Genomic DNA, 115,343 nt, shown 5'->3' with positions numbered 1-115,343 from the left:
GCGGCGCACGGCCGAGTCGGTCCACTCGCCGGTGCCGTATCCGTGGAAGCGCAGGTGCAGCTCCACGAGGCGGGACACGTCCTTGACCATGTCGTTGGAGTACTTGAGAGCGGTCATCCGCTTCTTGGTCATCTTCGCTCCCACCACCTCGTGGTGGTGGAAGGAGACACGGCCGTCCGACTCGAAGCGCCGGGTACGAGGCTTGCCGATGTCGTGCAGCAGTGCCGCCAGCCTGAGGACCAGATCGGGGCCCTCCTCTTCGAGCGCGATCGCCTGCTCCAGCACGATCAGGGAGTGCTCGTACACATCCTTGTGCCGGTGGTGCTCATCGCTCTCCAGGCGCAGGGCTGGCAGCTCGGGCAGTACGTGCTCGGCGAGACCCGTGTCGACGAGCAGCCCGAGCCCCTTGCGCGGGTGCGCGGAGAGGAGAAGCTTGTTCAGCTCGTCCCGCACACGCTCGGCGGAGACGATCTCGATGCGGTCGGCCATTTCCTTCATGGCACTGACGACCTCGGGGGCGACCTCGAAGTCGAGCTGCGCCGCGAAGCGCGCGGCACGCATCATCCGCAGCGGATCGTCGGAGAAGGACTCCTGAGGCGTACCCGGGGTCCGCAGGACCCGCTCGGCCAGATCCTGGAGGCCGCCGTGCGGGTCGATGAACTCCTTCTCCGGCAGCGCGACCGCCATGGCGTTGACGGTGAAGTCACGGCGGACGAGGTCATCCTCGATCGAGTCGCCGTACGACACCTCGGGCTTGCGCGACGTCCGGTCGTACGCCTCCGACCGATACGTTGTGATCTCGATCTGGAAGCGCTGCACCCCGTCTCCGACGCGGCCGTCCTTCTGCAACCCGACGGTGCCGAACGCGATCCCGATCTCCCACACGGAGTCCGCCCACGGCCGGACGATCTTCAGTACGTCCTCGGGCCGGGCGTCGGTGGTGAAGTCCAGGTCATTGCCGAGCCGCCCGAGCAGCGCGTCCCGCACCGAGCCGCCGACCAGGGCAAGGCTGAACCCGGCCTTCTTGAAACGGCCGGCGAGATCGTCGGCGACGGGGGACACGCGCAGTAGTTCACTGACCGCGCGGCGTTGCACCTGGCTCAGTGCAGTCGTGTTGTCTTCGTTGGCGTTCGGCACAACAGAAAAGGGTACGTGCCCCGGCTCCCGCGGTCGTCCCCGTTTACGGCCGCCGGGGGGAGTCCGCACGGGCTGGGCTGCCGGCCGTCTCTCCGATCATGTGGAGCAGTGCGCGGCACTTAGGTCCGGCGCGCCTCGTTACCATGCGGGGACGCAGGAACCGACAACCACCAACGGCAACAGACGACGAGGGACGGGCGAGCGCGTGGCCGAGGCGGCAGACTTCCAGGGCAAGGATCCCTCTCCTGCCCGCCGATGGCTTCGACGCACGGTCACCGTGCTCACGAGCGTGCCGCTCCTGGCGGGTCTGCTGTACGTCCCGGCGGCCCCCTCCGCATCCGCCGATGAAGCCAAGGAAAGCGGCTCCGTCGATGTGTCTCTCGACACGCTCACACCGAGCGTCCCGGCCAAGGGAGACACGCTCACGATCAGCGGCACGGTGACCAACGAAGGCAAGGAGACCGTCAGCCAAGCGACGGTGGACCTTCGTCTCGGCTCCCGGCTGCCGAATCGGAACGCGATCGAGGAGACGTCGCGCCGCGACGGCCCCTCCCCGGGCACCGACGGTGCCGCTCTCGGCGGCCCGTACAGGTTCAAGATCCCGAAGCTGGCTTCAGGGTTCAGCGCGGACTTCAGCCTCGCCGTGCCGGTCGACAAGCTCGCGCTCGACGAGGACGGTGTCTACGAGCTCGGCGTCTCGCTCTCGGGCCGCACGCCGAGCGAACCGTACGACCAGATGCTGGGGATCGAGCGCACCCTGCTGCCCTGGCAGCCCGAGGCCACCGACAAGAAGACACAGCTCACCTATCTCTGGCCGCTGATCTCGTCGACCCATCTGTCCGCCGAGACCGGCTCCGACGATCAGCAGACCCCGGTCTTCCAGGACGACAAGCTGGCTGCCGAGCTCGCCCCCGGTGGCCGGCTGGAGCAGCTCGTCTCCCTCGGAGCGGAACTTCCCGTCACCTGGGTGATCGACCCGGACCTGCTCGCCACCGTCGACGCGATGACCAGGAATTACCAGGTCAAGGACGGAACGAACCAGGTCCCCGGCAAGAACCAGGCCGTGGCGAAACAGTGGCTGAGTGCGCTGGACAAGGCGGTACAGGGCCGCAAGGTCATCGCCCTGCCGTACGGCGACCCCGATCTGGCCTCCCTCGCCCACCGCGGCAAGGACGTCTCCGGTTCCCTCAGCCATCTGCAGCCGGCCACCGAAGTCGCCGAGACGACCGTCGAGACGATCCTCCATGTGAAGCCGTCCGTCGACTTCACCTGGCCGGTGGAGGGCGCGGTCGACCCGTCGATCGTCGATGTCGCGACTTCGGCCGGGGCCGACAAGGTGATCGCCCGCAGCGACAGCTTGCGCGACAATCTCCCCTACACCCCGAACGCCGCCCGCCCCATCGGCGGCGGCACCACGGCCGTCGTCTCCGACGCCGCACTGTCCACGGCCTTCGAGGGAGACATGACGAGGGCGGGCAATGCCACCCTCGCGGTCCAGAAGTTCCTCGCGCACACGCTGACCATCACCCAGCAGCAGCCCGGCAACCAGCGCAACATCGTCGTCGCCCCCCAGCGGATGCCGACCGCGATGCAGGCGCAGTCGATGGCCACCGCACTGCGCGCGCTGTCGGCCCAGCGCTGGTCACAGCCCGTCGACCTGATCGCGGCCGCCGCGGCCAAGCCCGACGACGACGCCACCACGAGCGTGCCCAGCGCCGGTCAGTACCCGGCCAAACTCCGCCGGCAGGAACTGCCCGTCCAGGCGTTCCAGGAGATGAAGACCACCCAGGAGACCCTGGACAACTTCAAGGTCATCCTGACTGCCCCGTACCGGGTGGTGACACCCTTCGGCAACGCGATCAACCGGGAGATGTCGGCCTCCTGGCGCGGCCGCCCGGAGCTTTCCGAGGCGTACCGGGGCAGCGTGCTCGGCTATCTCAGGAGCCTCACCACCGAGGTCCAGCTGATCGAGAAGTCGGACCTGACCCTGTCGGGACGCAGCGCGACGATCCCGGTGACCGTGCAGAACAAGCTGCTGCAGGGCGTCGACCACCTGGTCCTGCGGCTGACCTCTACGAAGCCGACCCGTCTGAAGCTCAACGACGACGACACCATCGCCGAGCAGCCGGTCAGGATCGACCGGGGCCACAGCCAGTCGGTGAAGTTCACGGCTTCCGCCGCGGCCAACGGCCCGGTGCCGATGACCGCCCAGTTGTACACGGAGGACGGCAAGCCGTACGGCAAGCCCATGCACTTCACCGTGAAGGTCTCGGAGATCACCCCGACGGTGATGCTCGTCATCGCCGGTGGTGTACTGCTCCTCGTCCTCGCCGGGATCAGGATGTACACCCAGCGCAAGCGGGCGGCAGCCCGCGAAGCCACCGGTACGGCGACGGAGAGCGACGATCCGGAGCAGCCGAGTGACCCTGCGCCGGACACCGGAGGCGAAAGCGCCGACCCGTCGGGCACGGGTGAGAAAGTGGACCGTTGAGCGATGTCGTGGCCGGCCGGCCGGGGACGATGAGGTGGGGTAAACCATGAACGCGCCGTACAACGGTGACCGCGGTCAGGGCGCGGGCGGCGACGCCGCGCCTGCGGGTGGTATGCCCTCCGCGCCGCCGCCCGTGCCGGGTCAGGTGCCCCCGCCCGAACAGCAGCCGGCCCCGGACCCCTACCTCCAGGACGCCTACGACCACGACCCCTACCGGTCGCAGGACCTCTCCAGCCAGGACCCGGTCGGCGAGGCGCTCTACGACCGTGCGGCACACCCGCCGCCGCCACCGGGCACCTATCCGGAGCCGCAGCCTCTCTACCAGCAGCCCCCCGTGCAGCAGCACGCCCCCGACCCCCGTGTGTGGGCCCCGACGCCACCGCCCGAGCCGGACGGCCCTTCGCGGCACCTGCCGTACGGTGACGACGCCCGCACCGTGCAGTTCACCGGTGTGGACGACCTGATGACCCAGGCCGGCGAGGAGCCGCCGGAGCCGGACGTCTTCGCGCATCTGTACCGGGACCAGCAGGGCCAGGGCGGACCGCCCGCCCCCGCTCCGGAACCGGCTCCCCCGGCGCCCACGGCCCCCAAGAAGTCGGGCGGTCGTGCCTCCGGGCTGCTGAAGTCGAGCGCGGTGATGGCAGCGGGCACGATGGTGTCCCGCCTCACCGGCTTCGTCCGCTCCGCGCTGATCGTCTCGGCACTGGGCGTCGGCCTGCTGGGTGACACCTTCCAGGTCGTCTACCAGATCCCGACGATGATCTACATCCTCACCGTCGGCGGCGGCCTCAACTCGGTCTTCGTCCCCCAGCTGGTGCGTGCCATGAAGGAGGACGAGGACGGCGGCGAGGCCTACGCCAACCGGCTGCTCACCCTCGTCATGGTTGTGCTCGGGGCACTCACCGTGGCGGGCGTCTTCGCCGCGCCGTACCTGGTCCGCGTGATGTCCGTACCGGTCGCCAACGATCCGGCCGCCACCGACGTCGCCGTCACGCTGCTCCGCTACTTCCTGCCCTCGATCTTCTTCATGGGCATCCACGTGGTGATGGGTCAGATCCTCAACGCCCGCGGCAAGTTCGGCGCGATGATGTGGACCCCGGTGCTGAACAACGTCGTCATCATCGCGACGCTGGGCATGTTCATCGGGGTCTACGGCTCGTCGGCCAACTCGGGGATGACCGTCACCAACATCCCGCCGGAGGCCGAGCGCCTCCTCGGTGTCGGTGTGCTCCTCGGCCTCGTCGTCCAGGCGCTCGCGATGATCCCGTACCTGCGGGAGACCGGCTTCAAGCTGCGGCCGCGCTTCGACTGGAAGGGCCACGGCCTCGGCAAGGCGGCCAAGCTGGCCAAGTGGACGATCCTGTTCGTGCTCGCCAACCAGGCCGGTGCGATCGTCGTCACCCAGCTGGCCACCGCGGCGACCGTCGACGCTCCGGGACAGAGCGGTATCGGTTTCGCCGCCTACGCCAACGCCCAGCTGATCTGGGGCCTTCCGCAGGCCATCATCACGGTCTCGCTGATGGCGGCCCTGCTTCCCCGGCTCTCCCGCTCGGCGCACGACGGTGACAGCGGCGCCGTGCGCGACGACATCTCCCAGGGCCTGCGCACGACGGCCGTCGCGATCGTGCCGATCGCGTTCGGCTTCGTCGCACTCGGCGTTCCGATGTGCACCCTGATCTTCGGATCTTCCGGCGAAGGCGCCGTCTCGATGGGCTACATGCTGATGGCCTTCGGCCTGGGCCTCATCCCGTACTCGGTGCAATACGTCGTCCTGCGTGCCTTCTACGCCTACGAGGACACGCGCACGCCCTTCTACAACACGGTCATCGTCGCCGCCATGAACGCGGCAGCGTCCGCGGCCTGCTACTTCCTCCTGTCTCCCCGCTGGGCCGTCACCGGCATGGCCGCCGCGTACGGCCTCGCTTACGCCATCGGGGTGGGTGTGGCGTGGCAGCGGCTGCGCAAGCGGCTCGGCGGCGACCTGGACGGATCGCGCGTCCTGCGTACGTACGCCCGGCTCGCCATCGCCTCGCTGCCGGCGGCCATTCTCAGCGGTGCCGTCGGGTACTTGCTGCTGAAGTTCCTCGGCCACGGCGTGCTCGGCTCACTGGCAGCGATCTTCGTGGGCGGCGCGGTGCTGTTCGGCGTCTTCTTCGTCGCTGCGAGGAAGATGCGCATCGACGAGATGAACGCCATGGTCGGGATGGTCCGTGGCAGGCTCGGCCGCTGAGGTGCGCGGTCCCGCACAACCATCGTCGGCCACCGCGTGTCGTGCATAGCGGCGGACTGTGGGCACAATTGGCATGGCTGTTGGATATGGCGCAACGGATGGGGAGGCAGGAACGACGGTGGCGGAACGTAGCACGGCTGCCGTCGACGTGGCCGACAACAGCGGTGACGACCCGCTGACCGCCAAGGCGGACCAGGCCGCGACCGACGGGGTGGCGGAAGCGCAGGAAACGGCGGACACGTCTGCCCAGGACAACGATGGCGACGCCAAGGGCGCCCAGCGAACCAAGGAGCAGCCCGCCGTCACGGCACCCGAACTCCACAGTGGCCACAAGCTCGCCAGACGCTACCGTCTCGAGGAGTGCGTCACCCGTCTGGACGGTTTCAGCAGTTGGCGTGCCGTCGACGAGAAGCTGCGCCGTGCCGTCGGAGTCCATCTGCTTCCCGCCGACCACCCGAGGGCCCGCTCGGTTCTCGCCGCGGCACGCTCGTCGGCGCTGCTCGGCGACCCCCGCTTCGTCCAGGTCCTGGACGCGGTCGAGGAGAACGAACTCGTCTACGTCGTCCACGAATGGCTGCCGGACGCCACCGAGCTCACCACGCTGCTCGCCGCGGGCCCCCTGGAGGCTCACGACGCCTACCAGCTCGTCAGCCAGGTCTCCCAGGCCATGGCCGCCGCCCACCGCGAGGGCCTCGCGCATCTGAGGCTCACCCCGAGCGCCGTGCTGCGCACCTCGACCGGGCAGTACCGGATCCGTGGGCTGGCCGTGAACGCCGCACTGCGCGGCATCAGCGCCGACCGGCCCCAGCGCACGGACACCGAGGCCATCGGGGCGCTGCTCTACGCGGCGCTCACGCAGCGCTGGCCGTACGAGAGCGACGCCTATGGACTCCCAGGGCTGCCCAAGGGCGTCGGACTGATCGCTCCGGACCAGGTGAGGGCCGGTGTCCACCGCGGCCTGGCGGAGCTCGCCATGCGCGCCCTGGCGAATGACGGGGCGACCGCCTCCCGCCAGGAGCCCGCCTGCACGACACCGGACGAGCTGGCCAAGGCCGTCGCGGCGATGCCCCGCATCCGCCCGCCGGAGCCCGCCTTCCCGGCCGCGCCCGAATACCAGCGCACCACCTACCAGCAAGGCACCTACGGGCGGCCCCAGGCCCGCCCCGCCCCGGGGGTGACACAGCCGACGCCCATCCCGCCGGCACCGCTGGAGACCCGTACGGGCAAGGTGCTCAAGTGGGCGGTTTCCGCCCTCCTCATCGCGGCCCTGGGGCTCGGCAGCTGGCAGGTCGCCGACAGGCTCCTCGACCACGACAAGGGTGCGGAGGACCCTGGGACGACCCAGACCAGCACCCCGGAGGAAAAGAAGCCGACACCTCGGACAGGCCTGCCGATCGCCATCGCCGATGCCCATGACTTCGATCCGTTCGGCAGCGGAGAGAAGCCACAGAAGATAAAGAACGCCTACGACAACGACCCGAACTCCTCCTGGGAGACGGACAACTACTACGGAGCGAAGTTCGGCAACCTGAAGCCGGGTGTCGGAATCGTGCTCGACCTCGGCAAGGAACAGCCGGTCGGCTCGGTCAACGTCACCTTCGTCGGTCAGACGTCCGTGGAACTCCGGGCGGCCCCGTCCGGTGCCCAGGCTGCCCCGACAAGCCTGAACGGCTTCACCAAGCACACTGCCGGCTCCGGGACCAAGGTGGAGCTGAAGCCCTCCAAGCCCGTGACCACACGATACGTTCTCGTCTGGCTCACGGAGCTGCCCACCGACAACGGCGGCTGGCGCGGCAGGGTCTCCGAAATCAAGATCACAAGCTGACGGAACCAGGGGAGGGGGCTCACCATTGGACGATGCCGCACTGAGCGGTATGAGCGACCAGGACCTCCTGGCCCGCCATGTCGCCGGCGATCCGGACGCCTTCGGTGAGCTTGTACGCCGCCATCGCGACCGCCTCTGGGCTGTCGCCCTGCGCACCCTCGGCGACCGCGAGGAGGCCGCCGACGCCGTCCAGGACGCGCTCGTATCCGCCTTCCGGGGTGCCCACACCTTCCGCGGACAGTCCGCCGTGACGACCTGGCTGCACCGCATCACGGTCAACGCCTGTCTCGACCGCGCCCGCAAGGCCGCCTCCCGCAAGACCTCACCCGTCGACGACACGGAGCGCCTGGAGCAGCTTCTCGAACCCCATGAGTCGGCAGAGGCTCCCGCCGAACGCCAGGACCTCCACCGTGAGCTTCTGGCCGCGCTCGCCACGCTTCCCGCCGACCAGCGCGCCGCCCTGGTCCTGGTGGACATGCAGGGCTATCCCGTCGCCGAGGCGGCCCGGGTGCTGGACGTTCCCACAGGCACGATCAAAAGTCGCTGCGCCCGGGGCCGTGCCCGGCTGCTGCCCATGCTCACTCATCTGCGCGGTGACGCCGGGGATAGCGGCGGTCTTGACCGGGGAAGGAACCGGACGCCGGGGACATCCGTCCCACCGGCGTCGGGACCAAGGGACGCAGGACCGAATGACCCTGCCGCTGTGAAGGGAGGAGGTGGGCGCGCATGACATCCACGACCGACACCGCTCAGCACCCGGACGTCTCGGAGATCTCCGACCTCACCGAGGGGCTTCTGTCCCCGTCCCGTACCACCGATGTGCGTCGACACCTGGACGACTGCGATCTGTGCGCCGATGTTCGGGCCTCTCTGGAAGAGATCCGAGGCCTGCTCGGCACTCTGCCGGGACCGGCCCGGATGCCCGCCGATGTCGCCGGGCGTATCGACGCCGCTCTGGCTGCCGAGGCACTTCTGAACGCGACGGCGCCGCAGAGCTCCGAGCCCGCGGCGCGGGAAATCGAGCATGTTTCACGTGAAACGGCGCCCACCGCTGATTCCTCGACCGAACCGCTCCGCAGTGACCGCCCGGCCGACCGTGCCACCGCCCGCCCCGCGGACCGCCCCGCCGGCCGTCCTCGTGCTGCCACCGGTCCCAACGGCCGGCGCCCCGCCCGGAGCCGACGCCGCCGTACCGTCCTGGGAGCTCTCCTGGGTGTCGCGGCCGCGGGGATGACCGCGGTCCTCTTCCAGGTGCTTCAGCCAGCCGGGACCCATACCGCGGGGGACAAGAAGACCGACACGGCTGTCAGCGCGGCTGCCAAGTTCTCCGGCGCCTCACTGGAGAGCCGCATCGAGACGCTTCTCACCGTGCCGCCCCAGGGCAAGAAGAGGGCTCTCCCCGAGAAGGAAGGCTCCGGAATAGAGTCCCAGGAGACTCCCGCGCAGCCGACTCCGCTCCTCACCCAGGTGCCGCCGTGCGTCCAGGCGGGGACCGGGCGCCCGGACGCGGCCATCGCTGTGGAGGAGGGCGAGTACCAGGGCCGTCAGGCCTACCTGGTGGTTCTCCCGCACCGCTCCGACGCCACTCAGGTCGAGGCCTACATCGTGGACGCGGCTTGCGTCAGCACCGCCAAGAGCAAGGGCGATCTTCTCCTGAGCCAGGCCTACCCACGTCCCTGACAGACACCGCCGTGCCGCACGGACATCCCGGGAATGCACGCCCCGTAGGATCCGTTAGGTGGGGTAAGAGTCCGTGACCCGGCCCCGTAGGCAGTAGGCAGTCTGCAGAGACGAGGAAGAAACCCGTGAGCGACGTCCGCAATGTGATCATCATCGGCTCCGGGCCGGCCGGCTATACCGCAGCGCTGTACACGGCGCGCGCATCCCTGAAGCCGCTGGTCTTCGAGGGAGCGGTCACCGCCGGTGGCGCCCTGATGAACACGACCGACGTGGAGAACTTCCCCGGCTTCCGCGACGGAATCATGGGCCCCGACCTGATGGACAACATGCGGGCCCAGGCGGAGCGCTTCGGCGCCGAGCTCGTCCCGGACGATGTCGTCGCGGTCGACCTGTCGGGCGCCATCAAGACCGTCACCGACACCGCCGGCACCGTGCACCGCGCCAAGGCCGTCATCGTCACGACCGGTTCCCAGCACCGCAAGCTCGGTCTGCCCAATGAGGACGCGCTCTCCGGCCGGGGTGTCTCCTGGTGCGCCACCTGTGACGGCTTCTTCTTCAAGGACCAGGACATCGCCGTGGTGGGCGGTGGCGACACGGCCATGGAGGAGGCGACCTTCCTCTCCCGGTTCGCCAAGTCCGTCACCATCGTGCACCGCCGTGACACCCTGCGGGCCTCGAAGGCCATGCAGGAGCGCGCCTTCGCCGACCCGAAGATCAAGTTCGCCTGGGACAGCGAGGTCGCCGAGATTCACGGCGAGCAGAAGCTCACGGGCCTGACCCTGCGCAACACCAAGTCGGGCGAGACCAATGAGCTGCCGGTCACCGGCCTGTTCATCGCCGTCGGCCACGACCCGCGCACCGAGCTCTTCAAGGGCCAGCTGGAGCTGGACGACGAGGGCTACCTGAAGGTGGAAGCGCCCTCCACGCGTACCAACCTCACGGGCGTCTTCGCCGCCGGTGACGTCGTGGACCACACCTACCGCCAGGCCATCACGGCCGCCGGTACCGGCTGCTCCGCCGCGCTGGACGCCGAGCGCTTCCTGGCCGCCCTGGCCGACAGCGAGAAGGCCGCCGAGCCCGAGAAGACCCCCGCAGTCTGACCCTCCCCCCTACACCCCGCGAAAGTGAAGGAGGCCGCCGTGGCCGACCTGAAGAACGTGACCGATGCCTCCTTCGAGGAGGACGTGCTCAAGAGCGACAAGCCCGTACTGGTGGACTTCTGGGCCGCCTGGTGCGGTCCGTGCCGCCAGATCGCACCGTCCCTCGAGGCGATCGCGAAGGAGCACGGTGACAAGATCGAGGTCGTCAAGCTCAACATCGACGAGAACCCGGGCACGGCTGCGAAGTACGGCGTCATGTCGATCCCGACGCTGAACGTCTACCAGAACGGCGAGGTCGCCAAGACCATCGTCGGCGCCAAGCCGAAGGCCGCGATCGAGCGGGACCTGGCGGACTTCATCGCCGAGTAACCCACTGCGCGCCGTTTCACGTGAAACACGAATGGGCCAACCCATGAGGGTTGGCCCATTTGTTTGTGACCCTGTGCGGCTGTCCGCCCGCCCCTTCTCACAGGGGGCGCAGAACCGGCTCCTTCTGCACCGCACCCAGGAGCCGGTCGAGTGCCAGCTCGACATCTTCCTTCCATGAGAGCGTCGTCCTCAGCTCCAGCCGAAGGCGTGGAGAGGTGGGATGAGGTCGGACGGTCTTGAAGCCCACGGCGAGGAGATGATCGACGGGCAGCACACACGCCGGTTCCTTCCAGCGGGCATCACCGAATGCTTCGATCGCTTTGAAGCCCCGGCGCAGCAGATCCTTGGCAACCGTCTGCACCATCACCCGCCCAAGGCCCTGCCCCTGATACCCCGGCATGATCCAAGCGGTGATCAGCTGAACCGCGTCCGCCGAGACGGGGCTCGTCGGGAAGGCGGTTGAGCGGGGCACATAGGCGGGCGGCGCGTACAGCACGAAGCCGACCGGGACCTCATCCACATAGACGACACGGCCACAGGATCCCCAGTCCAGAAGAACGGCCGAAATCCAGGCCTCCTTCTCCAGCTCAGGAGTGCCCGCCTTTACAGCGGCTTCTCCACTGACCGGGTCAAGTTCCCAGAAGACACACGCGCGGCAACGCTTGGGGAGGTCCGGAAGGTTGTCCAGCGTGAGCGGTACGAGCCGACGCCCCATGAAGGCTGATCCTCACTTCCTTCGCCTGCCGCTCCGAGAGCGGCGGTCAGCGCGCTCCGTTCCCGGAGCAGGCTGCCGATGAAACCACCGACCGCACCGAGTCCAAGGCCTGCTGTCACCAGTTGGCTGCGGCTCACCTCTCGCATGCCTGGTTCTCCCTCCACGGTGGGTCGGGCGGATGCGCATACCAGAACGCATCGTATCGATCGGGCGATGACGCGCATACGGGAAGAGGCCAAAGGGCGGACCGCATTCCGGTGAACTCCAGAACGCGATCCGCCCTTTCCTTGTCCTCAGGCCCTGCGAGAGGGACTCAGCCGTCGCCGTCCTCTGCGTCCTGCTCCGCAAGGCCCTTCTCCAGAACCCGTCCCTCACCGGGGGCGAGGGTGCCGAGGATCCGGTCGAGATCCTCCATCGAGGCGAACTCGACGACGATCTTTCCCTTCTTCTGGCCCAGGTCGACCTTCACTCTGGTCTCGAAGCGGTCCGAGAGCCGGGAAGCAAGATCGGAGAGCGCCGGCGAGAGCCGTGTCCCGGCCCGGGGGCCTTTCGACTTCGGCGTGCTGGCGGGCTGGGAGCCCATCAGGGTCACGATCTCCTCGACGGCACGAACCGAGAGACCTTCGGCCACGATGCGGTAGGCCAGCTTGTCCTGCGCCTCGGGATCCTCCACCGACAGCAGTGCGCGGGCGTGCCCCGCGGAGAGCACTCCGGCGGCAACCCTGCGCTGGACGGGCGCGGACAGCCGCAGCAGCCGAAGCGTGTTGGAGACCTGCGGGCGCGAACGCCCGATCCGGTCGGCCAGCTGGTCATGCGTGCAGTTGAAGTCCTTGAGCAGCTGGTCGTAGGCCGCGGCCTCTTCCAGCGGGTTCAGCTGCGCCCGGTGCAGATTTTCCAGCAGGGCGTCCAGCAGCAGCTTCTCGTCCTCCGTGGCACGGACGATCGCCGGAATCCGCTCCAGGCCGGCCTCGCGGCAGGCCCGCCAGCGCCGCTCACCCATGATGAGCTCGTACCGCTCGGCGCCCAGCTGCCGGACGACGACAGGCTGCAGCAGGCCGACCTCCTTGATGGAGGTCACGAGTTCCGCGAGGGCGTCTTCGTCGAACACCTCACGCGGCTGACGGGGGTTGGGCGTGATGGCGTCCAGCGGGAGCTCGGCGAAGTGCGCGCCGGCCGGCGTCTCGACCTCGGCCACCACGTCGGGCTCCTGAGCCGGGAGAGCGGCATCCACGGGCGCCGCGCTCTGCGGGAGAGTCGCCACCTTTGCGGCGGCCACACCACGCTCCGCGGTCAGAGCCGGGATGGCTCCGGGAGAGGTGGAACCCGTCCCCACGGAAGCCGCCGGCCGTTCCTGGGGAGCAGCGGGGATCAGCGCACCGAGCCCGCGCCCCAGCCCCCTACGTCGCTCGCTCACTGGATCCCCTCCGCCATGCTGTGCTGGTTGTTCTGGATGCCCACATGGGCGTGCTGGGCGTCGTAGTGGATACCGACACCACGCAGTGCGATCTCACGGGCGGCCTCCAGATACGACAGCGAGCCGCTGGAACCCGGATCGTATGTCAGTACCGTCTGTCCGTAGCTCGGCGCCTCCGAGATACGCACCGATCGCGGAATGCTGGTCCGGAGCACCTCGTCACCGAAGTGGCTGCGCACCTCCTCGGCGACCTGCGAGGCGAGCCTGGTCCGGCCGTCGTACATGGTCAGCAGGATGGTCGACACATGGAGAGCCGGGTTGAGGTGCCCCCGCACCAGATCGACGTTCCGGAGAAGCTGTCCGAGCCCCTCCAGCGCGTAGTACTCACACTGGATGGGGATCAGTACTTCGGCACCGGCCACCAGGGCATTGACGGTGAGCAGACCGAGCGACGGCGGGCAGTCGATGAGGATGTAGTCCAGCGGCTGCTCGTACGCCTGGATCGCGCGCTGCAGTCGACTCTCCCGCGCCACCAGCGACACCAGCTCGATCTCCGCACCGGCGAGATCGATGGTGGCCGGGGCGCAGAAGAGGCCTTCGACGTCCGGGACCGGCTGGACCACATCGGAGAGCGGCTTGCTCTCCACCAGGACGTCATAGATCGAGGGAACTTCCGCGTGATGATCGATCCCAAGCGCCGTGGAGGCATTGCCCTGCGGGTCGAGGTCGATCACCAGAACACGCGCGCCGTGCAGCGCCAGCGAAGCGGCGAGGTTGACCGTCGTGGTCGTCTTGCCGACTCCGCCCTTCTGATTGGCAACCACCATGATGCGCGTCTGCTCAGGCCGAGGAAGGCCCTCACCGGCACGGCCCAGAGCCTCTACCGCCAGTTGGGCAGCACGACCAATGGGGGTGTCGTCCATCGGGGGCAGTGTTTCACGTGAAACATCCTCCCCCGCCGATTCGGTACGGGGACCGGGGACCGGATCGGTCATCGGTCCCGCGATGTTGGCGTCGGACCGCAAGGATTCACTCTCCTCGGCTTCAGGCTCGCGATGAACAGAGCCTGCCATGCTTTCGGGGTCGTGAACCAGCGAGGCCCATGGTTCTGTGGAGGAATCCACTTCTGTGGAGAACTCCGTAGCCCTCTCGGGGGACCTACGATCGCGCGGCGTGGCAGCCGCACGGCCGCGGCTGATGATTCCCTGCAGCAGTGAGCGACGTTTCACGTGAAACACGATGCACGCGCCGCAGGGTCAGAACGTCACGACACTCCGAAATGCGTACGTATGAGGATCAACCTCAGAGTCAGCGACGGCGGCGTGACGGCCGGGCAGCCTTGGCGCGCTTGGCAGCGAACCTGACCCCACCGGGGCTCTCCCCGACTTCCACCCGCACCACCGTGGACATCGGGTCGACGATGCCCTCACCGACGTGCAGCACCGAGGTGGCGATGACGCCCAGCTTGCTCAGCGCGGCACGGGCTCCCTGGATCTCCTCCTCGGCGGTGTCGCCCTTGAGCGCGAGCATTTCTCCGTAGGGCCGCAGCAGGGGCACTCCCCAGCCGGCCAGACGGTCCAGCGGTGCTACCGCCCGGGCAGTGACGACATGGACGGGCGGCAGCTTGCCGAGGACTTCCTCCGCACGCCCCCGGACCACGGTCACATGATCCAGCCCCAGCAGCTCCACGACTTCCTGCAGGAAGTTCGTACGGCGAAGCAGCGGCTCAAGAAGGGTGATCTTCAGATCAGGGCGGACCAGAGCGAGGGGGATGCCCGGCAGGCCGGCGCCGGAGCCGACGTCGCAGACCGAGACACCCTCGGGAACGACCTCGGACAGCACGGCACAGTTCAGCAGGTGCCGCTCCCACAACCGCGGCACCTCCCGGGGGCCGATCAGCCCGCGCTTGACCCCCGCGTCCGCGAGCAGCTCCGCATACCGGACGGCCTCCGGGAAGAACTCGCCGAATACCGTCCGCGCCTCATCGGGCGCCTGGGGAAGCTCTTCTGCCTCCGTCACGGGGACCGTCCTTCCGTACCGCTGGGCCGCACTGTGTGTTGGCTATCAGTGTGCTGGCTATCAGTGACTATCAGGCTGACAAAGATCGGCCCCGCCTGCGAACAGACGGGGCCGACACAACGATGGGGGTCAGGCAGGGAGCACGACGACGAAGCGCTGCGGCTCCTCGCCCTCGGACTCGCTGCGCAGACCGGCCGCGGCCACCGCGTCGTGCACGACCTTGCGCTCGAACGGAGTCATCGGCTTGAGCTTCACCGGCTCACCGGTGTTCTTGACCTCGTCCGCGGCCTTCGCCCCCAGCTCGGCGAGCTCGGTGCGCTTCTTGGCCCGGAAGCCCGCGATGTCCAGCATCAGCCGGCTGCGGTCCCCGGTCTCGCGGTGCACGGCCAGACGCGTCAGCTCCTGAAGCGCCTCGAGCACCTCGCCGTCGCGGCCCACGAGCTTCTGCAGGTCACGGCTGCCGGAGTCACTGATGATCGAGACCGCCGCGCGATCCGCCTCGACGTCCATGTCGATGTCGCCGTCGAGATCGGCGATGTCGAGCAGACCCTCGAGGTAGTCAGCCGCGATCTCGCCCTCCTGCTCCAGGCGGGTCAGGGTGTCGCCACCCTCGGCGGCGGAGGTGGTGCCTTCCGTCACGGATGGACTCCTTCTTACTTCTTGGACGACGGGTGCTTGGGCCGCTGCTGGCCCTTGCGCTGTCCGGACTTGGCTTGACGGGCGGAGCCACCGGCGGGCTTGGCCGGCTGCTTCGTCTTGGCGACCTGCGGCTCGGCCGCGTTCTTCTCCAGGGAGGTCTTGGGGGACCCCGGCTGGGTACCGCCGGCCTGGCGCTTGGCCTTGGTCTGGCGCTTGGGCTGCTGGCGGCGGGCGGCGGCGCTGCTCTCGGCCTCGGCGACGGCCGGGTCGACCTTGTCGACAGTGCCGTCGGCCTGGGCGGAGAAGCCGGCCTTGGCGAGGGCGCTGACGAACTTGCGCTCGTTGTCGTTGCGGTCCGGTCCCTTGGCGACGATCGCCTGGACGACGGCGCGACGACGGCGGCCACGCACCTGACCGTGCGAGGTGACGCTCTTCACCAGACGCTGCAGGTAGTGGTCCTGGGCCTTGCTGCCCGGCGTCGGGTTCTGGTTGATCACGTACATCTGCTGGCCCATGGTCCACACGTTGGTGGTCAGCCAGTAGACGAGGACACCGACGGGGAAGTTGATACCCATCACGGCGAAGATCACCGGGAAGATGTACATGAGCATCTTCTGCTGCTGCATGTACGGGGTCTTCACGGTCAGGTCGACGTTCTTCATCATCAGCTGGCGCTGGGTGAAGAACTGCGACGCCGACATCAGGACGATCATGACCGCGGTGACGATGCGGACGTCCGTCAGCGAAGCGTTGAGCGCCTCGACCTTGGCGGGGTCGTCCATGAACTTCGCGGCGATCGGCGCGCCGAAGATGTGGGCCTCACGAGCGCTGTCGACCAGGCTCTTGTTGAGGACGCCGATCTCCTCGCCCGAAGCGATCTTGCTGAGGACGTGGTAGAGCGCGAAGAAGAACGGGGACTGCGCCAGGATGGGAAGGCACGAGGACAGCGGGTTGGTACCCGTGTCCTTGTACAGCTTCATCATCTCTTCGGACTGACGCTGTCGGTCGTTCTTGTACCGCTCCTGAATCGCCTTCATCTTCGGCTGGAGCGCCTGCATGTTCCGGGTCGACTTGATCTGCTTCACGAAGAGCGGGATCAGGCAGATCCGGATGAGCACCACCAGGGACACGATGGAGAGACCCCAGGCCCAGCCCGTGTCAGGGCCGAAGATCGCCCCGTACAGCGAGTGGAACTGGACGATGATCCACGAGACAGGTGTGGTGATGAAGCTGAACAGACTGGCAATCGTGTCCACTAATCAGGCTCCTTGAGCATTGGGCGAGGTCTCTGCGGCCGGGCTCTTCTCGGCGGAGTTCCCGCCCTTGCCACCGCGCAGTGCGTCGCGCAGCAATTCGTGCCAGCGAGGACGCTTGCGTGGAGGGACATGGTCCACACCGCCCGGCGACCACGGATTGCACCGCAGGATGCGCCAGGCGGTCAGAGCTGTGCCCTTCACCGCGCCGTGCCGGTCGATGGCCGTAAATCCATAGTGGGAACACGACGGGTAGTACCGGCAGACGGGGCCGAGCAGCGGGCTGATCGTCCACTGGTACAGCTTGATCAGAGCCAGCAGCGGGTACTTCATCGCGCGCCCCCTCCCAGCAACCGCTGAAGGGCGGCATCCAGGTCTCGGGCCAGCTGTGCGTGATCGGCGTCGCCCGCTCCGGGCAGCGCCCGTACTACCACCAGGCTACCGGGGGGCAGCGAAGGCAGCCGATCTCGTATCAGGTGACGCAGTCGGCGCTTGACCTGGTTACGTACGACCGCACCGCCCACGGCCTTGCTGACGACGAAACCCGCACGCGTCGGGGGAGCGCTCTCCCCAGGCGCGTGCGGGTCCGTTGCACCGCTTCGTAGATGGACGACGAGGAGTGGGCGGCCGGCCCGGCGTCCTCGGCGTACCGCGGTCGCGAAGTCCTCGCGCCGCCTCAGCCGATTCTCGGTAGGCAGCACGTCACGACCTGTACGCGATCAGGCGGACAGGCGGGCGCGACCCTTGCTGCGGCGGGACGCGAGGATCGCGCGGCCGGCACGGGTACGCATGCGCAGACGGAAACCGTGGGTCTTCGCGCGACGACGGTTGTTCGGCTGGAAGGTGCGCTTGCTCACTCGGGGGCTCCAGAAAGAATCGGGTGGTGGCGGGACATCGCCTGGCTGTCACCGTGCGCCCACGAGTAGCTCGCAATACGCCCGAGTGCACCGCTACACGATCACTTATCGTGATCTTTGCCCATCGGAGGCAGGCGGCAGCAGCCATCGACAACTCGACCTGGTTACGGTACGCGCGGCTACGCCATCCGGTCAAACCAGCCCCGCACCGGGGCCCACTATGCACAGGCTGTGGACAACAACTTGAACCACGCGAGTCGCCCCGACTACCGTGGCTGAACTCGGATTCTTATCCGTTGTGTCCTTGCCTGTCCTTCCCGTCCCGTCCCGAGAACCACACATTCGTGGGACCTGTGAGAGAGCGTGCCTTGTGGCTGACGTACCTGCCGATCTTGCCGCAGTGTGGCCACGAGTGCTGGAACAGCTCCTCGGTGAAGGCCAGCAGGCCATCGAGCCGAAGGACAAGCAGTGGATCGAGCGCTGCCAGCCGTTGGCCCTGGTCGCCGACACCGCGCTGCTCGCGGTCCCCAATGAGTGGGGCAAGCGGGTCCTGGAGGGTCGGCTCGCCCCGCTGATCAGCGAGACCCTCAGCCGCGAGTGCGGCCGCCCCATCCGGATCGCGATCACGGTCGACGACTCCGCCGGCGAACCGCCCGCCCCGCAGGCGCCCCCGGTCCAGCAGCCGCAGCAGCCGCGCTACGACGACAGCCGGCAGAGCGACGCCTACGACGGCTACGGACACCGCGGTCTGCCCGACGACGGGCTGCCGACCGCGCGTCCCGCCTATCCCGAGTACCAGCAGCAGCGCCCGGAGCCGGGCGCCTGGCCGCGCACCCAGGAGGACCTGTCCTGGCAGCAGCCGCGGCTCGGCGGGTTCCAGGAGCGCGACCCCTACGCGACGGCCCGCCCGCAGCAGCCGCACCACGACTACCGCGGCCCGCAGGCGCCCGAGCACACCTCGTACGAGCAGCCGCGTCCCGAGCGGCGGGACATGCCCGATCAGGGCCATCACCGGCACGGCGGTCCGGGCATGCCCGGCGGGCCGGGGGGCGTCGGCGGCGGCGCGCCGACGGGCACCTCACCCGGCGCCGGAACGGGTGCCGGGGCGGCGGCCGGGGCCGGTGGCCCGAAGGAGCCGCACGCCCGGCTGAACCCCAAGTACCTCTTCGACACCTTCGTCATCGGCTCGTCGAACCGGTTCGCGCACGCGGCCGCCGTGGCGGTCGCCGAAGCGCCCGCGAAGGCCTACAACCCCTTGTTCATCTACGGGGAGTCGGGGCTCGGCAAGACCCATCTGCTGCACGCGATCGGACACTACGCGCGGAGCCTCTACCCGGGTACGCGTGTGCGGTACGTGAGCTCGGAGGAGTTCACCAACGAGTTCATCAACTCGATCCGCGACGGCAAGGGCGACACCTTCCGCAAGCGCTATCGCGACGTGGACATCCTGCTCGTCGACGACATCCAGTTCCTGGCGAGCAAGGAGTCGACGCAGGAGGAGTTCTTCCACACCTTCAATACGCTCCACAACGCCAACAAGCAGATCGTGCTGTCCTCGGACCGGCCGCCCAAGCAGCTGATGACCCTGGAGGACCGGCTCCGCAACCGCTTCGAGTGGGGTCTGACGACCGACGTCCAGCCGCCGGAGCTGGAGACGCGCATCGCGATCCTGCGCAAGAAGGCGGTGCAGGAGCAGCTCAACGCCCCGCCGGAGGTGCTGGAGTTCATCGCCTCCCGGATCTCGCGGAACATCCGTGAGCTGGAGGGCGCGCTGATCCGGGTGACGGCGTTCGCCAGTCTCAACCGGCAGCCGGTCGACCTCGTTCTCACCGAGGGCGTCCTCAAGGACCTGATCCCGGGCGGCGAGGACGCGGCCCCCGAGATCACGGCCGGCGCCATCATGGCCGCCACCGCCGACTACTTCGGGCTGACGGTGGAGGACCTGTGCGGATCGTCGCGCAGCCGTGTGCTGGTGACGGCCCGCCAGATCGCGATGTACCTGTGCCGGGAGCTGACCGATCTGTCGCTGCCGAAGATCGGCGCACAGTTCGGCGGACGCGACCACACGACGGTGATGCACGCGGACCGCAAGATCCGGGCGCTGATGGCCGAGCGCCGCTCGATCTACAACCAGGTCACCGAGCTCACGAACCGCATCAAGAACGGCTGACGCAGGCCGCGGGGCACGGGTGGGACCACCGCACGGTCGCGCGCCCACCCGCACCCGGGCCCGCCTCACACGCCGACGGACCCCGGCCCGCCGCACACGCCGGCCGCAGAACGACGCCGAAGGGCGCCTGGGACAGGCTCCCGGGGCGCCCTTCGGCTTTGTCCACACCCGGTGCACCCCTCGACGCACCACCCGACGCACCACCCGACGCACCACCCGACGCACCGCTCGGTGCACCCCCCCGACGCACCGGTGCCGTCCCGAGGAGAGCGCGCGCCGAAACCGCAGTGGAGCGAGAAGGAGCGCCCGGGACGGACGCGGACCGACAGGCACACCGACCACGGTGTTCGAATACTCGGCGGGGTGGAAGGCTTCTCCACAGATTTGGAGACGATCTTCGATCCACAGCCTGGGGACTGTGAAGTTGTCCAGACCGCATCCACAGGCAGACCGGGGACGTAGCGATCTTCGCAGGTCAGACGCTTGTGGATTTGTGGCCAAGCGCGCTCCACAGCCTGTGGACACAAAATTCGTCCACAGGCGCCGATCAAGGTTGTCCACTGGCGGCCCACAGGCAGAGGCCGGCGGTCCACAGCTTCTCCACACCGCTGTCCACTGTTCGGCAACGAAACGCCCGGGCTCACCGCGCCGAGTGAAAGCCGTCACACCAACGTGGTCGGTTGGGCTGTGGGGAAGCTGGGTAAAGCTGGGGACAGGACTGGGGAGAAGTCCCTGTGGGCTGTGCATCGGGTGTGCAGAACTTTCGCGCGTCCACAGACAGGGGTGGTTGTCCACGGGTCCCGCCCACAGGGGCAGTGGACAAAAAATGCGCTGTGACCTGCGTGGACGACGTTATCCACGGTTTCCACAGGCCCTACTACTACTCCCACTAAGAGTTACCGGGGAATTCGCTTCGAAGCGGGGCCTGTGCACAACTCGATGCCGGAGCGCCCGGCACCCGTTTCCCCGACTTGACCCCGAGCCGCACCGACTGTCGGCGGCGTGCGTCAGACTGGTCCCCGCAGTCGACGAAGAGCCAGCAACAGCAGGAGGCGGTTCCGGTGAAGATCCGGGTGGAGCGCGATGTACTCGCGGAGGCGGTGGCCTGGGTGGCCCGCAGCCTCCCGGCCCGTCCGCCCGCGCCCGTACTCGCGGGCCTTCTTCTGAAGGCCGAGGACGGCGCGCTCAGCTTCTCCAGCTTCGACTACGAGGTCTCCGCACGGGTCTCGGTCGAGGCCGAGGTGGAGGAGGACGGCACCGTCCTCGTGTCCGGCCGCCTCCTGGCCGACATCTGCCGCGCCCTTCCCAACCGCCCGGTGGAGATTTCCACCGACGGTGTACGGGCGACCGTGGTCTGCGGCTCCTCCCGCTTCACCCTCCACACACTGCCTGTGGAGGAGTACCCGGCGCTGCCGCAGATGCCGACCGCGACCGGCACCGTCCCCGGCGAGGTCTTCGCCTCCGCCGCCGCGCAGGTCGCCATCGCCGCCGGCCGCGACGACACGCTGCCGGTGCTGACCGGTGTCCGCATCGAGATCGAGGGCGACACCGTCACCCTGGCGTCCACCGACCGGTACCGCTTCGCGGTCCGCGAGTTCCTGTGGAAGCCGGAGTCCCCGGACGCCTCCGCGGTCGCCCTGGTCCCCGCCAAGACGCTGCTGGACACCGCCAAGGCGCTGACGAGCGGCGACACGGTCACGCTGGCGCTGTCGGGCTCCGGCGCGGGCGAGGGCCTGATCGGTTTCGAGGGCGCGGGCCGGCGCACGACCACCCGTCTGCTCGAAGGTGACCTCCCGAAGTACCGGACACTTTTCCCCACGGAGTTCAACTCCGTCGCGGTGATCGAGACGGCACCGTTCGTCGAGGCCGTGAAGCGTGTGGCGCTGGTGGCCGAGCGGAACACCCCGGTGCGGCTGAGCTTCGAGCAGGGCGTCCTGATCCTGGAGGCCGGCTCCAGCGACGACGCACAGGCTGTGGAGCGTGTGGACGCGCAGCTGGAGGGCGACGACATCTCGATCGCCTTCAACCCGACGTTCCTGCTCGACGGCCTGAGCGCGATCGACTCGCCGGTCGCCCAGCTGTCCTTCACCACCTCGACGAAGCCGGCCCTGCTGAGCGGCAAGCCGGCCGTCGACGCCGAGGCGGACGAGGCCTACAAGTACCTGATCATGCCGGTGCGACTGAGCGGCTGATGAGCGGCTGACCCCACAGGTGTGCACCCGTGTCCGGGCGTAGGCTCGGACGCGGGTACGAACTCTCGGCACACAACGATTGAGGAATCTCTGATGGAGCTCGGTCTCGTCGGTCTCGGCAAGATGGGCGGCAATATGCGCGAGCGCATCCGCCGCGCTGGTCACACCGTCATCGGATACGACCGCAACCCGGACCTCGCCGATGTCCACAGCCTCGAGGAGCTTGTGGGCAAGCTCAAGGGCCCGCGCGTGGTGTGGGTCATGGTCCCGGCCGGGGCCGCCACCCAGTCCACGATCGACGAGCTCGCCGAACTGCTCTCCCCCGGCGACATCGTCGTCGACGGCGGCAACTCCCGCTGGACCGACGACGAGAAGCACGCCGCCGAGCTGCGCGAGAAGGGCATCGGCTTCGTCGACTGCGGCGTCTCCGGTGGTGTCTGGGGCCTGGAGAACGGCTACGCGCTGATGTACGGCGGCGACGCCGAACACGTGGCGAAGGTCCAGCCGATCTTCGACGCGCTGAAGCCGGAGGGTGAGTTCGGCTCCGTCCACGCGGGCAAGGTGGGCGCCGGACACTTCGCGAAGATGGTCCACAACGGCATCGAGTACGCCATGATGCAGGCCTACGCCGAGGGCTGGGAGCTGCTGGAGAAGGTCGACTCCGTCACCGATGTGCGCGAGGTCTTCCGCTCCTGGCAGGAGGGCACGGTCATCCGTTCCTGGCTGCTGGACCTGGCGGTCAACGCTCTGGACCAGGACGAGCACCTGGACGAGCTGCGCGGTTATGCACAGGACTCCGGCGAAGGCCGGTGGACTGTGGAAGCCGCCATCGACAACGCGGTACCGCTGCCCGCGATCACCGCGTCGCTGTTCGCGCGGTTCGCGTCCCGGCAGGACGACTCCCCGCAGATGAAGATGATCGCCGCGCTGCGCAACCAGTTCGGCGGCCACGCGGTCGAGTCCAAGAAGTAGATCCACAGGCTGTGCACGGTGGTGCACAGCAGCCGGGGGAAGGTCGGCGCACACCATGCACGTCACGCATCTGTCGCTGGCCGACTTCCGCTCGTACGCCCGGGTCGAGGTCCCGCTCGACCCGGGCGTCACCGCTTTCGTGGGGGCGAACGGACAGGGCAAGACCAACCTCGTCGAGGCGGTCGGCTATCTCGCGACGCTCGGCAGCCACCGGGTCTCCTCCGACGCGCCCCTGGTACGGATGGGGGCCGAACGGGCGATCATCCGGGCGGCCGTCACCCAGGGCGAGCGCTCCCAGCTGATCGAGCTCGAACTGAACCCCGGGCGGGCGAACCGGGCCCGCATCAACCGGTCCTCGCAGGTCAGGCCGCGTGACGTGCTGGGGATCGTGCGGACCGTGCTGTTCGCGCCGGAGGATCTGGCCCTGGTGAAGGGTGACCCCGGCGAGCGGCGGCGGTTCCTCGACGAGCTGATCACCGCGCGCTCGCCGCGGATGGCGGGGGTCCGGTCGGACTACGACCGGGTGCTCAGGCAGCGCAACACCCTGCTGAAGTCCGCGGCGATGGCGCGCCGGCACGGCGGGCGGTCCATGGACTTGTCCACGCTGGACGTGTGGGACCAGCATCTCGCGCGGGCGGGCGCGGAGCTGCTGGCTCAGCGGCTGGACCTGGTGGCGACGCTGCAGCCACTGTCCGACAAGGCGTACGAACAGCTGGCCCCGGGGGGCGGGCCGGTCTCGCTGGAGTACCGGGGGCCGGTCCCGGACGGGTCCCACACCCGCGAGGAGCTGTACGGGCACCTGCTCGCCGCACTCGGCGACGTACGCAAGCAGGAGATCGAGCGGGGCGTCACGCTGGTCGGCCCCCACCGTGACGACCTGGTCCTCAAGCTCGGTGAGCTGCCCGCGAAGGGGTACGCCAGCCACGGCGAGTCCTGGTCGTACGCGCTGGCGCTGCGGCTCGCCTCGTACGACCTGCTGCGCAGCGAGGGCAACGAGCCGGTGCTCGTGCTCGACGACGTCTTCGCCGAACTGGACGCCCGGCGCCGGGAGCGGCTGGCCGAACTGGTGGCCCCGGGCGAGCAGGTACTGGTGACGGCGGCGGTCGACGACGACGTCCCGGGCGTGCTGGCCGGTGCGCGATACGCCGTGTCGGAGGGGACGGTGGAGCGGCTGTGACGGACGAACGCGTACCCGAGCCGTCGGGCGTCGACCTCGCGCGGGTCGCGCTGCGCGCGGCCAAGGAACAGGCGAAGGCGCGGGGCGCCGCCGCGCAGCAGAAGAAGCAGGCCAGGCGGGGCGGCGGGCTGCGCTCGGGCGCCCGCGCGGACGGGCGTGACCCGATGGCGCTCGGCGCCGCGATCAACCGGCTGATCACCGAACGCGGGTGGGAGACGCCCGCGGCGGTGGGCGGCGTGATGGGCCGATGGCCGCAGATCGTGGGCGAGGACCTCGCGAAGCACTGTGTTCCGCTCCGGTACGACGAGGACCCGGAGGAGCGGGTGCTCACGGTGCAGTGCGACTCGACCGTGTGGGCGACGCAGCTGCGGCTGCTCGCGCCGCGGCTGGTGGCGCGGCTGAACGAGGACCTCGGGCACGGGACGGTGCGCATGATCAAGGTCCTGGGCCCGGGTGGCCCCCGCCGCGGATACGGCCCTCTGCGGGCCCCGGGCAGCACGGGACCGGGCGACACCTACGGCTGACGCGGGGCTCCGCCAAGGCTCCCGGTTGCCCCCCGGGCGCTCGGCCCCCGTCCTTCGCGGAACCTCCGTCCGGCATCTCGTGGCCTGCCGGGACAAGGGCCCGTCCCTGAGCCGGACCTCCGCCACGCCGCACGCGCGCTTCCCGGGTTCGGCCCTGCCCCTCGGGCCGCCTCGTGCATGGAGGCGCCCGCCCCCCGGGCCGCCGCCCTCCCTCGGCCCCCCTCGGGCGACCCGGTGCGGAGCCCCGCCCCACGCGTCGAGGCGCCCGCCCGTCGGGCCCCCTCGCGCACGGCCGCCCCCCCCCGGGCGTGCCCCTGCCGGTGCACGGCCACGCACCTCTCGGCACGAGGCGGACGGGCGTCCCACGGGGCCCGGCACCGGCCCCGTGGGGCACGCCTGGATGCGGGGGTTTCGGGAGGGAATGGTGAGGCGGCCGTCACCGTCGCTGGAGGTTGACAGGTGGAAGCGCTGAGTGCCGGTGTGAGCCTCTTGGAGCCCCTTCCCGGATATGGGGAGTCGTTCGGCGCCGGTTCAGGGCGGCACATGCGGACTCAGGTACCGGCAAACCCCCATGAGTGTCAGCGCCACCGGTACACTGGTAAGTAATCCCGCCCACTGCGGAACATGTCGAACGACGCAGCCGCTCCCGCACGCCCGGAGAGACGGCTTGTGCTGTGCCAGAAAGGGCGCTTCGTGGCCGATTCCGGCAACCCCAACGAGAACATTCCGTCCACTGCTGCCGGCGAGATCGGCGAGGTCACACCCCAGGGCGCCTCGTCGTACGACGCCAGCGCGATCACCGTCCTCGAGGGTCTGGACGCGGTCCGCAAGCGCCCCGGCATGTACATCGGCTCGACCGGTGAGCGCGGCCTCCACCACATGGTGCAGGAGGTCGTCGACAACTCCGTCGACGAGGCGCTGGCCGGGCACGCGGACACCATCGACGTCACGATCCTCGCCGACGGCGGCGTCCGGGTCGTGGACAACGGTCGCGGTATCCCCGTCGACATCCACCCCGTCGAGAAGAAGCCGGCCGTCGAGGTCGTCCTGACCGTGCTGCACGCCGGCGGCAAGTTCGGTGGCGGCGGCTACGCCGTCTCCGGCGGTCTGCACGGTGTCGGTGTGTCCGTCGTGAACGCGCTGTCGACCAAGGTCTCGGTCGAGATCAAGCGTGACGGCTACCGCTGGACCCAGGAGTACAAGCAGGGCGTGCCGACCGCCCCCCTCGCCAAGCACGAGGAGGTCGAGGACTCCGGCACGACCGTGACGTTCTGGGCCGACCCGGACGTCTTCGAGACGACCGACTACTCCTTCGAGACGCTGTCGCGCCGTTTCCAGGAGATGGCGTTCCTCAACAAGGGCCTGACGATCACGCTCACCGACGAGCGCGAATCGGCCAAGGCCACCATGGGCGCCGACGACGCCGACGCGTCCGCCGAGAAGGCCGAGGAGCAGCCGGCCCGCACGGTGAAGTACTTCTACGAAGGCGGCATCGTCGACTTCGTCAAGTACCTCAACAGCCGCAAGGGCGAGCTCATCCACCCCACGGTCATCTCGGTCGAGGCCGAGGACAACGAGCGGATGCTCTCGGTCGAGATCGCGATGCAGTGGAACTCGCAGTACACCGAGGGTGTGTACTCCTTCGCGAACACGATCCACACCCACGAGGGCGGTACGCACGAAGAGGGCTTCCGCGCCGCGCTCACGGGTCTGGTCAACCGTTACGCCCGCGACAAGAAGCTGCTGCGCGACAAGGACGACAACCTCACGGGTGAGGACATCCGCGAGGGTCTGACGGCGATCATCTCGGTCAAGCTCGGCGAGCCGCAGTTCGAGGGCCAGACCAAGACCAAGCTGGGCAACACGGAGGCCAAGACCTTCGTCCAGAAGATCGTCCACGAGCACCTCAACGACTGGTTCGACCGCAACCCCAACGAGGCCGCGGACATCATCCGCAAGTCGATCCAGGCGGCCACCGCGCGCGTGGCGGCCCGCAAGGCCCGGGACCTGACCCGTCGCAAGGGCCTGCTGGAGTCGGCGTCCCTGCCCGGCAAGCTGAGCGACTGCCAGTCGAACGACCCGACCAAGTGCGAGATCTTCATCGTCGAGGGTGACTCCGCCGGTGGTTCGGCGAAGTCGGGCCGTAACCCGATGTACCAGGCGATCCTGCCGATTCGCGGAAAGATCCTGAACGTCGAGAAGGCCCGGATCGACAAGATCCTGCAGAACACCGAGGTCCAGGCGCTGATCTCGGCCTTCGGCACCGGAGTCCACGAGGACTTCGACATCGAGAAGCTCCGCTATCACAAGATCATCCTGATGGCGGACGCCGACGTCGACGGCCAGCACATCAACACGCTGCTCCTGACGTTCCTCTTCCGCTTCATGCGTCCGCTGGTCGAGGCCGGACACGTCTACCTCTCCCGTCCGCCGCTCTACAAGATCAAGTGGGGCCGGGACGACTTCGAGTACGCGTACTCGGACCGTGAGCGCGACGCGCTGGTCGAGCTGGGCAAGCAGAACGGCAAGCGGATCAAGGAAGACTCGATCCAGCGCTTCAAGGGTCTCGGCGAGATGAACGCCGAGGAGCTGCGTGTCACCACCATGGACGTGGACCACCGTGTCCTCGGCCAGGTGACCCTGGACGACGCGGCGCAGGCCGACGACCTGTTCTCGGTGCTGATGGGTGAGGACGTCGAGGCGCGACGCTCCTTCATCCAGCGCAACGCCAAGGACGTTCGTTTCCTCGACATCTGAGTCGGTCTCAGCTGACCGTACGAAAGGACTGACGACCAGCAATGGCCGACGAGAACATCACGACCGAGACGCCCGAAGAAGAGGGCCCGCAGCTGCGGATCGAGCCCGTCGGGCTCGAGACCGAGATGCAGCGTTCGTACCTCGACTACGCGATGTCCGTCATCGTGTCGCGTGCGCTGCCCGACGTGCGGGACGGTCTCAAGCCCGTCCACCGCCGTGTGCTGTACGCGATGTACGACGGCGGGTACCGGCCCGAGAAGGGCTTCTACAAGTGCGCCCGCGTCGTCGGTGACGTCATGGGTACGTACCACCCGCACGGCGACTCCTCCATCTACGACGCCCTGGTGCGCCTGGCCCAGCCGTGGTCGATGCGGATGCCGCTGGTGGACTCCAACGGCAACTTCGGCTCCCCGGGCAACGACCCGGCGGCCGCCATGCGGTACACCGAGTGCAAGATGGCGCCGCTGTCCATGGAGATGCTCCGGGACATCGACGAGGAGACCGTCGACTTCACGGACAACTACGACGGCCGTAACCAGGAGCCGACGGTCCTGCCGGCGCGCTTCCCGAACCTGCTGGTCAACGGCTCGGCCGGTATCGCGGTCGGCATGGCGACCAACATCCCGCCGCACAACCTGCGCGAGGTCGCGGCCGGTGCCCAGTGGGCGCTGGAGCACCCCGAGGCCACCCACGAGGAGCTCCTGGACGCGCTGATCGAGCGCATCAAGGGCCCCGACTTCCCGACCGGCGCCCTCGTCGTCGGCCGCAAGGGCATCGAGGAGGCGTACCGCACCGGCCGCGGCTCCATCACGATGCGCGCGGTGGTCGAGGTCGAGGAGATCCAGAACCGCCAGTGCCTGGTGGTCACGGAGCTTCCGTACCAGGTCAACCCGGACAACCTCGCGCAGAAGATCGCCGACCTCGTCAAGGACGGCAAGATCGGCGGCATCGCCGACGTCCGCGACGAGACGAGCTCCCGCACCGGCCAGCGCCTGGTCATCGTGCTCAAGCGGGACGCGGTCGCCAAGGTCGTCCTGAACAACCTCTACAAGCACACCGACCTGCAGACGAACTTCGGCGCCAACATGCTGGCGCTGGTCGACGGTGTGCCGCGCACGCTCTCCCTGGACGCGTTCATCCGCCACTGGGTGACGCACCAGATCGAGGTCATCGTCCGGCGCACGAAGTTCCGACTGCGCAAGGCGGAGGAGCGGGCGCACATCCTGCGCGGTCTGCTCAAGGCGCTGGACGCCATCGACGAGGTCATCGCGCTGATCCGGCGCAGCGACACCGTCGAGGTCGCGCGCGAGGGCCTGATGGGCCTGCTGCAGATCGACGAGATCCAGGCCAACGCCATCCTCGAGATGCAGCTGCGCCGGCTCGCCGCACTGGAGCGCCAGAAGATCGTCGCCGAGCACGACGAGCTCCAGGCGAAGATCAACGAGTACAACGAGATCCTGGCCTCCGAGGAGCGCCAGCGCCGGATCGTCAGCGAGGAACTCGCCGCGCTCGTCGAGAAGTTCGGTGACGACCGCCGCTCCAAGCTGGTGCCCTTCGACGGCGACATGTCCATGGAGGACCTGATCGCCGAGGAGGACATCGTCGTCACGATCACGCGCGGCGGCTATGTGAAGCGGACGAAGACGGACGACTACCGCTCGCAGAAGCGCGGCGGCAAGGGCGTCCGCGGCACGAAGCTGAAGGAAGACGACATCGTCGACCACTTCTTCGTGTCGACGACCCACCACTGGCTGCTGTTCTTCACCAACAAGGGCCGGGTGTACCGGGCCAAGGCGTACGAGCTGCCGGACGCCGGCCGGGACGCCCGTGGTCAGCACGTCGCCAACCTGCTGGCCTTCCAGCCGGACGAGCAGATCGCCGAGATCCTCGCGATCCGCGACTACGACGCCGTGCCGTACCTGGTGCTCGCCACCAAGGCCGGTCTGGTGAAGAAGACGCCGCTGAAGGACTACGATTCGCCGCGCTCGGGTGGTGTCATCGCGATCAACCTCCGGGAGATGGAGGACGGCCGCCCCGACGAGCTGATCGGCGCCGAGCTGGTGTCGGCGGAGGACGATCTGCTGCTCATCAGCAAGAAGGCGCAGTCGATCCGCTTCACCGCCACCGACGAGGCACTGCGTCCGATGGGCCGCGCGACCTCGGGCGTCAAGGGCATGAGTTTCCGTGAGGGAGACGAACTGCTCTCGATGAATGTGGTCCGGCCCGGTACGTTCGTGTTCACCGCGACGGACGGCGGGTACGCGAAGCGGACCGCTGTGGACGAGTACCGCGTCCAGGGTCGTGGTGGCCTCGGTATCAAGGCCGCCAAGATCGTGGAGGACCGTGGCTCGCTCGTCGGTGCGCTGGTGGTGGAGGAGACCGATGAGATCCTCGCCATCACGCTGTCCGGTGGTGTGATCCGTACGCGGGTCAACGAGGTCAGGGAGACGGGCCGTGACACCATGGGCGTCCAACTGATCAACCTGGGCAAGCGCGATGCCGTGGTCGGGATCGCTCGTAATGCCGAGGCCGGCGCCGAGGCCGAAGAGGTCGACGGCGTCGAAGGTACTGAAGGTGCCGATGTGACCGAGGACGCTGCAGGGAGCGGCGCCACGGCCGAGGTGGCCGAGGGCACGGAGCCGTCGGCCGGGGAGCACGAGGAGTAAAGCGTGAGTGGAGCCACGGGCGCCGGATCGGCCGCTTCCGGAGCGAACGGTGCCCGTGGCCCAGCCACGGACTCCCAGGGGGTTACGGTGACCACGTACGACAACGGGCCGTTGCCCGGTGAGCGGCCCGCGTCCGGCAAGCAGGCGGCGCAGCCGTACCACCCGCCGCAGGCGTACGCCGCGCAGGGCGGAAACACGGGCTCGGTGCGGGTGGCGCGCACGGGCGCCAAGACCATGCCGCGTACGCGCAAGGCGCGGCTGCGGGTGGCCAAGGCCGATCCGTGGTCGGTGATGAAGGTCAGCTTCCTGCTCTCCATCGCGCTGGGCATCTGCACGGTGGTGGCGGCCGCGGTGCTGTGGATGGTCATGGACGCCATGGGTGTCTTCTCGACCGTCGGCGGCACGATCAGCGAGGCGACGGGCTCCAACGAGAGCAACGGCTTCGATCTGCAGTCGTTCCTCTCGCTGCCGCGCGTTCTGATCTTCACGTCGGTGATCGCCGTCATCGACGTGGTCCTGGCCACGGCGCTGGCCACGCTGGGTGCCTTCATCTACAACCTGTCGGCCGGCTTCGTGGGCGGAGTGGAGCTCACGCTGGCGGAGGACGAGTAGCGGATTTGGGGACTCGCCGCTCCGTGCGCTAATCTTCAGAGGTCAGCGCGCAGCGCGGAGGGGCTATAGCTCAGTTGGTTAGAGCGCATCCCTGATAAGGATGAGGCCACAGGTTCAAATCCTGTTAGCCCCACAGTGACGATCGGCCCGGACGGAGATTCTCCGCCCGGGCCGATCGCTTTGTCCGATTGCTGGGACCGCGAGGTAAGTTGGGAGGACCGACTAGGTCACCGATCGGTATCGATCGGTGTGTATAGTCGGGCGCCAGAAGGTCTCCTACGTCAACGAAAGACGAGGTCGCGCGGTGAAGAAGCTTCTCCTGGTCGCACTGGCCGCCATCGGCGGGCTCCTCGTGTACCGCCAGATCCAGGCGGACCGCGCCGAGCAGGATCTGTGGACGGAGGCGACCGACTCCGTGCCCGCAGGTTCCGGTGTGTGAGTCACGCAGACTGCGTAAGGGCCCCGGCCGCTGACAGCGGCCGGGGCCTCTTGCTGTCCGGACCCTTTGTCCGGACTTTTGCCGTCCCCGGTTCTCGTGCTGTCCCGGCGCCCGTGCGGGCCGGGGTGTGGTGCGGCCGGTGCGCTGTTGCCGGACCGTGACACCCCGCCCCTTGAGTTCGCCTACGCAAATCACTAGCTTGCATGAGCAAAGATGTGTGATCTTCGGGGGCGAGGATGAGCGGAACCGCGGTACGAGCCGCGCTGGTGATCGCACTGTCGGGAGCGGGGGCCCTGCTCGGGCCGGTGTCCGGGCCACTGCCGTCGGCCGCGAGCGCGGCCACCGGCGAGACGGCGGCGGCGGCGGGGACGGTGGAGGGAGCAAAGACGGCGGAGGCGGCCGCGGGCGCGGAGGTGACCGCGCGGGCGGACGGGCACGGCGGTCTGGTGATGGTGCTGGACTCGTCCGGATCGATGGCCGACGACGACGGCTCCGGCCGTACCCGGACGGACGCGGCCCGGCAGGCCGTCGGGACACTGGTGGACGGACTGCCGGACGGCCATCCGACCGGCCTGCGGGTGTACGGCGCGGACCGGCCCCGGGGCTGCACCGACACCCGGCTCGTACGGCCCGTGCGACCGCTCGACAGGGCGGCCGTCAAGCGGGCCGTGGCGGCCGTGCGGCCCAACGGGGACACTCCCATCGGGCTGTCCCTGCAGAAGGCCGCCCAGGACCTGCCGCGGGCCTCGGACGGGGCGACCGGGACACGCACCATCCTGTTGATCTCCGACGGCGAGGACAACTGCGGCGACCCTCAACCCTGCGAGGTGGCGCGCCGGCTCGCAGGGGACGGCACGGGGCCGCGCATCGACACCGTCGGCTTCCAGGTGAGGGGCGCGGCCCGCGAGCAGCTGAAGTGCATCGCCGAAGCGGGCAACGGCCGTTACTACGACGCCCCCGACGCCGACGCGCTCGCACGACAGCTTCAGCGGGCCGCGCAGCTCCCGGCGGACGGCTACCGGCTGAAGGGCCGGCCCGTGCGGGGCGCGCCGGACCGGGGAGGTGCCCCGGGGCTCGTTCCCGGCCAGTACCGGGACAGCATCGGCCCCGGCGAGAAGCGGTACTACGCGGTCGACCTGGACGCGGCCTCCACGGTCGGCTTCTCGGCGACGGCCGTGCCGCAGCCGGGATCGGCCGTGGACACCGTCGACGCCTTGCGGACGAGCCTCGTCAGCCCCTCCGCGAGCGGTGAGGTCACGTGCACGACCAACAGCGAGATCTTCCATCAGGACGAGGGCGCGGTCCCGCTGACGTCGGCCGTCGCCCGGGTCCCCACCGAGAAGCGCTGGTCCACCTGCGACGAGGCGGACCGGTACTGGCTCGTCGTCGAGCGCAGGAGCAAGCCCGGGTCGGACGCTGCCCGCTGGCCGCTCGAAATCGTGGTCGGTGTCGAGTCACCGCTCGCCAAGGGCGTCACGCCCGCCGAGTCGCGCCCGGAGTACGGCGCGTCCGGAGAGAACACCGTCCTGCCCTCCGGCGACCCGGCGGACGTCCGCGGCGGCACCGGGTTCAATGACGCCCGCGAGGTCGGGCAGGGCGTGTGGCGCGACCGGATCCTGCCCTCGCAGACCCTCTGGTACAAGGTGCCGGTCGGCTGGGGGCAGCAGCTGCGGTACGACGTGGAGTTCGCCAACCAACCGACGGTGGGTCGTGGTTCGTCCGCGCGGTCGTACGCCGCCACCCAGGTCTACACCCCGGCCCGCCACCCCGTCGGCGGCGGTACGGGCATCTTCACCCCACGGGCCACCTACAGCGGGCGCCCCGCACTGCTGACGATGGGCACGGTCCCGGTCGCCTGGTCGAACCGGTACGAGAGCAGCCCCCATGTCGTCCCGGTGCACACCAAGGGCGACTTCTACATCGCCGTGACCCTCGGCGCGCAGGCGGCCGAGATCGCCGAGAACCCGCGGATCGGGGTCGTCCTGAGGGTGGCCGTCCTCGGGGACGAGCTGACCGGCCCGCAGCACAACGCGCCCGTGCTCGCCGGGAAGCGGGACAAGAAGGGTGATTCGGCCGCGCGCGCAGACAGCGGAGGGAAGGGCGGGGCAGGATGGACCGGCGCCGCGGTCGCCGCGGCGGCGGGCGGCGCGGCCGTCCTGGTCGCGGGCACCGTGCTCGTACGGGTGCGGCTCCGGCCCGGGGCCGCAGGCACGAAGACGACGAGGGGAAGCGCGTGAAGAGGCGGTGCGGCAGGGCCGGCCGGAGGATGCCGGGCGCCACGACGGCCACGAGGCCCGGGGCCGGGGCGGTGACGGCGTTGGTGTGCGCGACAGCGGTCTGCGCGGCGGCCGGACTGTCCGGACCGGCCTGGGCGGCCGGCGCTCCCGGCTCGTACGCCTTCGCGGAAGGCATCAAGCCGGTCCACGGGGCGGCGACCACCAGCGACGCGCCCGCCCTGGACGCGGGCGCCGTCTACAAGGACGCGATCAAGAGCGGTGAGAAGCTCACGTACCGCGTGAACCTGGACGCCAAGTCGAACGCCTATGTTTCCGCCGTGGCCGTCCCCAAGACGGGCACCAAGGTCGACCTCTCGGACGGCCTCAAGGTGTCCCTCCAGGACCGGGACGGCTACGACTGCAGCTCCAACGAGACCCGGTTCGGATCCGCCGAGTTCCCGCGGCCGCTCGCCGACTACGCGCACCGCACCGTCAACAAGGACAGCTCCTCCTGCCAGGAGGCCGGACCGTACTACGTCGTCGTCGAGCGCAGCAGCGAGCCCACCTCCACCCCCGAGCCGTGGGACCTGGAGATCCGGCACGCCGTCGAGCCGCAGCCGAAGACCCTGGGGCCGACCGCCGCGCCCGAGAACTGGCCGAGCACCTCGCCGCCACCTCCCGCCGGAGGACCGCGCGAGCGGGCCGGCGGCACCAGCTTCTTCGACGCGCCCGGACTGTCCGACGGCGAGTGGAGCGACCGCATCGCGCCGGGCCAGTCACTCTTCTACCGGGTGCCGGTCGACTGGGGGCAGCAGCTCTTCGCGGGCGCCGACCTGGGCAGCTCGACCGGGGAGGGGTCCGTGGGCAGCGCGCTCGCGGTGACGCTGTTCAACCCCGTGCAGGGCGTGGTGGCGAGCACCGATTCGCTGTTGTACGACGGCAAGCAGAAGTCGGCCGACCTGGAGCCGCTGCCGGAGGTGAGGTACGAGAACCGTTTCGACTCCAGCAGCAAATTCCGGAACATGCGGTTCGCGGGCTGGTACTACCTCCGCGTCAGCCTGAACCCCGAGGTCGGGGAGAAGTTCGGCAAGGGTCCGCACGGGCTGACCCTGCGCGTCACCGTGAAGGGCACGCCGAAGGCGGGGCCGGACTACGACGGGCCGGCCGGGATCTTCGCGATCACGCAGGACGACAAGGACGCGGCCGCCAGCGGCCAGAGCGGCCCCGGGGCCGCGAAGAGCGACACGATGAAGGTCGTCGCGGCCGCGGGTATCGGAGCGGGCTCGGTACTGGTGCTCGGACTCGGCGCCTGGACGCTGGCGGCGCGGCGGCGCGTCACTCGGACGGCCGGGCGGGCGCAGGACGGACCGACGCAGTACGGGCCTCCCACGGCCTGGTAGGGCGGGGGCGGGCGCCGGTACCGGTGTCAGATCTGGGTGAGGGCCCAGAAGCCGACGGCGAAACACAGCAGCGCGACGATCAGGACCGGGACCGCCACCTTCGGGGGCGGTCCCGGCCGGTTCGGCCGCGTCACGGGAGCGGCCGGCGGCCCTCCCGGGGCGGCGGCCTGCGGTGCGTGACCGGTGTACTGACGGGTGGGTGCCTGTTCGTAGGACACGGCGGCGGTCTGCGCCTGGGCGAGCTCCGGCGCGGCGACGTGCTGGGGGGCCGGCACGTACGCGGGGAGGTGTCCGGGGGCCGGAGCGGCGGTCGGCGCATGGGACGGCGGCGTGGCGGCCGGCTGGGGCGGCGTGTGGGACGGCGGTACGGCGGCCGGCTGGGACGGCGGCATGACCGTCGGCTGAGCCGGCGGCTGGGGCGCGTGCGCCTGCTGCAGGTCCGTCTGAACCTGCGGGGCCTGTGCGGCGGGCTGCGGCGGCGGCGTGGGCTGCTGGGGAGGCGGGGCCAGGTGGAAGCTGCCGGTCTGCGACGGCGGCTGCGGCCGCGGCGTCTCCACGGCCTGCCTCGCGGGCGTCGAGGGGGACGCGGAGGCGGACGGGGCGATCGGTCCGTCCGGGCCGAAACCGGCGGGCAGCGGGCCCAGTTGGTCGAACACCTCGACCGGCTCGTCGTCGGTCCGCGACTCGGGCAGCATCTCGACCGCCGAGGTCAGCGCCTTGCGCGCGCCCGTGGCCGTACGGAACCGGGCCTGCGGATCGGGCTGCAGCAGGCCCGCGAGGACCTGCCACAGCGGCTCCGGGATGCCGTCCGGGGCACCCGGGGTCCCGTAGGCGGCGAAATGCTCGATCAGGGCCCGGGAATCGGGCTTCTGACCCTGCAGCAGATACAGCGCGACCAGACCGACCGCGAACAGGTCGGCCGGGAAGTCCGGCTCCGCGCCCATCATCTGCTCGGGCGCGAAGTAGCCGGGCGTACCCACCACGTAGTTCGTCTCGGTCAGCCGCGGCTCCCCCTTGCGCATGGAGATGCCGAAGTCGGACAGCCGCAGATGCGGCCGTCCGGTCCCGGTGGCCTCCAGCAGGATGTTCGCCGGCTTGATGTCACGGTGCACGACCCCCTCCGCGTGCACCGCGGCGAGTCCGGACAACAGCTGATCGAGCAGCGTGCACACGAACCGGGGCGGCAGGGGCCCGTAGTCGCCGATGACGTGGGCCAGCGAACCACCGCTCACGAGGTCCATGGTGAACAGCACCTTGTCGTCGTCCGCGGCCCAGCTGGCCGGGGCGAGGACATGAGGGTGGTCGATCCTCAGGGCCTGCTCACGCACGAAGCGCAGGAGGGCGTGCGCGTCGCTCTGCTGCAGCACCTTGGCCGCCACGTAGCGGCGGCGGCGCTGGTCCCAGGCGCGCCAGACGGCGCCGACACCCCCACGTCCGATCGGGTCGATCAGTTCGTACCGACCGGCGAAGACCTCACCCATTGCGCTGCGCTCGCTCCCGGTTTGCTGTGATTGGGTCAGCTCTGGTGCGACTCGTAGTGGGCGACCGCGTCCGCGGTGCGCCCGGCGCCGTACACCCTGAGGAACTCTGCCAGTTCGGGGTGGGTGGGGGCGAGGGAGTCGGCCGCATCGATGATGTCGCCCGCGGCGGACACCGAGCGCAGCAGCGACTGGATCTCCCGCACCACCCGGCGCACCGTCGGCGCGCCCGAGCTGGTGGTCGTCTGACTGGTGCCGGTGAGCACGGAGCCGCCCTGGGATTTCTTGATCTCGTCCATCCGGTCGGTGGCCTCGACGGCGCTCACGCTGCCGTCGGCGACCTGGCTCGCCAGCTCCTGCAGGGCCTGGACGCGCTGGACGACCGCGGGATTGCCGATCTTGGCCCGCTGACCGCTCATCAGCTGGGAGAGCATCGGGGCCGACAGCCCGAGCACCGCTGCGAGTCGGGCCTGGTTCAGCCCCAGATCGTCGATCAGCCGACGGAAGAGCGCCCCCAACGGCTCCCCGTACCAACTGCGCTGAAGCTCTCTGGCTCTCGCGGTGGCTTCCTGCTGTGCTGCATCCATTGCGTCTCCCCATCGCTTCGGTTCGCTGCTGCGAACCTCGTCCAGCATCTTACGGAGAGTGGTCGTTCACCGGGAGTCCCAATCCTTTTGCGGGATACCCCCGGTCATTCGGTACTCTGGTCTGCGGCAGTGGCCGAGGCGCGGAGTTCGCCCTCGGCTGTTTCCACCCATTCCGGGGCCTTAGCTCAGTTGGTAGAGCGCTGTCTTTGCATGGCAGATGTCAGGGGTTCGACTCCCCTAGGCTCCACAGCGAGGAAGCCCCCTCCGACCTGCGGGAACGCGGTCGGAGGGGGCTTCTTGTCGTGGAGCCGCCGCGGTCCTCGGCCGGGCGGCTCGGGGGACCGGCGCCGCCACGGCGGACCGGCGCCGACGGCGGATCCGGGACCGCGGCGGATCCGGGACCGCGGTCGGCCGGTCGGTTCCCCTGCCGGGGGTGCGGCTCGCCGCGTCGTCGCACACGACCGCGCGCGTGCGGCTCCGCGGGCGGGGCGCACGGCGGGGACGCGGGGCGGGCGCGCGGCGGCGCCGAACGGCGGGCGTGCGGTGGGCGTGCGGCGGGCGCCCGGTGTGGGGACATGGGGCGGCGGCGTACGGCCGGCGCGCGGCGGGGACGCGGGGGCGGCCGTACGGGACCGGCCACGGGGACAGGGGCGGGCGCCGGGCGGTCCGCCCGGGCCGCCGAGTGCCGGGTGCGGCCTTCCCGGCCCCGACGGCCCGGCCCCAACGGCCCTGCGCCGACCGCCCTTGCGGATTCCGCGATTTGCCCGCGCGGGGATGCGGCGGAGGCGTCGTGCGGGTGCGGAGACCTTGATGGAGCGGTTCCCGGGCCTTTACGGGTGTCCGCCGCATTGCGCTTGCAATGGACATGATCGACTTCGCCGTCCACGTCCGCCCGGGAGCAGCCCGCCCCACCGCGGCGCGGTCCTCCGGGGACACCTCGCCGGAAAACGAGCACTTCACCTGCCGCTTTCCGGCCGCGGCCGCGAGAGCACTGCACGTCCATGGCCGTCCGCGCCTGTTTTATTGCGCCGGACGAGTGGTGTTCATCTGAAGATCGGCGAGCGGACGGCGTCGCTCCGGGCTTTCCCGAGATGCGTACACATCATGAGAAAGGTATGTAGATCGCTCAACCCGAAAGCGAGGGGTCATGGCCGCCGTCAAGGTCAAGCACTTCTGGTCCGCCTTCATCTCGTTCGTGTTCGCGCTTCTTGCCTCTCTCGGCCTCACGAAGCCCCCGGCCGCCGCTGCCCGGCCGGTCCCGGTGGCGCCCGAGGAGCCGACGCCCGTCCTGCGGTCCGCCGCCATGGTGCCGGCGCAGTTGATGGCGTACGCGGCGGCGGCACGGAAGAGGTCCCTGCCGCCCACGATCAAGCAGCGCATCCGCGCCGAGGCGCACGGCGCCTCGCCGTCCGTACGCCGTCTGCCCGCTCAGGCGTTCGCCGCGCCGGAGACCGCCGCGCTGTCCGACCGCATGGTGCCCACGCAGTCGTCGCCCGCCGCGCACATCGCCCGTGCCGCGGCCACCGGGGTGACCGCGTCCTCCACGCGCGCCGCGTCCGCGGCGTCCTCCGCTTCCTCCGCACAGGCCCAAGGCGTCTCGCCGAGCGAACTGGCGCTCGCGGCGTAAGCGCCGGGAAAGCCGATTCCTCAGCTTTCCCGGCGCCCGTGCCGCCCTTGCCACGCCTCTCGGCCACGCCTCTCGCCGTACGAACCGGGCTCGTCGCCCGGATCGGTCAGCGGCGGTCGTCCCGGTCGGGGGACTCGGTGTCGGCCTCGGCCTGCTTGGCCTCCACTTCGGGGTCCAGAGCACCCTCGCCGCTGCCGTCGACGGAGGTCAGCGGGGTGCGTTCGGAGACTTCGGTGGGAGCCGGGGGTTCGACCAGCCAGTCCGGGTTCGCCTGCTTGTCCCACCACTTCCAGGCGGCGAAGGCCCCGGCGGCCATGACGCCGAGGACCGCGAGGCCCTTGGCGAGACGGCCGGCCCTGGCGCGGCGCTCATGCCTCCTGGCGAGCTTCTTGATCTCCTTTGCCGTCACCTGACCGCGCAGCGCGGCCAGAGCGGCGGCCGAACGGGCCACGGCCTCCTGCCCCACGGGCTGGGCGACGGCGATCGCCTGCCCCACGCGGGGCACGGTGTAGTCCGCTGCCTGCCGTGCGGCCCTGCGGGTCTGGTCCACGGCGCGATGCGCGGCGGCGTCGACCTTCGGGGGCACATGCGGCGCGAGACGCGTGTCGTACTGAACACGAGCCTGCGTCCGGGCCTGATGCGCTGCCTTGGAGACCTTTGGGGCGATCTTGACGCGAGCCTCGTGCGCGTAGTGCGCGGCCTGTTCCTTTGCCGTGCCGGCGTAGGGCGCCACCACTTCCGCGGCGTGCAGCACGCTGTCCTTCGCCGAATCGGTCGCGGCGCGCACGCTGTCCATGCGGGTCACGGGATCCTCCTCCTCGGTGGCGGGGTCGGTATTTCGCCTTTCCGCCCTTTTCGAAATCATGCCTGGCGTCTGCGCGGTCGGCATGCGGGGCGGGCATCCGGGGCAATGCCCTGCCATGACGGGCCACGAAGGCCCATGACGGGTCATGGCGGGGCAACACCGGACACCCCTAAGGGGAGCCTTGTGGACGACGATGCCATGCTTTCGCCCGGTCGCGCGGTGCTTCGGCGAGGACTGGCCCGCCTTTGTCCCTGCTCGCCGCTTCCGTGCGAGGATCGGAAGACACCAGAGCAGAACTTAGGGAAGGCACATCGTGGCCGAGCAGCTTTACGCCACCCTGAAGACCAGCCAGGGCGACATCGAGATCCGGCTTCTGCCGAACCACGCCCCGGCGACGGTCAAGAACTTCGTGGAGCTCGCCAGGGGCGAGCGCGAGTGGACGCACCCGGCGACCGGGGCGAAGTCCACGGATCCGCTGTACGACGGCACGGTGTTCCACCGCGTCATCGGCGGGTTCATGATCCAGGGCGGGGACCCGCTGGGCAACGGCACGGGCGGCCCGGGCTACGAGTTCAAGGACGAGTTCCACCCGGAGCTGGCTTTCAACAGGCCGTACCTGCTGGCGATGGCCAACGCGGGTCCTGGGACGAACGGGTCGCAGTTCTTCATCACGGTCGCGCCGACGACCTGGCTGACGGGCAAGCACACGATCTTCGGCGAGGTGGCCAACGAGGCCGGCAGGAAGGTGGTGGACGCGATCGCCGCGACCCAGACCAACCCGCGCACCGACCGTCCGCTGCAGGACGTCGTGATCGAGTCCGTGGTGATCGAAAGCCGCCAGAGCTGATCGAGGGAACCTTTTCGCCCCGTCCGTCCGTAAGGATGGTCGGGGCGTCGCGTTGAGTACGCGTACGCACGACGACGAGGGGATCCCCGATGGATCAGGCGCCGAGCTGCTACCGCCACCCGGGCGTGGAGACCGGCATCCGCTGCACCCGGTGCGAGCGGCCGATCTGCCCGGAGTGCATGGTGGAGGCCTCGGTGGGCTTCCAGTGCCCGGAGTGCGTGCGCGGCGGATCGGGTACGGGGCACCCGCGGTCGGCCGCCCACCCGAGGACCATCGCCGGCGGCCGGATCACGGCCGGCGACCCCACGCTGATCACCAAGATCCTCATCGCGATCAATCTGGCGGTCTTCGTCGCCGGGCAGGTCTCCGAGGTGCTCGTGCACGAGCTGACGCTGATCGGGCTGGCCCTCGACCCCCGGGTCGGTGAGGTGGTCGGAGTCGCGGACGGCGAGTGGTACCGCCTGGTGACGTCGATCTTCCTGCACCAGGAGTTCTGGCACATCGGCTTCAACATGATCGTGCTGTGGATGCTCGGCGGCCCGCTGGAGGGTGCCCTCGGCCGGCTCCGCTATCTCGCGCTGTATCTGCTCTCGGGACTGGCCGGAAGCGCCCTCACCTATGTGCTCGCCGCGCAGAACCAGGCCTCGCTCGGTGCCTCCGGCGCCGTCTTCGGGCTGATGGGCGCCACGCTCGTGCTGGCCCGTCGGCAGCGGCTGGACATGCGGCCGGTCATCGGTCTGCTGGCCCTGAACCTGCTGATCACGTTCGTCTTCCGGGCGAGCATCGCCTGGGAGGCCCACATCGGCGGCCTGATCGGCGGTGTGATCGTCGCCTACGGCATGGTGGGCGCGAGGGTGGCGCGCGAGCGGCGCAACGTCCTGCAGTGGGTGGCCTGTGCGCTGGTGCTGGGGACGAGCCTGCTCATGGTGATCCTGAGGACAGCCGCGCTCAGCTGAGCGGCGGCTTTCCCCAAAGTTGTCCACAGAGGGTGCCGGACCGTGCACATCAGCTGGGGAACAACTGTGCCCCTCGCCTCTGACCTGGGGATTTCCCAAGAGGGCGAGGGGCGGGCCGGGAAGTCCGGCCGGGCAGCTGCAGTCAGATCGGCGTCAACACCATGCGAGTTATCCACAGATCGTCTGACCTTTTCCACCTCTGTGCACAACGCTGTGGATAACCTCAGGGCACGGCTTGACGGCGACTGTTTCTACGCGGTCGGGCCGGTCACTTCCACTGGGTGGAGACGCCGAAGCCACCCGCGATGAAGCCGAAGCCCACGACGATGTTCCAGTTGCGGATCGACTTGATCGGCAGCGAGCCGTCCGTCACATAGAAGACGACGATCCAGGCGAGCCCGATGGCGAACAGGGCCAGCATCACCGGAGCCACCCAGCTGCTGTTCGTCAGCTTGATGTTGGTCGCCTGCTTCGCGGCCGGCGGCGGCGTGAAGTCGGACTTCTTGCGGATACGTGACTTCGGCACGAGGGACTCTCCTGTCGATGCGCTGCGTGACCGCGCAGGAACGGGGTGGCTGGCTGGTGTTGCGACGGTGCCGGGGCTGAGTGCGAGGGGGACCACTGCCTCGCCCGGGCGTCCGTTAGCGTAGTGCTTCCGCGGCGTTGAAGGAGATAAGGGTACGTTGAGCAATTCCGCCGGCTCGTCCGCCGTCCCTCCCGCAGAGCCGACCCGGCCCGGTAAGTGGCGCCCGGTCCGGCTGCTCACCGCGGGTGTCTTCGCGCTCGCCGGACTGATCTTCGTGACCAGTTTCAACACGGCCAAGGGCACGAACATCCGCACCGACGACTCGCTGCTGAAGCTCTCCGACCTGATCCAGGAGCGCAGCCAGAAGAACGCCCAGCTGGACGAGTCCACGGCGGCCGTGCGCGACGAGGTCGACGCCCTCGCACGCCGCGACGACCGCTCCACCAAGGCCGAGGACGCCAGGCTGGGCGCCCTGGAGAAGGCCGCCGGCACCACCAGGGTCACCGGCCAGGGCGTCACCGTCACCCTCAACGACGCCCCGCCGAACGCCCAGGCCGCCCCCGGCTACCCCGAGCCGCAGGCCAACGACCTGGTGATCCACCAGCAGGACCTCCAGGCCGTGGTCAACGCCCTCTGGAAGGGCGGGGCCACGGGTATCCGCGTCATGGACCAGCGGCTGATCTCCACCAGCGCCGTGCGCTGCGTCGGCAACACGCTGATCCTCCAGGGCCGCGTCTACTCCCCGCCCTACAAGATCACCGCGGTCGGCGACGCCGGACGGCTCCAGCGCGCGCTCAACAGCTCCGGCGCCGTCCAGAACTACCTGCTGTACGTGAAGGCGTACGGGCTCGGCTGGAAAGTCGACGAGCACGAGGCGATGACACTGCCGGGCTACTCGGGCACAGTGGACCTCCACTACGCGGAGCCGGCCGGCCGGAGCGGGCCCTGACGGAGCGGGGTGGGGAGCCTGGTGCGACTGGTCGTCAGGACCCTCAGCGAGCTGTTCCTCACCGCCGGCACGGTGATCGTCCTGTTCGTCGTGTACGTGATCTTCTGGACCGGGGTCGAGGCGCAGGGCGCGGCGGTCGAGGAGATCGGCGCCCTGGAGAAGCGGTGGAGCGGGGAGCCGGCCGCCGGGGCCCCTCCCGCCGCCCCGGTCCCCGCCCCCCGGCCGTACGAGGACGGCCGGCCCTTCGCCGTCATGTACATCCCCCGGTTCGGCCCGGACTGGGACTGGCCCGTCCTGGAAGGCACGAGGACCGGCACCCTGAAGAAGGGCCTCGGGCACTACGCGGGCACCGCCCGGCTCGGGGGCACCGGGAACTTCTCCGTGGCCGGCCACCGGCGCACCTACGGCGATCCCTTCAGGGAGTTCCCCCGGCTCAGGGCGGGTGACGCGGTGATCCTCACCGACGGGACCACCTGGTTCACCTACCGGGTGAAAAAGGCGCCCCACCGCACCCTGCCCGGCGACATAGGGGTCATCGACCCCGTCCCGGTGAAGTCCGGCTTCGACGGACCCGGGCGCTATCTCACCCTCACCACCTGCGACCCCGAGTGGGGCAGCAGCCACCGCCTCGTCGTGTGGGCGCACCTGGACGCCACCCGGCCTGTGACGCACGGCAAGCCCCCGGCTTTCCACAGCTGACCCACCCCGGTTGCATCGCCCCGTAGTCTGGTGCGGTAGCGAAGGGCCAACGTAGAGACACGCAGGAACGTAGAGAAGGGTCGGCAGACGTCATGTACGGCTGGATCTGGCGGCATCTGCCGGGCAACGCGTGGGTGCGCGCACTGATTTCGCTCGTGCTGGTCCTCGCGGTGGTCTACGTGCTCTTCCAGTACGTGTTCCCCTGGGCGGAACCCCTGCTTCCGTTCAACGATGTGACGGTGGACGGTCAGTGAGCGCGCGCATTCTCGTCGTCGACAACTACGACAGCTTCGTCTTCAACCTGGTCCAGTACCTCTACCAGCTCGGGGCCGAGTGCGAGGTCCGGCGCAATGACGAGGTCGAGCTCGGACACGCCCAGGACGGCTTCGACGGCGTGCTGCTGTCGCCCGGCCCGGGGACGCCCGAGGAAGCCGGCGTCTGCGTCGACATGGTGCGGCACTGCGCCGACACCGGCGTGCCGGTCTTCGGCGTCTGCCTGGGCATGCAGTCGATGGCGGTGGCGTACGGCGGTGTGGTCGACCGCGCCCCCGAACTGCTGCACGGCAAGACCTCGCCGGTCGTCCACGAGGGCCGGGGCGTCTTCACCGGGCTTCCGTCGCCGTTCACGGCCACGCGGTACCACTCGCTGGCTGCCGAGCCCGCGGCCCTGCCCGACGTACTGGAGGTCACGGCGCGCACCGAGGACGGCATCATCATGGGGCTGCGCCACCGTGAACTGGCCGTCGAGGGCGTGCAGTTCCATCCCGAGTCCGTGCTCACCGAGTACGGCCACCTGATGCTCGCCAATTGGCTGGAGCAGTGCGGCGACACCGGAGCGGTCGGCCGGTCGGCAGGGCTCGCGCCAGTGGTGGGCAAGGCCGTCGCGTGACCGCCGTGCGCCCGGAGCATGACGCCCCCGATGCGGCGGGGCAGCACGGGTCGCCATGGTTCCGGGCGACGAACGTCCCCACGCCGCAGCAGGCACCCGACCAGGCTCCGGAGCACCGTGCCGCGCAGTCCCAGGAGTGGCCCGGTTACGGCTCCGAGGGCTATCAGCAGAACTGGTACGGCCAAGCGCACACCCCCGGCACGGCATCCACGCCGGCGGCCTTCCACGAGCCGGTGCACGAGCCGTACGAGCCCGGGCCCGCCCACACGCCCGGGCCCGTCCACACCCCCGCACCCCACACCCCTGAGCCCGTCCACGTCCAGGGCCCGGGGCACGACACCGGACCTCCGCACGGCCCCGACCCGGGGCGCGACGACGAGACCATGGCCCTGCGCACGGAGGACACCCGGCGAATAGGGGATCCGGAGCGTCCCACCGGGGGCCGGGCCGAGCGCCGCAGGGCCGCCAAGGCGCGCGGCCGCCATCGCGGCGCGCACGCCTCCGCACCGTCGTCCACGGCTCCCCCCAGCACATCCCCGAGCGGGGCGCCCCTCACACGCGTCGAGGCCCGGCGGGCCGCCCGGGCGCGCAAGGACAGCGTCGGCGTCGTCGCCAGCCGGGTCATCGGCGAGGTCTTCATCACCTTCGGCGTCGTGATGCTGCTCTTCGTCACCTACCAGTTGTGGTGGACGAACGTGCAGGCCGGCCTGGAGGTCGACAAGGCGAAGGAAAGGATCGCGGACGACTGGGCCAACGGCCGCAAGCCGGACGCCTTCGAGCCCGGCCAGGGCTTCGCGATCATGTACATCCCCAAGCTGGACGTCGTCGTCCCGATCGCCGAGGGCATCGACAAGGAACGGGTCCTCGACCGGGGGATGGTCGGCCACTACGCCGAGGGGCAGCTCAAGACGGCGATGCCCTCCGACAAGCAGGGCAACTTCGCGGTCGCGGGCCACCGCAACACACACGGTGAGCCCTTCCGGTACATCAACAGGCTGACGCCGGGCGACCCCATCGTCGTGGAGACCCAGGACACCTATTACACGTACGAGATGACGAGCATCCTGCCGCAGACGCCGCCTTCCAACGTCGCGGTGATCCAGCCCGTGCCCCAGGGCTCCACGTTCACCCGGCCCGGCCGTTACATCACCCTCACGACCTGCACGCCCGAGTTCACCAGTACCTACCGGATGATCGTGTGGGGCAAGATGGTCGAAGAACGCCCGCGCAGCAAGGGGAAACCGGACGCGCTCGTAGGCTAGCGACTTCCAGACGGGACAGATGTAGTGGCACGTGCGCGCAGCCGGATCGCCGGCGCGATCAGTGTTTTCGGCGAGCTGTTGATCACGGCCGGGGTGCTGATGGGCCTGTTCGTGGTCTACTCACTGTGGTGGACGAACGTCCTGGCCGATCGTGAGGCCGACAAGCAGGGCAACGAGGTGCGCGACAACTGGGCGTCCTCCGGTCCGGGAGCCCTCGACACCAAGGGCGGCATCGGCTTCCTCCACGTACCCGCCATGAAGAACGGCGAAGTGCTCGTCAAGCAGGGCACCGACCCGAAGACGCTCAACAACGGCGTCGCGGGCATGTACACCCAGCCGGTCAAGTCGGCCCTCCCGGCCGCCAAGCAGGGCAACTTCACGCTGGCCGCACACCGCGACGGGCACGGCGCGAAGTTCCACAACATCCACAAGCTGAAGAACGGCGACGCGATCGTCTTCGAGACCAAGGACACCTGGTACGTCTACAAGGTCTACAAGACGCTCCCGGAGACGTCGAAGTTCAACGTCGACGTGCTGCAGCCGGTCCCCAAGGAGTCGGGCAGGACCAAGCCCGGCCGCTACATCACGCTGACGACGTGCACGCCGATCTACACCTCGGACTACCGCTTCATCGTCTGGGGCGAGCTGGAGCGCACGGAGAAGGTCGACGGCGAGCGCACCCCGCCGGCCGAGCTGCGCTAGGGCGTGTTGCGAAAGTAGCGTCGTCCGCCCGGAGGGCGGGCCCCCGGCCAGACGGGACCTTCGAAACACGCCCTGGGGGCGCTTCTTCCGGATCAGGCGGATCAGGCCGTACCGGCGCGCGTGCCGGGGCTCGCGAGCCCCGGCAAGGCCCGAGAAACGCCCTGGCCGGCCCGGCGCCCCCGTCGGTCACGCACAGAGCCCCGGCGTCCTCCTCGCGGAGGGCGCCGGGGCTCTGCTCGTGGTCGTCGGCCACGGCCCGGGAGCGGGGCTCAGTCCTCCGTACGGAAGGTGATGCCGGACGGGCCGCCGAAGAAGCCGTCGTCGCCGTTCCCGCCGCCGTTGTTTCCGTTGCCCTGGCAGCCCAGGGTGGTCAGCGTGACCGTGGTGGTCGCCGGGTCGGCCTGCTGGCCGGGCTTGGGGTCGCTGTCGGTCACGATGGCGTTGTCGTCAGCCGGGCAGCCCTGGGCGACCTGCACGTTCGTGAAGCCGCTCGCCGCGAGCGTCTGCTTGGCCTGGCCGAGCGGCTGAGTCCGCATCTCGGGCACCGGGACCTGCTGCGGCTGCTGCGGGCCCTTGGAGACCTTCAGCGTGATCTGCGCACCCTTGTCCGCCTTGGAGTTGGCCGCCGGGTTCTGCTCGATCACCTCACCCAGGGGCTTGTCCGAGTCGACATCGGTCCGGGCGACCGTGAAGCCGAGGGTCTCCAGCTGGTTCTTCGCCTGGTCGAACTGCTGGCCCACGACCGGAGGTACGTCCACCTGCGCCTGCTTGGACACCGTGATGGTGACCTCGGTCCCCTTCTCGGCCTCGGTGCCGCCCTTCGGGTCCTGGTCGATGACCTCGCCCGCGTCCTGGTCGGACTCCTTGTACGCGACCTTGACCTTGAAGCCCTTCTCCTTGAGGGACGCGGAAGCCGTCTCCTCGGACTTCTCCGTGACGTCGGGCACCTCGATCTTGGGCGCACCCGCGGAGAGCTTGACCGTGATGGTCTCGCCCTCCTTCATCGTGACGCCCTCGCCGGGCGTCGGTGACTGGCTGCAGACGGAGTCCTTGGGCTGCTCGCAGCGCTCGGTGCCGCCCTTGGCGATCTTCACGCCCAGCGATTCGGTCGTCTTCTCCGCCTCGCCGTACTGCTTGCCGATCAGGTTGGGGACCGATACCTCGCGGGGTTCGTCGTCGGTGAAGACGGCCCTGCCGATCAGGATCGCGCCGACGAGCACCAGGATGCCCGCCAGCACCAGCAGGATCGTCGAGGTGTTCGACTTCCGCTGGCGGCGGCGGTCCGGGCGGTCGTCATAGCCGTACCCGCCGTCGTCCGGGTTCATCGGCGGCAGCATCGACGTCTGCGCGCCCGGGTCGGCGGGGCGCATGGCCGTGGTCGGCTGGTCGTCCGGTCCATAGCCGCCGTAGCCCACCGCGCCCATGGCCGCGGTGGCGGCGACCGGCTGGCCGTCGAGACACGCCTCGATGTCGGCACGCATCTCGTCGGCCGACTGATAGCGGTAGTCCGGGTCCTTGACCAGCGCCTTCAACACGATCGCGTCCATCTCGGGCGTGATCTCGGGGTCGAAGTTGCTGGGCGGCTGCGGCTCCTCGCGCACGTGCTGGTAGGCGACCGCCACCGGGGAGTCGCCGATGAACGGCGGCCGGACAGTCAGCAGCTCGTAGAGGAGGCAGCCCGTGGAGTACAGGTCGGACCGGGCGTCGACCTGCTCGCCCTTGGCCTGCTCCGGGGAGAGGTACTGGGCGGTGCCGATCACGGCGGCCGTCTGCGTCATGGTCATGCCCGCGTCGCCCATGGCGCGCGCGATGCCGAAGTCCATGACCTTGACCTGGCCGGTGCGCGTCAGCATGACGTTCGCCGGCTTGATGTCGCGGTGGACGATGCCGGCGCGGTGCGAGTACTCCAGGGCCTGGAGGATGCCGACCGTCATTTCCAGGGTGCGCTCGGGCAGCAGCTTGCGGCCCGAGTGAAGCAGCTCACGCAGGGTGGAGCCGTCGACGTACTCCATCACGATGTACGGGATGGAGATGTTGTCGACGTAGTCCTCGCCGGTGTCGTAGACCGCGACGATCGCCGGGTGGTTGAGCGAGGCGGCCGACTGGGCCTCACGGCGGAACCGGGCCTGGAAGGACGGGTCACGGGCGAGGTCGGCCCGCAGCGTCTTCACGGCGACGGTGCGGCCGAGCCGGGTGTCGTGGGCGAGGTAGACCTCCGCCATGCCACCACGGCCGAGCACCGAGCCCAGCTCGTACCGGCCGCCGAGGCGACGCGGCTCTTCCATAACTGTTCCAGCCCTCTCCGTCAGTCCCGACCGCACCCCGGTGTGTGGTCCGGCGGTGTGCTGTTCGCGCATACGCTACCGGCCACGGGAAGCCGATCCGACCGTGACCGCCACCTGATACGGGACCGGTACACGGGCACCTCCGTCACTTCTTGCTCTCGAGTACCGCCTTCATCACATCCCGGGCGATCGGGCCGGCGAGACCGCCACCCGAGATGTCGTCACGGGAGGTGCCGCTGGAGTCCTCGACGATCACGGCGACGGCGACCGGGGAGCCGTTGTCGGTCTTGGCGTACGAGATGAACCAGGCGTAGGGCCGCTTGGAGTTCTTCTCACCGTGCTGGGCGGTGCCGGTCTTGCCGCCGACCTTCACCCCGTCGATCGCGGCCTTGCCGCCGGTGCCGTTCTCGACGACGTTCTCCATCATCTCCTGCACCAGCTGCGCCGTCTTCGCGGACATCGGCTGGCTCATCTCCTCGGGCTCGTTCTTCTCGAGCACATCGAGGTCGGGAGAGCGCAGCTCGTCGACCATGTACGGCTTCATCAGCTTGCCGTCGTTGGCGATGGCCGCGGCGACCATGGCCATCTGCAGCGGCGTGGTGGCGGTGTTGAACTGACCGATGGACGACAGCGCGTTCCCGGGACGGTCCATGTTCTTGTCGTAGACGGAGGCGGCGGCGCGGACCGGGGTGTCGATCTCCGGGTTGTTGAACCCGAACTTCTCCGCCATCTTCACCATGTTGTCCCGGCCCACCTCGTCACCGAGCTTGGCGAAGACCGAGTTGCAGGAGACCTCCAGGGCCCGGTTCAGGCTGGCGTTCTCACAGCCCTGCGCGTGGTTCTTCATGGGCACGCGCGTGGTGGGCAGGTTGTAGGGCTCGGGGGTGTCGGTCGGCGCGTTGATGTCGGTGACCTTGCCGTGCTCCAGCGCCGCCGCGGCCGTCAGCACCTTGAAGGTGGAGCCGGGCGGGTAGATCTCGCGCAGCGCGCGGTTCAGCTTCGGCTTGTCCTTGTCCTTCTCCAGCGCCTGCCAGGACTTGGCGTCCTTGTCGTGGTAGCCGGCGAAGGAGGACGGGTCGTACGACGGCGTCGAGGCCAGGGCGAGGATCTTGCCCGTCTGCGGGTCGATGGCCGCGACGGCGCCCTTCTTGTCGCCGAGGCCTTCGTAGGCGGCCTTCTGGGCGGCACCGCTGAGGGTGGTGACGACGTCGCCGCCCTTCTTGGTGTCCCCGGTGAACATCGACATGGTGCGGTCGAAGAAGAGCCGGTCGTCGTTGCCGGTGAGGATGCCGTCGTGCAGCTTCTCGAGCTGGTTGGCGTCGAAGGCCTGCGACGCGTACCCGGTGACCGGGGCCCACATGGGGCCGTTCACATAGGTGCGCTTGTACTTGTAGAACGGGTCCTTCGAGTCGACGGTGCCGGTGATCGGCTTGCCGTCCACGATGATGTTGCCGCGGACGTTGGAGTACCGCTCGATGGTGACCCGGCGGTTCCTCTCGTGAGCGCTGAGCTCGCCGGCGCGCACGTACTGGATCCAGTTGTCCCGGAGCAGCAGGGCGAGCACCAGCAGGCCGCAGAAGATCGCGACATGGCGCAGGGGCTTGTTCACGGTCGGACCACCTGGGTCATCTCGGCGTCGGGGGACGGGGCGGGTGCCGGCGCGGGACGGCGGGCGGTGTCGCTGATCCGCAGCAGGATGGCGATCAGGGCCCAGTTGGCGATCACGGACGAACCGCCGTACGCGAGGAACGGCATGGTCATACCGGTCAGCGGGATGAGGCCCATCACACCGCCGGCGACGACGAAGACCTGGAGGGCGAAGGCGCCGGACAGGCCCATCGCCAGCAGCTTGCCGAACGGGTCACGGGCGGCGAGCGCGGTGCGGATGCCCCGCTCCACGATCAGGCCGTACATCAGCAGGAACGCCATGACGCCGGCCAGACCCAGCTCCTCGCCGACGGTGGCGAAGATGAAGTCGGAGTTGGCGGCGAAGCCGATCAGATCGGAGTTGCCCTGGCCGAGGCCGGAGCCGAGAGTGCCGCCCGAGCCGAACGACATCAGCACCTGGGACATCTGGTCGCAGGCCGCCGCCATGTTGGAGTACGGCTCGGCCGTCTTCAGGCAGCCGAACGGGTCGAGCCAGGCGGCCACACGGGACTTGACGTGGGTGGCGGTCGAACCGACGACCACCGCGCCGCCCACGGCCATCAGCAGACCCATGATGATCCAGCTGGTCCGCTCGGTCGCCACGTACAGCATGATCACGAACATGCCGAAGAACAGCAGCGACGTACCCAGGTCGTTCTCGAAGACCAGGATGAGCAGGCTGACGGCCCAGATGGTGAGGATCGGGCCGAGGTCACGGCCACGGGGCAGGTAGAGCCCCATGAAGCGGCGGCTGGCCAGCGCCAGCGCGTCCCGCTTCACCATCAGGTAGCCGGAGAAGAACACCGCGATCACGATCTTGGCGAACTCACCGGGCTGGATCGAGAAGGGCCCGACCCTGATCCAGATCTTGGCGCCGAAGACGTCGGAGCCGAGTCCAGGCACCAGGGGGAGCAGCAGCAGGATGACCGCCACCACCATGGAGATGTACGTGTAGCGCTGCAGGACGCGGTGGTCCTTCAGGAACATCAGCACCAGCAGGAACAGCGCGACACCGATCGCCGAGTACATCAGCTGCTTGGGGGCGTCCGGGCTGTAACTGCCGAACTGGGCCATCGACTTGGCGATCACTCGCGGTGACTGGTCCAGCCGCCAGATCAGCACCAGGCCGAGGCCGTTCAGGAGAGTCGCCAGCGGCAGCAGGATCGGGTCGGAGTACTTGGCGAACTTGCGCACCAGCAGGTGGGCGATGCCGGCCAGCAGTCCCAGCCCGACGCCGTACCCGATCATGCCCGCCGGCACCTTGCCGTCGAGGGCCAGGCCGACATTGAGGTACGCGAACACCGGGATGGCGACGGCGAAGCCGAGCAGCATCAGCTCGGTGTTGCGGCGGCTCGGCAGATCGATCGCGCCGATGGTGGTCGTGTTGGTGACAACGCTCATGGTGGTGAAAGGCCCCCCTACGGGTGCTTAACTCTTGCCGCAGTTCGAGGCCAGCTTCTGCTCCTCCTCCGAGAGGCTGGGGCCCGGAGAGGGAGTGGCTGCGGTGCTGGTGGCGGTGGGTGTGGGCTTCGGTGCGGACGGGACGCCGGTCGTGCCGCCGGCCTGGCCCTCACCCGGAGGTGCGGAGCTCGCGCGGTCGGCCGCCTCGCGACGCTGCTCCTGCTTCTTGCAGGCGGACGCCTGGGCGGCGAGTTCCTTGATCTTGGCTTCGGCCTTCCCGAGGCTGCCGCCGGTGATCGTGTCCTCGACCTGCTTGCGCTGGTAGTCCGGGAGGTACTTGAGTTCGATCTCGGGGTGGTCCTTCTCGACCTCCGAGAGCGAGACCCAGGCCAGGTCCTGGCTGATGCCGCGGTAGAGCGCGACATGCTGCTGGTTGGCCCCGACGTAGTACTGCGTCTGCGTCCAGCGGTAGCCGCCGTACAGCCCGCCGCCGACCACGGCCAGCGCGAGCACGATGTAGAACGAACGCTTCAGCCACTTGCGCCCGGAGCGCGGCTTGGTGAAGTCCGCCTCGGAGTACGCGCCGAAGCCGCCCTCGGGGGGCATGCCGGCGTACCCGATGTCCTCGCCGCTGCCGGGCGGGCCGAAGCCGCCGCCCGGGGGCTGCTGCGGCGCGGGACGGCCCAGGCCGGAGGCGCGGCCGGCGGGGGTCTCCATCGCGCCGCCGTCGTTGAGCTGCGTCTGGTTCTCGGCGACCGCGCCGACGATGACGGGCGTGTCGCTGATCTGGCCGGCGAGCGTGTCACCGCCGTCGGTGTCCAGGACGTCCGCGACGATCACGGTGATGTTGTCCGGGCCGCCGCCGCGCAGCGCGAGCTGGATCAGGTCCTGGACGGTCTCCTGCGGGCCCTGGTAGCTGGCGAGCGTCTCCTCCATCGTCTGGTGGGAGACGACGCCGGACAGGCCGTCGGAGCAGATCAGGTACCGGTCGCCGGCGCGTACCTCACGGATCGACAGATCCGGCTCGACATGGTCGCCGCTGCCCAGCGCGCGCATGAGGAGCGACCTCTGCGGGTGGGTGGTGGCCTCTTCCTCGGTGATGCGGCCCTCGTCGACCAGCCGCTGCACCCATGTGTGGTCCTGGGTGATCTGGGTGAGGACGCCGTCCCGCAGCAGGTACGCACGGGAGTCGCCGACGTGCACCAGGCCGAGGCGCTGGCCGGTCCACAGCAGGGCGGTCAGGGTGGTCCCCATGCCCTCCAGCTGGGGGTCCTCCTCGACCATCATCCGCAGCTGGTCGTTGGCGCGCTGCACCGCCGTACCCAGCGAGGTCAGGATGTCCGAGCCGGGTACGTCGTCGTCGAGCGTGACGAGGGTGGAGATCACCTCGGAGGAGGCGACCTCACCGGCGGCCTGGCCGCCCATGCCGTCGGCGATCGCGAGCAGGCGCGGGCCGGCGTAGCCGGAGTCCTCGTTGCCCTCGCGGATCATGCCCTTGTGCGATCCGGCGGCGAAGCGCAGGGACAGACTCATGCGCACCTGCCCTGTCGACTCAGCCTCGGAGTACAGCCGGTCTCGAGCCACACTGCCCACCCTCCGGTCGGGAGCCTGTGCCGGTCGCCTGTGGGCACCGCTGCGGCTCGCTCGCTCCGCTCGCTCATTGTCGTACTACTTCCGCAGCTCGATGACGGTCTTGCCGATGCGGATCGGCGCGCCCAGCGGAATCGGTGTCGGGGTGGTGAGTCGGGTCCGGTCGAGATACGTGCCGTTGGTGGACCCGAGATCCTCGACGATCCACTGGCCGTCACGGTCCGGGTAGATCCTGGCATGCCGACTGGACGCGTAGTCGTCGTCCAGCACGATCGTGGAGTCGTGCGCGCGGCCCAGCGTGATGGTCTGGCCCTGGAGGGCGACCGTGGTGCCGGTCAGCGTCCCCTCGGACACGACCAGCTTGGTCGGGGCCCCGCGGCGCTGGCGGCCGGACTGCTGGCGCTGCTGCGGCGGCGCGGCGGCCTGCCGCGCCGCCGCCTGCTGCGGGCGCGCGCTCTCACGGCGCGAACCGCGCTGTGTGACGCGCGTCCCGAACAGGTCGCTTCGGATGACCTGAACGGCCACGATGACGAACAGCCACAGTACGGCGAGGAAACCCAACCGCATGACCGTGAGGGTCAGCTCTGACATTGCCCCCGCTTCACCCTTCGGCTTGCCGGTAAACGATGGTGGTGCTGCCCACGACGATCCGCGAGCCGTCGCGGAGCGTAGCGCGGGTGGTGTGCTGCCCGTCCACCACGATGCCGTTGGTGGACCCGAGATCCTGGATCGTCGAGGGCGTTCCGGTCCGGATCTCGCAGTGGCGGCGCGATACGCCGGGGTCGTCGATCCGCACGTCGGCATCGGTGCTGCGGCCCAGCACCAGCGTCGGGCGGGAGATCTGATGGCGGGTGCCGTTGATCTCGATCCAGCGGCGCACCTGGGCGCCGGACACGGGGCCCGCGGCGGCCGGCGGGCGGCTCGCTGCGGGCGGACGGTTCATGCCGGGCGGCGGGGCCGCCGGCATCGGAGGGGCACCGGCCGGAGGGTAACCGTACCCGCCGGGGCGGGCGCCCTGCGCCGCGGACGGGCCGGAGGCCGGGGCCGGGCCCTGCGACTGTGACGTACTCGACGCCAGGGTGCGGCTGCGTACCCGGTACAGACCGGTGTCGAGGTCGTCGGCCTTCTCCAGGTGGACCTTGATCGGGCCCATGAAGGTGTACCGCTGCTGCTTGGCGTAGTCACGGACGAGGCCGGCCAGCTCGTCGCCGAGCTGTCCCGAGTACGGGCTGAGGCGCTCGTAGTCCGGGGTACTCAGCTCGACGATGAAGTCGTTCGGGACGACTGTCCGCTCGCGGTTCCAGATCGTCGCGTTGTTGTCGCACTCCCGCTGGAGGGCGCCCGCGATCTCGACGGGCTGGACCTCGGACTTGAAGACCTTGGCGAAGGTGCCGTTGACCAGGCCTTCGAGACGCTGCTCGAACCGCTTCAGGACTCCCATGGGGCACCTCCTCCGTCGTTGCCGTCCTGGTACTGCTTACTGATCGTATCCACGCGTCGGGAAATCGGCTGGTTCCCCTTCTCTGCCCTGTGGACGAGTGTCACCTCTCACACGGATCGTAGAGGTGGCCTACTGACAGTGTCCCGCACCTGGGATACACCGTGGAGGAGTGGGTGCGGCGCCATCCGGTTCGCTGTCTTCCCCCCTTCTTCCTCCGGCCGTCTCCTCCCCTCGACGTGTCTCTGTTCGCACTGCGGGTCCCCGAAACAAACGGATGTGAATCCACCCCCGGCGACGTGCTAATCTTCAGATGTCGCCGGGGAGACCCCACCGAAAAGGGGAGGAAACCCAAGCGGCAACACCCAATGCGCGGGTGGCGGAATAGGCAGACGCGCTGGATTCAGGTTCCAGTGCCCGCAAGGGCGTGGGGGTTCAACTCCCCCCTCGCGCACCATCGGGAGACGGGTCTCCGTCAGAACGAAAGTTCTGACGGGGGCCCGTTTCTCGTTTTGTACGGCGTGGTCCGGGCCCGTTCGGCGCGGCCGGGCCGAGAGCCCGGCGCCGCCGCGGCGGGCCGTCCCGCGCCGTAAGGCCGCGGCATCGGCATCAGGGCCGCGGCCTTACGCGCCGGGCGGCGGGGGCCTCGGCCTTACGGTGCCGGCACCGGCACCGGCACCGGCACCGGGCCGGGGGTGACACCGTAGTGGCGGCGGGCGGTCGTCAGGGCCAGGTCCTGGACCGCGTACGCCGTGAGGAGCACGCCTGCGGGGGTGTCCCGGGTGCCAGGGTCAGGACGAAGGCCGCCTCGCGGTCCTCGTCGGGGGTGGCGCGGACCCTCTGGACCGGCGGGGTCACCTCGCAGGTCGAGCGCAGACAGCCGGGGACGTACAGCCCCAGCCGTACGGGGCCCCGGCGGGCGCCGCGGACCGTGACCCGGACGTGGAGGGTGCCGCCCTGGGGCACGTCGTCGTCCGCGTGGATCCACGGCTCGGGGGAGTCGGGGACGCGGAAGGGGACGTCCCCGCAGCGCGGGCAGATGACGCACCCGGTGTCGAGCGCCGTGGGCACCAGGGTCCGCTTGGTGTAGCCCTGGGCAGGGCGGTGTGGCGCTGGGCAGGGCGACCGCACTGGCAGCGCACGTCACTCGCGGTGGACGGGTCGGAGACGCTGCGGTCGCCGAAGTGCGCCGGGTGGTCGCTGATCTCGTTCTCGGGATCCTCGCGGAGCTGCTCGGCGACGGCGTGGTCGAGGACTGGAGGTCGGTGGCCGAAACCGCCGCCCGTATGGAGAACGTGCTGGGCCGTTTCCGGGTGGAGTCGGGCGTGGAGACGGCAGCGGAGCCGCAGTGGCGACGTCGGCGCCCTGAGGTCGCTCTACGGCCCGGGCCGGTCGGCTCGGATCGGTGCGGCTCGGGTCGGTCGGCTCGGTGCGGCTCTTATCGGTCGGCCCGCTCCGTCCGGCTGGGTCCGCAGCGTCTTGAAAACTCTTTGTGCCGTCCGCGGGCGGCAGGTCAGGATCTGGAACCATGGGACATCTGGAAGCCTCGCACCTCGAGTACTACCTGCCGGACGGGCGGGTGCTGCTCGGTGATGTGTCGTTCCGGGTGGGCGAGGGCGCGGTGGTGGCCCTCGTGGGGGCCAACGGCGCCGGCAAGACCACGCTGCTGCGGCTGATCTCGGGGGAGCTGCAACCGCACGGCGGGACGGTGACGTCCAGCGGCGGGGTCGGCGTGATGCCGCAGTTCGTGGGCTCGGTGCGGGACGACCGCACGGTGCGTGACCTGCTGGTGTCGGTGGCCCAGCCGCGGATCAGGGAAGCGGCGGCCGCGGTGGACGCGGCCGAGCACCTGATCATGACGGTCGACGACGAGGTCGCGCAGATGCGGTACGCGCAGGCGCTGAGCGACTGGGCGGAGGCACGCGGGTACGAGGCCGAGACGGTCTGGGACATGTGCACCATGGCCGCGCTCGGAATTCCTTACGAGAAGGCGCAGTTCCGCGACGTACGGACGCTGTCGGGCGGTGAGCAGAAGCGGCTGGTGCTGGAGGCGCTGCTGCGCGGCCCCGACGAGGTGCTGCTGCTGGACGAGCCGGACAACTACCTGGACGTGCCCGGGAAGCGGTGGCTGGAGGACCGGCTGAACGAGACCCGTAAGACGGTCTTGTTCATCTCCCACGACCGTGAGCTGCTGGCCCGGGCGGCCGAGAAGATCGTCGCCGTGGAGCCGAGCCCGGCCGGGTCCGACGTGTGGGTGCACGGTGGTGGCTTCGGTACCTTCCACGAGGCGCGGCAGGAGCGGTTCGCGCGGTTCGAGGAGCTACGGCGCCGCTGGGACGAGAAGCACGCCCAGCTCAAGCGGCTCGTGCTGGACATGCAGCAGTACGCCTCGCGCAGTGACGACATGGCCTCGCGCTACCAGGCGGCGAAGACGCGGCTGCGGAAGTTCGAGGAGATCGGCCCGCCGCCGGAGCCGCCCCGCAAGCAGGAGATCCGTATGCGCCTGCACGGCGGGCGCACCGGGGTGCGGGCGGTGACCTGCGAGAACCTGGAGCTGACCGGGCTGATGAAGCCCTTCTCGCTGGAGATCTTCTACGGCGAGCGGGTGGCGGTCCTCGGTTCGAACGGTTCGGGCAAGTCCCACTTCCTGCGGCTGCTGGCCGGCGAGGACGTGGCCCACACGGGCACCTTCAAGCTGGGCGCGCGCGTGGTGCCCGGGCACTTCGCGCAGACGCACGCCCATCCTGAGTTGATGGGCCGCACGCTGGTCGACATCCTGTGGACCGAGCACGCCAAGGACCGGGGCGGTGCGATGTCGGTGCTGCGGCGCTACGAGCTGGAACGGCAGGGGGATCAGCCCTTCGACCGGCTGTCGGGCGGTCAGCAGGCTCGTTTCCAGATCCTGCTCCTGGAGCTGGCGGGCACGACCGCGCTGCTGCTGGACGAGCCGACGGACAACCTGGACCTGGAGTCGGCCGAGGCCCTCCAGGAGGGGCTGGAGGCGTACGAGGGCACGGTGCTGTCCGTCACGCACGACCGCTGGTTCGCCCGCTCCTTCGACCGGTATCTCGTCTTCGGGTCCGACGGCGTCGTGCGCGAGACGCCGGAGCCGGTGTGGGACGAGCGCCGGGTGGAGCGGGTGCGATAGCCGGTCGGCCTGATCAATACCGCACGGTACGTCCCGTCGTACCGGTCGAGGACCACGGTTGCCGACGGGTCGGCGCCGCGGGTCCGGCCTGCCCGTGGCGGCCCGTCGGCGCCGTCGTGGGCGGCCTTCGTCGTGACCTCCGAGTCGTCCGGGGCGACCTTCGTCGTGCGGGGATGCGACGAAAGAGGACCGCGGGATATGGCCGCCGAGGCCTAAAGTGCGAGCGTGGACACGTCATCGAGGATCAGGGCCGGGTGGCGGTGGCTCGCGGCGCCTGAGCTGTGGTCGCCGCGGCGGACCGCCGGCGAGGCCGTGCTCGCGGTCGTGATCGCGCTGCTGGCCGCCGGGGTCGAGGAGCTGCTGGGCAGCGGGACCTGGCGGATCGCGACCGTCGCGGTGGCGGCCGCGCTGCTGTCGCTGCTGCGCCGCCGGCTGCCGTCCGTGGTCCTCGTCGTCACCGGCGGCCTGGCCCCGCTGCTCGGCGGTTTCGTCCTGCTGCTGATCCTGGTGGGCTGGTCCGCGGGACGGGCCATCGTCCGCCCGGAGCGGGCCCTGGCGGCGTTCACCCTGTCGTACGCCCTGCTGATCGGTGTCTCGCTGGCCGACGGCTGGGCACGGGAGTCGCCGCTGACGACCGTGCTGTTCACCACGCTCTACTACCTGGCGACCACCGTCATGCCCGGGATCGCCAGCCGCTACTGGACGCAGCGCCGCACCCTGCTGCACGCCCTTCAGGAGCGCAACGCCCAACTCCTGCGCGAACGCGAGATGGTGGCCGGACAGGCACGACTGCGGGAGCGGCAGCGGATAGCCCAGGACATGCACGACAGCCTGGGCCACCAGCTCGCGCTCATCTCCGTGCACACCGGCGCACTCGAGGTCGACCGCGAGCTGACCACCCGGCAGCGCGAGGCGGTGGGCGTGCTGCGCGAGGCGTCCGTGACCGCGATGCGCGAACTGCGCGAGGTCGTCGGCATCCTGCGGGACGGCGTCGAGGCGCCCGTCGGCGACGATGCCGGGCGCGCGGCGCGCGGCGCGGCAGGCGTCCAGGCCCTCGTCGACGCCGCCCTGGCGGCGGGCAACAAGGTCGAACTGCGGCGCAGCGGTGAGGCACGGCCGCTGGCGCCCGCGGCCGACCACGCGGCGTACCGAATCGTTCAGGAGGCGCTGACCAACGCGTACAAGCACGCGCCGGGTGCCGCGATCGTCGTCGAGCTGCGCTACGAGCCGGACTCACTCGTCGTGGAGGTCGTCAACGGGGCGGGCGGCTCGGCGGGCGACGTGGTCAGCGGCGGGCAGGGGCTGACCGGGCTGCACGAGCGGGCCCGGCTGGTCGGCGGGATGGTGCACGCCGGACCCGTGGACGGCTCCGGCTTCCGGGTCGCCGCCGTGCTGCCGTACGGCCCGGGCGGGGCCCAGGGAGCGCCGTTCGTCGATGCGGCCGACGACTTCCGGCAGCAGTCCCCGGCGTCCGGTCTCAGGGACGGTGATCCGGTCACGGACCGGTCGGTCTGGTCCGTTCCGGAGAGGGAGCTGATGATGAGCGCTACGAACGGCGTCAGCAGGAGCAGTGGGCTCGTGCTCGGATGCGGGATCGCGGGAGCCGCTCTGGTGGTGCTGCTCGTGGCCGCGGGCTTCGGGCTGTTCTTCCTGATGGGCGCGGTCGACAAGGGCATGATCGAGCCGAAGGTGTACGACTCCCTGAAGGTCGGCATGTCCGAGCGGGAGGCGCGCGACGAGCTGCCCAGCGGCGACACCCTGCTCACGGAGGGGCTGGACGGAAAGGGGCCGGCCGAGCCCGAGGGGGCCGACTGCCTGGTCCTGATGTCGTCGGAACCGGGAGAGAGCATGGACACGGAGCCGGTGTTCAGGTTCTGCTTCAAGGACGGCAAGCTGATCGAGAAGAAGTCGTACGAGGTGGCGCGGTAGACGCGTCCGCGGTGGCGTGGAGGGGCGGGGCAGGGCGTGACCGGGCTGGAGGCGACGGAACTCGCGGGCGGGGCCGCCGGGCGGGTGAGGGTGGTGATCGCCGACGACGAGCCGCTCATCAGGGCCGGCATCCGGATGATCCTCACCTCCGACCCGGGCATCGAGGTCGTGGCGGAGGCGACGAACGGCCGGGAGGCGGTCGACCTGGCGCGGGCGCACGCCGTCGATGTCGTCCTGCTCGACATCCAGATGCCGGTGCTGGACGGCCTGGCCGCCCTGCCCGAGCTGCGCCGCTCGGTGCCGGGGGCGCGGGTGATCGTGCTGACCACGTTCGGTGAGCGGGAGAACGTGCTGCGCGCGCTGGAGCACGGGGGAGCCGGGTTCCTGCTGAAGGACACGGCGCCCGCCGAGCTGATCAGGGCCGTACGGGCGGCCGCCGCGGGCGACGCCTATCTGTCGCCGGCGGCGACCCGGCACGTCGTGGACCAACTGGCCTCGGGACGGGCCGCAGCGCGCGGCGAGGAGGCACGGGCGAGGGTCGCCGCGCTCAGTGCACGGGAACGCGACGTGCTGGCGCTGCTCGGCGAAGGGCTCTCCAACGCGGACGCCGGGAAGCGGCTGCACATGAGCGAGGCCACCGTGAAGACGTACGTGAGCCGCATCCTGGCGAAGCTGGAGTGCGAGAACCGCGTCCAGGCGGCGTTGCTGGCGCGGGACGCGGGGCTGTAGGAGACGCGCTCGGGGCCGTCGCGCCGCGGGCGGGCCTGGGACCCGGGCGTGGTGGGGGCACAGGCTCCTGGGTGGGGTGGGGGCACCCGGCCCCCGGGCGGGGTGGGGATACCAGGCCCCGTGCGGGGAGGGGCATCCGGCCTTGGGCGGGGCTACCGGGCCGCGGGCGGGATGGGGACACCCCGGCCCCGTGCGGGGCTGACGGACCCCGGGCGGGGCGGCGAAGGACCCGGACTCCTGAGGGCGCAGGGGCGGGAGGGGTGCGGCCCGCGGACCCCGTGCGGGGAGGGGCATCCGGCCTTGGGCGGGGCTACCGGGCCGCGGGCGGGATGGGGACACCCCGGCCCCGGGCGGGGCTGACGGACCCCGGGCGGGGCGGCGAAGGACCCGGGCTCCTGAGGGCGCAGGGGCGGGAGGGGTGCGACCCGCGGGCCCCGGGCGAAACGGGAAGGTGACGGGGGCTCGCGCCGCCCAACGGCTCGCCGCGCGGGGGCCGGGGCGCTCGGCGGGGCGCGGCGGTGGCCCGGGGCGCGCGGCGTCGTCGCGGCCCACCGTCTCGACGGTTCCGGCGCGTTCAGTGGGCGCGGTTGTAGCGGCGCAGGTACGCGGCGAAGCGTTCGAGGTCTTCGGCGGACCAGTCGGCGAGCCGGGCGAGATAGGCCGCGCGGCGGCTGGCATGGGTCGAGGAGAGCGCTCTGGTGCCCGCCTCAGTGGGGTAGAGCACCTGGACACGGTGGTCCGAGGGGTCGGGCCGGCGCTCGACCAGCCCGAGCTTTTCCAGGTCGGCGACCTGGCGGCTGACCGTCGACTTGTCGAGCATGTAGTGGAGGGCGAGATCCGTGGCGCGGCAGCCGTGCTGGTCGTCGATGTGCGCCAGGAGCGTGTAGGAGACGAGCGGCAGCTCCGGGTGGAGCCGGGCCGCGGCCGCCCGGGCGCGGCGCGCGAACGCCGTCAGTTCGCGCTGGATGGTGTCCACGGCCTCGTCGCGCCGGGGCATGGCTCCGCCTCCCGTCCGCCGATGCGCCTGTCGGCGATCGTCTGGTGCGTCCAGTGGTGCGGGTACCGCATGGGCCGGGGGTTATCCAGGGTTGTCCACAGGGGGAGACGCTTGTGCGAGGCCGAGGGTACGGTCATGGCCAGTTGTCATCGGTACGAGGGCCGGAACGGCGGTCGGGGACGGGGGGCTTCATGGACGAGGGCCGGGGGGCGGTCATGGGCGGCGGCGCTGTGGCCGTGCAGCGGGCGGGTGCCGGGGGCGAGCGGATACCGGTCGTGCCGGGATTCGCGACATGGCGCCCGGCGTCGGGGGCGTCCGGTTCCGGGGGCGTCGCGGGCACCGCGGTCCGGGTGCCCGTGGGCGCCGGGGCCGGTGGTGCGGTCGGGAGCACGGCCGGCGGGGACGCGGTGTCGCCCAGGGCCTGGGGCAAGGCGCTGCGCGAGCGCGTGCCCCGGTCCGCGCACGACGCGCTGGTCCTGGCGGCCGGACGGCCGGACGCCGTGCGGGCGGTCGAGGAATCGAGCCGGGGCCGGGTCCCCGCGCTCGCCCCGATACGGGTGGGGCGGATGGCGGCCACGCCGTTCGCGTTCCTTCGCGGCGCCGCCGGGCTGATGGCGCACGATCTCGCGGGCACCCCGGTCACCGGAGTGGGCGCGCAGATATGCGGAGACGCGCACGCGGCGAACTTCGGCCTCTACGGCGACGCCAGCGGCCGGCTCGTCATCGACCTGAACGACTTCGACGAAACCGTGGTCGGTCCCTGGGAGTGGGACGTCAAGAGGCTCGCCACATCGCTGGTGCTGGCCGGCCGGGAGGCGGGCGCGGACGAGGACACCTGCCGGGCGGCCGCCTTCGACGCGGTGGGCGCCTACCGCCGCACCATGCGCCTCCTCGCGAAGCTGCCGGTGCTGGACGCGTGGAACGCCATCGCCGACGAGGAGCTCGTCTCGCACACGGACGCGCGTGATCTGCTCGGCACCCTGGAGCGGGTGTCGGAGAAGGCGCGGGCCAACACCAGCGCCCGGTTCGCCGCCAAGGCGACCGAAGTGTGCGAGGACGGCGGCCGGCGGTTCGTGGACGCGCCGCCGGTGCTGCGCAGGGTGCCGGACGCGGAGGCGGCGGCGGTCGCCGCGTCGCTCGGGGAGTACATCGGGACGCTGCCGGAGGACCGGCTGCCGCTCCTCGCGCGGTACGCGATCCACGACGTGGCGTTCCGGGTCGTCGGCACCGGCAGCGTGGGCACGCGTTCGTATGTGGTGCTGCTGCTCGACCACCGGGGCGAGCCTCTGGTGCTGCAGGTGAAGGAGGCGAGGCCGTCGGCCTTGCTGCCATACCTCCCGGAGGCGGGCTTCGGCATACCGGACGTGCCGCACGAGGGCCGGCGGGTCGTGCTCGGGCAGAAGCGCATGCAGGTGGTCAGCGACAACCTGCTCGGCTGGACCACGGTGGACGGCCGTCCCTACCAGGTGCGGCAGTTCCGCAATCGCAAGGGCAGCGTGGACCCGGCGGCGCTCGCGGCCGACCAGGTCGACGACTATGGGCGGATGACCGGTGCCCTGCTGGCCCGGGCGCACGCGCACAGCGCCGACCCGCGGCTGATCGCCGGGTACTGCGGCAAGAACGAGGAGCTCGACGAGGCGATCGCGCGGTTCGCCGTCGCCTACGCGGACCGTACGGAGGCGGACCACGCCGGTCTGGTCGCGGCGATCGGCAACGGCCGCATAGCGGCCGAACTGGGGGTGTGACCGGCCCGTGCCCGATCGCCCGTAGGCTGGACCGGTGACGACCCCGAACGACGACGTGACCGCCGGGCAGCCGAGCGCCGAGCCGCCGCCGGGCAGCGAACAGCCGAGCGCGGCGCGGCCGGGTGCGAGCTCCGCCGACGGTGCGGCCTCCGCACCGCAGGAGGCCCCGGCTCCGGCGGAGGGCACCACCTCCCGCCCGTCCGCGGCTTCGGAGCAGGCCCCGGCTTCGGAGGAGGCCCCTGCTCGGGGGGAGGCTCCCGTCTCGGAAGAGGCTCCTGTTTCCGAGGACGCTCCTGCATTCGAGGACGCTCCTGCTTCGGAGGAGACTCCTGCTTCGGAGGAGACCCCGGCCGGTGCCGAGCGGCCGGAGGCACGTCTGGAGCGGGCGGTGCGCGCGGCCGAGCAGGCGCTGATCGAGTTCGAGATCGCGGTGGAGACCTTCCGGGTCGAGGTGGAGAACTTCTCCCGGCTGCACCACCAGAAGCTGGGCCCGATGTACTCGCGCCTGGACGAGCTGGACGCGCTGATCGCCGAGGCGAAGGCGGCGCGTACCGGTGACCCGGAGGACCTGCGCAAGGCGCGGGAAGCACGGGCGGTGGTGCAGCCCATGCCGGGGGTCGAGGAGCTCTTCGACCACTGGCTTGACTCCGACGGCCTCTCCCCCGAGGCCGCCGCGATGCTCACCGACCGGCCGGTGCAGCCTCCGAAGCGGGTGCGTCCCAGCGACGAGGCGCGCAAGCTCTACCGCGAGCTGGCCCGCAAGGCCCACCCGGACCTGGCCCGGGAGGAGCCGGAACGCCGGCGTCGCGAGGAATTCATCACGCGCGTCAACGCCGCCTACGGGCGCGGGGACGAGGCCCTGCTGCGGGAACTGTCCGCGGAATGGGAGGCGGGTCCGGCCCCGGCCGCCGCCCGCACAAGCGAGAGCGAGGAGCTCTACGCCCGGCTGGAGTGGCTGGCGAACCGCAAGGAGCTGCTCGCCGTCGTCGCGCGTGATCTGGAGGACAGTGCGATCGGGTCGATGCTCCGGATGGCGCCCGACGACCCGGACCGGCTGCTGGACGAGATCGCCGAGCAGCTGCTGGCGCAGGTCTCCGAGCGTGAGGCGGAGCTGGCCGCCCTCATTCAGCAGTAGATTCCCACCGATTCGATTAATTCAGGCGATTCGGTACAAACTGGACTGCGCATCCCTGTGTAGTCGGACGAGAGAAGGCGTGACCTCATGAATTTCGCAGCGCTGCCCGCGGTGGACGCCGCATCGGTGCCGGCCGACGGTCTGGTGCTGGACGTCCGTGAGGACGACGAGTGGGCGGCCGGCCATGTCGAGGGCGCGCTGCATGTGCCGATGAGCGACTTCGTGGCCCGCTTCGGTGAGGTCACCGAAGCGGTCGCGGACGGACGCCGCGCCTATGTGATGTGCCGGGTCGGCGGCCGGTCCGCGCAGGTCACCCAGTATCTGGTGCAGCAGGGGATCGACGCGGTGAACGTCGAGGGCGGCATGCTCGCCTGGGACGGCGCCGGGCGCCCGATGGCCACCGACAACGGCGGCCCGGCCTTCGTCCTCTAGCGGGCTGCGGACGCCTCCCGGGGCTCAGCGCAGCGGGTGGGCGGCCAGCAGGTCGCCCAGAGCCTCTTCATGGGCCGGGGCAGGGCCGAGCGACAGCTCCAGCTGCTTGGCCCAGGCGTGGTAGCGGTGCAGCGGGTAGTCGGTGTCGGCGCCGAACCCGCCGTGCAGATGCTGCGCCGTCTGGACGACGCGCCGCACCCCTTCCGAGGCCCACATCTTGGCCACGGCGATGTCCCCGGCGACGGGCAGCGCCCCGTCGGCGCCGGAGCTGATCCGCCAGGCCGCCTGCCAGAGGGTGGCCTCCATCGCACGCAGATCGATGTACCGGTCGGCGGCCTGCACGGCGACGGCCTGGAACGTCGCGACCGGGAAACCGAACTGCTCCCGCTTGCTGGTGTACGCGCTGGTCATGCCGAGCACTCTTTCGCCCAGCCCCAGCGCCAGTGCGCATGTCCCGGTGGCGAGCAGGCCGCGCAGCCACTCCCAGGCCCCCTCGGCGTCGATGATGTCGCGGCCGGCGAGCCTCGTGGAGTCCAGCCGGACCTCGGCGAGCAGCTCGCCGCTCGTGGAGTACTGTCCGGCCAGGCCGAGGCCGTCCTGGAGGCGTGGCACCAGGGCCAGTACCGCACGGCCCTCGGCGGTGTGCGCGGGGACGGCGATCCGGTCCGCGTTCTGGGCCCAGGGCACGCCCGTCTGGACACCGTCGAGAATCCACTCGTCGCCGTCGCGGCGCGCGGTGACGGCCAGTTCGGCGGGGTCGTGCCCGGTGCGGCCGTTCGCGGCGGCCGTGAACACCAGCTCACCGCGGCCCACCCGCGGGAGGAGCTCGGCCGCCGTCCCGGAGCTGCCGTACCGCTCCACGGCCATGGCGACCGCGCCGGTCTCCAGCAGCGGCACCCGCGCGAGCACCTTGGCCGACTCGCGCAGGACCAGGCAGAGGGCGATCGTGTCCAGGCCGGCACCGCCGTGCTCGGGCGCCAGCACCAGACTCAGCAGGTCGGAGGCCGCGAGCCTGGCCCACAGCGGGCGGTCGAACTGGTCGGCCACCGCACCGGGCGTGAGCGCCGGACTCGGCACTCCGTCGGGCGCGACGTCGGCAAAGACCGCCTTCGCCGCCTCCACGGCCGCCTGCTGCTCCTCGGTGAAGGTGAAGTCCACAGCCCCGTCCTCCCTGTGCTCCCGCGGCGCACCGCCATCTGACGGATCGTCAACATAGAACAGGTTCTAGAGGAAGGGAATGGCCGGGCGCCCGGGCGCCGCCCGGCTCAGCGGTCGAAGTCCAGCTCCACCTCGGACGTCACGGGATGGGACTGGCAGGCCAGCACATAGCCCGCCTCCGTCTCCTCCGCCTCCAGGGCGTAGTTGCGGTCCATCCGTACCTCACCGGTGACCAGGAACGCGCGGCAGGTGCCGCAGACGCCGCCTTTGCAGGCGTAGGGCGCGTCCGAACGCGACCGCAGCACGGTGTCCAGCAACGACTCCCCCTCCTGCACCGGCCAGCTGCCGGACCGGCCGTCCAGCGTCGCGGTCAGCGTGGCGTGCGCGGCCGTGCCGGCCGCCCGGGCAGGTGCGGGCCCCGAGCCGTCGTCCACGTGGAATATCTCCTGGTGGATACGGCCACGGTCCACCCCGAGCCCGCGCAGCGCGCGCTCGGCGCCGATCACCAGGCCGAAGGGCCCGCACAGGAACCACCCGTCCACCTCACCGACCGGCAGCAGCGCGGGCAGCAGCCCGGTCAGCCGCTCCTGATCCAGCCGCCCGGACGGCAGCCCGCTCTGCTGTTCCTCCCGGGACAGCACCGTGACCAGCTGGAACCGGTCGGGGAAGCGGTCCTTCAGGTCGGCGACCTCGTCCAGGAACATCGTCGACGCGGCGGTGCGGTCGCTGCGGATCAGACAGAACCGTGCTTCCGGCTCGCGCGCCAGCAGTGTCGCGGCGATCGACAGCACGGGTGTGATGCCGCTGCCTCCGACGACGGCCGCGAAGTGCCCGGCGCGGGGCGCGAGCACGAACCGGCCCATGGGCTCCATGACTTCGACGGTGTCACCGGCGGCGAGTTCCTTGAGCGCCCACGTCGAGAACTCACCGCCGTCCACCAGCCGGATGCCCACGCGGAGCACCGGGTCCTCTCCCGCGGCGACCGCGGGAGAGCAGATGGAGTACGTACGCCGGATCTCCTCGCCGTCCGCCGTGGTTCGACGCATGGTGAGGTGCTGGCCGGGGGTGTGGCGGAAGGCCTCGCGCAGCTCGGCCGGCACCGCGAAGGTGACCGCCACCGAGTCGTCCGTGAGCCGCTCGACCTCGCTCACCCGGAGCGGATGGAACATCTACAACTCCTTGAAGTGGTCGAACGGTTCGCGGCAGCTGGTGCAACGGCGCAGCGCCTTGCAGGCGGTGGAGGAGAACCTGCTCAACAGTTCGGTGTCGGTCGAGCCGCAGTTCGGGCAGCGGATCGCGAGCGTGAGCGGCACCGGCCCGCCGGCCGCGCCCGGCGCGCCCCGGGGGCGGGGCGGGGCTATGCCGAACTCCGCGAGCTTGCGCCGGCCTTCCTCACTGATGTCGTCCGTCGACCAGGCGGGGGAGAGCACGGTGTCGACCGCGACGTCCGCCACGCCGTGCTCGTGCAGCACCCGCTCGATGTCCGAGGACATCGCCTCGATCGCCGGGCAGCCGGTGTACGTCGGGGTCAGCTCGACCCGCACCTTGCCGGGGCCCAGGACGTGCACCCCTCGGAGCACACCGAGCTCTCGCAGCGTCAGGACGGGCAGCTCGGGGTCCGGGACCGAACCGGCCAGCCGACTCAGCTCGGCCTCGAGCTCCGTCACCGCCGTGTCGGTCACCATGTCGCCCCCGGGTGGCTGCGGTGCAGATGCTGCATCTCGGCGAGCATCCGGCCGAACGACTCCGTGTGCAGACCCTGGCGGCCCGCGCCCGCGCTCCACGCTCCGGTCCGCGGACCGTCCGGCACGCTGAGCGTGGCACGCTCCAGGACCGCCGTCACCGAGGCCAGCCAGTCGGCCTCCAGCTCCTTGTGGTCGATGCCGAGCCCCTCGACCGGCTGGAACAGCTCGCCGGTGAAGCGCCACAGCTCCGCACAGGCCCGCTGCATCCGCTCGTGGCTCTCGGCGGTGCCGTCGCCCAGGCGCAGCGTCCACTGCTCCGCGTGGTCCTGGTGGTAGGCGACCTCCTTGACGGCCTTGGCCGCCAGGGCCGTCAGCTCGCCCTCCCCGGTCGCTGCCAGCCGGCCGTACATCAGCCGCTGGTAGGTGGAGAAGTAGAGCTGGCGGGCGATCGTGTGGGCGAAGTCGCCGTTCGGCTGCTCGACGAGCTGGACGTTGCGGAAGGCGCGCTCCTCGCGCAGGAACGCCAGCTCGTCCTCGTCGCCGACGAGCGAGAGCAGGACACGGGCCTGGCCGAGCAGGTCGAGCGCGATGTTGGCGAGCGCGACCTCCTCCTCCAGGACCGGGGCGTGGCCCGCCCACTCCCCCAGCCGGTGGGAGAGCACCAGGGCGTCGTCGCCGAGGGCGAGTGCCGCGGTGTTCACCGCGGAAGCCGGAGCCGTCACAGGTGCTGCACCCCCTCCGGGATCTCGTAGAACGTCGGGTGCCGGTACGGCTTGTCGGCGGCCGGCTCGAAGAACGGGTCCTTCTCGTCGGGCGAGGAGGCGGTGATGGCCGAGGACGGCACGACCCAGATCGAGACGCCCTCGTTGCGGCGGGTGTACAGGTCGCGGGCGTTGCGCAGGGCCATCTCCGCGTCCGGTGCGTGCAGGCTTCCCGCGTGGGTGTGGGACAGCCCGCGGCGCGAGCGCACGAACACCTCCCACAGCGGCCAGTCGCTCGTCGTCATGCCGTCGCCTCCCCGTGCTTCGCGGCGTACGCCGCCGCGGCCTCTCTGACCCAGGCGCCTTCTTCGTGTGCTTCGCGGCGCTGGGTGATGCGCTGTTCGTTGCAGGGGCCGTTGCCCTTGAGCACTTCGCGGAACTCGGCCCAGTCGATCGGGCCGAAGTCGTAGTGCCCGCGCTCCTCGTTCCAGCGCAGGTCCGGGTCGGGCAGGGTGAGCCCCAGCGCCTCGGCCTGCGGGACACATATGTCGACGAAGCGCTGACGCAGCTCGTCATTGGAATGACGCTTGATCTTCCACGCCATGGACTGCGCGGAGTGCGCCGACTCGTCGTCCGGCGGGCCGAACATCATCAGCGACGGCCACCACCAGCGGTCCACCGCGTCCTGGGCCATCGCGTGCTGTTCGGGAGTCCCGCGCGAGAGGGCGAGCAGCGCTTCGTACCCCTGGCGCTGGTGGAAGGACTCCTCCTTGCAGATCCGCACCATCGCGCGGGCGTACGGGCCGTAGGAGCAGCGGCACAGCGGCACCTGGTTGGTGATCGCCGCACCGTCCACGAGCCAGCCGATGGCGCCGACGTCGGCCCAGGTGAGCGTGGGGTAGTTGAAGATCGAGGAGTACTTCTGGCGGCCGGAGTGCAGCTTGTCGAGCAGCTCGTCACGGCTGGTGCCGAGGGTCTCCGCCGCGCTGTACAGATACAGGCCGTGCCCGGCCTCGTCCTGCACCTTGGCCATCAGGATCGCCTTGCGGCGCAGTGAGGGAGCGCGCGTGATCCAGTTCGCCTCGGGCTGCATGCCGATGATCTCGGAGTGGGCGTGCTGCGCGATCTGCCGGACCAGCGAGGCGCGATACGCCTCCGGCATCCAGTCGCGCGGCTCGATCCGCTCCTCGGCGGCCACGGCGGCGTCGAACACCGCCTCGTACGCCTCCTGCGAGTCCGCAGTCACTGCCGTCATCGGGCCCCCTACCGACCGATCGTTCGGTTGAATGACTTCAATGGTGAGTCGGCGGCCCGTATGGTGTCAACCCTGTGGATAACTCGGTGCAGCGATGGGGATCGGGGCGGGATGGACTCGTACGACGAGGAGGGCGGGCGTGCCGAGCGCCCCGAACGCGTCAGCGGCGCCGAGGGCGGCGATGCCGAACCGCCCGCCGAACGGGTGAGCCCTCGTCCGGACCCCTGGCCCGGCGCGACCGTCCCGGCCCAGGCGACCGCCGAGCCGCGTGTGACCGCGGCGCCGGCCCCCGGCCCCGCGTCCGCCCCGGTCCTCACCCCGGCCGCGGCCGGAAACGGCGGGGCGGGCATATCCGCGCTGTCACTGCCCTACCAGGTCGTCGCTTCCGTGGCCGTCGCCGTCATCGGCGTCTTCGCCTGCGTCCACCTGGCCATGATCTTTCTGCATGTCGCCCCGTCGAACACGGTGACCAAGCAGCACGGCAAGGCCGTCGACAACTGGGTCTACCCCGAGTTCGAGCAGAACTGGAAGCTGTTCGCCCCCAACCCCCTGCAGCAGAACATCTCCGTCCACGCCCGGGCCGAGATCGTCGAGGCCGACGGCGATCGCCGGACCACCGGGTGGATCAATCTGTCCGCCGACGACGGCGCGGCGATCCGCGGCAATCTCTTCCCCAGCCATGTGAACCAGAACGAACTCCGCCGGGGCTGGGACTTCTACGTGAACACGCACACGGACGACAACCGCTCCACCGGACTGCGCGGCCGGCTCTCCGAGCGCTACATCCGGCGCATCGCGATGCTGCGCCTCGAAAAGCACCAGCTGGGCGGTCAGATCGAACGAATCCAGCTGCGGTCCTCGACCCAGGGCGTCAGCGCCCCCGTCTGGAGCGAGGAGAAGGCCGACACCCGGGCCTACTACCGGGTGCTCCCCTGGTGGACCGTGACCGCGGCCGACCTGCCCGGCGGCGTGACCGGCGGCCGTGAGGAGGCGGCGAAGTGAACGAGAACCGCGCCAAGCGCCAGCCGCTCGACCGCCGCCTGGCCCGCGGCATCCAGAACATCACCGCCCTGGCCCTCGGCCCGTACCAGGCGGCCGTCGTCCGTATCGGCTTCGCCGCCGCCTGGCTCGTCTTCCTGCTCTTCGAGCTCCCCCACCGGCGCGAGCTCTACGGACCCGAAGGCCCCTGGTCCTGGGACATGGGCCAGGAGCTCATAGGCAACAACCACTCCTTCACGCTGCTGATGTGGTCCGACAGCGTGGTCTGGTTCGAGATCGTGTACGGCCTCGCCCTGCTCTCCAGCGCCCTGCTGCTGGTCGGCTGGCGGACCCGCACCATGTCCGTGCTCTTCATGGTGGGCGTGCTGTCGCTGCAGAATCGCTCCATCTTCATGGGCGACGGCGGAGACAACGTCATCCACCTGATGGCGATCTACCTGGTCCTGACGCGCTGCGGCCAGGTGTGGTCGCTGGACGCCCGCCGGGCCGCGCGCCCCGGGCCCGTACGCGACACCGTGGGGCCGGTGCTGTGGACCGTGCTCGGCTTCGGCGTGCTGGCGGCCACCGTCTTCATCGACAGGACCGGAGAGGTCTGGATACTGGTCCTGCTCTGGCTGCTGTGGGTGTCCCAGGGACTGTGGTGGCTGGTGTGCCGCCATGCCCCCGGCCAGCCGCGAGTGCTGCTCGACGTCCTCGCCAACCTCGCCCACAACGCCACGCTCGTCGTGATCATGGCCGAGGTCTGCCTCATCTACGCGACGGCCGGCTGGTACAAGATCCAGGGCAGCCGCTGGCAGGACGGCACCGCGCTCTACTACCCGCTCAAGCTCGACTACTTCACCCCCTGGCCGTTCCTCTCCGACCTGCTCGCCGGCAGCGGCATCGTCGTCATGGTGCTCACCTACGGCACGGTCATCGTGCAGGTCGCGTTCCCGTTCACGCTCTTCAACCGCAGGGTGAAGAACGTGCTGCTGGTCGCGATGATGCTGGAGCACGCGGGCATCGCGCTGCTGCTGGGGCTGCCGTTCTTCTCGCTCGCGATGATCGCCGCGGATGCCGTCTTCCTGCCCACGGTCTTCCTGCTCTGGCTCGGTGCCCGCGTCCGCCGCGGCCGGGACCGGCTGCTGCCCCGAGCCCGGGTGGTGGTGCCCGGTCGGCGACGTGCGCCCGAGGAGCAGGCTCCACGTACTCTCGTCGGGTGAGCAGCGAGACCCGGACGGACGCCCCCATGGGCGAGCCGCTTCAGTACGACGACGGTTACGGCCCCGAGGTCGGCGTCGGTCCACACCCTCTGCCGTGGCCGCAGGGCGAGCGGTACGACCCCGACCTGCTCGCCGGGGGAGACCGGCGCAATGTGGTCGATCAGTACCGGTACTGGAAGCGTGAGGCGATCGTCGCGGACCTGGACACCCGCCGCCACGACTTCCACGTGGCCGTGGAGAACTGGGGCCATGACTTCAACATCGGCTCGGTCGTCCGGACCGCCAACGCCTTCCTGGCCAAGGAGGTCCACATCGTCGGCCGCCGCCGGTGGAACCGGCGCGGAGCGATGGTCACCGACCGCTACCAGCATGTGCGCCACCACCCGGACACCGAGTCGCTGACCGCGTGGGCCACCGCCGAGGGACTGCCGATCATCGGGATCGACAACCTGCCGGGTGCCGTGCCCCTGGAGCGGACCGAGCTGCCGCGCCGCTGTGTGCTGCTGTTCGGCCAGGAAGGGCCCGGCCTGACCGAGGAGGCACGGAAATACGCCTCGATGGTCTGCTCGATCGCCCAGTTCGGTTCGACCCGCTCGATCAACGCCGGCGCGGCCGCCGCGATCGCCATGCACTCCTGGGTGCAGCGGTACGCGGAGATCACCGACACGCCCTAGTACGTTCCGCTGATCAAGGCCGGGAACATCCGGAAGGGATGGCCCGGCCGGGGCCGTGTGCGGGACACGGGCCCGGCCGGGCAGATGCCGTCAGGCCTGGCGCCGGACCTCGACGACCCGGAAGCGGTTGGCCACGAAGGCGCTGTCGCACAGGGCCGCGTTCGCCGCCGGGTTGCCGCCCGAGCCGTGGAAGTCGGAGAACGCCGCGGTCTGGTTGACGTACACCCCGCCCGTCAGGTTCAGCGACAGCTGCGCCGACTCCTCCAGGCAGACTTCCTCGATCGCGCGCTCGGTGTCCTTCGAGGTGGTGTAGGCGCCGACCGTCATGGCGCCCTTCTCCCGCACGGTGCGCCGCAGCAGCTCCAGCCCGTCCGCGGTCGACTCGACCGAGACGGCGAAGGAGACCGGGCCGAAGCACTCCGACATGTACGCCGCCTCGTCGTCCGGCTTGCTGCCGTCCAGCTTGACGATGACCGGGGTGCGGACGACGGCGTCCGGGAAGTCGGGGTTGGCGACCTCGCGCGAGGCCAGGGCCACCTCGCCGAGCCCGGCGGCCGCCTCCAGCCGCGCCTTCACGTCCGGGTTCACCAGCGCGCCCAGCAGGGCGTTCGCCCGGGCGTCGTCGCCGAGCAGGCCACCCACCGCGGCCGAGAGGTCGGCGACGACCTCGTCGTACGACTTGGGGCCTGCGTCGGTCGAGATGCCGTCACGCGGAATGAGCAGGTTCTGCGGGGTGGTGCACATCTGGCCGCTGTACAGCGAGAGCGAGAACGCCAGGTTGGAGAGCATGCCCTTGTAGTCGTCGGTGGAGTCGACGACGACGGTGTTCACGCCCGCCTTCTCCGTGTACACCTGCGCCTGTCGCGCGTTGGCCTCCAGCCAGTCGCCGAACGAGGTCGAGCCGGTGTAGTCGATGATCCGGATCTCGGGGCGGACCGCCAGCTCCTTGGCGATGCCCTCGCCGGGGCGCTCGGCGGCCAGCGCCACCAGGTTCGGGTCGAAGCCGGCCTCGGCGAGCACCTCGCGGGCGACCTTGACCGTCAGCGCCAGCGGGAGGACGGCGCGCGGGTGCGGCTTGACCAGCACCGGGTTGCCGGTGGCCAGCGAGGCGAACAGGCCGGGGTAGCCGTTCCACGTCGGGAAGGTGTTGCAGCCGATCAGCAGCGCGATCCCGCGGCCGACCGGGGTGAAGCCCTTGCGCAGCTCCAGCGGGTCCCGCTTGCCCTGCGGCTTGGACCAGTCCGCGACCAGCGGGGTGCGGACCTGCTCCGCGTACGCGTACGCCACCGCTTCGAGGCCGCGGTCCTGGGCGTGGGGGCCGCCCGCCTGGAAGGCCATCATGAAGGCCTGGCCGCTGGTGTGCATCACGGCGTGTGCGAATTCGTGCGTACGGGCGCTGATGCGGGAAAGGATCTCCAGGCACACCAGGGCGCGGACCTCCGGTCCGGCGTCACGCCATCCGGCCATCCCTGCGCGCATGGCGGGCAGCAGGACGTCCAGGTTCGCGTGCGGGTACTCGACGCCCAGCTGCGGGCCGTACGGAGACACCTCGCCGCCCGTCCAGTCGTCGGTGCCGGGCTGGTCGAGCTCGAAGCGGGTGCCGAGCACGGCCTTGTGGGCATCGAGGCCGTCGGAGGCGCTCAGCGAGCCGTTCTCCCCGTACGCCTTCGGGTGCTCGGGGTGCGGGGACCAGTAGGCACGGGTGCGGATCGCTTCGAGGGCCTGGTCGAGTGTGGGCCGGTGCCTCTCGGTCAGGTGGTCGGTGGTGAGCTGAGCGGCGGCCATGACGGACCAACTCCTCGTCGAGCTGGGCAGGGACAGGCGGACAGAGCTAGAGTAACCGAACGATCGGTCGGGACAAGGGGGCCTCCCGAACCTGTGGAAAACTCATCGGGGAGGATCACTGTCATGACCGAGACCAAGGCCGTCGCACAGGGGCGCGCCGTCGCCGTCGTGGGCACCGGCACGATGGGCCAGGGCATAGCCCAGGTCGCGCTTCTCGCAGGCCACCCCGTCCGCCTCTACGACACCGAGCCCGACCGGGCGCGGCAGGCCGCCGGCGCCATCACGGCGCGGCTGGACCGCCTGGTCGAGAAGGGGCGCCTGGCCCCCGAGGAGCGCGACGGCGCGGCAGAACGCCTGCTCGAAGCGGAGCGTCTCGCGGACCTCGCCGACGCCGCGCTCGTGATCGAGGCGATCGTCGAGCAGCTCCCCGTCAAGCAGGAGCTCTTCGCCGAGCTGGAGAAGATCGTCTCCGACGACTGCCTGCTCGCCACCAACACCTCCTCGCTCTCCGTCACCGCCATCGCCGGGGCCCTGCGTCTGCCGGGCCGGTTCGTCGGCATGCACTTCTTCAACCCGGCGCCGCTGCTGCCGCTGGTCGAGATCGTCAGTGGCTTCGCGACCGACGACGACGCCGCCACGCGCGCGTACGCGACGGCCCAGCGGTGGGGCAAGACGCCGGTGCGCTGCGCCGACACCCCCGGCTTCATCGTCAACCGCATCGCCCGCCCCTTCTACGCCGAGGCGCTGCGGCTCTACGAGGAGCGGGCCGCCGATCCCGCCACCATCGACGCCGTCCTGCGTGAGTGCGGCGGCTTCCGGATGGGCCCCTTCGAACTGACCGACCTGATCGGACAGGACGTCAACGAGGCCGTCACCTGGTCCGTCTGGGAGGCCTTCTACCAGGACCCGAAGTTCACCCCGTCCCTCGCCCAGCGGCGCCTGGTCGAATCCGGCCGCCTGGGCCGGAAGACGGGTCACGGCTGGTACCCGTACGCCCAGGGCTCGGAGCGGCCCCGCCCGCGCACCGAGGAGCCCGCCCCGGCCCCCGCGGAGGTCACCGTCCACGGCCACCTCGGCCACGCCGAGCCCCTGGTCGCCCTGATCGAACAGGCCGGCATCAAGGTCCGGCGCAGGAAGCGCGGCACGCACCTCACCCTCCCGGGCGGCGCGCAGCTGGGCCTCGCGGACGGCGAGACCGTCTTCGAGTACGAGGGCGAGGAGATCATCTACTTCGATCTCGCCCACGACTACACCAAGGCGACCCGGATCGCCCTCTCCACCGCTCCCACCACCTCGCCCGCGGCCCTCCGCGAGGCCATCGGCCTCTTCCAGGCCCTGGGCAAGGACGTCACGGTGATCGGCGACGTTCCGGGCATGATCGTGGCCCGGACCGTCGCCATGCTGGTCGACCTCGCCGTGGACGCCGTCGAGCGGGGCGTCGCCTCCGCCGAGGACATCGACACGGCCATGCGCCTCGGCGTCAACTACCCCGCCGGCCCGCTGGAGTGGGGCGCCCTGGTGGGCTACGAAACCGTGGCGGGACTACTCCGCGCACTGCACGAGCGCTTCCCGAACGGTCGCTACGCCCCCTGCCTGGGCGTCATGCGCAAGGCGTACGAGGAGCAGGCCGCGACGAAGGGCCGGGACAGCCGATGACCACCGCCAGGCGCGACACCTACACCCCCGAGACGCTGCTGTCCGTGGCCGTCAGGGTCTTCAACGAGCGCGGCTACGACGGCACCTCCATGGAGCACCTCTCCAAGGCGGCCGGCATCTCCAAGTCCTCCATCTATCACCATGTCGCGGGCAAGGAAGAGCTCCTGCGGCGCGCCGTCAGCCGGGCCCTTGACGGGCTCTTCGCCGTCCTCGACGAACCCGGGGCCGCACGGGGCCGGCCCATCGAGCGGGTCGAGTACGTGACCCGGCGCACCGTCGAGGTGCTGATGGACGAACTGCCCTACGTGACCCTGCTGCTGCGGGTGAGGGGCAACACCAAGACCGAGCGCTGGGCACTGGAACGCCGCCGCGAATTCGACCACCGCGTCGCCGATCTCCTGAAGGCGGCCGCCGCCGACGGCGACCTGCGCGACGACGTGGACATACGCCTGGCCACGCGGCTGCTGTTCGGCATGGTCAATTCACTGGTCGAGTGGTATCGCCCGCAGCCCGGCGCGACCGCCGAGCGCCGGCAGGTCGCCGACACGGTCGTCCACCTCGCCTTCGACGGGCTGCGTACGACGCCGTAGCGCCTCTGCGGCCCGCCCGCCTTCCCGGCGTGCGCCGCCCTGTCTGCGCGAGCGGGCCTCGGCGGCAGCCCGCTTTTCCGGCAGGTCCCGCCCCGTCCTGCGGCCCGGCGCGGTCCCTCTCGCCTGGCACTGTCCCCCGGCCCGGCGCGGTTCCCCGGCCCGGCGCCGGTCGTTGTCGTGTGCCTGCTCAGGGGCCGCCGCGAGCCGGCCGGCCCTCGGGGTTCGTCCGGGGGCCGGCGCCGACACGCCCGCGCCGGTCGGCGCGGCCCGGGTCGGTCCTCAGAGTTCGTCCGTCAGGACCCGCCGGTTCAGATCCGTCTCCTCGAAGACCAGCAGGGTGCGCGTCGAGAGCACCTCGGGGATCGACTGGAGCTTGGTCAGGACGAGTTCGCGCAGCGTCCGGTTGTCCGGCGTGTGCACCAGCAGCAGCACATCGAAGTCCCCGCTGACCAGAGCGATGTGCGCGGCACCCGGCAGCGCCCGCAGCTGCTCCCGCACCGTGCGCCAGGAGTTCTGCACGATCTTGAGCGTGATGTACGCCGAAGCGCCCTGACCCGCCCGCTCGTGGTTCACCCGTGCGGTGAAGCCGCGGATCACGCCGTCCTCGATCAGCCGGTTGATCCGCGCATAGGCGTTGGCCCGTGACACATGGACACGCTCGGCCACGGAGCGTATCGACGCGCGGCCATCCGTTTGGAGGATCCGGAGGATGTCGCGGTCGATCGCGTCCAGCGGCCGCGGCGGCGGTTCCTGCCCGGCGCCCGGTACCGCGGGCTCCCGGCCGTCGGCCATTTGTTCAGCTGTCACGTCCCCCCGCCTCTCTTCGATGGACGACCTGCCTCTATCCCAGGCTGTGGAGAACCGTTTGTCCACAGGGTGAAGGCGCCTGTAGCCAAAATGCGTCCACGACCGAACAATCGGTAGGTGAGGCGCGTCACAGCCGCGTCCGCCTTCGGGTCCACTCCGGGTCTTATGCCCGCTCCCACGAGGAGGTGCTGTCATGACGGTCCAAGAGCTGCCTGGTGCCGCTTCTTACCGGCCAACCCCGCCCCCGGCATGGAAGCCGCGCACCGACCCCGCACCGCTGCTCCCGGACCCCGAGCCGTATCGCGTGCTCGGCACGGACGCCGCGGCCGCCTTCGCCCCTGAGCTGCTGCGCCGGCTCTACGGCGAGCTGGTGCGCGGCCGCCGGTACAACGTGCAGGCGACGGCCCTCACCAAGCAGGGCCGGCTCGCGGTGTACCCGTCGAGCACCGGGCAGGAGGCCTGTGAGGTGGCCGCCGCCCTCGTGCTGGAGGAGCGGGACTGGCTCTTTCCGTCCTACCGCGACACCCTCGCCGCGGTCGCCCGGGGCCTCGACCCCGTCCAGGCGCTGACTCTGCTGCGGGGCGACTGGCACACCGGGTACGACCCGCACGAGCACCGCATCGCCCCCCTGTGCACCCCTCTCGCGACCCAGCTGCCGCACGCCGTGGGCCTGGCCCACGCCGCACGCCTCAAGGGCGACGACGTCGTCGCGCTCGCCCTCGTCGGAGACGGTGGCACCAGCGAGGGCGACTTCCACGAGGCCCTCAACTTCGCGGCTGTGTGGCAGGCCCCCGTCGTCTTCCTCGTGCAGAACAACGGTTTCGCGATCTCCGTCCCGCTGGCCAAGCAGACCGCCGCCCCTTCCCTGGCCCACAAGGCCGTCGGATACGGCATGCCCGGCCGGCTGGTCGACGGCAACGACGCGGCCGCCGTGCACCAGGTGCTCTCCGAGGCGGTGGCCCGCGCCCGGCGCGGCGGCGGACCGACGCTCGTCGAGGCGGTGACGTACCGCATCGACGCCCACACCAACGCCGACGACGCGACCCGCTACCGCGCTGACAACGAGGTCGAGGCCTGGCGTGAACACGACCCCATCCGCCTGCTGGAGCGAGAGTTGACGGAAAGAGGGCTCCTCGACGAGGACGGCATACGCGAGGTGGCCGAGCAGGCCGAGACGATGGCCGCCCGGCTGCGGGAGGGGATGAACGCCGACGCGCGGCTCGACCCGATGGACCTGTTCGCGCACGTCTATGCCGAGCAGACCGCGCAACTGCGGGAACAGGCGGATCAGTTGCGCGCCGAGCTGGCGGCGGAAGCGGAAGGTGACGTGCGATGACGACCGTGGCAGTCAAGCCCGCCACGATGGCGCAGGCGCTGCAGCGCGCCATGCGCGACGCGATGGCCGAGGACCCCTCGGTACACGTGCTGGGCGAGGACGTCGGCACACTCGGCGGCGTCTTCCGGGTCACCGACGGCCTCGCGAAGGAGTTCGGCGAGGACCGCTGCACGGACACCCCGCTCGCCGAGGCCGGCATCCTGGGAACCGCCGTCGGCATGGCCATGTACGGACTGCGGCCGGTCGTCGAGATGCAGTTCGACGCCTTCGCCTACCCGGCGTTCGAGCAGCTCATCAGCCATGTCGCGCGGATGCGCAACCGCACCCGCGGAGCCATGCCGCTGCCGCTGGTCGTGCGGGTGCCGTACGGCGGCGGAATCGGCGGTGTCGAGCACCACAGCGACTCGTCCGAGGCGTACTACATGGCGACTCCGGGGCTCCATGTCGTCACGCCCGCGACGGTCGCCGACGCGTACGGGCTGCTGCGTGCCGCCATCGCTTCCGACGACCCCGTCGTCTTCCTGGAGCCGAAGCGGCTCTACTGGTCCAAGGCCCAGTGGTCGCCGGACGCGCCGACCGAGGTCGAGCCGATCGGCCGCGCGGTCGTGCGGCGCGCGGGAACCAGCGCCACCCTGATCACGTACGGGCCGTCCGTGCCCGTGTGTCTGGAGGCCGCGGAAGCGGCCCGCGCCGAGGGCTGGGACCTCGAAGTGATCGACCTCCGGTCGCTGGTGCCCTTCGACGACGAGACGGTCTGCGCGTCCGTCCGGCGAACGGGACGCGCGGTCGTCGTCCACGAGTCGACCGGATTCGGTGGTCCCGGGGGCGAGATCGCCGCGCGGATCACGGAGCGGTGCTTCCACCACCTGGAGGCGCCCGTGCTGCGGGTCGCCGGCTTCGACATCCCCTACCCGCCGCCGATGCTGGAGCGGCACCACCTGCCGGGTGTGGACCGGGTGCTGGACGCGGTCGCGCGGCTGCAGTGGGAGGCGGGGAGCTGATGGCCCAGGTGCTCGAGTTCAGGCTGCCGGACCTCGGTGAGGGCCTCACCGAGGCCGAGATCGTCAAGTGGCTGGTCAACGTCGGTGACGTCGTCGCCATCGACCAGCCGGTCGTCGAGGTCGAGACGGCCAAGGCGATGGTCGAGGTGCCGTGCCCGTACGGGGGCGTGGTGACCGCCCGGTTCGGCGAGGAGGGCACGGAACTTCCCGTCGGCGCCCCCTTGTTGACCGTGGCGGTCGGCGCCACGTCGGTGCCGGTGGACTCGCCGGTTGCCGCTCCGGGCGCATCGTCGGCCGGCCCGCCGCCCGCAGTGTCGGACGAGGGCTCCGGGAACGTACTCGTCGGGTACGGCACCGGGGCGCCCGCGGCGAGGCGCCGCCGGGTGCGCCGGGACACGGTCCCGGCCGCCGCCGCGAAGGCCCCGCCCGCCGTCGTGACCCCGGCCCCCACGGCCCCCACCCCTGCGCCCCCGGCGGCTTCCGTGGCCGCCGCGGCGCACACCGGGCCGGTGCCGGTCATCTCCCCGCTCGTGCGGAAGCTGGCCCGCGAGAACGGCCTCGATCTGCGGACGCTGCAGGGTTCAGGCCCGGAGGGGCTGATCCTGCGCGGGGACGTCGAGCGCGCACTGGCGGCCCCCACCGGCCCCTCGGCAGCCGCTGCCGCGCCCGCAGCCACCACCCGGACCACGGCGGCCTCCGCCGGCACCACCGCCCCGGCGGTCGAGCGGGTGCCACTGCGCGGGGTACGCGGGGCGGTCGCCGACAAGCTGTCCCGCAGCCGCCGGGAGATCCCGGACGCGACCTGCTGGGTCGACGCGGACGCCACGGAGCTCATGGCCGCGCGCGCCGCGATGAACGCGGCCGGCGGTCCGAAGATCTCCGTGATCGCGCTGCTGGCCCGGATCTGCACCGCCGCCCTCGCCCGCTTCCCGGAGCTGAACGCGACGGTGGACACCGAGGCGCGGGAGATCGTCCGCCTCCCGGAGGTGCACCTCGGATTCGCCGCTCAGACGGACCGTGGGCTGGTCGTCCCGGTGGTGCGCGACGCCGACGGGCGGACCGCGGAGTCGCTGTCGGCGGAGTTCGCCCGGATGACGGAGAAGGCGAGGGCGGGGTCGCTGACCCCGGCGGACCTGACCGGGGGGACGTTCACCCTGAACAACTACGGGGTGTTCGGCGTCGACGGCTCGACACCGATCATCAACCACCCGGAGGCGGCCATGCTCGGGGTGGGGCGCATCGTCCCCAAGCCATGGGTGCACCAGGGCGAGCTGGCCGTCCGCCAGGTCGTTCAGCTGTCGCTGACGTTCGACCACCGCGTGTGCGACGGAGGGACGGCCGGGGGCTTCCTGCGGTACGTGGCGGACTGCGTGGAACAGCCGGCGGTGCTTCTGCGGACGCTCTAGTCGCGCGGACCCCGGCCCGGGCACCCGGGCCGGGGCCCGGGCGTCCCTGGCCCCGTGTCCCGGCCCCCCGGGTCGTGTCCCGGCCTCCGGGTCGTGTCCCGGATGTCCCGGCCCCGCGCCTCACGGGCCCCGCGCGCCATGGGTTGCTTCCGAGCCTCCCGGCCCACGCGCCTGTGCTCCGCGGGCCTGGTGACCACGGGCCCGGTGACCCGCGCCCCCCCGCGGCCTGTGCGCCCGGGCAGGCCCCGCGCCCCCGTGCGGCCCCCCACACCCAAGCCCCCGCACGACAGTGCCTCGCCCCGGGCGGCCCCGCGCCCACGCCCCCCCGCACCCAGTGCCTCGCCCCCGGGCGGCCCCGCCCGCCCGCGCCCCCGGACCAGTGCCCCGCCCCGTGCGGCCCCCGCACCCAAGCCCCCCGCACCCAGTGCCCCGCCCCCGGGCAGCCCCGCGCGCCCAGGCCCCCCCGGACCAGTGCCCCGCCCCGTGCGGCCCCGCGCCCCACGCCCCCCGCCCCGCGCACCCACGCCCACGCCCACCGCCCGCCCCCGCGCTCGCCTCGTCAGGCGGACCGCGCGCGGCCCGTGCACCCCTCGGCGCCTCCGCCGCGGTTCTTTCGGCCCGGGTTCACCGGGGCGCCCCGTCCTCGTGAGAGGCGGCGGATCATACTGAGTGCGTGACCCGATTCGATGTCGTCGTTCTCGCCGGGGGTGCCGCCACGCGGCTCGGCGGCGTGGACAAGCCCGCGGTGAGCGTGGGCGGGCGGGCCCTGCTCGACCGGGTGCTGGACGCCTGCCGGGACGCCGGGCGCACCGTTGTCGTCGGCGGACGCCGGGCCACCGTGCGTCCCGTGGTGTGGGCGCGTGAGGAGCCGCCCGGTGGCGGGCCGCTGGCAGCGCTCGCGGCCGGTGTCGGCCACATCGAGGCGGACACCGTGGTCGTGCTCAGTGGGGACCTGCCGTTCCTGGAGGGCGGCAGCGTACGGCAGTTGATCGAGGCGCTCGCGGACACGAACGCCGAAGGCGTCCTCTCCGTGGACCCGGGCGGCCGCGACCAGCCGCTCGTCGCCGCATACCGTACGGAGGCACTGCGGCGTGAACTCGCCTTGCTGGCGACGGAGAAGGACGGCTTGTCCGGGTTGCCGCTGCGGTCGCTGACACAGCAACTGGATCTCGCCCGGATCGACGCCCGGCCACTCGCCGTCTTCGACTGCGACACCTGGGAGGACATTGCAACGGCCCGGGCCCGCATCAGGGAGCATGAGAACGTGCTGGACGAATGGATCACCGCAGTCAAGGCCGAACTGGGCATCGAACTGGACGTCGACACCGCCCTCCTGCTCGACCTGGCCCGCGACGCGGCGCACGGCGTAGCCCGCCCCGCCGCGCCCCTCACCACGTTCCTGGTCGGTTACGCGGCCGCCAAGGCGGGCGGGGACGGAACCGAGGCCGTGGCCGAAGCGGCTCGCAAGGCCGCCGCGCTCGCCGAGCGCTGGGCGAAAGAGGCCGAAGGGGAATGACCGACCGCGAGGACGACGGAGTCGCCGAGGCCCTCGCTCTGGTCGGATCGCCGACCAGCAGGCCGGAGCGGCACCGCGCCATGCCCTGGGCCGACGCCCGGGCCGTCGCCGCACGGGCCGGCAGGGTGGTTCCGCTCCGCTCCCGGCCCGTCCCCCTCGACCAGGCGCTCGGGCGGGTGCTCGCCGAGCCGCTCACCGCACTGACCGACCTTCCGTCGTTCGACACCTCCGCGATGGACGGCTGGGCGGTCGCCGGGCCCGGCCCGTGGACCGTGCGCGCGCTCGGCTCGATCCTCGCCGGCCACGCCGAGGCGGAGGCGCTGCCCGACGGGACCGCCGTCCGTATCGCGACCGGCGCCCGCGTCCCGCCGGACACCACGGCCGTCATCCGCAGCGAGCACTCCCGCACGGATGCCGGCGGCCAGCTCTATGCCGAGCGGAAGGTCACGCCCGGACAGGACATCCGGCCGCGCGGGCAGGAATGCCGGTCGGGCGATCAGCTGCTGCCGGTCGGCACTCCCGTCACGCCCGCCGTTCTGGGGCTGGCCGCGGCCGCCGGGTACGACGAGCTGCGCACGGTGGAGCGGCCCCGCGTGGATGTGCTGGTGCTCGGCGACGAGCTGCTCACCGCCGGACTTCCGCGCGACGGGTTCATCCGGGACGCGCTGGGCCCCATGCTCGGCCCGTGGCTGGGCACCCTGGGCGCGCACGCCGGCACTCCCCGCCGGATCGCCGACGATGCCGACGCACTGTACGCGGCGGTGACGGAATCGGAGGCGGATGTGGTGATCACGACCGGTGGCACGGCCGCGGGACCCGTCGACCACGTTCATCCCGTCCTCCGGAAGGCCGGCGGCACCCTGCTCGTCGACGGCGTCAAGGTGCGGCCGGGGCACCCGATGCTGCTGGCCCGCCTCGCTCCCGGGAAGCACCTCGTGGGGCTCCCGGGTAACCCGCTCGCCGCCGTCTCCGGGCTCCTCACCCTCGCCGCACCGCTGTTGTGGGGGCTCGCCGACCGCCGTGCCCCGGAGCCGTATCGCGTACCCGTACGGGACGAGGTGCACGGCCATCCCCACGACACCCGCCTGGTGCCGGTCGTCCACCGGGCCGGGCGGGTCGTGCCCCTGCACTACAACGGTCCGGCCATGCTGCGCGGAATCGCGGCCGCCGCGGGGCTCGCCGTCGTGCCCCCGGGCGGCGCCCGGCCGGACGACCCGCTGGAGATCCTCGATCTGCCCTGGGCAGCGACCACCGAAGGGTGTTTCACGTGAAACTGCCAGGCCATGACGCGATGGCCCGCCGGGCCGAAGAACAGCTGGTCACCAGCCGGGTGATGCTGCCGCGTCGGGTGGTCGAGCGTCCGCTCCGCCAGGTGGGCAAGCGGCTGCTGATGGCCCTGGGCGTGCTCGTGCTGACCGTGATCATCGTGACGATTGATCGCGCCGGCTATCACGACAACGCCGACGGCAGCGTCGACCTGCTCGACGCCATCTACTACGCCACCGTCACCCTGTCGACCACGGGGTACGGCGACATCGTCCCGCACAGCGACAGTGCCCGGCTCGTCAATGTGCTGCTGGTGACGCCACTGCGCGTGTTGTTCCTGATCATCCTGGTCGGTACCACTCTCGAAGTGCTCACGGAGCGCACCCGGGAGGAGTGGCGGCTCAATCGCTGGAGGTCCACCTTGCGCGACCACACCGTCATCATCGGCTTCGGCACAAAGGGCCGGTCGGCGATCCAGACGCTGTGTGCGACTGGTCTGAAGAAGGAACAGATCGTCATCGTCGACCCGAGCAACAAGGTGATCGAGGCGGCGAACGCGGACGGTTTCACGGGTGTCGTCGGCGACGCGACCCGCAGTGATGTGCTGCTGCGGGCCGAGGTGCAGCGGGCGCGTCAGATCGTCATCGCGACCCAGCGCGACGACACGGCCGTGCTGACGGCGCTGACGGCTCGGCAGCTCAACCGCGGAGCGAAGATCGTCGCCGCCGTACGCGAGGAGGAGAACGCCCCCCTGCTGCGGCAGTCGGGCGCCGACGCGGTCATCACCAGTGCCAGCGCCGCCGGCCGGCTCCTCGGTCTGTCGGTGCTCAGCCCCAGCGCGGGCACCGTCATGGAGGACCTGATCCAGCAGGGCAGCGGGCTCGACCTCATCGAACGGCCGGTCATAAAGGCCGAGGTGGGCAAGAGCGTCCGGGAGACGGACGACCTGGTGGTCAGTGTGCTGCGCGGGCACCGGCTGCTCGGCTACGACGACCCGGCGGCCAGCCCGCTGCAGCTGACGGACCGGGTGATCACCATCGTCCGCGCACAGCAGGTGGTCACCCCGCTGACCACTCCGACTGACTCGTGACTGACCGGTGGATCATGCCGGCCTCTCCCTCAGGCGCCCTGAGGGAGAGGCCACGGACGGTCTGTTCCAGCTGATACTGCCCGGGTCCTGAACTCCCGCACCACGGCGGTGAACCGCGGCTCCCACCGGTCCGCACCCGGAGTAGCCTCGCCGCCATGCATGCGATCACGATTCCGGAACCCGGTGGTCCCGACGCGCTCGTCTGGGCCGAGGTGCCCGACGCCGTGCCCGCGGAGGGCGAGGTCCTCGTCGAGGTGGTGGCGAGCGCCGTCAACCGAGCCGATCTGCTTCAGCGGCAGGGTTACTACGATCCGCCGCCCGGCTCGTCCCCCTATCCGGGCCTCGAATGCTCCGGCCGTATCGCCGCGTTGGGCCCGGGAGTATCGGGGTGGGCCTTGGGCGACGAGGTGTGCGCACTGCTCGCGGGCGGCGGATACGCGGAGAAGGTCGCCGTGCCGACCGGACAGCTTCTGCCGGTGCCGGAGGGCGTGGACCTGGTGACCGCGGCGGCGCTGCCCGAGGTGACCGCGACGGTGTGGTCCAACGTCTTCATGGTGGCGCATCTGCGCCCCGGCGAGACGCTGTTGGTGCACGGCGGGGCGAGCGGTATCGGCACGATGGCGATCCAGCTCGCCAAGGCGGTGGGCGCCCGTGTGGCGGTGACGGCGGGCGGCCCGGAGAAGCTCGCACGCTGTGCCGAGCTGGGCGCGGACATCCTGATCGACTACCGCGAGCAGGATTTCGTCGAGGAGCTGAAGAAGGCGACGGACGGAGCCGGGGCGGACGTCATCCTCGACATCGTCGGTGCGAAGTACCTGGACCGGAACGTGAAGGCGCTCGCGGTCAACGGACGGCTCGCGGTGATCGGCCTGCAGGGTGGGGTGAAGGGCGAGTTGAACCTGGGCGCTCTGCTGGCCAAGCGGGCGGCGGTGACGGCGACGTCGCTGAGGATGCGACCGCTGGAGGAGAAGACGGCCATCATCGCCGCGGTGCGCGAGCACGTATGGCCGCTGTTCGGCAGTGGCGTCGTCCGCCCGGTGGTGGACTCCGTCTTCCCGATGAGCCGGGCTCCCGAGGCCCACCGCACGCTGGAGGCGAGCAGCCATGTGGGCAAGGTCCTGCTGACCACGCGCTGAGCCGGACCGGGCGACCGTGTTCCCACGGCCGTACCGGTCCTGACAGGGCTGGGCCCGGCACACCCATACGGTGTGCCGGGCCGGGCGGGTGGGGCTTTACAGGTAGGGGCCCGACCTGATCGCGCCATGGCCGCGATCGTCGTCGTCATCGTGCGGCGCACCCGGCGGAAGGGCACGGCGCATCTGTTCCAGCTGCGCGCGCGCCGCCATCTGCTGGGCGAACAGCGCCGTCTGAATGCCGTGGAACAAGCCCTCCAGCCATCCCACCAACTGGGCCTGCGCGATGCGCAGTTCGGCCTCGGAGGGGATGGCCTCGTCCGTGAAGGGGAGCGAGAGGCGCTCGAGTTCCTCCACGAGTTCCGGCGCCAGGCCGTCCTCCAACTCCTTTACGGAGCTGGCGTGGATCTCCTTGAGCCGGACACGGCTGGCCTCGTCGAGAGGTGCCGCGCGGACTTCTTCAAGAAGCTGCTTGATCATGCTGCCGATGCGCATGACCTTCGCAGGCTGTTCGACCATCTCCGTCACCGGGACCTCGCGCGACTCGTCGTCACCGTCACCGCCGCCGAGCGCCATTCCGTCCTGTCCCACGACCAGGATGTGGGGGCTCTCCTGCGACCGTTCATTCCTCGGCATCTCCATGCCGCCCATTCTCTCGCACAGGTGCGTCATCACACGGTGTGCCCCCGTACGACGGTGATCCACCCTCGTACGGGGACACAACCACTCCGGAGTGTCTCCGGCGGCCTTCCCGGGAACCCTCGGAGCCTGCCCGGAGCTCCTGGACGGCCCGCCGCTACGTCGCCTCGCGGCGGGCCACCGCCCCGCGCGAACGGGTGACGAGGGCCGCCAGGAGCGCCGCGCCCAACGGGACGGCGACCAACAGAGCGGCCAGCGTCTCCCAAGGGACGATGATCGGCACGTGCGGCATCTCGCCGATGCCCCAGCCCTGGTCGAGCGCCTCCTCGTAAAACCTCATCTGCCCGCGGCGCTCGGTCAGCCGCAGGCCGATCGCGGGCAGCACACCGGCCGCGGAGCCGAGCAGCACACCCATCACGGCGACCACGCCGCACTGGAACCCGCTCAGCGTCCGCCGCACCCGGGGCGGCGCGCCGACCGCGGACAGCGTCTTCAGGTCGGCCTCCGCGTCGGCCTGGGCGAGACCCGTCGCGATACCGGCGGCACCGATGGTGATCAGCCCGGCGAAGACGGTCAGCGACAGCAGCACGATGCTGTTCTTGCTGGTGAAGCCCTCCTCCACATGCAGGTCGGCGGAGCTGCCGGTCTTGGCCATGTCGCCGTCGAGCCGCTGCCGCTGCTCGCTGGTGGGCATCTCGCCGGTGGAGAAGTACGAACCGAGCGGCACCGCCTTGATACCCGCGGACGTCGCCGCGGCGGGCGAGAGAATCGCCGTGATGCCGTACGAGTTGGTCCCCTCGGGAGCCTGGTACGTCCCGAACGTCTTCACCTCACCCGGGGGCTCCTTGCCCCGCTCGGTCGCGCGATCCGCCTTCTCCGTGTCCGTGATCAGCCGGATGGAAAGTGTGCCCTTGTTGTCGACCTGGGGCTTGGCGAAGGAAACGATCCTGCCCTCGGCGAGGGCCTTCTCGGCCTTCGGGTCGTCGATCCCCAGAACCTTCAGCAGCTTGCCGTCGCTGACCACCAGACCGGTGTCGGTGGGGGCCGACCCCGCGATGTTCTGGCATCGCCAGTCCTTGGCCAGCTTGCGCCGCTCCTCCTTGCTGTACTTCTCCGACGGATCCGAGCCGTCCGGATTGACCGCCCACAGCGGGCACTGGTTCGCCTTGGGGATGATGATCTCGCTACGGCCGCAGCCGTCACCGTCCGAGTACATGGAGCAGTTGGACTTGCCGGCCACGATCCGGCTCAGCTCGGCCTCCACGTCGACCGGCAGGTTCTTCCGCACCGCCTCGCGCACCGCGGGCACGTCCCGGCCGCCGTCCTCGTCGAGCGTCACGGACACCGCGCCGTGCGGCAGCCGGGCCTCGTAGGCCGCCCGCTGCTGGGCGTCGTCGCTCGCCGAGTAGGTGGCCACGGCCACGGTGCCGGCGACGGCGGCCAGCACCGCGGCGACGGCGGGAGCCGTACGCCCCCGGTTGCGCACGGCGTCCCGCAGGGCCAGCCGCGGCGACAGCGGCAGCCAGCGGCCGGTGCGCCCGAAGAGCCCCACCAGGGCGGGTGTCATCGCCACCACACCCAGCTCGGCGAGAGCACTGCCACCCGCGACGATGATGAACTCGTCCGAGACCAGCGATCCGTACACGGCGATCGCCGCACCCAGCAGGGCCGCCACAAGACCGATGACGGGCAGGACCCGGTTGCTGCGGCGCACTCCCCGGCGACCGGTCAGAGAGGCGAGCACCGTCTGCCGGGAGGAGGTGATGGCCGGCACGATCGCGGCCGCCAGACCGGTCAGCACCGCCAGCAGCCCGATCGCGAGCAACTCCAGCGGCCGGACGTCGAAGCTGCCGAACCGCTGCCCCAGGTGCTCCTCCAGCACCGGCTGCAGCGCGAAGGTGAGGACGAGACCGAGGAGGGTGCCGACGACGGCCGCGGCGAGACCGATGACCAGGCCGCCGGCCAGCACGATCGCCCGGATGTGGCGGCGGTCGCCACCGTTGGCGCCGACGAGCCCGAGCTGGCGGCGCGAGCGGCGGGCGCCCACGGCGAAGGCCGGGCCGGCCAGCAGACAGATCTCCAGCATCGCGAGACCGACGATCGTGCCGATGGCCGCGAGCTCGGCGGCCCGGGCGCCCTCGCTGGTGGTGTAGTCGCCCCAGCCCTCCCGCTGGAACAGCGGGACCTCGGACTTGGCGGGCGGGTCGAGCGTGACCGCTCGGGAGACCGCGATCACGCCCTTCTTGTTGATCTCCTTGACCGCGTTCCACGTGAAACCTTCCGAGCCGGGAAGGCCCAGCAGGTACGTGGTGTCCTTGCCCGGACCGTGCGAGCCGCCCGCGGTGAGCGCTTTGTCCAGCGGGTCGAGGAAGGATCCGGGCAACGCGTTGACCTGGTCGGCGGTGAGGTTGTCCGGCAGCTCGTACGAGCCGACGATGCGGTACTCACGCGGGAAGCCGCGCGCGGTGAGCGTCGAGCCGATCTCCAGCCCACTGACCTCCAGGAAGTGCGAGCTCGCGGCGACCTCGTCGCCCTTCGAGGGGAACCGGCCGTTCAGCAGGGTCATGATGCCCCTGGCCATCGGGTCGGCGGCCTTCAGCTCGCGGATCTCGGTGTGGAGCAGACCGTGCGCGGTGCGCAGCTTCGTGGAGCCGGTCGAGTCCTCCAGGACCGTGGCGTTCGCCGGGAACGCCTTCTTGACGTCCGTCTTGCCTTCGGGCCACGGCTTGTTCTCGTAGTCGCCCACGGGCGCCGAGTAGTCGCCACTGGGGTGCTGGTCGATCGCCACCCCACCGGTGTCCGCGTCGGAGAGCCGCGCGTCGGCGGCACCGATGGAGCGGGCCAGACTTTCCTGGGGAGACAGCTCGGAACTGCGCAGGGTGAGGTCGACGGCGCTGACACCGAGGATCGGCAGGGCGATCATCGCGAGGACGAGGAAGCTGCGCCCTTTGAAGCGCCAGGCGTCGCGGCGGGCGATACGCACCGCGGCGCGCCAGGAGTGGAACCAGTTCGTCACCGCTCGGCCGCCTGACCCGAGAGGAGGGAGTCGGCGTCGCTGCGGATCGTCTGGTCGACGACCGCGCCGTCGCGCAGGAAGACCACCCGGTCGGCCCAGGCGGCGAAGCGCGGCTCATGGGTGACGAGGACACCGGCGGCGCCCGCGTCGCAGCGGGACCGCAGCAGGGCGAGCACGGACTCGCCGGTCTCGGAGTCCAGGGCCCCGGTGGGCTCGTCGGCCAGGACCAGTCGCCGCTCGCCCACCAGGGCGCGGGCTATCGCCACCCGCTGCTGCTGACCGCCGGACATCTCGTCGGGGAAGCGGTCGGCGAGGTGACCGAGGTCCATCTCCTCCAGCGCGGCGACGGCTTCGCCGCGCGCCTTGCGGGCGGAGATTCCGTCGAGCTCACGGGGGAGGGCGACGTTCTCGGCGGCCGTCAGGGCGGGGATCAGGTTGTAGTCCTGGAAGACGTATCCGATGCTGCGGCGGCGCAGTGCGGCGAGCGTCTTGCGGTCCGCGGTCGTGATGTCGGTGTCCTCGACGATCACCCGGCCGGAGGTGGGGGTGTCCAGGCCGCCGGCGATCGTGAGGAGCGTGGATTTGCCGGAGCCCGAGGGGCCCATGACGGCCACGAGCTCACCGGGGAAGACGTCGAGGTCGATACCGCGCAGCGCGTGGACCTCGGTGGCGCCGGTGCCGTGCACACGCGTCAGCTGCTGGAGCTGGAGCACGGGCTTCCGCGACTGCTGTGACTTCTGTGCCTGGTGAGGCGGCTGTGAAGACAAAGGTGACATGGAGAGGGGTCCCCCCTTGGGCGTACGTGTACCTGGACGTACGGAGCGGGTGTACAAGCGGATTCCGGCCGGACGAGCGACCGGGTGAAGTAGGCGGCGGTGCGGGCACCCGCCGCAAGGCTCAGCGCTGCGAGGACCGGCTGAGGTCGGTCATTTCCTCTGCCGGGGACGGCACGGGCGGGGGTGTGGCCTCCCCATGGGCCTCGGTCCGGGTGTTCTCCGAACGGGCGGCGGCGATCGAGAGCCGGATGAGCCGGGCCTCGCAGTGGTCGAGCCAGCGTGCCTCGGCCTCGGTCTGGAAGATCAGCTGCTCCAGGACCAGAAGCCAGGCCACGTCGTCCCGCTCCTGCGAGGCACCGCTCTCCAGAGCGGTGATCGCCTGTGCCTTGAGGCGGGTGTAGTCCTGCATCGCCTTGACCGTGTGGTGCCGCTGGGACTGGATCACCGCACGGATGTCCACGCCGGGTGCGCCCACCGCCATGGCGAGCTTGATGGCCAGTTCGTCCCGCGCAGGGCTGGTGCGGTCGACCGGCTTCTCGAACCAGTTCCTGAGCTCGTGGCGGCCGGCGTCGGTGATGACGTAGAGCGCGTGACCGGCGTCGTCCTCGCCGCTCTGCGCGACCATGCCGTCGCGCTCCAGACGGCTGAGCGTCGTGTAGACCTGGCCGACGTTGAGCGGCCAGGTGGAGCCCGTACGCGACTCGAACTCCGTACGGAGCTGAGAGCCGTAACGCGGACCGCGTTCGAGGAGGGCGAGAAGCCCGTGTCGGATGGACATACTCAGTATGTATACCGAGTATGCCGGGCCGGACAAGCGACCTCGGAGGGACGTGCGGGGTCCGTCTCAAGGAGGACGGCGACGCTCAGCGGCGCCGCATCCGCACGCCGAGGAAACCCAGCCCGAGACCCATCAGGGAAAGCCCCACACCGAGTGTGAGAACGGGAATCTGCCGGTCAGCGGCCGTCTCCGCGGCCTGCGCGGCCGGCTCGTACGCGGCGGCGGGCGGCGTGTGCCCGGGAACGTGCCCTGCCGGAGTCTCCGTCTCCGGTACCGCGTCCGCCGCCGTCTCGTCGTCCGCGTACGGCGGCAGCGCTGTTGCCGTTTTGGTACGAGAGGAGTCCGCCGCGTCGGGCGAGTCCGCCGGATCGGGAGCCGAATCGCTCACCGAGGGAGGCAGACTGCGCCCCGGGCGCAGGCGGCCCTCGCCGGCCGGCCGCCCGGCCAGCGACGGCGTCCGGGTGGCCACCGGGGGCCGCGCGACGGACGGGGGAGGCGCGGACCCGGGCGGGCCCGACGCGGCATCCGGCTCGGCCTCCTCCACGGAGGGACTGGGCCGACCGAGTGTGGGGCGCACCGGAGAGGGCCGCTCGCCCGGGGACGGACTGCTGCTGGACCCGGGCTCGGGCGCCTCGCTCTCCTCCGCGTACGCGACCGGTGCGAGCGGGGCGGCCAGCAGGAGCAGCGACGCGATCGAGACCGCGCACCACGAGCAGTGTCTTGGAGTCACCTGGTGACCCCCTCCCGTGCGGAGCCGCCGAAGGGCCTTGGGCCGGAACAACGGAGTCAGCGTCACATAAGGGATGCATCACGGCATCTCGGGCAGCGACGCCTCGCAGGCCCGGGGAGACCCTCGGAGACCTCCCCGGAAAGGCTCAGGAAGCCGGGTTTCCGGTGGAGACCTGGAGGGTGAACTCCGCGTCGTCCTTGGTGACCTCCGTACCCTCCGTGGGGTACTGCGACATGATCGCGCCCTCGCCGTAGAGGTTCTCGTCCACCGGCTGCTCGGCCTTGATCTTCCAGCCCGCGGCCTGGATGCACGCCTTGACCGACTGGATGTTCTTGTAGCGGAAGTCCGGTACCTCGAACTTCTCCGGGTCGTCGCCCTCGCGCGGCTCCGTGCAGGCCTTGGTCTCGATCGTCTTGCTCATGTCCGGGCCCTTGTGCTCCGGGTCCGCCGATGCGGTGCTGCCGCCACCGTTCGCCTCGTTGCCCGGGTCGTCGTCACCGCTGAGCGAGATGGCCGTGATGACACCGCCGATGGCGATCAGCACCACCACGATCGCGCCGATGATCACCGGCATGTTCCCCTTGCCGCCGCTGCCGGACGACTGGGCCGAGGCGGTGTACGGCGACGGGGCGGCCGCGTGCGTCTGGTAGGCGGGGGCCGGGGCCGGCGTCGGGGCCTGCTGCGGGTAGCCGTATCCGGCCGTCGGCGCCGGCGTGGGCGTGGGGGCCGGGGTCGGGGGACCGTACGGGCCCGGCTGGGGCTGGTACGGCGTCTGAACGCCGTGCGGGCCGGGCGCCGGCGTCGTCTGGTCGATCGGCGGGAAGACCGCCGAGCCCACGCCCGCACCGCTGTTCGTGTGCGGCGCGCCCTGCACGATGACGGGCGCGCCCGTCTGGCCTGCCGACAGCAGCCGCAGGCACTCGTCGCGCATCGCGGCGGCGCTCGGGAAGCGCTCGTTCGGGTTCTTCTTCAGGGCCCGCGCGACCAGCGCGTCCATCGCCGGGGTGACCGAACGGTTGATGGAGGACGGAGCGACCGGCTCCTCCTGTACGTGGGCGTACGCGATGGCCAGCGGTGAGTCCGCGTCGAACGGGATACGGCCCGTCAGGAGCTGGAAGAGCATGATGCCGACCGAGTACAGGTCGGAGCGCGCGTCGACGCCGCGTCCCAGCGCCTGCTCGGGCGACAGGTACTGCGGGGTGCCGACCACCATGCCGGTCTGCGTCATCGAGGTGACGCCCGACTGCATGGCCCGGGCGATGCCGAAGTCCATCACCTTGACCACGCCGCGCTTGGTCATCATGACGTTGCCCGGCTTGATGTCACGGTGGACCAGGCCCATTTCATGGCTGGTCTCCAGCGCGGCCAGCACATCGGCCGTCACCTTCAGGGCCTTGTCGGCCGGCATCGCCCCGTACTGCTGGATGTCCGCCTGCAGCACTGAACCGAGGGGCTGGCCCTCCACGTACTCCATGACGATGTACGGCATGAGCGCACCGCCGAGGTCGTCCTCGCCGGTGTCGAACACGGAGACGATATTGGTGTGCTGCAGCTTGGCGACGGCCTGCGCCTCCCGCCGGAAGCGCTCACGGAACGACTGCTCGCGCCCGAGTTCGGTGTGGAGCGTCTTGATGGCGACCTGTCGGTCCAGGGCGCTGTCGTACGCCAGATATACGGACGCCATGCCGCCCTCGCCGAGGAGGTCGCGCAGCTGGTACCGGCCGCCCGCCACCGAACCGCCCGCATAGCGGCCCTGTGCGCCGTCCTGGCCCTGGCTCATTTCGTGCTCCCCCTGCGCGCGCGTGGCCGCGGTGATCCGTATTTACGGGCCAAGTCTGCCCCAGGGCACGGACACGTCAAGCCAGGTGCCCGTTCCGTGACCGTACGCACAAGAAGCGTCTCGGAAGTGTTACGGGACCCGAACGGGACAAGCATGGAATTTGCACAGGTGTATGTGGAACGGGTTGGATGGCCGGTCCATCTCGAACCGGGACGGCGCGCGGAGGCTGTAGCGTGACGTGGCGTAGTACCCCTTAAGAGACGGCGGAACACCGCTGGCGCACAGCAAGCGGCACAGAAACGACGGCGAGGACTGATGGCTTCCGGATCCGAAGCAGGCAGCGGCGGAGTGTCGGATGCCGCGGACTGGGGCGCCGGCGGACTGGTCGGCGACGGCCGGTACCGGCTGACGCACCGCCTCGGCCGCGGCGGCATGGCCGAGGTGTTCGCGGCCGAGGACGTAAGGCTCGGCCGCACGGTGGCGGTCAAGCTGCTGCGTGCCGACCTCGCCGAGGACCCGGTCTCCAAGGCCCGGTTCACCCGTGAGGCCCAGTCCGTGGCCGGCCTCAACCACCACGCCATCGTCGCCGTGTACGACTCCGGCGAGGACGTGGTCAACAACCACTCCGTGCCCTACATCGTGATGGAGCTGGTCGAGGGCCGCACCATCCGCGATCTGCTCGTCAACGCCGAGGCCCCGCCGCCCGAGCAGGCCCTCATCATCGTGTCCGGTGTGCTGGAGGCGCTCGCCTACTCGCACCAGCACGGCATCGTGCACCGCGACATCAAGCCCGCGAACGTCATCATCACCAACAGCGGCGCGGTGAAGGTGATGGACTTCGGCATCGCTCGTGCCCTGCACGGCGCGCAGTCGACGATGACCCAGACCGGCATGGTCATGGGAACGCCGCAGTACCTCTCTCCCGAGCAGGCGCTCGGCAAGGCCGTCGACCACCGCTCCGACCTGTACGCGACCGGCTGTCTGCTGTACGAACTGCTCGCGCTCCGGCCGCCCTTCACCGGAGAGACGCCGCTCTCCGTGGTGTACCAGCACGTCCAGGACATCCCGGTCCCGCCGTCCGAGGTCTCGGACGTGGCGCCGCCGGAGCTCGACGGGCTGGCCATGCGCGCCCTCGCCAAGGACCCGGACGACCGGTTCCAGAGCGCCGAGGAGATGCGCGGACTGGTCCAGTACGGGCTGCAGATGCTCCAGCAGCAGGGCAGTCACTCCGGCACCTGGAACACCGGTCCGGTCGAGATGCACGAGGGCGTGCACACCCCGGTCGGCGGTGTCGCCGCGACGACCGTGCTCGGTCACCCGACGCACGGCGAGACGTCGCAGAGCCCGATCCTCCCGTCGAGGAACCCGGACGACGGTGCCTACGCGTACGACGGCCAGCAGGGCGGTGGCCGCGGTGGCCGCTCCAGGCTGTGGCTGTTCGTCGCGCTCGCCGTGGTCGCGATCGTGGCCGGAGCGGCGTACGCCATCAAGGCCTCCTCGCCTCCCAGCGGGACGAAGAACAACGACAAGACCGTCACCCAGACGCCGTCGACCGAGAAGTCGGACAGCCCGTCGCCGACCCAGGAGGCGACCGAGGAGACGGAGGAGCCCGACAACTCCACGGGTGACAACGGCAACTGGGGCAACCAGCAGCCCACCGAGTACCCGCCCACGGCGCCCAAGACCCAGGACCCGACCCCCTCCGGCGAGCCGTCGTCCCCGGGGACGAGCACCGGTACGGACCAGGGCACGAGCACGGGCACGGACCAGGGCACCAGCACCGGTACGGACCAGGGCACGAGCACGGGCACGGACCAGGGCACCAGCACCGGTACCGATCAGGGCACGAGCACCGGTACCGATCAGGGCACCAGCACCGGTACGGACCAGGGCACGAGCACGGGCACGGACCAGGGCACCAGCACCGGTACGACCGAGGGCACCAACTGACCCCACCCGGTGGAGGGTCCGCGCGACCCTCATCCGGTGAAGGCGTCGCGGACCGCCTCGTACTCGCTCGTCCACCACACCGCCAGGGCCGACACCGCGGGGAACTGCGGGTCGGCCCTGCCGTCGTGCAGCTGGTAGCGCCAGCGCAGTATCCAGAAGTCGTTGAGCCGCTCCCACCACACCCGGTGCACGGCCGCGGCCAGCTCCGCCGCGTCCGCCCCCGCCGCGCGCCGGTAGGCCCGCGCATAGGCCCGGACCTTCGCCAGGTCCAGCTCGCCCGTGGGCCGGACGAAGAAGATCACGGCGGCCCGGACGGCCTCCTCCGCCCTGGGCTGTACGTCCAGCCGGTCCCAGTCGACGATCGCGGCGGGCTCCTTGCCCCGGTAGAGCAGGTTCAGCGGGTGGAAGTCGCCGTGCACCCAGCCGCCCGCGGCGGCGGGGGGCGGGCGCCGGTGGGCGTGGTCGGCGATCAGCCGCCGCCGCTCCAGGAGCCGGTGCTCGGCCAGTTCGTCGAAGCAGTCGCGGGCGCGCCGCTCCCGGGTGAGGGCGAGCAGTTCGTCGATGAGCCGGAAGGTGTCGTGCGGGTCGGCGCTGTCGTACTCGCGCGCGCCGCTGCCGACGTCGGCGGCCATGACCTGCTCGAGGCAGGTGTGGACGAGCCCCAGGAGTGCCCCGAGCCGCCGGGAGCCGGCCGTGGTCAGCTGGGCGCCGTCGCGGTGGCGGCCCTCCACCCAGGGGTGCAGGGCGTAGCAGCGGCCGCCGATCACCGCGACCGTCCGCCCCTCGGAGTCGGCGAGCGGCGGCGCGACGGGGACGCCGAGGTCGTGCAGGCGCTGGGTGGCGCGGTGCTGGCGGACGATGGTGTCCCGGTCGGCGGTCGGGGCGTCCAGGTGCTGTTTGAGGAAGTAGGCGCCGCGGGTCGTGGCGAGGCGGTAGCCGCGGTTGAGGAGGCCCTGCGTGACCGGCACGCAGGAGAGGGGCTCGCCCGGCTCCTCGTAGCGGCGCAGCAGCGCGCTCACAGGTGGGGCGGTGGTTGCAGATGAGCGCGGCACGCGCCAAATGTTAGATCACACAGCGTGTTGAAGTGTTCGCTCGGCGGATTGGTCCAAGTAGTGGACATTTGCGAACTGTGGTTCGAATTCGCGGGCGGTCAGGAGTGAACGTTTCGCACCCGGACGCTCCGCCCGTGGGCCTGCCGGAAGGCACCTCGCCCGCGGCGCACGAGGCGGGCATTCGTCTTCGGACACGGAGGCAGTACAGCAAACTGACTCTTCCCGTGTCCGGGGTGAGCGGGATAACGTGCCCGTGTTCCGGCAGCCCGCGAGGCTGTGACCAGTGATTGTTCCCGCATTTCTCGATTTACTTGGAAATCCAAGCAAAATCGCAGGTCAAATGGGGTTTCGCAGTAATGCTGTGCACTGGGTAACGTGCCTTTGACAGGGTGCTCGCCGGGGCACCTGTCACGCCTGCTCCCGGCCGAGGGCACCCACCCCGTGCGCCGGCACGGAAACAGGCGGAGCCGCTCCCCCAAGCTCCAAAGGAGCAGAGGGGGAACCCCAGCTTCCCGGCGAACCCGGGGGCCGGACCGACGGAGGAGCACGCACGTGACCGTGGAAAGCACTGCCGCGCGCAAGCCGCGACGCAGCGGCGGCGCCAAGCGCAGCGCGAGCGCCAGCGCGAGCGCGAAGAAGGCACAGAGTTCCGAGCCCCAGCTCGTACAGTTGCTGACGCCCGAGGGTGAGCGCGTCCAGCACCCGGAGTACGACATCGACCTCAGCCCGGAAGAGCTGCGTGGCCTGTACCGCGACATGGTGCTGACCCGCCGCTTCGACGCCGAGGCCACCTCCCTCCAGCGCCAGGGCGAGCTGGGCCTGTGGGCCTCGCTGCTCGGCCAGGAGGCCGCCCAGATCGGCTCCGGCCGCGCCCTGCGGGACGACGACTACGTCTTCCCGACCTACCGTGAGCACGGCGTCGCCTGGTGCCGCGGGGTCGATCCGACCAATCTGCTCGGAATGTTCCGTGGCGTGAACCACGGCGGCTGGGACCCGAACAGCAACAATTTCCACCTGTACACGATCGTCATCGGCTCGCAGACCCTGCACGCCACCGGCTACGCCATGGGCGTCGCCAAGGACGGGGCCGACAGCGCGGTCATCGCGTACTTCGGTGACGGCGCGTCCAGCCAGGGTGACGTCGCCGAATCGTTCACCTTCTCCGCGGTCTACAACGCCCCGGTCGTGTTCTTCTGCCAGAACAACCAGTGGGCCATCAGCGAGCCGACCGAGAAGCAGACCCGCGTCCCGCTCTACCAGCGCGCGCAGGGCTTCGGCTTCCCCGGCATCCGCGTCGACGGCAACGACGTCCTGGCCTGCCTCGCGGTGACCCGCGACGCCCTGGAGCGGGCCCGCCGCGGAGAGGGCCCCACCCTCGTCGAGGCCTTCACCTACCGCATGGGCGCGCACACCACGTCCGACGACCCGACCCGCTACCGCCACGACGACGAGCGGGCGGCGTGGGAGGCCAAGGACCCGATCCTGCGGCTGCGCTCCTACCTGGAGAAGCAGGGGCACGCGGACGCCGCGTACTTCGAGGAGCTGGAGACGGAGAGCGAGGCCCTCGGCAAGCGCGTCCGCGAGGCGGTGCGGGCCATGCCCGACCCCGACCACATGGCGATCTTCGAGAATGTCTACGCCGACGGGCACGCGCTCGTCGACGAGGAGCGCGCGCAGTTCGCCGCGTACCAGGCGTCGTTCGCGGATGGCGAGGTCAAGTAACCATGGCTGTACAGAAACTCCCGCTCGCGAAGGCGCTCAACGAGTCCCTGCGCAAGGCGCTCGAGACCGACCCCAAGGTCCTCATCATGGGTGAGGACGTCGGCAAGCTCGGCGGCGTCTTCCGTGTCACCGACGGACTGCAGAAGGACTTCGGCGAGGAGCGGGTCATCGACACCCCGCTCGCCGAGTCCGGCATCGTCGGCACCGCGATCGGCCTGGCGCTGCGCGGCTACCGCCCGGTCGTCGAGATCCAGTTCGACGGCTTCGTCTTCCCCGCGTACGACCAGATCGTCACGCAGCTCGCGAAGATGCACGCCCGCGCCCTCGGCAAGATCAAGCTGCCGGTCGTCGTGCGCATTCCCTACGGCGGCGGCATCGGCGCCGTCGAGCACCACAGCGAGTCGCCCGAGGCGCTGTTCGCGCACGTCGCGGGCCTGAAGGTGGTCTCGCCCTCCAACTCCGCCGACGCGTACTGGATGCTCCAGCAGGCCATCCAGAGCGACGACCCGGTGATCTTCTTCGAGCCGAAGCGGCGCTACTGGGACAAGGGCGAGGTCGACACCGAGGCCATCCCCGGCGAGCTGCACCGGGCCCGCACCGTCCGCGAGGGCACGGACCTCACCCTGGCCGCCTACGGCCCGATGGTGAAGGTCTGCCTGGAGGCCGCCGCGGCCGCCGCGGAGGAGGGCAAGTCGGTGGAGGTCCTCGATCTGCGCTCGATGTCCCCGATCGACTTCGACGCGGTCCAGGCATCCGTGGAGAAGACCGGCCGGCTGGTCGTCGTGCACGAGGCGCCCGTCTTCTACGGCTCCGGCGCCGAGATCGCCGCACGCATCACCGAGCGGTGCTTCTACCACCTGGAGGCACCGGTCCTGCGGGTCGGCGGCTATCACGCCCCGTACCCGCCGGCACGGCTGGAAGAGGAATACCTGCCGGGTCTGGACCGCGTGCTCGACGCCGTCGACCGCTCGCTGGCGTACTGAACGAGGAGTGCCGAGACCATGACTGACACTTCCAGCCGCTACCGCGAGTTCAAGATGCCCGACGTGGGCGAGGGACTCACCGAGGCGGAGATCCTCAAGTGGTACGTTCAGCCCGGTGACACCGTCACCGACGGCCAGGTGGTGTGCGAGGTGGAGACCGCGAAGGCCGCGGTCGAGCTGCCGATCCCGTACGACGGAGTGGTGCACGAGCTGCGCTTCCCCGAGGGCACGACCGTCGACGTCGGCGAGGTGATCATCGCCGTCGACGTGGCTCCCGGTTCCGGTGAGCCCGCGGCCGCCCAGCCGCAGACCGCTCAGCCCGCCGCCGAGGAGCCCGCCGCCAAGGACTCCGCGGGTGAGGCCGGTGCCGCCGAGGACGCCGAGCCCGCGGGCCGCCAGCCCGTGCTCGTCGGCTACGGCGTCGCCGCGACGTCCACCAAGCGCCGCCCGCGCAAACCGGCCGGCTCCGCCGCCCCGGCCCCGCAGGCGCTCGCCGCCGCGATCCAGGGCGAGCTCAACGGCCACGGCGCCGTGGCGGCCGCCACAGCGGCCCCCGCCGCCCCCGCCGGACCGCGCCCGCTCGCCAAGCCGCCCGTGCGCAAGCTGGCCAAGGACCTGGGCGTCGACCTGGCGACCGTGACCCCGACCGGCCCGGACGGGATCATCACCCGCGAGGACGTGCACGCCGCCGTCTCCCTGGCGGCGGCCTCGATCGCCGCCCCCGCGGCCGTACCCGTGCCCGCGCCGCAGCCCGCGGCGAGGCCGGAAGCCCCGGCGCCCGCCCCCGCGGCGGCCCCCGCCGAGGCGGGCCGCGAGACCCGCATCCCCATCAAGGGTGTACGGAAGGCCACCGCGCAGGCGATGGTGGGCTCCGCCTTCACCGCGCCGCACGTCACCGAGTTCATCACGGTCGACGTCACGCGCACGATGAAGCTCGTCGAGGAGCTCAAGTCCGACAAGGACATGGCCGGGCTCCGGGTCAACCCGCTGCTGCTCGTCGCGAAGGCGCTGCTCGTCGCGATCAAGCGGAACCCCGAGGTCAACGCGTCGTGGGACGAGGCCGCCCAGGAGATCGTGCTCAAGCACTACGTCAACCTGGGCATCGCCGCGGCCACCCCGCGCGGTCTGATCGTGCCGAACATCAAGGACGCGCACGAGAAGACCCTGCCCGAGCTCTCGCAGGCGCTGTCCGAGCTGGTGTCCACGGCCCGTGAGGGCAAGACCACCCCGGCGGCCATGCAGGGCGGCACGGTCACCATCACCAACGTGGGTGTCTTCGGCGTGGACACCGGTACGCCGATCCTCAACCCCGGCGAGTCCGCGATCCTCGCGGTCGGCGCGATCAAGCTCCAGCCGTGGGTCCACAAGGGCAAGGTGAAACCGCGTCAGGTCACCACGCTGGCGCTCTCCTTCGACCACCGCCTGGTCGACGGCGAGCTCGGCTCCAAGGTCCTGGCGGACATCGCCGCGATCCTGGAACAGCCCAAGAGGCTCATCACCTGGGCGTGATGAGACCCGGTCACCAGGGAGGCCCGTCCGCATCGCGGACGGGCCTCCCTCTTGCACCCCTGTTGTATCTATGCTGTGCGCATGCCTTCCGCGCCGCCCGCCGCCGACCGTGTCTACACCCACGTCAAGCAGGCCGTTCTCGACCGCCGGTACGAAGGCGGAACCCTCCTCACCGAGGGCGAACTCGCCGAGGCCGTCGGGGTGTCCCGCACCCCCGTGCGCGAGGCACTGCTGAAACTGGAGATGGAAGGGCTGCTGAAGCTCTACCCCAAGAAGGGCGCGCTCGTCCTCGCCGTCTCCGCCCAGGAGATCGCGGACGTCGTCGAAACCCGGCTGCTCGTCGAGGAGTTCGCCGTCCGCAGGGCCGTCCCGGCCACCGCGCGGCTGATCGGACGGCTGGAGGAACTCCTGGCGGAACAGCGCCGGCGTGCCGACGAGGGCGACCTGGCCGCCGTCGCCGTGACCGACCGCTGCTTCCACGCCGAGATCGTGCGCCACGCCGGCAACGAGATCCTCTCCCGCCTCTACGACCAGATGCGCGACCGCCAGCTGCGGATGGGAGTGGCCGTCATGGAGGCCCACCCCGACCGCATCGCCAAGAACATCGCCGAGCACGCCGAGATCCTCGACGCCATCCGCGCCGGCGACGCCGACGGCGCCGCGCGCTGCGTGCACCGGCACATCAGCCGCGTCAGGGTGCTGGTCCGGGGTGAGGACCGATGAGCCCGACGGCCGCCCTCCCCACCGACCCCCCGGGCGGCCGGCGCGCCGCGCTGGTCTGGGGCGTCGGCGTCTCCGTCTACTTCGTCGCCGTCATCTTCCGCACGTCCCTCGGCGTCGCCGGCCTCGACGCCGCCGACCGCTTCGGCATCAACGCCTCCGCCCTGTCCACCTTCTCCATACTCCAGCTGCTCGTCTACGCGGGCATGCAGATACCCGTCGGCCTCATGGTCGACCGGCTGGGGACGAAGAAGGTCCTCACCCTCGGCGTGGTCCTGTTCACCGCCGGCCAGCTCGGCTTCGCGCTCTCCCCCTCGTACGGGACGGCGCTCGCCGCCCGCGCCCTGCTGGGCTGCGGCGACGCGATGACCTTCATCTCCGTGCTCCGGCTGGGCACACGCTGGTTCCCCGCCCGGCGCGGCCCCCTGATCGCCCAGGTCGCGGCGCTGTTCGGAGTCGCCGGCAACCTCGTCTCCACGATCGTCATTTCACGGATGCTGGGCGGGCTCGGCTGGACGGCGACCTTCGCCGGCAGCGCGGCCGCCGGCGGTCTGGTGCTCGTCCTGCTCCTCCTCTTCCTGAAGGACCACCCCGAGGGCCGTGAACCGGCCCCGCCGCCGCAGGCCGGCCCCGCCTTCGTCCGCCGCCAGATAGCGGAGTCCTGGCGCGAACCCGGTACCCGGCTCGGCATGTGGGTGCACTTCACCACCCAGTTCCCGGCCATGGTGTTCCTGCTCCTGTGGGGGCTGCCGTTCCTGGTGGAGGCGCAGGGCCTCACCAGGAGCACCGCCGGCGAACTGCTGACGCTGGTGGTCCTGTCCAACATGGTCGTCGGCCTGGCCTACGGGCAGATCATCGCCCGCCACCACTCCGCGCGGGCGCCCCTCGCCCTGGGCACGGTGGTCGCGACGGGCGCCCTGTGGGCCACCACCATCGCCTGGCCCGGAGACCGGGCACCGATGTGGCTGCTGATCGCCCTCTGCGCGGTTCTCGGCGCCTGCGGCCCCGCCTCGATGATCGGATTCGACTTCGCCCGGCCGGCCAACCCGCCGGAGCGGCAGGGCACCGCGTCGGGCATCGTCAACATGGGCGGCTTCACCGCCTCCATGACGACCCTGCTGGCGGTCGGCGTGCTCCTCGACGCGACCGGCGACGACTACCGGATCGCGTTCTCCTCGGTCTTCGTGCTGCAGGGGCTGGGCCTCGCACAGATCCTGCGGCTGCGGGCACGCACGGCCCGCCGTGAACGCGAGCGCCTGGTGGCGAGCCGGGTGGAGGCCGTGCACGTCCCCGTCTGAGCCGTCCCGCGGCAAGGAACGCCACGCGTACCCGCAGGGGCACCGCGGACTACCAGGCACGCATCGTCACGCACCCGCACCCGCACCAGGAGCAGGGGCCGGGGCCCTCAGGGAGTGACCGTGAAGGAGCCGAGGATCGCCGCCGCGAGATCGGCGTCCCCCTCGACCTTGACCCGGTCCGCGACGGCCGCCGGCCTCACCCGGCCGGCGGCGAGCCGCACGTACGTCTCCCAGTCCGTGGCGATCGTCGCGGCCGGCCCCAGCGAGGGGGCGCCGTCGATCGTGCCCCGGCCGTCCGCGTCCACCCGGACCGTCCGGAGGAACTCGACCGGCCCGTGGACGTCGAAGACGACCGCGGTGTTGGGCGGCGCGCCGGCGTCCTTGGCGACCACCTTCGGCAGCACGGTGAGGAAGTTGTCCAGGGCGATGTGCGCGCCGGGGGAGTCGAGGTTGCCCGGCTGCCCGAGTGCCGTACGGAGGTCCTGCTCGTGGACCCAGACGTCGAAGGCACGCATCCGGTAGGCCAGTTCCAGGGTCTGCTCGGCGCCCAGCGGGGCGCGGACCATGGTGTCCGGCGCGCGGTTCTCGTTGCGCAGCTGGCGGGCGCGGCGGATGAGCGTGTACTCGAGCTCGGCCGTCATCTCCGGCCCGGTGTGATGCCGCCGTACGTCGACCTGCACCTCCATGTACCGGGCGAACTCGCTGCGCACGTGGTACAGGTCCCGCGGCAGAGAGTGGATCGGCCGTGGATCGCCGAGCATCTCGCACTCCATGCCGATGATGTGCGACACGACGTCGCGCACCGACCAGCCGGGGCAGGGAGTGGCGCGATTCCACTCACCCTCGACGAGTGGCTGAACGAGCTCGGATATCGCTTCGATGGAGTGGGTCCAGGCGTCGGCGTAAGGCTGGAGGCTGGGATGGACGGTCACGGGACCCCTCGGGCGGTTCGGTGCGCGGGCTGGGTGCTGTGGGAGCTAAATTACGCTGCCCCCGGGCACCCCGGCAGTGCTTTCGTGTGACGATCGTAGGCCGGTGTTGACGACTCGAATGCCAGGACGGTGGTAGTGTGCGCGCCTCGTTGATCCAGATCGCAGTAGACACGGATGAATCGGTCAATTCCCGGAGGCGGCGTGTGGCTTCCCTCGTCCGCGAGCAGCGCGGCGCCGATCTGGTGGTGCTGCCCGAACTCTGGCCGGTTGGCGCCTTCGCCTACGAAGCCTTCGAGGCCGAGGCGGAACCGCTGCGGGGCCCGACGCACGACGCGATGGCCGCGGCGGCCGGCGACGCGGGTCTCTGGCTGCACGCCGGCTCCATCGTCGAGCGCGACCCGTCCGGCGCCCTCTACAACACGTCGCTGGTCTTCTCGCCCTCCGGCGAGCTGGTCCGCACCTACCGCAAGATCCACCGCTTCGGTTTCGACAAGGGTGAGGCGGTGATGATGGCGCCGGGCGAGGACCTGGTCACCGTCCCGCTGCCGGACCTCCCGCTCGGCGTCGCCACCTGCTACGACCTGCGCTTCCCCGAACTGTTCCGCGGTCTCGTCGACGCCGGTGCGCTCGCCTTCGTCGTCCCCGCCGGCTGGCCCGCGCGCCGCCGCGACCACTGGACCCTGCTGGCCCGCGCCCGCGCGGTCGAGAACCAGGCCTACGTCCTGGCCTGCGGCACCGCCGGCACGCACGCGGGCGTGGAGCAGGCGGGCCACAGCATCGTCGTCGACCCCTGGGGCGAGGTCCTCGCCGAGGCGGGCCCCGGCGAGGAGATCCTCCACGTCCGTCTCGATCCGGCCAGGGTCGCCACGACCCGCGACCAGTTCCCGGCCCTGAAGGACCGTCTCCTCGGCCTGGCCCCGCCGCGGCGCCAGGGCGTGTTCGGAAAGTAGCGTCGTCCGCCCGGGGGGCGGGGCCGGGGGCGTCCGGTGCGTGCGAGCGTGCGTGCCAGGCGTTCCCGGCCGGACGGGACTTTCGACATACGCCCCAGCACCCTAGGGGGTGTCCGCCGGGCCGGCCGGCTGTGCGTCGTCCGGGCGTGGCCCGGTGCCGCCGTCGGGGGTCGTCGGGGGTTTCGCGAAGAGGATGTCCCGGGCCTGTTCCGCGGCGCGGGTGGTGCTCTCGCTGACGAAGTCGAGGAAACGGGCGATGTTCTCCAGGCGTGCGGCGGCCGGGGTGCCCGGGCCGAGGACGCCGACGCCCTGCCGTGCGGTCTCGACGATGTGGGCGATGGCGCGGGCGCTGGCCATCATCGCCTGGTACCAGACGTCGTCGTCGACGACGTAGCGCTCGCGGCGGCGTTCGTCGCGTTCCCGGCGGACGAGGCCCTGGGAGTCCAGGAACGCGATCGCCTTCGAGACGGATGCCGGGCTGACCTGGAGGCGCTGGGCGAGTTCCGATGCGGTGAGGCTGCCGGCGTCGGTGATGGTGAGGCAGGCCATGACCCGGGCCATCATCTTGGGCGTGCCCGACGCTATGAAGACGGTGGTGAGCGTCTCCTCGTACGCCCGCACGGCCTCGGCGTCGCGCCCGTGGGCCTGCGGGGGCGTCTTCCGCTCCCGGGTGGCGGGCTGCCTGCGCCGGTGGGCTCGCTGTTCGGTGGCGCGGTGGGCGAGGTCGGCGCGATAGGACGTGGGACCGCCGTTGCGCATGACCTCGCGCGTGATGGTGGAGGTCGGGCGGTCGAGTCGTCGGGCGATCTCGGCGTAGGCGAGGCCGTCGGCCAGTCCCAGCGCGATCTGCTGACGTTCCTGCTGGGTGAGTCTGCCTCCCGGCATCGCGGTCTCCTTCGTGGTCCATGTGCTGCCACCTTAGCGTTCACCGCCATTCCATTGCAACGAACATGCTGAGTGTTGTTGCGTTGCTCTTCAAACCATTGCAACAAAATAACGGCCTTTACCTGCGTTGATGGCTTTCTGGCGCAACGAGTGCGTTGCCCAAACTATGAATGCAACGTAGCGTTCACGTCATCAGAAACGACGGGCCGACAGAGTGCCCGCCGCAGAAGAGGGAGAGCACGATGCAGAAGTTCGACACCCCCGCCCCGGTCTCCGCCATCCTGGACATCCCCGCGGGACGCATCCGCTTCATCGCCGCCGACCGGGCCGACACCACGGTCGAGATCCTCCCCGCCAACGCCTCCAAGGGCCGAGACGTGAAGGCGGCGGAGCAGACCGAGGTCGCCTACGCGGACGGAGTGCTGCGGATCACGGCCCCGGAGGCGAAGAACCAGTACTTCGGCCCTTCCGGCTCCGTCGAGGTGACGGTCCAGCTCCCGGCCGGCTCCCGCGTCGAGGCGAAGGCCTCCTGCGCCGAGTTCCGGGGCGTGGGGCGGCTCGGCGACGTCGCCTTCGAAAGCGCCCAGGGCCCCGTCAAGCTCGACGAGACCGCGAGCGCCCACCTCGCCCTCCAGGCCGGTGACATCTCGGTCGGCCGGCTGGGCGGTCCCGCGCGGATCAGCACCCAGCAGGGCGACCTGCACGTCGCCGAGGCCGTGAGCGGCGCGGTCACGCTGCGCACCGAGCACGGCGACATCACGGTCGGCGCCGCCCGCGCGGTCTCCGCCTCCCTGGACGCCGGCACGGGCTACGGCCGGATCCACAACGCGCTGAAGAACACCGACGGTGCCGCCGCCGACCTCAGCATCCACGCCACCACCGCCTACGGCGACATCACCGCCCGCAGCCTCTGACCGCAGCCTTCCGACCCGCAGCCCCTCAAGGAGCACCCTCATGACCTACCTGGCCATCGCGGCGAACGGACTGCGCAAGTCCTACGGCGACAAGACCGTTCTCGACGGCGTCGACCTGGCCGTCCCCGAGGGAACGATCTTCTCCCTGCTCGGCCCGAACGGCGCCGGAAAGACCACCGCCGTCAAGATCCTCTCCACCCTGGTCTCCCCCGACCCCGCCTCCGGCGCGATCCGCGTCGGCGGCCACGACCTGGCCAGGGACCCGCAGGCGGTGCGCGCGGCGATCGGTGTCACCGGGCAGTTCTCCGCCGTCGACGGCCTCATCACCGGCGAGGAGAACATGCTCCTCATGGCGGACCTGCACCGCCTCTCCAAGCGCGAGGGCAGGCGGGTCGCCGCCGAACTCCTCGAACGTTTCGACCTGGTGGAGGCCGCGAAGAAGCCCGCCGCCAGCTACTCCGGCGGCATGAAGCGCCGCCTGGACATCGCCATGACGCTGGTCGGCAACCCGCGGATCATCTTCCTCGACGAGCCGACCACCGGTCTCGACCCGCGCTCGCGCCACAACATGTGGGGCGTCATCCGCGAGCTCGTCACGGGCGGCGTCACCGTCTTCCTCACCACCCAGTACCTGGAGGAGGCCGACGAACTCGCCGACCGCATCGCGGTGCTGAACGACGGGAAGATCGCCGCCGAAGGCACGGCCGACGAGCTCAAGCGGATCGTCCCCGGCGGCCACGTCCGCCTCCGTTTCACCGATCCGGCCGTGTACCGGTCCGCCGCCTCCGCCCTGCGCGAGGTCACCCGCGACGACGCGGCACTGACGCTGCGGCTCCCCAGCGACGGCAGCCAGCGCGAACTGCGCTTCGTCCTCGACCGGCTGGACTCGGCCGGCATCGAGGCCGACGAGCTGACCGTGCACACCCCCGACCTCGACGACGTGTTCTTCGCCCTGACCGGCGCGGCCGGCGTCCCCACCCAGCCGAAGGAGGCTGTCCGATGAGCACCCCCCTGACTCCCGCCCGCCCGGCCCGGTTCGCACTCGCCCTGCGCGACTCGTCCACCATGCTGCGCCGCAACCTCCTGCACGCGCGCCGCTATCCGTCCCTCACGCTGAACCTGCTGCTCACGCCCGTCATGCTGTTGCTGCTGTTCGTCTACGTCTTCGGCGACGCCATGAGCGCGGGCCTCAGCGGTGGCGGAGGCCGCTCCGCGTACATCGCCTACATCGTCCCCGGCATCCTGCTGATGACCATCGGGTCCACCGCGGTCGGCACCGCGGTGTCCGTCTCCAGCGACATGACCGAAGGCATCATCGGCCGTTTCCGCACCATGGCGATCCACCGCGGTTCCGTGCTCTTCGGGCATGTCGCCGGCAGCGTCCTGCAGGCCGTCGCGAGCGTGGTCCTCGTCGGCGCCGTCGCCGCGGCCATCGGCTTCCGCTCCACGGACGCCACCCTCCTGGAATGGCTGGCGGCGTTCGGGCTGCTCGCCCTGGTGGCCCTGGCGTTCACCTGGATCGCGGTCGGCATGGGCATGGGCAGCCCCAACCCCGAGGCCGCCAGCAACAACGCCATGCCGCTGATCCTGCTGCCGCTCATCTCCAGCGCCTTCGTCCCCCTCAGCAGCATGCCCGGCTGGTTCCGGCCGATCGCCGAGTACCAGCCGTTCACCCCGGCCATCGAAACCCTGCGCGGACTCCTCCTCGGAACCGAGATCGGCAACAACGGGTGGATCGCCCTCGCCTGGTGCCTCGGCCTCACGGTCCTCGGCCACCGCTGGTCGAAGGCACAGTTCGACCGCGACCCCAAGTAGCCGGCATGAGCGCGCGGGTCGACCGCCGCCACCCGCCCCGCCCGGCCCCACCCCGCGAAGGCCCGTCGCCGCCAACCCCCCGGGGGCCGCGACGGGCCTTCGCTCGGCCGTTCAGGGACCGGATGGCACCCTTGAGCCATGAACGATGCCGCCCCGGCGCCCACCCCCGCGCCCGCGCCCCGCCGTGCCCGTCTCCGTGCCCCCGAGCTGATCGGCAAGGGTGGCTGGCTGAACACGGGCGGGAAGGACATGACCCTCGCCGACCTGCGGGGCAAGTGCGTTATTGTTGATTTTTGGACATTCTGCTGCATCAACTGCCTGCACGTCCTCGACGAGCTCCGGGAGCTGGAGGAGAAGCACCGGGACACCGTCGTGATCGTCGGTGTGCACTCGCCCAAGTTCGTGCACGAGGCCGAGCACCGGGCCGTCGTCGACGCCGTCGAGCGGTACGAGGTGCACCACCCCGTCCTCGACGATCCCGAACTCACCACGTGGAAGCAGTACGCCGTGCGGGCCTGGCCCACGCTCGTGGTGATCGACCCCGAGGGCTACATCGTCGCGCAGCACGCCGGTGAGGGGCACGCCAAGGCCATCGAGACCCTGATCCAGGAGCTGGAGGCGGAGCACGGGGCCAAGGGCACGCTGCGGCGCGGGGACGGGCCGTACGTCGCGCCCGAGCCGGTCGCCACACATCTGCGCTTCCCCGGCAAGGCGCTGCCGCTGGACGGGGGCACCTTCCTGGTCTCCGACACCACCCGGCACCAACTGGTGGAGCTCGCGGCGGACGGGGAGAGCGTCCTGCGCCGCTTCGGCACCGGCGAGCGGGGTCTGGCCGACGGGAAGGCCGACGAGGCGCGGTTCAACGAGCCGCAGGGGCTCGCGCTGCTCCCCGGCGGCGACGTCGTCGTCGCCGACACGGTCAACCACGCCCTGCGCGTCCTGGACCTCGGCAGCGGCGAGGTCTCCACCGTCGCGGGCACCGGCAAGCAGTGGATGCAGGGCTTCCCCACGGCCGGGCCCGCCCGTGAGGTGGCCCTGTCGTCGCCGTGGGACGTGGCCTGGTGGCAGGGCGAGGTCTGGATCGCCATGGCCGGCGTGCACCAGCTGTGGGCGTACGACCCCGAGCGCGGGACGGTGCGCGTCGCGGCGGGCACGACGAACGAGGGTCTGGTCGACGGGCCCGTCGAGGAGGCGTGGTTCGCCCAGCCCTCCGGGCTCGCCGCGGCCGGGGACCGGCTGTGGATCGCCGACTCGGAGACCAGCGCGCTGCGCTGGGCCGACACCGGCGGCGCCGTGCACACGGCCGTCGGCACCGGCCTGTTCGACTTCGGCCACCGCGACGGCGAGGCCGCCCAGGCCCTCCTCCAGCACCCACTGGGCGTCACCGCGCTGCCCGACGGCTCGGTGGCCGTCTCGGACACCTACAACCACGCCCTGCGCCGCTACGACCCGGTGAGCGGCGAGGTCACCACGCTGGCGACGGATCTGCGCGAGCCGAGCGACGCGGTCCTCGTGGGCGACGACATCGTGGTGGTCGAGTCGGCCCGGCACCGGCTGACCCGGCTGCGGCTCCCCGAGGAGGCCGTGCAGGTCGACGCCGTGGCGCACCGTACGCGGCGGGAGGCGACCGAGATCGCCCCCGGCTCACTCCGGCTGGACGTGGTGTTCCGGGCCCCGACCGGGCAGAAGCTGGACGAGCGCTACGGCCCGTCCACACGCCTGCTGGTGTCCTCGACGCCGCCCGAGCTGCTGGCGGCCGGTGAGGGCACGGGCACGGACCTGTCGCGGGAGCTGACGCTCACCCCGGGTATCACCGAGGGTGTGCTGCACGTCTCGGCGATGGCCGCGTCCTGCGACGACGACCCGGAGAACGAGTACCCCGCCTGCCATGTGCACCAGCAGGACTGGGGCGTCCCGGTGAAGGTCACAGAACGGGGCGCCGCCCGGCTGCCGCTGATCCTCGCCGGTCTGGACGAGGACGGCACCGGCGCCTAGGCCCCGGGCGGGCGGCCTTCCCGGGCCCGCGACGCCGGCCACGGCACCCCGCTGCGTTGCCGGAGCCGCCCGAGTACGCCCACCCAGTACGAGGGCGATCCGGCGCCTTGCGGTCCACCGCATCCGACGCCGCGGGCTTGGCCCCAAAGATCGCCCGCCCAGGGCCTAATACACCAGGCCCTGGGCGTCGGAGGGCTTCCCCGCCGCGCCGTCGAGGCAACCGGCCACCCACATCGCCGGGTTGTGGGTGGCCTTCCGGCCGCCCAGTCCCTCGGCCTCCATCCGGGCGCAGCCTCCGTCGAGGAGGTCGCGCACCCGCTGTCCGTCCAGGTCGTGGGCGCGGATGCGTTTGCCCTGGACGTACCCCGCCTCGTAGGCGATGTCGTCACCCCACGGCGGCCGCGCGTGGTGGGCGTGGACGAGATATCCGCCCGCGGCGAGGCAGATGGTCACGGCCGCGGCGACGACGGTCCAGAACGCCTGCCGCGTCGGACCGCCATGACGTACCGGGGCTGTCTGTTCTCCCAGCAGAACCATGCCGGACACGCTGTCAGGTCCGGTCTTTCGCAGATGTTTCGCTCAGCGGCGCCGCTCTCCGGTGCCGCCGGTGCGCCGCTCAGTAGCGGCGCTCGTCGGGCGGGTCGACCACCGTCGGCGCGACCGGCGGGACGACCGCCCGGCGCCGCCGCGCGATGCTCGTGAACGTCGCGACGCCGATGATGCCGACCGCCATCAGGATCAGGCCCACCAGGTCGAGATTGACGCCCTGTGCCTCCCAGTCGGTCGCGAAGGTGAGGATCGCCCCGACCGCTATGAGAATGATGCAGCCACCCAGGCCCATGAATCCCATCTCCTCGTCTGCGTAGGTGTTGCGGGTACCCCCACCCGCAACACCTACGCAGTAGAGGTCACGCGAGGAACGCGACCAGGGCGTTGGCCAGGAGGTACGGGTCGTCGGCGCCGCACAGTTCACGGGCGCTGTGCATCGACAGGATCGCGACGCCGATGTCGACGGTCTGAATGCCGTGGCGGGCCGCCGTGATGGGGCCGATCGTCGTGCCGCAGGGCATCTCGTTGTTGGAGACGAACGTCTGCCAGGGAATCCCGGCCTTCTCGCAGGCCGCCGCGAAAATGGCCCGGCCGCTGCCGTCGGTCGCGTACCGCTGGTTGACGTTGACCTTCAGCATGGGGCCGCCGTTGGCGCGCGGGTGGTGCGTCGGGTCGTGCCGCTCGGCGTAGTTCGGGTGCACGGCGTGGCCGGTGTCCGAGGAGAGGCAGACCGTGCCGGCGAAGGCGCGGGCCCGGTCCTCGTAACCGCCGCCCCGGGCGAAGACCGACCGCTCCAGCACGGTGCCGAGCAGCGGACCCTGGGCGCCGGTGTCCGATTCGGAGCCGTTCTCCTCGTGGTCGAAGGCGGCGAGCACAGGGATGGTGCTCAGGTCGCCGCCGTCCGCGCTCGCCACGGCGGCGAGCGCCACAGCGCCCGCGTGCACCGACAGCAGGTTGTCCATGCGGGGGCCGGCCAGCAGTTCGCGGTCACGGCCCAGATAGGCCGGCGCCTCGATGGAGTGCACCATCAGGTCCCAGCCGGCGACCTCCTCGGCGGCCACCCCGGCCTCGCCGGCGACGAAGCGGATCAGGTCGCCCTCGTGGATGTCGTCGCCGAGGCCCCAGATCGGCTGCATGTGCCGCTGGCGGTCGAGCTTCAGGCCCTCGTTGGCCTGCCGGTCGAGATGGATCGCCAGCTGCGGCACGCGCAGCAACGGCCGGTCCACGTTGACCAGATGGTGACTGCCGTCCCGCAGCGTCAGCCGGCCGGACAGGCCAAGGTCACGGTCGAGCCAGGTATTGAGCAGTGTCCCGCCGTACGTCTCGACGGCGATCTGGCGCCAGCCGTGGGCGCCGCTGTCCGGCTGCGGCTTGACCCGCAGGTTGGGCGAGTCGGTATGGGCTCCGATGATCCGGAAGGGGGTGTGGGCGGGGGCGCCCTCCGGTACGTACCACGCGATGATGGCGCCGCCGCGGATCACGAACCGGCCGCCGCTGGTGCCGTCCCAGGCGGCGGTCTCCTCGACCTGCCGGAAGCCGGCTTTCTCCAGCCGCTCTGCGGTGTTCGCCACGGCGTGGTAGGGCGAAGGGGACTCCGCCAGGAACGTCATCAGGTCATCGGTGTGGCCGCGGTCGAAGCGGGGGGGTGAGCTGCTCATGCCTTCACGATACGGGCGAGTAAGAAGATCGTCGCGGCCCTGTGGACAACCGCTTGCCACCTTGGCACCGGCGGGAGTTCGGTCCGTTGTCAGTGGCGGCTGCGAGTATCGAATGCGTATCGGATCAGTCCGCCGATCGTGACCGGAGGTGCACTGGTGAAAACGATGACCGCGCCCGCCTGCGCCGCGTGTGAGGCGCCCGGGGCCGAGTGGAGCGCCCCGCTCGGTATGCCGCTCTGCCCGTTCTGCACGATCGCCGCGACCGGGGCGCCGGACCGTGACCCGGTCCGCCTCGGGGACATCCTGCCGGTGACCACGGCATCCCTGCGGATACCGGTGCCTTCGCCGGGCTGACCAGGCGCGGGGGACGGCGCGGGACACGGGGGAAACGGCGGTGGCCCGCTCCCGGACATCCGGGAGCGGGCCACCTGGCGACCACGGGGTGGGGCGTGACCAGGGCGTGTGTGGAAAGTCCCGTCTGGCCGGGGCCCGCCCTCCGGGCGGACGACGCTACTTTCGCGACACGCCCCTAGAACGCCGCCTCGTCCAGGTCCATCAGCGAGCCGTCGACGGCCTCGGCGAGCGCGCGCTCGGTCGAGACGCCGGGCAGGACGTTGGCGGCGAAGAACTTCGCGGCCGCGATCTTGCCCTGGTAGAAGGCGACGTCCTTGCCGGACGCGCCCTCGGCCAGCTTCTCGGCGGCGACGGCCGCGCCGCGCAGCAGCAGGTAGCCGACGACCACGTCGCCGGAGGCCAGCAGCAGGCGGGTGGTGTTGAGGCCGACCTTGTAGATGTTCTTGACGTCCTCGCCGGTCGCCGTCAGGTCCGTCAGCATGGCGCCGACGATGCCCTCCAGGTCGACGGCGGCCTTGGCGAGCGCGTCACGGGCCGGGGCCAGCTCCTCGCCGCCGGTGCCGAGCGCGAGGAACTTCTTGATCTCCTCGGCCAGCGCGTTCAGGGACGCGCCCTGGTCACGGACGATCTTGCGGAAGAAGAAGTCCTGGCCCTGGATGGCCGTCGTGCCCTCGTAGAGCGTGTCGATCTTGGCGTCGCGGATGTACTGCTCGATCGGGTACTCCTGCAGGAAGCCGGAGCCGCCGAAGGTCTGCAGCGACTGGGCGAGCTGCTCGTAGCCCTTCTCGGAGCCGTAGCCCTTCACGATCGGCAGCAGCAGGTCGTTGAGGCCGTGCAGCGCCTTGGCGTCCTCGCCCGCCGCCTCCTTGACCGCGATCTCGTCCTGGACCGCGGCGGTGTAGAGGACGAGGGAACGCATGCCCTCGGCGTACGCCTTCTGCGTCATCAGCGAGCGGCGGACGTCGGGGTGGTGCGTGATGGTGACCTTGGGCGCGCTCTTGTCCATGAAGTTCGCCAGGTCGGTGCCCTGCACGCGCTCCTTGGCGTACTCGAGGGCGTTGAGGTAGCCCGTCGAGAGGGTGGAGATCGCCTTCGTGCCGACCATCATGCGGGCGAACTCGATGATGAGGAACATCTGGCGGATGCCGTCGTGCTTGTCGCCGATCAGCCAGCCCTTGGCGGGGTGCTTGTCGCCGAAGGTCATCTCGCACGTGTTGGACGCCTTGAGGCCCATCTTGTGCTCGACGTTGGTGGCGTACACACCGTTGCGGGCGCCCAGCTCGCCGGTCTCCCAGTCGAACTCGTACTTCGGGACGAGGAAGAGGGACAGGCCCTTGGTGCCGGGGCCGGCGCCCTCGGGGCGGGCGAGGACGTAGTGGAGGATGTTCTCCTCCATGTCGTGCTCACCGGAGGTGATGAAGCGCTTGACGCCCTCGATGTGCCAGGAGCCGTCCTCCTGCTGGATCGCCTTGGTGCGGCCGGCGCCGACGTCCGAACCCGCGTCGGGCTCGGTGAGGACCATGGTGGAGCCCCAGCGCTTCTCGACGGCGATCTGCGCGACCTTCTTCTGCGCCTCGTTGCCCTCGTTGTAGAGGATGCCGGCGAAGGCCGGGCCGGAGGAGTACATCCAGATGGCCGGGTTCGAGCCGAGCAGCAGCTCCGCGTAGGCCCAGATCAGGGAGCGCGGGGAGACGGTGCCACCGATCTCCTCCGGGATGCCCAGACGCCAGTACTCGGACTCCATGAAGGCGTTGTACGACTTCTTGAAGGTGGCCGGGACCGGGGCCGTGTTGGTCTCCGGGTCGAAGACCGGCGGGTTGCGGTCGGCGTCCGCGAAGGACTCCGCGAGCTCGTTCTCGGCGAGGCGACGGATCTCGTCGAGGATGCTCTTCGCCGTCTCGACGTCCATCTCCTCGAACGGACCGGTGCCGTACACCTTGTCGCGCCCGAGGACCTCGAAGAGGTTGAACTCGATGTCGCGGAGATTCGACTTGTAGTGCCCCATGGCGACGGCCCTCTCATGACCCATACCAGCAAGTAGCTACGATGATGCTACCCGTCGGTAATAAGGGCAACCCTTTCGGCCGATCTGTGACGCGGCTCAACCCTCCCGCCGTTGCCGCAAGGGCCCGCCCTCGCCGGTATCGACCCAGGTCAGGACCGGTGGCGGTCACTCTGGATCCCGGTTCGGCGCCGCCGTGTATGCGTCGCCGTGCTCCATGGACCCGCGTCCGGGGCGGGGGCCGGCTCCGGCGGGGCGTGCCGGTCCCGTGGTGCCGGCCGCGGCTCGCGGCGACGGGGTGGCCGGGGCGTCCGCCCGCCGTGCCGCTCCGCTGCCGGCCGTGGCGGTGGCCCGACGCGCGCCCGCGCGGGCCCGGGGGGGGGAGGGGGGGGGGGGGGGGGGGGGGGGGGGGGGGGGGG

General features: G+C 70.7%; 102 protein-coding genes and 3 tRNA genes (1 of these 105 running past the window's edge). 62 read left to right on the top strand and 43 right to left on the bottom strand.

Annotated elements, in window-relative coordinates:
• On the bottom strand, positions 1-1,137 hold the 5' portion of the coding sequence (locus ACY34K_RS09105) for a CCA tRNA nucleotidyltransferase (RefSeq protein ID WP_462745617.1). It extends 330 nt beyond the left edge of the window; only the first 1,137 of its 1,467 coding nucleotides appear in the window; it begins with the start codon at positions 1,135-1,137; its stop codon lies beyond the left edge, outside the window.
• Between the two features lie 205 nt (positions 1,138-1,342).
• Between ACY34K_RS09105 and ACY34K_RS09100 the strand changes: the two genes are divergently transcribed.
• From ACY34K_RS09100 to trxA, 7 genes are all read left to right on the top strand, one after another.
• Positions 1,343-3,628 (top strand): DUF6049 family protein, encoded by a 2,286-nt coding sequence (locus ACY34K_RS09100; RefSeq protein WP_462745615.1) that lies wholly within the window; start codon positions 1,343-1,345, stop codon positions 3,626-3,628.
• Positions 3,629-3,674: 46 nt separating this feature from the next.
• Positions 3,675-5,858: a murein biosynthesis integral membrane protein MurJ gene (gene murJ / locus ACY34K_RS09095; protein ID WP_462745614.1), complete on the top strand. Its 2,184-nt coding sequence runs from the start codon at positions 3,675-3,677 to the stop codon at positions 5,856-5,858.
• A gap of 118 nt (positions 5,859-5,976) precedes the next feature.
• Positions 5,977-7,683: a protein kinase family protein gene (locus tag ACY34K_RS09090; RefSeq protein WP_462745613.1), complete on the top strand. Its 1,707-nt coding sequence runs from the start codon at positions 5,977-5,979 to the stop codon at positions 7,681-7,683.
• A 49-nt stretch (positions 7,684-7,732) separates the two neighbouring features.
• Entirely contained in the window at positions 7,733-8,413 is a 681-nt protein-coding gene (gene sigM / locus ACY34K_RS09085; protein WP_462745612.1) for an RNA polymerase sigma factor SigM, read from the top strand.
• A complete protein-coding gene (locus tag ACY34K_RS09080) occupies positions 8,410-9,363 on the top strand; it encodes an anti-sigma factor (protein WP_462745611.1) in 954 nt (317 codons plus the stop codon). Before sigM ends, ACY34K_RS09080 begins: the two co-directional genes overlap by 4 nt.
• 125 nt (positions 9,364-9,488) lie before the next feature.
• On the top strand, positions 9,489-10,463 hold the full coding sequence (gene trxB / locus ACY34K_RS09075) for a thioredoxin-disulfide reductase (RefSeq protein WP_462745610.1): 975 nt from the start codon (positions 9,489-9,491) through the stop codon (positions 10,461-10,463).
• 39 nt (positions 10,464-10,502) lie between these two features.
• Positions 10,503-10,832, top strand: coding sequence for a thioredoxin (gene trxA / locus ACY34K_RS09070; RefSeq protein WP_462745609.1), 330 nt, complete (start codon positions 10,503-10,505; stop codon positions 10,830-10,832).
• 97 nt (positions 10,833-10,929) lie between these two features.
• Here the strand turns inward: trxA and ACY34K_RS09065 are convergent, their stop codons facing one another.
• From ACY34K_RS09065 to rpmH, 9 genes are all read right to left on the bottom strand, one after another.
• Positions 10,930-11,547 (bottom strand): GNAT family N-acetyltransferase, encoded by a 618-nt coding sequence (locus ACY34K_RS09065; RefSeq protein WP_462745608.1) that lies wholly within the window; start codon positions 11,545-11,547, stop codon positions 10,930-10,932.
• Positions 11,548-11,860: 313 nt separating this feature from the next.
• A complete protein-coding gene (locus tag ACY34K_RS09060; protein ID WP_462745606.1) occupies positions 11,861-12,961 on the bottom strand; it encodes a ParB/RepB/Spo0J family partition protein in 1,101 nt (366 codons plus the stop codon).
• Positions 12,958-14,034, bottom strand: a complete 1,077-nt coding sequence (locus ACY34K_RS09055) for a ParA family protein (RefSeq protein WP_462745844.1) — start codon at positions 14,032-14,034, stop codon at positions 12,958-12,960. The genes ACY34K_RS09060 and ACY34K_RS09055 overlap by 4 nt, the downstream gene beginning before the upstream one ends.
• 235 nt (positions 14,035-14,269) lie before the next feature.
• Positions 14,270-14,980, bottom strand: coding sequence for a 16S rRNA (guanine(527)-N(7))-methyltransferase RsmG (rsmG, locus tag ACY34K_RS09050; RefSeq protein WP_462745604.1), 711 nt, complete (start codon positions 14,978-14,980; stop codon positions 14,270-14,272).
• Positions 14,981-15,109: 129 nt separating this feature from the next.
• A complete protein-coding gene (locus ACY34K_RS09045) occupies positions 15,110-15,619 on the bottom strand; it encodes a Jag family protein (protein ID WP_462745603.1) in 510 nt (169 codons plus the stop codon).
• Positions 15,620-15,633: 14 nt separating this feature from the next.
• Entirely contained in the window at positions 15,634-16,875 is a 1,242-nt protein-coding gene (gene yidC / locus ACY34K_RS09040) for a membrane protein insertase YidC (RefSeq protein ID WP_462745602.1), read from the bottom strand.
• Between the two features lie 3 nt (positions 16,876-16,878).
• A complete protein-coding gene (gene yidD / locus ACY34K_RS09035) occupies positions 16,879-17,205 on the bottom strand; it encodes a membrane protein insertion efficiency factor YidD (RefSeq protein ID WP_462745601.1) in 327 nt (108 codons plus the stop codon).
• Positions 17,202-17,573 (bottom strand): ribonuclease P protein component, encoded by a 372-nt coding sequence (gene rnpA, locus ACY34K_RS09030; RefSeq protein WP_462745599.1) that lies wholly within the window; start codon positions 17,571-17,573, stop codon positions 17,202-17,204. The genes yidD and rnpA overlap by 4 nt, the downstream gene beginning before the upstream one ends.
• A gap of 18 nt (positions 17,574-17,591) precedes the next feature.
• The gene (rpmH, locus tag ACY34K_RS09025) at positions 17,592-17,729 is read right to left on the bottom strand and encodes a 50S ribosomal protein L34 (RefSeq protein WP_003956500.1); all 138 of its coding nucleotides are present in this window, start codon (positions 17,727-17,729) and stop codon (positions 17,592-17,594) included.
• Between the two features lie 370 nt (positions 17,730-18,099).
• On the opposite strand from rpmH, the gene dnaA reads away from it, so the two are divergent.
• The 12 genes from dnaA (at position 18,100) to ACY34K_RS08965 (ending at position 34,854) form a co-directional block, all read left to right on the top strand.
• Complete coding sequence (gene dnaA, locus ACY34K_RS09020; protein ID WP_462745598.1) at positions 18,100-19,899, top strand: chromosomal replication initiator protein DnaA; 1,800 nt, start codon at positions 18,100-18,102, stop codon at positions 19,897-19,899.
• Positions 19,900-20,960: 1,061 nt separating this feature from the next.
• Complete coding sequence (gene dnaN / locus ACY34K_RS09015) at positions 20,961-22,091, top strand: DNA polymerase III subunit beta (protein ID WP_384929709.1); 1,131 nt, start codon at positions 20,961-20,963, stop codon at positions 22,089-22,091.
• 93 nt (positions 22,092-22,184) lie between these two features.
• Complete coding sequence (gene gnd / locus ACY34K_RS09010) at positions 22,185-23,063, top strand: phosphogluconate dehydrogenase (NAD(+)-dependent, decarboxylating) (protein WP_462745597.1); 879 nt, start codon at positions 22,185-22,187, stop codon at positions 23,061-23,063.
• 55 nt (positions 23,064-23,118) lie between these two features.
• Positions 23,119-24,240, top strand: coding sequence for a DNA replication/repair protein RecF (gene recF / locus ACY34K_RS09005; RefSeq protein ID WP_462745596.1), 1,122 nt, complete (start codon positions 23,119-23,121; stop codon positions 24,238-24,240).
• The gene (locus ACY34K_RS09000; RefSeq protein ID WP_462745843.1) at positions 24,204-24,764 is read left to right on the top strand and encodes a DciA family protein; all 561 of its coding nucleotides are present in this window, start codon (positions 24,204-24,206) and stop codon (positions 24,762-24,764) included. Before recF ends, ACY34K_RS09000 begins: the two co-directional genes overlap by 37 nt.
• A gap of 669 nt (positions 24,765-25,433) precedes the next feature.
• Positions 25,434-27,521, top strand: a complete 2,088-nt coding sequence (gene gyrB / locus ACY34K_RS08995; RefSeq protein WP_462745842.1) for a DNA topoisomerase (ATP-hydrolyzing) subunit B — start codon at positions 25,434-25,436, stop codon at positions 27,519-27,521.
• A 41-nt stretch (positions 27,522-27,562) separates the two neighbouring features.
• Positions 27,563-30,187 carry a DNA gyrase subunit A gene (gene gyrA, locus ACY34K_RS08990; protein ID WP_462745595.1) on the top strand — a complete coding sequence of 875 codons (2,625 nt, stop codon included), beginning with the start codon at positions 27,563-27,565 and terminating at the stop codon, positions 30,185-30,187.
• 3 nt (positions 30,188-30,190) lie between these two features.
• Positions 30,191-30,799: a DUF3566 domain-containing protein gene (locus tag ACY34K_RS08985; RefSeq protein ID WP_462745594.1), complete on the top strand. Its 609-nt coding sequence runs from the start codon at positions 30,191-30,193 to the stop codon at positions 30,797-30,799.
• 59 nt (positions 30,800-30,858) lie between these two features.
• Positions 30,859-30,932, top strand: a tRNA-Ile gene (locus ACY34K_RS08980).
• Between the two features lie 171 nt (positions 30,933-31,103).
• Positions 31,104-31,238, top strand: coding sequence for a DLW-39 family protein (locus ACY34K_RS08975; protein ID WP_003958712.1), 135 nt, complete (start codon positions 31,104-31,106; stop codon positions 31,236-31,238).
• Between the two features lie 236 nt (positions 31,239-31,474).
• A complete protein-coding gene (locus ACY34K_RS08970) occupies positions 31,475-33,475 on the top strand; it encodes a vWA domain-containing protein (RefSeq protein WP_462745593.1) in 2,001 nt (666 codons plus the stop codon).
• A gap of 29 nt (positions 33,476-33,504) precedes the next feature.
• Positions 33,505-34,854 carry a hypothetical protein gene (locus ACY34K_RS08965; RefSeq protein ID WP_462745841.1) on the top strand — a complete coding sequence of 450 codons (1,350 nt, stop codon included), beginning with the start codon at positions 33,505-33,507 and terminating at the stop codon, positions 34,852-34,854.
• Positions 34,855-34,880: 26 nt separating this feature from the next.
• On the opposite strand, the gene ACY34K_RS08960 is transcribed toward ACY34K_RS08965, so the two are convergent.
• A complete protein-coding gene (locus ACY34K_RS08960; RefSeq protein ID WP_462745592.1) occupies positions 34,881-36,335 on the bottom strand; it encodes a serine/threonine-protein kinase in 1,455 nt (484 codons plus the stop codon).
• 35 nt (positions 36,336-36,370) lie between these two features.
• On the bottom strand, positions 36,371-36,919 hold the full coding sequence (locus ACY34K_RS08955; RefSeq protein WP_462745591.1) for a helix-turn-helix domain-containing protein: 549 nt from the start codon (positions 36,917-36,919) through the stop codon (positions 36,371-36,373).
• Between the two features lie 174 nt (positions 36,920-37,093).
• On the opposite strand from ACY34K_RS08955, the gene ACY34K_RS08950 reads away from it, so the two are divergent.
• The 3 genes from ACY34K_RS08950 (at position 37,094) to ACY34K_RS08940 (ending at position 38,546) form a co-directional block, all read left to right on the top strand.
• Positions 37,094-37,166: transfer RNA gene (locus ACY34K_RS08950), tRNA-Ala, on the top strand.
• Positions 37,167-37,778: 612 nt separating this feature from the next.
• Positions 37,779-37,970: a hypothetical protein gene (locus tag ACY34K_RS08945; RefSeq protein ID WP_462745590.1), complete on the top strand. Its 192-nt coding sequence runs from the start codon at positions 37,779-37,781 to the stop codon at positions 37,968-37,970.
• A gap of 96 nt (positions 37,971-38,066) precedes the next feature.
• The gene (locus ACY34K_RS08940; RefSeq protein ID WP_462745589.1) at positions 38,067-38,546 is read left to right on the top strand and encodes a DUF6344 domain-containing protein; all 480 of its coding nucleotides are present in this window, start codon (positions 38,067-38,069) and stop codon (positions 38,544-38,546) included.
• A 106-nt stretch (positions 38,547-38,652) separates the two neighbouring features.
• Here ACY34K_RS08940 and ACY34K_RS08935 read toward each other — a convergent pair whose 3' ends face one another.
• Positions 38,653-39,351 carry a DUF5324 family protein gene (locus tag ACY34K_RS08935; protein WP_462745588.1) on the bottom strand — a complete coding sequence of 233 codons (699 nt, stop codon included), beginning with the start codon at positions 39,349-39,351 and terminating at the stop codon, positions 38,653-38,655.
• 313 nt (positions 39,352-39,664) lie between these two features.
• On the opposite strand from ACY34K_RS08935, the gene ACY34K_RS08930 reads away from it, so the two are divergent.
• Together ACY34K_RS08930 and ACY34K_RS08925 are read left to right on the top strand one after the other, a co-directional pair.
• Entirely contained in the window at positions 39,665-40,198 is a 534-nt protein-coding gene (locus ACY34K_RS08930; protein ID WP_462745587.1) for a peptidylprolyl isomerase, read from the top strand.
• Positions 40,199-40,287: 89 nt separating this feature from the next.
• Positions 40,288-41,154, top strand: coding sequence for a rhomboid family intramembrane serine protease (locus ACY34K_RS08925; RefSeq protein ID WP_462745586.1), 867 nt, complete (start codon positions 40,288-40,290; stop codon positions 41,152-41,154).
• Between the two features lie 268 nt (positions 41,155-41,422).
• Here ACY34K_RS08925 and crgA read toward each other — a convergent pair whose 3' ends face one another.
• Complete coding sequence (gene crgA / locus ACY34K_RS08920; protein WP_462745585.1) at positions 41,423-41,680, bottom strand: cell division protein CrgA; 258 nt, start codon at positions 41,678-41,680, stop codon at positions 41,423-41,425.
• 157 nt (positions 41,681-41,837) lie between these two features.
• Between crgA and ACY34K_RS08915 the strand changes: the two genes are divergently transcribed.
• The 6 genes from ACY34K_RS08915 to ACY34K_RS08890 all read left to right on the top strand — a co-directional run bounded on the left by ACY34K_RS08915 (position 41,838) and on the right by ACY34K_RS08890 (position 46,181).
• Positions 41,838-42,629: a DUF881 domain-containing protein gene (locus ACY34K_RS08915; RefSeq protein ID WP_462745583.1), complete on the top strand. Its 792-nt coding sequence runs from the start codon at positions 41,838-41,840 to the stop codon at positions 42,627-42,629.
• 21 nt (positions 42,630-42,650) lie between these two features.
• Complete coding sequence (locus ACY34K_RS08910) at positions 42,651-43,328, top strand: class E sortase (protein WP_462745581.1); 678 nt, start codon at positions 42,651-42,653, stop codon at positions 43,326-43,328.
• Positions 43,329-43,420: 92 nt separating this feature from the next.
• The gene (locus tag ACY34K_RS08905) at positions 43,421-43,582 is read left to right on the top strand and encodes a hypothetical protein (RefSeq protein ID WP_150175734.1); all 162 of its coding nucleotides are present in this window, start codon (positions 43,421-43,423) and stop codon (positions 43,580-43,582) included.
• Positions 43,579-44,217 (top strand): aminodeoxychorismate/anthranilate synthase component II, encoded by a 639-nt coding sequence (locus ACY34K_RS08900; protein WP_462745580.1) that lies wholly within the window; start codon positions 43,579-43,581, stop codon positions 44,215-44,217. Before ACY34K_RS08905 ends, ACY34K_RS08900 begins: the two co-directional genes overlap by 4 nt.
• The gene (locus tag ACY34K_RS08895; protein WP_462745579.1) at positions 44,214-45,479 is read left to right on the top strand and encodes a class E sortase; all 1,266 of its coding nucleotides are present in this window, start codon (positions 44,214-44,216) and stop codon (positions 45,477-45,479) included. Before ACY34K_RS08900 ends, ACY34K_RS08895 begins: the two co-directional genes overlap by 4 nt.
• Positions 45,480-45,503: 24 nt before the next feature.
• A complete protein-coding gene (locus ACY34K_RS08890; protein WP_462745578.1) occupies positions 45,504-46,181 on the top strand; it encodes a class E sortase in 678 nt (225 codons plus the stop codon).
• A 269-nt stretch (positions 46,182-46,450) separates the two neighbouring features.
• On the opposite strand, the gene pknB is transcribed toward ACY34K_RS08890, so the two are convergent.
• The 6 genes from pknB to ACY34K_RS08860 form a co-directional block, all read right to left on the bottom strand.
• On the bottom strand, positions 46,451-48,466 hold the full coding sequence (pknB, locus tag ACY34K_RS08885; RefSeq protein ID WP_462745577.1) for a Stk1 family PASTA domain-containing Ser/Thr kinase: 2,016 nt from the start codon (positions 48,464-48,466) through the stop codon (positions 46,451-46,453).
• A 145-nt stretch (positions 48,467-48,611) separates the two neighbouring features.
• On the bottom strand, positions 48,612-50,075 hold the full coding sequence (locus ACY34K_RS08880; RefSeq protein ID WP_462745576.1) for a peptidoglycan D,D-transpeptidase FtsI family protein: 1,464 nt from the start codon (positions 50,073-50,075) through the stop codon (positions 48,612-48,614).
• Positions 50,072-51,514 carry an FtsW/RodA/SpoVE family cell cycle protein gene (locus ACY34K_RS08875; protein WP_462745574.1) on the bottom strand — a complete coding sequence of 481 codons (1,443 nt, stop codon included), beginning with the start codon at positions 51,512-51,514 and terminating at the stop codon, positions 50,072-50,074. Before ACY34K_RS08875 ends, ACY34K_RS08880 begins: the two co-directional genes overlap by 4 nt.
• Positions 51,515-51,541: 27 nt before the next feature.
• A complete protein-coding gene (locus tag ACY34K_RS08870) occupies positions 51,542-53,047 on the bottom strand; it encodes a Stp1/IreP family PP2C-type Ser/Thr phosphatase (RefSeq protein WP_462745573.1) in 1,506 nt (501 codons plus the stop codon).
• A gap of 135 nt (positions 53,048-53,182) precedes the next feature.
• On the bottom strand, positions 53,183-53,695 hold the full coding sequence (locus ACY34K_RS08865) for an FHA domain-containing protein FhaB/FipA (RefSeq protein ID WP_462745571.1): 513 nt from the start codon (positions 53,693-53,695) through the stop codon (positions 53,183-53,185).
• 10 nt (positions 53,696-53,705) lie between these two features.
• Positions 53,706-54,545 (bottom strand): FhaA domain-containing protein, encoded by an 840-nt coding sequence (locus ACY34K_RS08860; RefSeq protein WP_462745570.1) that lies wholly within the window; start codon positions 54,543-54,545, stop codon positions 53,706-53,708.
• A 367-nt stretch (positions 54,546-54,912) separates the two neighbouring features.
• Here ACY34K_RS08860 and ACY34K_RS08855 point away from each other — a divergent pair.
• Positions 54,913-54,999: transfer RNA gene (locus tag ACY34K_RS08855), tRNA-Leu, on the top strand.
• 266 nt (positions 55,000-55,265) lie between these two features.
• Here the strand turns inward: ACY34K_RS08855 and ACY34K_RS08850 are convergent.
• Positions 55,266-55,613, bottom strand: a complete 348-nt coding sequence (locus ACY34K_RS08850; protein ID WP_462745569.1) for a hypothetical protein — start codon at positions 55,611-55,613, stop codon at positions 55,266-55,268.
• Positions 55,614-56,070: 457 nt separating this feature from the next.
• Here ACY34K_RS08850 and ACY34K_RS08845 point away from each other — a divergent pair, with 457 nt between their 5' ends.
• The 3 genes from ACY34K_RS08845 (at position 56,071) to ACY34K_RS08835 (ending at position 60,348) form a co-directional block, all read left to right on the top strand.
• A complete protein-coding gene (locus ACY34K_RS08845) occupies positions 56,071-57,690 on the top strand; it encodes an ABC-F family ATP-binding cassette domain-containing protein (RefSeq protein ID WP_462745568.1) in 1,620 nt (539 codons plus the stop codon).
• 225 nt (positions 57,691-57,915) lie between these two features.
• Positions 57,916-59,619, top strand: coding sequence for a sensor histidine kinase (locus tag ACY34K_RS08840; protein ID WP_462745567.1), 1,704 nt, complete (start codon positions 57,916-57,918; stop codon positions 59,617-59,619).
• A gap of 36 nt (positions 59,620-59,655) precedes the next feature.
• Positions 59,656-60,348, top strand: a complete 693-nt coding sequence (locus ACY34K_RS08835) for a response regulator transcription factor (RefSeq protein WP_462745565.1) — start codon at positions 59,656-59,658, stop codon at positions 60,346-60,348.
• A 574-nt stretch (positions 60,349-60,922) separates the two neighbouring features.
• Here the strand turns inward: ACY34K_RS08835 and ACY34K_RS08830 are convergent.
• Positions 60,923-61,345, bottom strand: a complete 423-nt coding sequence (locus ACY34K_RS08830; protein ID WP_462745564.1) for a MarR family winged helix-turn-helix transcriptional regulator — start codon at positions 61,343-61,345, stop codon at positions 60,923-60,925.
• A 191-nt stretch (positions 61,346-61,536) separates the two neighbouring features.
• On the opposite strand from ACY34K_RS08830, the gene ACY34K_RS08825 reads away from it, so the two are divergent.
• The 3 genes from ACY34K_RS08825 (at position 61,537) to ACY34K_RS08815 (ending at position 64,657) form a co-directional block, all read left to right on the top strand.
• Complete coding sequence (locus ACY34K_RS08825) at positions 61,537-63,090, top strand: DUF2252 domain-containing protein (protein ID WP_462745563.1); 1,554 nt, start codon at positions 61,537-61,539, stop codon at positions 63,088-63,090.
• A gap of 376 nt (positions 63,091-63,466) precedes the next feature.
• Positions 63,467-64,225, top strand: a complete 759-nt coding sequence (locus tag ACY34K_RS08820) for a hypothetical protein (protein WP_462745840.1) — start codon at positions 63,467-63,469, stop codon at positions 64,223-64,225.
• Between the two features lie 87 nt (positions 64,226-64,312).
• Complete coding sequence (locus ACY34K_RS08815; RefSeq protein WP_462745562.1) at positions 64,313-64,657, top strand: rhodanese-like domain-containing protein; 345 nt, start codon at positions 64,313-64,315, stop codon at positions 64,655-64,657.
• A gap of 24 nt (positions 64,658-64,681) precedes the next feature.
• Here ACY34K_RS08815 and ACY34K_RS08810 read toward each other — a convergent pair whose 3' ends face one another.
• The 6 genes from ACY34K_RS08810 to paaA all read right to left on the bottom strand — a co-directional run bounded on the left by ACY34K_RS08810 (position 64,682) and on the right by paaA (position 69,456).
• On the bottom strand, positions 64,682-65,815 hold the full coding sequence (locus tag ACY34K_RS08810) for an acyl-CoA dehydrogenase family protein (RefSeq protein ID WP_462745561.1): 1,134 nt from the start codon (positions 65,813-65,815) through the stop codon (positions 64,682-64,684).
• A gap of 107 nt (positions 65,816-65,922) precedes the next feature.
• Positions 65,923-66,984, bottom strand: coding sequence for a 1,2-phenylacetyl-CoA epoxidase subunit PaaE (paaE, locus tag ACY34K_RS08805; protein WP_462745560.1), 1,062 nt, complete (start codon positions 66,982-66,984; stop codon positions 65,923-65,925).
• Positions 66,985-67,500: a 1,2-phenylacetyl-CoA epoxidase subunit PaaD gene (gene paaD / locus ACY34K_RS08800; protein WP_462745559.1), complete on the bottom strand. Its 516-nt coding sequence runs from the start codon at positions 67,498-67,500 to the stop codon at positions 66,985-66,987.
• Positions 67,494-68,222: a 1,2-phenylacetyl-CoA epoxidase subunit PaaC gene (paaC, locus tag ACY34K_RS08795; RefSeq protein WP_462745558.1), complete on the bottom strand. Its 729-nt coding sequence runs from the start codon at positions 68,220-68,222 to the stop codon at positions 67,494-67,496. Before paaC ends, paaD begins: the two co-directional genes overlap by 7 nt.
• The gene (paaB, locus tag ACY34K_RS08790; RefSeq protein ID WP_462745557.1) at positions 68,219-68,506 is read right to left on the bottom strand and encodes a 1,2-phenylacetyl-CoA epoxidase subunit PaaB; all 288 of its coding nucleotides are present in this window, start codon (positions 68,504-68,506) and stop codon (positions 68,219-68,221) included. Before paaB ends, paaC begins: the two co-directional genes overlap by 4 nt.
• Positions 68,503-69,456, bottom strand: coding sequence for a 1,2-phenylacetyl-CoA epoxidase subunit PaaA (paaA, locus tag ACY34K_RS08785; RefSeq protein ID WP_462745555.1), 954 nt, complete (start codon positions 69,454-69,456; stop codon positions 68,503-68,505). Before paaA ends, paaB begins: the two co-directional genes overlap by 4 nt.
• A gap of 111 nt (positions 69,457-69,567) precedes the next feature.
• On the opposite strand from paaA, the gene ACY34K_RS08780 reads away from it, so the two are divergent.
• Genes ACY34K_RS08780 through ACY34K_RS08770 form a run of 3 tightly spaced genes read left to right on the top strand, consistent with a single transcriptional unit; the run spans position 69,568 to position 72,331 of the window.
• On the top strand, positions 69,568-70,458 hold the full coding sequence (locus ACY34K_RS08780) for a DUF5819 family protein (RefSeq protein WP_462745554.1): 891 nt from the start codon (positions 69,568-69,570) through the stop codon (positions 70,456-70,458).
• On the top strand, positions 70,455-71,657 hold the full coding sequence (locus ACY34K_RS08775) for an HTTM domain-containing protein (protein WP_462745553.1): 1,203 nt from the start codon (positions 70,455-70,457) through the stop codon (positions 71,655-71,657). Before ACY34K_RS08780 ends, ACY34K_RS08775 begins: the two co-directional genes overlap by 4 nt.
• A gap of 26 nt (positions 71,658-71,683) precedes the next feature.
• Positions 71,684-72,331, top strand: a complete 648-nt coding sequence (locus tag ACY34K_RS08770; protein WP_462745839.1) for a TrmH family RNA methyltransferase — start codon at positions 71,684-71,686, stop codon at positions 72,329-72,331.
• A gap of 90 nt (positions 72,332-72,421) precedes the next feature.
• On the opposite strand, the gene paaN is transcribed toward ACY34K_RS08770, so the two are convergent.
• Entirely contained in the window at positions 72,422-74,116 is a 1,695-nt protein-coding gene (gene paaN / locus ACY34K_RS08765) for a phenylacetic acid degradation protein PaaN (protein WP_462745552.1), read from the bottom strand.
• 123 nt (positions 74,117-74,239) lie between these two features.
• Between paaN and ACY34K_RS08760 the strand changes: the two genes are divergently transcribed.
• Complete coding sequence (locus ACY34K_RS08760; RefSeq protein ID WP_462745551.1) at positions 74,240-75,772, top strand: 3-hydroxyacyl-CoA dehydrogenase; 1,533 nt, start codon at positions 74,240-74,242, stop codon at positions 75,770-75,772.
• Positions 75,769-76,362, top strand: a complete 594-nt coding sequence (locus ACY34K_RS08755; protein WP_462745550.1) for a TetR/AcrR family transcriptional regulator — start codon at positions 75,769-75,771, stop codon at positions 76,360-76,362. Before ACY34K_RS08760 ends, ACY34K_RS08755 begins: the two co-directional genes overlap by 4 nt.
• A gap of 279 nt (positions 76,363-76,641) precedes the next feature.
• Here the strand turns inward: ACY34K_RS08755 and ACY34K_RS08750 are convergent, their stop codons facing one another.
• Positions 76,642-77,154 carry an Lrp/AsnC family transcriptional regulator gene (locus ACY34K_RS08750; RefSeq protein ID WP_462745838.1) on the bottom strand — a complete coding sequence of 171 codons (513 nt, stop codon included), beginning with the start codon at positions 77,152-77,154 and terminating at the stop codon, positions 76,642-76,644.
• Between the two features lie 208 nt (positions 77,155-77,362).
• Here ACY34K_RS08750 and pdhA (ACY34K_RS08745) point away from each other — a divergent pair, with 208 nt between their 5' ends.
• The 7 genes from pdhA (ACY34K_RS08745) to ACY34K_RS08715 all read left to right on the top strand — a co-directional run bounded on the left by pdhA (ACY34K_RS08745) (position 77,363) and on the right by ACY34K_RS08715 (position 85,920).
• Entirely contained in the window at positions 77,363-78,505 is a 1,143-nt protein-coding gene (gene pdhA, locus ACY34K_RS08745) for a pyruvate dehydrogenase (acetyl-transferring) E1 component subunit alpha (RefSeq protein WP_462745549.1), read from the top strand.
• The gene (locus tag ACY34K_RS08740; protein WP_462745548.1) at positions 78,502-79,506 is read left to right on the top strand and encodes an alpha-ketoacid dehydrogenase subunit beta; all 1,005 of its coding nucleotides are present in this window, start codon (positions 78,502-78,504) and stop codon (positions 79,504-79,506) included. Before pdhA (ACY34K_RS08745) ends, ACY34K_RS08740 begins: the two co-directional genes overlap by 4 nt.
• Positions 79,506-80,912 carry a dihydrolipoamide acetyltransferase family protein gene (locus tag ACY34K_RS08735; protein WP_462745547.1) on the top strand — a complete coding sequence of 469 codons (1,407 nt, stop codon included), beginning with the start codon at positions 79,506-79,508 and terminating at the stop codon, positions 80,910-80,912. Before ACY34K_RS08740 ends, ACY34K_RS08735 begins: the two co-directional genes overlap by 1 nt.
• 673 nt (positions 80,913-81,585) lie before the next feature.
• Positions 81,586-82,428 carry an NTP transferase domain-containing protein gene (locus ACY34K_RS08730; RefSeq protein WP_462745546.1) on the top strand — a complete coding sequence of 281 codons (843 nt, stop codon included), beginning with the start codon at positions 81,586-81,588 and terminating at the stop codon, positions 82,426-82,428.
• The gene (locus tag ACY34K_RS08725) at positions 82,425-83,699 is read left to right on the top strand and encodes a molybdopterin molybdotransferase MoeA (RefSeq protein ID WP_462745545.1); all 1,275 of its coding nucleotides are present in this window, start codon (positions 82,425-82,427) and stop codon (positions 83,697-83,699) included. Before ACY34K_RS08730 ends, ACY34K_RS08725 begins: the two co-directional genes overlap by 4 nt.
• A 20-nt stretch (positions 83,700-83,719) precedes the next feature.
• Positions 83,720-84,784 carry a potassium channel family protein gene (locus ACY34K_RS08720; RefSeq protein WP_462745837.1) on the top strand — a complete coding sequence of 355 codons (1,065 nt, stop codon included), beginning with the start codon at positions 83,720-83,722 and terminating at the stop codon, positions 84,782-84,784.
• A 155-nt stretch (positions 84,785-84,939) separates the two neighbouring features.
• Positions 84,940-85,920 carry an NAD(P)H-quinone oxidoreductase gene (locus tag ACY34K_RS08715; protein WP_462745544.1) on the top strand — a complete coding sequence of 327 codons (981 nt, stop codon included), beginning with the start codon at positions 84,940-84,942 and terminating at the stop codon, positions 85,918-85,920.
• A 96-nt stretch (positions 85,921-86,016) separates the two neighbouring features.
• On the opposite strand, the gene ACY34K_RS08710 is transcribed toward ACY34K_RS08715, so the two are convergent.
• The 5 genes from ACY34K_RS08710 to ACY34K_RS08690 all read right to left on the bottom strand — a co-directional run bounded on the left by ACY34K_RS08710 (position 86,017) and on the right by ACY34K_RS08690 (position 91,514).
• The gene (locus ACY34K_RS08710) at positions 86,017-86,559 is read right to left on the bottom strand and encodes a bacterial proteasome activator family protein (RefSeq protein ID WP_462745543.1); all 543 of its coding nucleotides are present in this window, start codon (positions 86,557-86,559) and stop codon (positions 86,017-86,019) included.
• Between the two features lie 154 nt (positions 86,560-86,713).
• The gene (locus tag ACY34K_RS08705; RefSeq protein ID WP_462745542.1) at positions 86,714-89,572 is read right to left on the bottom strand and encodes an ABC transporter permease; all 2,859 of its coding nucleotides are present in this window, start codon (positions 89,570-89,572) and stop codon (positions 86,714-86,716) included.
• The gene (locus ACY34K_RS08700) at positions 89,569-90,348 is read right to left on the bottom strand and encodes an ABC transporter ATP-binding protein (protein ID WP_462745541.1); all 780 of its coding nucleotides are present in this window, start codon (positions 90,346-90,348) and stop codon (positions 89,569-89,571) included. The genes ACY34K_RS08705 and ACY34K_RS08700 overlap by 4 nt, the downstream gene beginning before the upstream one ends.
• A 121-nt stretch (positions 90,349-90,469) precedes the next feature.
• Positions 90,470-91,126, bottom strand: a complete 657-nt coding sequence (locus ACY34K_RS08695) for a PadR family transcriptional regulator (protein ID WP_462745540.1) — start codon at positions 91,124-91,126, stop codon at positions 90,470-90,472.
• 85 nt (positions 91,127-91,211) lie between these two features.
• A complete protein-coding gene (locus tag ACY34K_RS08690; RefSeq protein ID WP_462745539.1) occupies positions 91,212-91,514 on the bottom strand; it encodes a hypothetical protein in 303 nt (100 codons plus the stop codon).
• Between the two features lie 178 nt (positions 91,515-91,692).
• Here ACY34K_RS08690 and ACY34K_RS08685 point away from each other — a divergent pair, with 178 nt between their 5' ends.
• Complete coding sequence (locus ACY34K_RS08685; protein WP_462745538.1) at positions 91,693-91,863, top strand: hypothetical protein; 171 nt, start codon at positions 91,693-91,695, stop codon at positions 91,861-91,863.
• Positions 91,864-92,001: 138 nt separating this feature from the next.
• On the opposite strand, the gene ACY34K_RS08680 is transcribed toward ACY34K_RS08685, so the two are convergent.
• Positions 92,002-93,636 (bottom strand): protein kinase domain-containing protein, encoded by a 1,635-nt coding sequence (locus ACY34K_RS08680; RefSeq protein ID WP_462745536.1) that lies wholly within the window; start codon positions 93,634-93,636, stop codon positions 92,002-92,004.
• 315 nt (positions 93,637-93,951) lie between these two features.
• Here ACY34K_RS08680 and ACY34K_RS08675 point away from each other — a divergent pair, with 315 nt between their 5' ends.
• Positions 93,952-95,586, top strand: coding sequence for a protein kinase domain-containing protein (locus tag ACY34K_RS08675; RefSeq protein WP_462745534.1), 1,635 nt, complete (start codon positions 93,952-93,954; stop codon positions 95,584-95,586).
• A gap of 29 nt (positions 95,587-95,615) precedes the next feature.
• Here the strand turns inward: ACY34K_RS08675 and ACY34K_RS08670 are convergent, their stop codons facing one another.
• Positions 95,616-96,638, bottom strand: a complete 1,023-nt coding sequence (locus ACY34K_RS08670) for a phosphotransferase (RefSeq protein WP_462745533.1) — start codon at positions 96,636-96,638, stop codon at positions 95,616-95,618.
• Positions 96,639-97,190: 552 nt separating this feature from the next.
• On the opposite strand from ACY34K_RS08670, the gene pdhA (ACY34K_RS08665) reads away from it, so the two are divergent.
• The 5 genes from pdhA (ACY34K_RS08665) to ACY34K_RS08645 all read left to right on the top strand — a co-directional run bounded on the left by pdhA (ACY34K_RS08665) (position 97,191) and on the right by ACY34K_RS08645 (position 102,870).
• Entirely contained in the window at positions 97,191-98,360 is a 1,170-nt protein-coding gene (gene pdhA, locus ACY34K_RS08665; RefSeq protein ID WP_462745531.1) for a pyruvate dehydrogenase (acetyl-transferring) E1 component subunit alpha, read from the top strand.
• Positions 98,361-98,362: 2 nt separating this feature from the next.
• Positions 98,363-99,343, top strand: a complete 981-nt coding sequence (locus tag ACY34K_RS08660) for an alpha-ketoacid dehydrogenase subunit beta (protein WP_462745529.1) — start codon at positions 98,363-98,365, stop codon at positions 99,341-99,343.
• An 18-nt stretch (positions 99,344-99,361) separates the two neighbouring features.
• Entirely contained in the window at positions 99,362-100,852 is a 1,491-nt protein-coding gene (locus ACY34K_RS08655) for a dihydrolipoamide acetyltransferase family protein (RefSeq protein WP_462745527.1), read from the top strand.
• An 81-nt stretch (positions 100,853-100,933) separates the two neighbouring features.
• Positions 100,934-101,575 carry a GntR family transcriptional regulator gene (locus ACY34K_RS08650; protein ID WP_462745525.1) on the top strand — a complete coding sequence of 214 codons (642 nt, stop codon included), beginning with the start codon at positions 100,934-100,936 and terminating at the stop codon, positions 101,573-101,575.
• Positions 101,572-102,870, top strand: a complete 1,299-nt coding sequence (locus tag ACY34K_RS08645; RefSeq protein WP_462745523.1) for an MFS transporter — start codon at positions 101,572-101,574, stop codon at positions 102,868-102,870. The genes ACY34K_RS08650 and ACY34K_RS08645 overlap by 4 nt, the downstream gene beginning before the upstream one ends.
• 107 nt (positions 102,871-102,977) lie before the next feature.
• Here ACY34K_RS08645 and ACY34K_RS08640 read toward each other — a convergent pair whose 3' ends face one another.
• On the bottom strand, positions 102,978-103,802 hold the full coding sequence (locus ACY34K_RS08640; protein ID WP_462745521.1) for a maleylpyruvate isomerase family mycothiol-dependent enzyme: 825 nt from the start codon (positions 103,800-103,802) through the stop codon (positions 102,978-102,980).
• Between the two features lie 137 nt (positions 103,803-103,939).
• On the opposite strand from ACY34K_RS08640, the gene ACY34K_RS08635 reads away from it, so the two are divergent.
• Positions 103,940-104,752: a carbon-nitrogen family hydrolase gene (locus ACY34K_RS08635; protein WP_462745519.1), complete on the top strand. Its 813-nt coding sequence runs from the start codon at positions 103,940-103,942 to the stop codon at positions 104,750-104,752.
• A gap of 102 nt (positions 104,753-104,854) precedes the next feature.
• On the opposite strand, the gene ACY34K_RS08630 is transcribed toward ACY34K_RS08635, so the two are convergent.
• Entirely contained in the window at positions 104,855-105,637 is a 783-nt protein-coding gene (locus ACY34K_RS08630) for a GbsR/MarR family transcriptional regulator (protein WP_462745517.1), read from the bottom strand.
• Positions 105,638-105,879: 242 nt separating this feature from the next.
• Here ACY34K_RS08630 and ACY34K_RS08625 point away from each other — a divergent pair, with 242 nt between their 5' ends.
• From ACY34K_RS08625 to ACY34K_RS08610, 4 genes are all read left to right on the top strand, one after another.
• Positions 105,880-106,551 (top strand): DUF4097 family beta strand repeat-containing protein, encoded by a 672-nt coding sequence (locus ACY34K_RS08625; RefSeq protein ID WP_462745515.1) that lies wholly within the window; start codon positions 105,880-105,882, stop codon positions 106,549-106,551.
• Positions 106,552-106,591: 40 nt separating this feature from the next.
• Positions 106,592-107,554, top strand: coding sequence for an ATP-binding cassette domain-containing protein (locus tag ACY34K_RS08620; RefSeq protein ID WP_462745513.1), 963 nt, complete (start codon positions 106,592-106,594; stop codon positions 107,552-107,554).
• Entirely contained in the window at positions 107,551-108,366 is an 816-nt protein-coding gene (locus ACY34K_RS08615) for an ABC transporter permease (protein ID WP_462745512.1), read from the top strand. Before ACY34K_RS08620 ends, ACY34K_RS08615 begins: the two co-directional genes overlap by 4 nt.
• A 138-nt stretch (positions 108,367-108,504) precedes the next feature.
• On the top strand, positions 108,505-110,361 hold the full coding sequence (locus ACY34K_RS08610; protein WP_462745510.1) for an NHL domain-containing thioredoxin family protein: 1,857 nt from the start codon (positions 108,505-108,507) through the stop codon (positions 110,359-110,361).
• 165 nt (positions 110,362-110,526) lie between these two features.
• Here ACY34K_RS08610 and ACY34K_RS08605 read toward each other — a convergent pair whose 3' ends face one another.
• The 3 genes from ACY34K_RS08605 to ACY34K_RS08595 all read right to left on the bottom strand — a co-directional run bounded on the left by ACY34K_RS08605 (position 110,527) and on the right by ACY34K_RS08595 (position 112,568).
• On the bottom strand, positions 110,527-110,898 hold the full coding sequence (locus ACY34K_RS08605; RefSeq protein WP_462745508.1) for a hypothetical protein: 372 nt from the start codon (positions 110,896-110,898) through the stop codon (positions 110,527-110,529).
• 79 nt (positions 110,899-110,977) lie between these two features.
• Positions 110,978-111,202 carry a DUF6458 family protein gene (locus ACY34K_RS08600; RefSeq protein ID WP_462745507.1) on the bottom strand — a complete coding sequence of 75 codons (225 nt, stop codon included), beginning with the start codon at positions 111,200-111,202 and terminating at the stop codon, positions 110,978-110,980.
• Positions 111,203-111,269: 67 nt separating this feature from the next.
• Positions 111,270-112,568 (bottom strand): M18 family aminopeptidase, encoded by a 1,299-nt coding sequence (locus ACY34K_RS08595; protein ID WP_462745506.1) that lies wholly within the window; start codon positions 112,566-112,568, stop codon positions 111,270-111,272.
• A gap of 156 nt (positions 112,569-112,724) precedes the next feature.
• Here ACY34K_RS08595 and ACY34K_RS08590 point away from each other — a divergent pair, with 156 nt between their 5' ends.
• Positions 112,725-112,922, top strand: coding sequence for a hypothetical protein (locus ACY34K_RS08590; RefSeq protein WP_462745504.1), 198 nt, complete (start codon positions 112,725-112,727; stop codon positions 112,920-112,922).
• 175 nt (positions 112,923-113,097) lie between these two features.
• Here the strand turns inward: ACY34K_RS08590 and ACY34K_RS08585 are convergent, their stop codons facing one another.
• On the bottom strand, positions 113,098-114,927 hold the full coding sequence (locus ACY34K_RS08585) for an acyl-CoA dehydrogenase (protein ID WP_462745836.1): 1,830 nt from the start codon (positions 114,925-114,927) through the stop codon (positions 113,098-113,100).
• Positions 114,928-115,343: the final 416 nt, after the last annotated feature.

Source organism: Streptomyces sp. STAM6 (assembly GCF_054963715.1).
The sequence above is the reverse complement of the archived record's forward strand: the minus strand, read 5'-3'. Positions and strand labels throughout refer to the sequence as shown.

Bases quoted from the DNA above. Each gene is read 5' to 3' on its own strand.
- paaD (WP_462745559.1), bottom strand. From the start codon at position 67,500: ATGGTGACCGACACGGCGGTGACGGAGCTCGAGGCCGAGCTGAGTCGG.
- ACY34K_RS08965 (WP_462745841.1), top strand. From the start codon at position 33,505: ATGCCGGGCGCCACGACGGCCACGAGGCCCGGGGCCGGGGCGGTGACG.
- ACY34K_RS08630 (WP_462745517.1), bottom strand. From the start codon at position 105,637: ATGCCGGGAGGCAGACTCACCCAGCAGGAACGTCAGCAGATCGCGCTG.
- ACY34K_RS08585 (WP_462745836.1), bottom strand. From the start codon at position 114,927: ATGGGGCACTACAAGTCGAATCTCCGCGACATCGAGTTCAACCTCTTC.
- ACY34K_RS09080 (WP_462745611.1), top strand. From the start codon at position 8,410: ATGACATCCACGACCGACACCGCTCAGCACCCGGACGTCTCGGAGATC.
- ACY34K_RS08770 (WP_462745839.1), top strand. From the start codon at position 71,684: ATGGGCGAGCCGCTTCAGTACGACGACGGTTACGGCCCCGAGGTCGGC.
- paaA (WP_462745555.1), bottom strand. From the start codon at position 69,456: ATGACGGCAGTGACTGCGGACTCGCAGGAGGCGTACGAGGCGGTGTTC.
- yidD (WP_462745601.1), bottom strand. From the start codon at position 17,205: ATGAAGTACCCGCTGCTGGCTCTGATCAAGCTGTACCAGTGGACGATC.
- ACY34K_RS08945 (WP_462745590.1), top strand. From the start codon at position 37,779: ATGGACATGATCGACTTCGCCGTCCACGTCCGCCCGGGAGCAGCCCGC.
- ACY34K_RS08960 (WP_462745592.1), bottom strand. From the start codon at position 36,335: ATGGGTGAGGTCTTCGCCGGTCGGTACGAACTGATCGACCCGATCGGA.
- ACY34K_RS08940 (WP_462745589.1), top strand. From the start codon at position 38,067: ATGGCCGCCGTCAAGGTCAAGCACTTCTGGTCCGCCTTCATCTCGTTC.
- ACY34K_RS08650 (WP_462745525.1), top strand. From the start codon at position 100,934: ATGCCTTCCGCGCCGCCCGCCGCCGACCGTGTCTACACCCACGTCAAG.
- ACY34K_RS08605 (WP_462745508.1), bottom strand. From the start codon at position 110,898: ATGGTTCTGCTGGGAGAACAGACAGCCCCGGTACGTCATGGCGGTCCG.
- ACY34K_RS08610 (WP_462745510.1), top strand. From the start codon at position 108,505: ATGAACGATGCCGCCCCGGCGCCCACCCCCGCGCCCGCGCCCCGCCGT.
- ACY34K_RS08680 (WP_462745536.1), bottom strand. From the start codon at position 93,636: ATGAGCCAGGGCCAGGACGGCGCACAGGGCCGCTATGCGGGCGGTTCG.
- ACY34K_RS08660 (WP_462745529.1), top strand. From the start codon at position 98,363: ATGGCTGTACAGAAACTCCCGCTCGCGAAGGCGCTCAACGAGTCCCTG.
- ACY34K_RS08645 (WP_462745523.1), top strand. From the start codon at position 101,572: ATGAGCCCGACGGCCGCCCTCCCCACCGACCCCCCGGGCGGCCGGCGC.
- ACY34K_RS08845 (WP_462745568.1), top strand. From the start codon at position 56,071: ATGGGACATCTGGAAGCCTCGCACCTCGAGTACTACCTGCCGGACGGG.
- murJ (WP_462745614.1), top strand. From the start codon at position 3,675: ATGAACGCGCCGTACAACGGTGACCGCGGTCAGGGCGCGGGCGGCGAC.
- ACY34K_RS09065 (WP_462745608.1), bottom strand. From the start codon at position 11,547: ATGGGGCGTCGGCTCGTACCGCTCACGCTGGACAACCTTCCGGACCTC.
- gnd (WP_462745597.1), top strand. From the start codon at position 22,185: ATGGAGCTCGGTCTCGTCGGTCTCGGCAAGATGGGCGGCAATATGCGC.
- ACY34K_RS08865 (WP_462745571.1), bottom strand. From the start codon at position 53,695: ATGTCAGAGCTGACCCTCACGGTCATGCGGTTGGGTTTCCTCGCCGTA.
- ACY34K_RS08815 (WP_462745562.1), top strand. From the start codon at position 64,313: ATGAATTTCGCAGCGCTGCCCGCGGTGGACGCCGCATCGGTGCCGGCC.
- ACY34K_RS08735 (WP_462745547.1), top strand. From the start codon at position 79,506: ATGGCCCAGGTGCTCGAGTTCAGGCTGCCGGACCTCGGTGAGGGCCTC.
- pdhA (WP_462745549.1), top strand. From the start codon at position 77,363: ATGACGGTCCAAGAGCTGCCTGGTGCCGCTTCTTACCGGCCAACCCCG.
- ACY34K_RS08955 (WP_462745591.1), bottom strand. From the start codon at position 36,919: ATGGATGCAGCACAGCAGGAAGCCACCGCGAGAGCCAGAGAGCTTCAG.
- ACY34K_RS08710 (WP_462745543.1), bottom strand. From the start codon at position 86,559: ATGGAGATGCCGAGGAATGAACGGTCGCAGGAGAGCCCCCACATCCTG.
- paaN (WP_462745552.1), bottom strand. From the start codon at position 74,116: ATGGCCGCCGCTCAGCTCACCACCGACCACCTGACCGAGAGGCACCGG.
- ACY34K_RS08870 (WP_462745573.1), bottom strand. From the start codon at position 53,047: ATGAGTCTGTCCCTGCGCTTCGCCGCCGGATCGCACAAGGGCATGATC.
- ACY34K_RS08620 (WP_462745513.1), top strand. From the start codon at position 106,592: ATGACCTACCTGGCCATCGCGGCGAACGGACTGCGCAAGTCCTACGGC.
- pknB (WP_462745577.1), bottom strand. From the start codon at position 48,466: ATGGAAGAGCCGCGTCGCCTCGGCGGCCGGTACGAGCTGGGCTCGGTG.
- ACY34K_RS09055 (WP_462745844.1), bottom strand. From the start codon at position 14,034: ATGGCAGGCTCTGTTCATCGCGAGCCTGAAGCCGAGGAGAGTGAATCC.
- ACY34K_RS08755 (WP_462745550.1), top strand. From the start codon at position 75,769: ATGACCACCGCCAGGCGCGACACCTACACCCCCGAGACGCTGCTGTCC.
- paaE (WP_462745560.1), bottom strand. From the start codon at position 66,984: ATGTTCCATCCGCTCCGGGTGAGCGAGGTCGAGCGGCTCACGGACGAC.
- sigM (WP_462745612.1), top strand. From the start codon at position 7,733: ATGAGCGACCAGGACCTCCTGGCCCGCCATGTCGCCGGCGATCCGGAC.
- ACY34K_RS08825 (WP_462745563.1), top strand. From the start codon at position 61,537: ATGGACGAGGGCCGGGGGGCGGTCATGGGCGGCGGCGCTGTGGCCGTG.
- ACY34K_RS08625 (WP_462745515.1), top strand. From the start codon at position 105,880: ATGCAGAAGTTCGACACCCCCGCCCCGGTCTCCGCCATCCTGGACATC.
- ACY34K_RS08655 (WP_462745527.1), top strand. From the start codon at position 99,362: ATGACTGACACTTCCAGCCGCTACCGCGAGTTCAAGATGCCCGACGTG.
- ACY34K_RS08760 (WP_462745551.1), top strand. From the start codon at position 74,240: ATGACCGAGACCAAGGCCGTCGCACAGGGGCGCGCCGTCGCCGTCGTG.
- ACY34K_RS08720 (WP_462745837.1), top strand. From the start codon at position 83,720: ATGGCCCGCCGGGCCGAAGAACAGCTGGTCACCAGCCGGGTGATGCTG.
- ACY34K_RS08595 (WP_462745506.1), bottom strand. From the start codon at position 112,568: ATGAGCAGCTCACCCCCCCGCTTCGACCGCGGCCACACCGATGACCTG.
- ACY34K_RS08725 (WP_462745545.1), top strand. From the start codon at position 82,425: ATGACCGACCGCGAGGACGACGGAGTCGCCGAGGCCCTCGCTCTGGTC.
- ACY34K_RS08600 (WP_462745507.1), bottom strand. From the start codon at position 111,202: ATGGGCCTGGGTGGCTGCATCATTCTCATAGCGGTCGGGGCGATCCTC.
- ACY34K_RS08675 (WP_462745534.1), top strand. From the start codon at position 93,952: ATGGCTTCCGGATCCGAAGCAGGCAGCGGCGGAGTGTCGGATGCCGCG.
- gyrA (WP_462745595.1), top strand. From the start codon at position 27,563: ATGGCCGACGAGAACATCACGACCGAGACGCCCGAAGAAGAGGGCCCG.
- ACY34K_RS08925 (WP_462745586.1), top strand. From the start codon at position 40,288: ATGGATCAGGCGCCGAGCTGCTACCGCCACCCGGGCGTGGAGACCGGC.
- recF (WP_462745596.1), top strand. From the start codon at position 23,119: ATGCACGTCACGCATCTGTCGCTGGCCGACTTCCGCTCGTACGCCCGG.
- ACY34K_RS08615 (WP_462745512.1), top strand. From the start codon at position 107,551: ATGAGCACCCCCCTGACTCCCGCCCGCCCGGCCCGGTTCGCACTCGCC.
- ACY34K_RS08695 (WP_462745540.1), bottom strand. From the start codon at position 91,126: ATGTCCATCCGACACGGGCTTCTCGCCCTCCTCGAACGCGGTCCGCGT.
- ACY34K_RS08905 (WP_150175734.1), top strand. From the start codon at position 43,421: ATGTACGGCTGGATCTGGCGGCATCTGCCGGGCAACGCGTGGGTGCGC.
- ACY34K_RS08875 (WP_462745574.1), bottom strand. From the start codon at position 51,514: ATGAGCGTTGTCACCAACACGACCACCATCGGCGCGATCGATCTGCCG.
- ACY34K_RS08750 (WP_462745838.1), bottom strand. From the start codon at position 77,154: ATGGCCGACGGCCGGGAGCCCGCGGTACCGGGCGCCGGGCAGGAACCG.
- paaB (WP_462745557.1), bottom strand. From the start codon at position 68,506: ATGACGACGAGCGACTGGCCGCTGTGGGAGGTGTTCGTGCGCTCGCGC.
- ACY34K_RS08715 (WP_462745544.1), top strand. From the start codon at position 84,940: ATGCATGCGATCACGATTCCGGAACCCGGTGGTCCCGACGCGCTCGTC.
- ACY34K_RS08970 (WP_462745593.1), top strand. From the start codon at position 31,475: ATGAGCGGAACCGCGGTACGAGCCGCGCTGGTGATCGCACTGTCGGGA.
- ACY34K_RS08740 (WP_462745548.1), top strand. From the start codon at position 78,502: ATGACGACCGTGGCAGTCAAGCCCGCCACGATGGCGCAGGCGCTGCAG.
- ACY34K_RS08780 (WP_462745554.1), top strand. From the start codon at position 69,568: ATGGACTCGTACGACGAGGAGGGCGGGCGTGCCGAGCGCCCCGAACGC.
- ACY34K_RS08700 (WP_462745541.1), bottom strand. From the start codon at position 90,348: ATGTCACCTTTGTCTTCACAGCCGCCTCACCAGGCACAGAAGTCACAG.
- ACY34K_RS08860 (WP_462745570.1), bottom strand. From the start codon at position 54,545: ATGGGAGTCCTGAAGCGGTTCGAGCAGCGTCTCGAAGGCCTGGTCAAC.
- ACY34K_RS08830 (WP_462745564.1), bottom strand. From the start codon at position 61,345: ATGCCCCGGCGCGACGAGGCCGTGGACACCATCCAGCGCGAACTGACG.